Here is a 103,522-nt window from a genome sequence, read left to right on the forward strand (position 1 = left end):
GCGCCGGGTGTGCGCGCTCCAGGCGCAGAGCCCGGCGTCGCCGTATCTGGCGCTGTGGAACCGGGTACGGGACTTCGCGCCCGGGGATCTCGACGCGGCGTTCGCGGAGGGCCGGCTCGTGAAGGCCACCCTCATGCGGATCACCCTGCATGTCGTCCATGCCGAGGACTACGCGCCCTTCCGCGCCGCCATGCTGGCCACGCTCCGGGGCACCCGGCTGTACGACCGCCGCTTCAAGGCGACGGGGCTGACCCCCGACGACGCGGACGCGCTGCTCCCGGAACTCGCCGGGTTCCTGGCGCGGCCGCGCACCGGCGCCGAGGTGGAGAGCGAGGTCACGGGGGTGCACGGCGCGCACGCGCACCGTGTGTGGTGGGCGCTGCGGACCTTCGCGCCGGTGCGGCACGCGCCGACCGGCGGCCCGTGGTCCTTCACCTGGCGCAACTCCTATCGCGCCTCCGGGGTGCCCGCCGCCGTGCCGTCGGAGGAGGCCGACGCCGGGGCGCGGCGGCTGCTGCTCGCCTATCTGGGGGCGTTCGGGCCCGCGTCGGCCCGGGACTTCGCCCGGTTCACGCTGCTGACGGGCGCGGCGTTCACCAAGGCCGTACGGGAGCTCGACGACCGGGTGGTGCGGGTGCCGGGCCCCGGCCGTACCGCCCTGTTCGATCTGGCCGGCGCCACCGTGCCGGACGAGGACACCCCGGCGCCGCCGAGGCTGCTGCCGATGTGGGACAGCACGCTGCTGGCCCATGCCGTCCCGGGGCGGATCATGCCGCCGGAGTACCGGCCCCTGGTCGTCCGGCGCAACGGCGACGTACTGCCCTGTCTGCTCGTCGACGGGCAGGTCGCCGGAGTGTGGCGCGCGGCGGCCGGAGGCGGTGTGGAGATGACGGCCTTCCGGCGGCTCGACAAGGCCGCGTGGCAGGGCCTGACCGAGGAGGCGGAGCGACTGTCGGCACTGCTCGCCGACCGCGATCCGGCCGTCTACGGCCGGTACGGGCACTGGTGGGACAAGGGGTTCCCCGGCGCCGAGCGGACGGTCGTCGCGGGCTGACCGGCGGTCCGGGACGGGATCCACGAACCGAAAAGCCCCCGGGAATCCTGGGGATCCTGGGGATCCTGGGGATCCTGGGACGGGCTCCGGGCCGTCGAGCCGTACGACCCCCGGGCCTCAGCCCCGAGCCCCCGGCCTCACGGGCCTCACGGGCCTCACGGCGCCAGGACGTCGAGTTCCTTGAGCGCGCCCACCGCGATCTGCCGGGTCAGTTCCTCGGCGCGGACCGCGTCCTTCTCCCGTACCGCCTCGGCGACCTGGACGTGCAGGGTGACGGCGGCCGGGTCCGGGTCCTCGAACATCACCTGGTGATGGGTGCGGCCGGTGAGGACCTCGGCAACGACGTCGCCGAGCCGGGCGAACATCTCGTTTCCGGAGGCGTCGAGGACGACCCGGTGGAAGGCGACGTCGTGCACCAGGTACTCGTCCAGCCGGCCGCCGCGCGAGGTGGCGACCATGCCGAGGGCGTGCTCGGTGAGCGCGCGGCACTGCTCGGGCCCGGCGTGGACGGCGGCGAGGCCGGCGGCGACGGGTTCGATCGCGGAGCGCAGCACGGTGAGCGAACGGAGCTGGCGGGGGCGGTCGGCGCCGGCGAGGCGCCAGCGGATGACCTGGGGGTCGTACACGTTCCACTGCTCGGTGGGCAGCACGATCACGCCGACCCGGCGGCGGGAGGCGACCAGGTGCATGGACTCCAGGACGCGGACGACCTCGCGCACCACGGTGCGGGACACCTCGAAGCGTTCGGCCAGCTCGTCGGAGCGGAGCACGCTGCCGGGCGGGTACTCCCCGGCGGTGATCGCCAGACCCAGGGTGGTCAGCACGTGCGGATGGAGCCCCTGGGCCGGTGTCGTCATGCCGGCAAGCCTACGCACCCCGGGTGGACGATCACGCCACTCATAAAAAGTACGATGTTTAGGTCACAGTCTCTTGAATAAGTCGTACTCAATGGGTTTCATGAGCGCGACGGATCGATGTCGAAGAAGACAGCGAGGCATCCCCCCATGCACACCACCCCCCTGCCAGACGACGCCTTTCACGACGACGACCCCCGGGTCGTCGTCGTGATGGGCGTCGCCGGGACCGGCAAGACCACGATCGGTCCGCTGGTCGCCGAAGCCCTCGGCCTCCCCTACGCGGAGGGCGACGACTTCCATCCGGCCGCCAATGTCGCCAAGATGTCCGCCGGCACCCCCCTCGACGACGAGGACCGGGGGCCCTGGCTGGACGCCATCGGGCAGTGGGCGCACGGCCGGGCCGGGCTCGGCGGTGTGGTGAGCAGCTCCGCGCTGAAGCGGATCTACCGGGACCGGCTGCGCGCGGCCGCCCCCGGCGTGGTCTTCCTTCATCTGACCGGTGACCGGGACCTCATCGAGGGGCGCATGCGGGCGCGCAAGGGACACTTCATGCCGACCGCGCTCCTCGACTCCCAGTTCGCCACCCTCCAGCCGCTGCGGGAGGACGAGGCCGGCGTCGCCGTCGACGTGTCCGGCACCCCCGAAGAAATCTCGGCCCGCGCCGTCGCCGCGCTGCGCCGGCTCCCCCACTGATCGTCCGATCCCCCGATCTCCTGATCCCCTGATCCCCGAGGAACTCACACCGTGTCCAGTCTCAGCGTCGAGATCCTGGCAGCGGACGCCGCCGAACCCATCACCTCGGCGGGCAACGCCCAGCTCGGCATCGCCGTACTCGCCGGCATCGCCGTCATCGTCCTGCTCATCACCAAGTTCAAGCTGCACGCGTTCCTGTCGCTGACCATCGGCTCGCTGGCGCTCGGCGCGTTCGCGGCCGCCCCGCTCGCGGACACGATCAAGTCGTTCAGCACCGGTCTCGGCAACACCGTGGCCGGCGTGGGCGTGCTGATCGCGCTGGGCGCGATCCTCGGCAAGCTGCTCGCCGACTCCGGCGGCGCGGACCAGATCGTCGACACGATCCTCGCCCGCGCGAGCCGGAAGACCATGCCGTGGGCGATGGTCCTGATCGCCTCCGTGATCGGTCTGCCGCTGTTCTTCGAGGTCGGCATCGTGCTGCTGATCCCGGTGGTGCTGCTGGTCGCCAAGCGCGGCAACTACTCGCTGATGCGCATCGGCATCCCGGCGCTGGCCGGTCTGTCCGTGATGCACGGGCTCATCCCGCCGCACCCCGGCCCGCTCGTCGCCATCGACGCGGTCGGCGCCAACCTGGGTGTCACCCTCGCCCTGGGTCTGCTCGTCGCCATCCCGACCGTCGTCATCGCCGGTCCGCTGTTCTCCCGTTACGCCGCCCGCTGGGTGGACATCCCGGCCCCCGAGCGGATGATCCCGACCCGCCCGTCGGAGGACCTGGACAAGCGTCCCGGCTTCGGCGTCACCGTCGCGACGGTGCTGCTGCCGGTCGTCCTGATGCTGGTCAAGGCGCTCGTCGACATCGTCGTCGACGACCCGGACAACGCCGTGCAGAAGGTCACCGACGTCATCGGCTCGCCGCTGATCGCGCTGCTCGCGGCCGTCATCGTCGCGCTGTTCACGCTGGGCCGCGCGGCCGGTTTCACCCGGGACCGGCTCGCCCTCACCGTCGACAAGTCGCTCGGCCCGATCGCGGGCGTGCTGCTGATCGTCGGCGCCGGCGGCGGTTTCAAGCAGACCCTGATCGACCTCGGTGTCGGCCAGATGATCCTCGACTTCTCGAAGAGCTGGGCCATCCCGGCCCTGCTGCTGGCCTGGCTGATCGCCGTCGCGATCCGGCTCGCGACCGGCTCGGCCACCGTCGCCACCATCTCGGCCGCCGGTCTGGTGGCCCCGCTGGCCGAGGGCATGTCGACGGGCGAGGTCTCGCTGCTCGTCCTCGCGATCGGCGCCGGTTCGCTCTTCTTCAGCCACGTCAACGACGCGGGTTTCTGGCTGGTGAAGGAGTACTTCGGGATGAACGTCGTCCAGACCGTCAAGACCTGGTCGGTGATGGAGACGATCATCTCGGTGGTCGGCATCGTCTTCGTGCTGCTGCTGTCGTTGGTCATATGACGCGTCACGCGCGGATGGCGTGACGGGCCCCGGCCCGACGTCCTCACGAGGCCCCGGAGACGCGGTTCACCCCGCGTTCCGGGGCCTCGTGGCGTTCGGGGCGTACGGCGGGCCGGGCCTCGCGTCTCCTTGCCGGGCTTCGCGTCCTTGCCGGGGCTCGCGTCCTTCCGGGGCGCTGCGCTGTTCCGTGCGGTCGGCCGCTCACCCCACCGCCTTCGCGGCCGCCCGTCCCGCCGTACGCCCCGAGAACAGGCAGCCGCCGAGGAAGGTGCCTTCGAGGGAGCGGTAGCCGTGGACGCCCCCGCCGCCGAACCCGGCCGCCTCGCCCGCCGCGTACACCCCGGGCAGCGGCTCGCCGCCGGGCGTGAGGACCCGGGAGGAGAGGTCGGTCCGCAGGCCGCCGAGGGACTTGCGGGTGAGGATGCTCAGCCGTACGGCGATCAGCGGGCCGGCCCCGGGGTCGAGGAGGCGGTGCGGGGCGGCCGTACGGATCAGCCGGTCGCCCAGATAGCGGCGGGCCCCGCGGACCGCCGTGACCTGGAGGTCCTTGGTGAAGGGGTTCGCCATCTCACGGTCGCGGGCGGTGATCTCGCGGCGCAGCGCGCTCTCGTCGATCAGGTCCTCGCCGGTGATCCGGTTCATGCCCCGGACCAGGGCGCCCAGATCGTTCTCGACGACGAAGTCGGCGCCCTTGTCCATGAACGCCCGCACCGGGCCGGGCACGTCGGCGCGGGCCCGGTCGAGGACGCCGCGCACGGACTTGCCGGTGAGATCGGGGTTCTGCTCGGAGCCGGAGAGCGCGAACTCCTTGCCGATGATCTTCCGGTCTAGCACGAACCAGGTGTGGTCGTGGCCGGTGCGCATGATGTGTTCGAGGGTGCCGAGGGTGTCGAAGCCCGGGAAGAGCGGGACGGGCAGCCGCCGGCCGGTCGCGTCCAGCCACAGCGAGGAGGGGCCGGGCAGGATGCGGATGCCGTGCCGGGCCCAGATCGGGTTCCAGTTCTCGATGCCCTCGGTGTAGTGCCACATCCGGTCGCGGTTGACGTGGTGGGCGCCGGCCGCCTCGGCGACGCCCAGCATCAGCCCGTCCACATGCGCGGGGACGCCGGACAGCAGCCGGGCGGGCGGGGTGCCCAGGCGCTCGGGCCACTGGGCGCGGACCAGGTCGTGGTTGCCGCCGATGCCGCCGCTGGTGACGATCACGGCCTGGGCGCGCAGCGAGAAGGAGCCGACGGCCTCGCGGCCACTGGCGGTGCCGCGCGGAACGTCGGAGCGGGCCAGGACGTCCCCGGTGACGGTGTCGACGGCCCCGGCGGTCCGGGCGAGTCCGGTGACCCGGTGCCGGAAACGGAACCGGACCAGGCCCCGTGCGGCCCCCTCGCGCACCCGCCGCTCGAAGGGGGCGACGAGGCCGGGGCCTGTCCCCCAGGTGATGTGGAAGCGGGGTACGGAGTTGCCGTGCCCGGTCGCCTCGTAGCCGCCGCGCTCGGCCCAGCCGACGACCGGGAAGAAACGCACCCCGAGCCCGTGCAGCCAGGCCCGCTTCTCGCCGGCCGCGAAGTGGACGTACGCCTCGGCCCAGCGGCGCGCCCAGTCGTCCTCGGGCCGGTCGAAGCCGGCGGTGCCGAACCAGTCCTGGAGCGCCAGGGCGTGGCTGTCGCGGATCCGCATCCGGCGCTGCTCGGGCGAGTCGACGAGGAAGAGGCCGCCGAAGGACCAGTGGGCCTGGCCGCCGAGGGACTGCGCGGGTTCCTGGTCAAGGAGGAGGACGGAGCGGCCGGCGTCGGCCAGTTCGGCGGTGGCGGCGAGACCGGCGAGGCCCGCCCCGATCACGATGACATCGGCGTCGTACGGCTCATGGGACATGCACCGCATCCTGGGTACGGGGGTACGGCGCGTCAACGGTCCGGTCGGATCCCCTTGGTCCCGGTCGGGCCCGGGGCGCGGGCGGGGCGCGGGGCGGACTCCGGGAGGGCGCGGGCCGGTCGGGGCTTCGGGGCGGGGCGCGGGCCGGACTCCGTAAGGGCGCCGGCCGGGTCCATGATGGGCGCATGAGCGCTGAGGAAGTGATCGACGTCGTCGACGAGGACGACCGGGTGATCGGGCGGGCCCCGCGCGGCGAGGTGTACGCCCGGGGGCTGATCCACCGGGTGTCCTTCGTCCAGGTGCGCGACGGCCAGGGCCGGATCTTCGTGCACCGCAGGACGGCGACGAAGCCGCTCTACCCGTCGCTGTACGACATGTTCGTGGGCGGTGTCCTCGGCGCCGGCGAGTCGTACGACGACGCCGCGCTGCGCGAGGCCGAGGAGGAGCTGGGGGTGACCGGGCTCGCCCGGCCGGCGCCGCTGTTCCGGTTCCTGTACGACGGGGGCGCGGCCGGGAAGTGGTGGTCGGCGGTGTACGAGGTGCGCTGCGATCTGCCCGTCCATCCGCAGGTCGAGGAGGTGGCCTGGCACGCCTTCCTTCCGGAGGCAGAGGTGGCGGCCCGGCTCGGCGACTGGCCGTGGGTGCCGGACGGGCTCGCCGCGTACGAGCGGCTGCGGGCGCACCGGGAGCACCGGGCGGGGTGAGGCGACCGGCGCGGGGGGCGGGCACCGGGTCGGGCGCGGCGGTCCCGCGGGCCGGCGGCATGGCGTTCCGGCGGTCGGTGCGGGAGCGGCCCGGCGCGTGCCGGTGGCGGGACCAGAACGCGTGGACGACCGCCGGTAGGGTGCCCGGGTGAGCGACTTCGTACAGAGCATGCGGCTGTGGTTCGCCCCTCGGCGCCTCCAGCAGGAGGGCACGACCCCGGACTACCGCTTCTCGCTGGCCAACGAACGCACCTTCCTCGCCTGGCTGCGGACGGCGCTCGCCCTGATCGGCGGCGGATTCGCCGTGGCCCAGTTCCTGCCGGACCTGAACCAGGTCCTCCGGGTCGCGCTCTCGCTCGCGCTGCTGGTGGCCGGAGTGCTGTGCGCGCTGCGCGCCGTGAACCACTGGGTCCGCACCGAGCGGGCGATGCGGCGCGGGGAGGATCTGCCGGTGTCCCGGTTCCCGGCCGTCCTGAGTGTGACGGTGGCGCTGGTCGCGCTGGCGATGGCGGCGATCGTGCTCTCCGGCTGGGCCGGGCGATGAGCCCGCCGCCCACGGGGCCGGAGTCCGACCCGGAGTCCGACCCGGAGCCCGGCCCTGAGTCCGGGCCCGCCGACCCCGAACCCGACCCCGAACCCGGTTCCGAGCCCGAGCCCGAGCCCAGCGCCGAACCAGGCTCCGGCGGCTCCGGATCCGCAGCCTCCGGGCCCGCCCCCGAAGCGGAACCCGCCCGCGATCCGGGGCTCCAGCCCGAGCGGACCCGGCTCGCCTGGCGCCGGACGACCCTGTCGGCCGCGGTGGTGGCCCTGCTCGCCGCCCGGCAGGCGCTCCGGGACGGCGCGAGCGCCGCCGGGATGACCGCCGTGGGCCTCTCGGCGCTGGCCTGGCTCGGTCTCGTGGCCGTCGCCCACCGCCGTATCCGATGCCTGGACACCGCCCGGCCCCGGCCCCTGTCCCACCGCGGCGCGCTGCTCGCGGCGGGGTGCGCGATCGCGTTCGCGGGCTTCGCCGTCGCCATACTGCTCTGAGCCGCCGTACCGTCCACCCCTCGGACCCTGGGCGCCCCCGCTTCCCCCTGGCCTGAATCGACTGGCACTCTTCCCCTGTCCAATCGGGCTCTCAACCGGGGGAATCCCTTGTCTGCCACCGCTCCTTACGTGGTCACGCTCGCGCCGCGGGTCCATGCCTTCATCCAGCCCGACGGCGGCTGGTGTCTGAACAACGCCGGTTTCCTCGGCGACGCCGACGAGAGTCTGCTCGTCGACACCGCCGCCACCGAGCGCCGCGCCCTGCTGCTGCGGGACGCCGTCCTCGGCGCGGGTCTCGCCCTGCCCCGCACCATCGTGACCACGCATCACCACGGCGATCACACCTACGGCAACGGGGTGTTCCTCCCGGAGGCCCGGATCGTCGGGCACGCGAGCTGCCGCTCCGAGCAGCTCGCGGCCGGTCACCAGCTCCATCAGATGTGGCCGGCCAACGACTTCGGGCACATCGAGATCGAACCGCCGCACCTCACCTACGAGGGCCGGCTGACGCTGTACGTCGGGGACACCGAGGTCCGGGTGATCCACCCGGGTCCGGCGCACACCATCGGCGACTCGATCGTCCATCTCCCGCAGCACGGCATCGTGTTCACCGGCGACCTGGTCTTCAACGGGGGCACCCCGTTCGTGCCGATGGGCTCGCTCGCCGGTTCGCTGCGGGCCCTCGACCTGCTGCGCGCGCTGGACGCGGAGATCGTGGTGCCGGGCCACGGCCGGATCACCGACCCCTCGGCGTACGAGCCGACCGAGCGCTATCTGCGCTGGGTGACGGAGCTCGCGGAGCAGGGCCGGGCCCGGGGGGACTCCCCGCTGGAGACGGCGCGCAAGGCCGACCCGGGCGAGTTCGGGACCTGGCCGGAGAGCGAGCGTCTGGTGGCCAATCTGCACCGCGCGTACGCGGAACTGGAGGGGCTGCCGGAGGGTCACCCGCTGGACCCGGTGGCCGTGTTCACGGACATGACCATCATGAACGGCGGCCGGCCGGTGGCCTGCCACGCCTGACGGCCCGACTCGGCACCCGGCGGCCGGCACCCGGCAACCGACGCCGGCGGCCGGCACCCGACACCCGGCGGCCTGCCGCACACCCGGCAGCCCGAACCGGCGCCGGCCGGACCACCCGTCATCCGGCCCACCCGCCGTCCGGGCGCCCCGCTCTCCCCCGGGCACCGGCCCCCGCACCCCTGGGGCCGGCGTCCGGGGGTCCCGTGGCCGGCCGGGCGTCCGGGCCCCGGGGGCACACCTGGAGGCCCCGGGACACCCCTCTGGACGACATACCGACTGGTCGGTCATGATGAGCGCGACGCCGACCCCGGAGGTACGCCCGCATGAGTTCCGCCCTGCCAGGCCTCGACCCCGAGCGGCTGCGCCGCTTCCTCGACCGCGAGCGGCCCGGGCTGGTCGCCGGCCCCCTGGAGGCCCGGCTGATCGAGGGCGGCCGGTCGAACCTGACGTACACGGTGACCGACGGCACCGGCCGCTGGGTCGTCCGCCGGCCCCCGCTCGGCCATGTCCTCGCCACCGCGCACGACATGCGGCGCGAACACCGGGTCGTCAGCGCGCTGCGCGACACCGCCGTACCCGTGCCGGGGACGGTCCTGCTGTGCGAGGACGAGTCGGTGCTCGGCGCGCCGTTCTACGTCATGGAGTTCGTCGACGGCGTCCCGTACCGCTCGGCCGCCGAGCTCGCCCCGCTCGGCGCCGACCGCACCCGCGCCGCCGTCCTCGGTCTCGTCGACACCCTCGTCGAGCTGCACGCCGTCGATCCGGTCGCCGCCGGGCTCGGCGACTTCGGGCGCCCCGACGGTTTCCTCGACCGGCAGCTGCGCCGCTGGGGCAAGCAGCTCGCCGCGTCCCGGGGCCGCGAACTGCCCGGCATCGACGAGCTGCACGCCGCCCTCGGCCAGGGCCTGCCCGACTCCCCCGCGCCCACCGTGATCCACGGCGACTACCGGCTCGACAACGTCCTCGTCGGCCCCGACGAGGAGATCAGGGCCGTCCTGGACTGGGAGATGTCGACGCTCGGCGACCCGCTCACCGACCTCGGTCTGCTGGTCATGTACAGCACCCCGCTCGACCTGCCGGACTCCCCGATCTCGACCACCGCCTCGGCCGCCGGCCACCCCGCCGCCGCCGAGCTGGTCGAGCGCTACGCCGCCCGCTCCGGCCGCGACACCGGCTCCCTCGCCTGGTACACGGCCTTCGCCTGGTTCAAGCTCGCCGTCATCCTCGAAGGCATCCACTACCGCTACACCCTGGGGCAGACCGTCGGCGCGGGCTTCGACCGCATCGGCGAACTCGTCCCCCTCTTCATCGAGCACGGCCTCACCACGCTCCGCGGCCAGGAAGGCTGATCCGCCATGGACTTCGCGTTCGACGCCCGCACCGAGGAACTGCGGACGAGGCTCCTCGCCTTCATGGACGAGCACGTGTATCCGGCCGAGGCCGTCGCCGAGGAGCAGCGGGCCGCGCTCGCCTCGCCCTGGGACGTACCGCCGGTCGTCGAGGAGCTGAAGGCCGAGGCGCGCCGCCGGGGCCTGTGGAACCTCTTCCTGCCGGACACGGAGTACGGGGCCGGGCTCACCAACCTCCAGTACGCGCCGCTCGCCGAGATCACCGGCCGCAGCCCGCAGCTCGCGCCCACCGCCACCAACTGCGCCGCCCCCGACACCGGGAACATGGAACTGCTCGCCCAGTTCGGCGACGAGGCGCAGCGCAAACAGTGGCTGGAGCCGCTGCTCGCGGGCGAGATCCGGTCGGCGTTCGCGATGACCGAGCCCGAGGTCGCCTCGTCCGACGCGACCAACATCGAGACCCGGATCCGACGGGACGGGGACTCGTACGTCGTCGACGGCCGCAAGTGGTACATCTCCGGGGCGCTGCACCCCGATTGCCGGATCTTCATCGTCATGGGCAAGACCGACCCGGACGGCGCCGACGTGCGCCGCCAGCAGTCGATGATCCTGGTGCCGCGCGACACCCCCGGTGTCGAGGTACGGCGCGCGATGCGGGTGTACGGGTACGAGGACCACTACCACGGCGGTCACGCCGAGGTCGTCTTCGACCAGGTCCGGGTCCCCGCCGCGAACCTGCTCGGCGAGGAGGGCGGCGGCTTCGCCATCGCCCAGGCCCGTCTCGGGCCGGGCCGTATCCACCACTGCATGCGGCTGATCGGGATGGCCGAGCGGGCGGTCGAGCTGATGTGCCGGCGTGCGGTCTCCCGTACGGCCTTCGGCAAGCCGCTCGCGCAGCAGGGCGTCGTGCGGAACTGGATCGCGGACGCCCGGGTGACGATCGAACAGCTGCGGCTGCTCGTCCTCAAGACGGCCTGGCTGATGGACACCGCCGGCAACCGGGGCGCCCACACCGAGATCCAGGCGATCAAGATCGCCACCCCTCGGGCGGTCGTCGGCATCATCGACCAGGCGGTGCAGCTGTACGGCGCGGGCGGCGTCTCGCAGGACACCCCGCTCGCCGAACTGTGGGCGGCGGCGCGGACGCTGCGGCTGGCCGACGGGCCGGACGAGGTGCACCAGCGGTCGCTGGCCCGCCGGGAGCTGAAGCGTCACCTCTGAGGCCCTGGCCGGGACCGGCCGGCCCACCTGAGTCCGGGGGCCGGGGGTCGCCGGGGGCCGGGAGTCGCCCGGGGCCGGGGGTGCCCACCCGGGCCTGGGGGTGCCCCCGGTGCCCACCCGGGCCTGCGGGTGCCCCCTACGGGCGCAGGGCGCGCAGCAGGAGGTCGGCGAGGTGGTCGGCCACCTGCTGCGGGGTGAGCGGCCCGTCCGGGCGGTACCAGGTGGACAGATGGTGGACCGAGCCGAAGTGGTAGTCCACCACCAGGTCGGCCGGGGTCGCGCCGGAGAACACCCCGGCCCGCTGGCCCTCCTCGATCAGGGCGCGGAACCGCTCGTGGTAGCGCCGCCGTTCGGCCCGTACCCGCAGGTTCTTCTCCGGGCTGAGGTGGTGCATGGAGCGGAAGAAGATCGCCGCGTCGTCGAGGTTCTCGATGGTGGTGACGACGACGTCGGCCGCCGCGTCGCGCAGCCGGCGCTCGACCGGGGCGTCGGCGCCCGCGAAGGCGTCGAGCCGCTCCTGCTGGAGGCGCAGTACACGCGCGTAGACCTCTTGGAGCAGGTCTTCCTTGGAGCCGAAGTAGTGGTAGAGGGCGCCCTTGGTGACGCCTGCCGCCTCCACGATCTCCTGGACGGAGGTCCGGTCGTAGCCCTGCTCGGCGAAGAGCCGGGTGGCGGCGGCCAGCAGCCTCTGGGGGACGGGCGTTCCGCTCCCGTCCGTCGTCCTGGCCATGCCGCTCCGCCTCTCTCGCCTGCCGCCGCCCTCGCGGCGACCGCTGTCCTTTGGTGCCCGTCGCCCGGGACCCGTCGCCCCGGTGCCGGGCCGCGCGGTGCGCGGTCCCGTACGGGAGTCCTCCACAAGGCCGCGCGCGGCGGCCCGTACGGGAATCTTCCCACTTCCCGCCGGTGCGGACTGCGGCAGGACCGGAGCGCCCGGGCGGCCGCCGGTCACCCGCCCGCCCGTCGCGCGCCCGTCGCCCGCCGGTGGCGGGGCGGAGGCGGCCCGGAGGCGGGGCCGGTCACCGGTCCGTCATCCGTCCGCCGCCTCCCAGGTCCGCTGGACGCGGTTCATGCCGCCGATCCACCGCTCGGGGTCGCCGGCCCTGGCCTGGTAGTACCCGGCGACCTCGGGGTGCGGCAGGACGAGGAAACGGTCGGCGGCGATGGCGTCGAGCAGCGCGCCGGCGACGACCTCGGGCTCGATGGCGGTGGGGGCGAGGACGAGTTCGCCGGCCGATCCTGCGGCGTCGAGCATGTCCGTACGGACGCCCTGCGGGCAGATCGCGTGCACCTTCAGACCGCGGTGGCGGTAGGTGAGGGAGAGCCATTCGGCGAAGGCGTACGCGCCGTGCTTGGAGACGCTGTACGGGGCGGCGCCGATCATCGTGAGCAGTCCGGCGGCCGACACGGTGGACACGAAGCGGCCGCTGCCGCGTTCCAGCCACTCGGGGAGCAGGGCGCGGGCAGCGCGCACATGGGCCATGACGTTGACGTCCCAGGCGGCGGCCCACACCTCCTCGTCGGCGAACGCGTCGCCGGGCGAGCCGAGTCCGGCGTTGGCGCACCAGATGTCGATGCCGGTGCCGGTCGCCGCGAGCGCGGCGCGGGCCTCGTCGACGACGGCGGAGGCGTCGCCGGGCACGGCGAGGGCGCCGATCTCGTCGGCGACGGCCCGGGTGCGGCCGGGGTCGAGGTCGTTGACGACGACCCGCGCCCCCTCGGCGGCGAACCGGCGGGCGAGCGCGGCGCCGATGCCGCCGGCCGCGCCGGTCACGACCACTCCCTTGCCCTTGAGCGCGCTCATCGGGGTCCACCTCTCCTCGGGTAGCGGGTCGCGGGTCGCGAGGCCGGTCCGCGGGGCCGTACGCCCGTGCGGTCCCGTGGTCATCGTCCACAGCCTCCGACCGGCGCCCGCGCAGACTAACCGGTCGGTACGGAGCCGGGGAAGAGCCGAACTCGGCGCTCCCGCCGGGGGATTCCTCGCGCACGCCTCCTCCCGCGAAGGCCCGGCGGACGCTAGCGTGCGTGCCCATGTCAGGGAAGGCGATCAAGGAGGTTTCTTCATGAGCCTGTCCAGGCGGGGTCCGTCCCGGCGTGGTCTGCTGGCCGCGGGTGGCGGCATCGTGGCGGCGGCGGGAGTGGGGGCGGGCGCGGCACCCGCGGCGGCGGACGCGCCGCCCGGCAAGGGCCGTACGGTGCGCACCGGCTTCGACCGGCTCGCCGACGGCGGTTACGCGCGGCTCGCCGGGCAGCGCGTCGGCGTGGTCACCAACCCGACCGGCATCACCGCCGAGGCCCGGCACCTGGTGGATGTGATGCACGCCGACGAACGGGTCGACCTGGTCGCCGTCTTCGGCCCCGAGCACGGTTTCCGGGGGACGGCGCAGGCGGGCGGTTCGGAGGGCCGGTACGACGATCCGGCGACGGGGCTGCCGGTCTACGACACGTACACCAAGAGCGGGCAGCCGCTGGCGGACGTGTTCACGGCCTCCGGGGTCGACACCGTCGTCTTCGACATCCAGGACGTCGGCGCCCGCTTCTACACGTACATCTGGACGCTGTACGACTGCATGGAGGCGGCCGCGCTCGCCGGGAAACGTTTCGTCGTCCTGGACCGGCCGAACCCGGTGACCGGGCGGGCGGCCCTCGGCCCCGTGCTCGACCGGGCGTACGCGACCTTCGTGGGCCGCGAACCGATCGCGCAGGCGCACGGGATGACGGTCGCGGAGCTGGCCCGGCTGTTCAACGCGGAGTTCCTGGCGAAGCCGGTGGCCCTGGAGACGGTGGCCGCGACCGGCTGGCACCGGACGGACTTCTTCGACGCGACCGGGCTGCCGTGGGTGCCGCCGAGCCCCAACATGCCGACGCCGGACACCGCGCTGGTCTACTCCGGCACCTGTCTGTTCGAGGGCACCAATCTCTCCGAGGGGCGCGGCACCACCCGGCCGTTCGAACTGCTCGGCGCGGAGGGGATCGACGGGGCGTGGGCGGAGGCCGCGGGCGCGCTCGGGCTGCCGGGGGTGCGCTTCCGGGAGGCGTATTTCGCGCCGACGTTCTCGAAGTTCCAGGGGAAGACGGTGGGCGGGGTGCAGCTGATGGTGCACGATCGCGCCGCCTTCGATCCGGTACGGACCGGGATCGCGCTGCTCGTGACGGCGCGGCGGGCGTGGAGCGGGTTCGCCTGGCGGCCGGACGACTGGATCGACAAGCTGACCGGTTCGGCGCGGGTGCGCACGATGATCGACGCGGGGGCGCCGGTGGACGAGGTCGTCGGGGCGTGGGAGGCGGACCTGAAGGCGTTCCGGGCGATGCGGAAGGCGTATCTGATGTACCACTGACGCCCCGCCGGGACGGCTGGCAGGGCGGCCGGGGAAGGGGGGGCTTACGGGGTGGGGCTGGCCCCCTGGAGTGACGGGTGGGGCCGGGATGGTCCCGCCCTCGGCCGGCGGCGAGGCTGGGATCATGAACACGTTACGCACCCGCCGCCGCTTCCTCCGCCCGCTCGCCGCTCTGCTGGCCGCCGTCGCCGTCGGCCTTCCGGCCCCCGCCGCCATCGCCGCCCCGGCCGCCATCGCCGCTCCGGCCGCCGGAGGACCGGCGTCCGCCTCCGATCCGGTGCGCGAACTCCGCGCCGCCGCAGGGCCGTTGACCGATGTCCCGACCCTGGAGCGGATCGTCGGCTCGGCGAAGGTGGTGGGGATCGGCGAGGCCACCCACAGCTCCACCGAGTTCTTCGCCGCCAAGCACCGGATCTTCGAGGAACTGGTCGAACGGCGCGGGTTCACCACCTTCGCGCTGGAGGCCAACTGGAGCACCGGCCTGCTCGTCGACGACTACGTCCGCCACGGCCGGGGCGACATCGCCACGATCATGCGGGACGAGTTCCAGAACTCCTATGCCTTCTGGGACACCGCCGAATACCTGGATCTGTTCACCTGGATGCGCCGGCACAACCTGCGCCACCCGGAACACCCGGTCCATTTCATGGGCAACGACCTCGGCTACGCGGGCCCGAACCTCTTCGACAAGGTCACCGACTACGTGGCCCGCACCCGTCCGGCCCTGCTCCCCCGCTTCCGCGAGCTGTACCGCACCTCGCGGCCGACCGGTGACGACGTCGACGCCTGGATGAACGCGTACATGTTCAAGCCGGGTGCCGAACGGCGCGCGATGGGCGAGAACGTCCGGCAGGCGCTCGACCTCCTCCGGCGGCAGGGCCCGGCGGGCCCGGACCGCGCGGCGCGCGAGGCGTACACCTGGGCCGTACAGCACGCCCGGGCCATCGCCCAGGTCGGTACGGAGTATGCGTACGACTTCATGACCGACGAGGGTGTCGCCGGGGCCATGCTCTACCGCGACCGGGTCATGGCCGAGAACACCGTGTGGTGGCAGCGGCACACCGGCGACCGGATGGTGCTGTCCGCGCACAACGACCACGTCGGCTACCGCTCGGCGGTCCCCGCCACGTACCCGCGCACCCAGGGCTCGTTCCTGCGCGACGCGCTCGGCCGCGACTACGTGGCGCTCGGGTCCGCCTTCGGGCAGGGCTCGTTCAACGCGCACGACTCGCGGGAGGAGGGCGAGCCGGTACGGACGTTCACCGTCGGGCCGCTGGGCGCGGACAGCAACGCGGCCGTCCTGGACCGGGTCTCGGACCGTCCCTTCCTGCTCGATCCGCGCCGGGCCACCCCGGCGGCGCGGACCTGGCTGGCCACCGCCCGGCCGAGCCGGTCGATCGGCACCACGTACCCGTGGCCGGGTGACGTGTCCGACGTGTCGCTCTCCCGTTCCTTCGACGCGGTCGCGTACTTCCCGCGGATCTCGGCGGCGAAGCTGCGCCACTGACGTCGGGCCGACGACTGGCCGGCGCCGCGCGCGGGAAGAATCCCGGCGGACGCCCGTGGCCGGGCCGCGGCGAGTGCCCCATGAACGGCCGGGGCCCCGCGCCGTGCCGTCCCGGCTCGCGGGCGAGGCGCACCTCGACGCGGAGGGACGGGGCCATGGCCAAGACGGTGACGAGTGTCGGGCCGTACCAGCAGATCGTTTTCGACAAGGACGGCGACGGGCCTGCCGGGCAGGCGCGGGCGCTCGCCGCGCTCGCCCGGCAGGGATGCACGGACCTGGTGGTGTTCACGCACGGCTGGAACAACACGCCGTCGTCGGCCACCGGGCTCTTCGACCGCTTCCTCGCCCCCTTCCCCCGGGTGGCGGGCAAGGCGGCACGGCTCGGGTACGCGGGCCTGGTGTGGCCCTCGATGATGTTCTCCGACGAACCGGTGCCCGACTACGCGGCGGTGGCCTCGGTCGTGCCGGAGCGGGCGGCGGTGGTCGCCCGGCTCGCGGAGCTGGCCGGGGCGGAACCGGCGGACGAGGCCGCGTTCGCGGAGTTCGCGGGGCTGCTGCGGGAGTTGGCGGGGGTGGCGGACGGGCCGGGCTCCGCGTCCGGTCCCGGCACGGGTGGCATAGGCACCGGCGCTGGTGCCGGTGCTGGTGCCGGAGTGGAGGTGCCGGGGTTCCTCGTCGGGGATCCTCGGACGGTGTACGCGATGTTCGCCGACGCGCGCGATGCCGTGGCGGGAGCGGGGTCGGCGGCAGGCGCGGGTGCGGGTGTGGGGGCAGCCGAGTTGTTCGGCGGCGATCCGGTGAAGCGGCTGTGGCGGGGCGCCAAGGAGGCGCTGCGGCAGGCGACGTACTACACGATGAAGCGCCGCGCGGGGGTGGTCGGCGAGCACGGGCTCGGTCCGCTGCTCGGCGAACTCGCCCGGCTGGCGCCGGGGCTGCGGGTCCATCTGACCGGGCACAGCTTCGGCGGCCGGCTGGTCGCGCACGCGCTGCGCGGACTGCCCGAGGGCGTGCGGACCGTGAAGTCGGTGACGCTGTTCCAGGGCGCCTTCTCCCATTACGCGTTCACCGACCGGGTGCCGTACGGCAGGGCCCGGCCCGGCTCGCTGCCGGGGCTCCAGGCGCGGATCGACGGGCCGCTGGTCGCCTGCCACTCCGCGCACGACACCGCGCTCGGGATCTTCTACCCGCTGGCGTCCCGGGTGGCCCGGGACGACGACTCGCTGCTCGGCGACGACCGCCGCTGGTGGGCCGTGGGCCACGACGGCGTCCAGGCCGTCCCCGGCACGGCCGCCGTCCCGCTGGCGGCGGCGCTGCGCGACGGGCTGCCCGCCTCGGGCTGTGTGAACGTGGACGCCGCCGCGGTGGTGTCCGAGCACAGTGACATCTGCCACGAGGAGCTGGCCCGGGTGGTGGCCCGGGCCGGGCGCTTCGCCTGAGGTGGGACAGGGTGCGGCGGGACGGGACACCGTCGTGTCGACCGGGCTTCGGTGTCCCCCATACGAGTGATCGAATCAATAAATGGAACAGGAAAGGCCGTTCGTTCGTCCCTCTGATGACGCCGAAGTGTCAGCGACGGAGGGTGGCAGGACATGGCCGGGTTCCGAAGTCTCGCGGGACAGGTTCGCGATCCGCGGTGCGACACGGCCTTGCGCCGGTACGCGCTGCGCAAGTGCCTGGAGCGGTTCGCGCCGTACGGTCACCGGGCGACCTGGGACCATCTGTGCCGCCGGCACGGCTTCGGCCCGGAGGACCGGGACGCCGATCCGGCGCGGTTGGTGGCCGCGCTGGAGGAGCTGGAGCGGGCCCGGGCGATCTGGCTCGCGTACGAGACGGAGTACGCCGAGCGGCGGCGACTGGAGAAGCGCGACGGGCTGCGCAGACCGGCCGCGCTCGACGCCTGGCACCGCCGGATCTGGGGCGGCAACGGGGTGGCCCGCTGCGACGACCCGGACCGTCATCCGGCGGAGCCGCTGCCGGAGGTGATGGACCGGCTGGTGACCGCGCTGCGGCGGGGGCCGGGCGATGGGTGCCCGGTGTGCGCGGGGGCCCACGTCGAGTGGCGCACCGGAGGCACCGGGGACGAGCCGTGGTTCGGACCGGTGTGCGCGGACTGCGGCATACGCATACCCCGCCCCGTCCTGGCACCCCGGCCCCGGACGCGCACGCGCGAGGAGGGTGCGCGCGAGGAGGCCGTCTCCCGGCTGGTGCGGGCGGCGTGAGCCCGGGCGCCGCGTACGCCGTTCGCCAGGTGACTTCGCGGGTCCTCGTCCGCCCGGTCGCACGGTTCGTGGCGCGGTTCGTGGAGCGGTTCGTGGCGCGGTCCGTCGTACGGTCGGGCGTGCTGTCGGGCGTACGGTACGGCAGGGCATCGGTCCCGCCGGTGCTCCGCCGAGGGGCGCCGGTGAAGAGGGCGAGGCCGGCTGCGGGTCGGCCGTCCGTCGCGCCCGGCCCTTTCCGTCCTCCGCCCCTTCCGCGCTCAGCTCTTTCTGCGCTCGCCCAGCAGGCGCGAGCCCGTGATCTGCTCGCCGAAGACGTCGTCGGGGTTGGACAGCACGCAGGTCTCCAGCGACAGACAGCCGCAGCCGATGCAGTCCGTCAGATGGTCGCGCAACCGGCCGAGCCGGCTTATCCGCTCGTCGAGTTCCGCCCGCCATGCCTTGGAGAGCCGGGCCCAGTCCTCATGGGTGGGGGTGCGCTCCTCGGGCAGCTGGGCGAGCGCCTCGCGCACGGTGGCGAGCGGGATGCCGACGCGCTGGGCGGCCCTGATGAAGGCGACCCGGCGCAGGGTGTCCCGGCAGTAGCGGCGCTGGTTGCCACTGGTGCGGCGACTGGCGATCAGCCCTTTTGACTCGTAGAAGTGCAGGGCCGAGACGGCCGCTCCGCTACGCGCGGACAGCTGGCCGACGGTGAGCTCTTGGATCTTCTCGGGAATCTGCGGCACCCACCCGACCCTACGTCAACCCCCGTGGGACGCACGGGTCGTGGTTCGGACCACCGCCAGTCCACCGGTCCGTCGGTCCACCACTGGTCCGCCAACGGTCCGCGCCGGTCCGGTCCGGGGCCGGCCCGCCGCCCGCCCCGGACCGGCGCATTGACAGGACGCCACCCGCCCCACAACATGCTGAGCAGTCGCTTAGGCGTATGCGTCCCGTGTGCGCCCGCGTTCGAGCAGGAGCACGAGAGGGAGCGGAACATGGCCGAGCCGAGGATCTTCACCTCCGCCGAGGAGCTGCGCGCCGCGGTCGGCGAGCAGTTGGGGCACAGCGACTGGCTGGAGATCGAGCAGGACCGCATCGATCGGTTCGCCGACGCCACCGGCGACCACCAGTGGATCCATGTCGACCCGGAGCGCGCCGCCGCGGGCCCCTTCGGGCGGACGATCGCGCACGGCTATCTGACGCTGTCGCTGCTGCCGGCGCTGGTCCCGCAGGTCATGCGGGTCGAGGGCATGAAGATGGGTCTCAACTACGGCACCGAGAAGGTCCGTTTCCCCGCCCCGGTGCCGGTCGGCTCCCGGCTGCGCGCCACCGCCGTGCTCACCGAGGTGCGGGAGGCCGGCGGCGGCGTGCAGGTCACGGCGAAGGTGACCGTGGAACGCGAGGGCGGCGACAAGCCGGTGTGCGTCGCCGAGTCGGTGTCCCGCTACTACTTCTGAGCCCCGGCCCCGGTCGCCCCCGTGTCCGTGTCCGTGTCCGCCCCGGCGTCCGTACGGGCGCCCACCATGCGCAGCACGAGGTCGGCGTAGAGCGCGCCGACCTCGTCGGCGGTGCGCCGGCCCTGGGTGGTGAACCAGCGCGAGACGTCGATGCAGAGGGAGAGCACGGCGACGGTCGTCCCGGCCACGTCCGGGACGTCGAACTCGCCGCTCGCCACGCCCTCCTCGATGATCCGCCGCACCGTCGCGTCCGACTCGCGGCGCAGCGCCACGATCTCGGTGCGGTGCTCGGGGACGAGGGCGTCCAGCTCGTACTGCACGACCCGGGCGGTGGTGTGCCGCTCGGCGTGCCAGCGGACGAAGGACCGTACGGCGGCGGCGAGGCGCTCGGCGGCCGTTCCTTCGTCGTCGGCGGCGTCGCGCAGGATCTCCAGGGCCTTGTCGTGCCCGATCCGGCTGATCCGGTGGAGCAGCTCTTCCTTGGTCTTGTAGTGGATGTAGAGCGCGGCCGGGCTCATCCCGGCGCGGCCCGCGATGTCGCGGGTCGTGGTGGCGTGGTAGCCGCGCTCGGCGAACGCCTCGACGGCCGCGATCAGCAGACGCCGGGCGGCCTCGGGTGTGACCTCGACCCACGGAGTGTCCTCGCCGCCGGGCGTCTTCTCCGTCTCCTCCGCCGCGCTCATCGCACTCTCCTCTTCGGGCCGTCACAGGGACGAACACCATACAACGAAGGTGAGCAAGCGCTTAGAGGCTGACGGGGCAGGTCACGCCCCTCCACGGGGGAAACGAGACCCGGGCCGGGAGGCCGGGCCGGCCGCTCGCGCCCGCCCCCATGGACGCACCCATGGACGCACCCATGGCCATCCTCGGACTCAGAATGCGGAGACGCTCGTCAGCGCCCGCCCGATGATGAGCTTCTGGATCTGGCTCGTGCCTTCGTAGAGGGTCATCACGCGGGCGTCGCGCAGCAGCTTCCCGACCGGGTACTCGTCGATGTAGCCGTAGCCGCCGAAGACCTGGAGGGCGTTGTTCGCGGCCCGGACGGCGGCCTCGGAGGCGTACAGCTTGGCCTTGGAGGCGGCGGTGGCGAACTCCTCGCCCCGGTCGATCAGATCGGCGACCCGCCAGGTGAGCAGCCGGGCGGCGTCGACGTCCACGGCGATGTCGCTGATCAGCTCCTGGACCAGCTGGTACGAGGCGATGGGCCGGCCGAACTGCTCGCGCTCGCCGGCGTAGCGCACGGCCGCGTCGAGCGCGGCCTGGGCGATCCCGACGCAGCCGGCGGCGACCGACATCCGGCCCTTGGCGAGCGCGGACATGGCGACGGCGAAGCCCTTGCCCTCGGGGCCGAGGAGCGCGCTCTCGGGTACGCGGACGCCGTCGAGAACCAGTTCGGCCGTGGCCTGGCCGCGCAGGCCGAGCTTGCCGTGGATGGCCCGGCGGGTCAGTCCGGGGGTGTCGGCGGGGACGAGGAAGGCCGAGACGCCCCGGTGGCCGGGGTCGTCGCCGGTGCGGGCGAAGAGCAGGACGACATCGGCCCAGGTGCCGTTGGTGATGAACATCTTGGTGCCGCTGATCGCGTACGTCCCGGTGGCGGGGTCGTGGACGGCGCGGGTGGCGAGGTTCCCGGCGTCGGAGCCGGTGCCCGGCTCGGTGAGACCGAAGCAGCCGAGGGCGTCACCGGCGGCGAGCCGGGGCAGCCAGGTCCGCTTCTGCGCCTCGTCACCCCAGGCCGCGATGGTCTTGGCGACCAGCCCGAGGGAGACGGAGACGATGCCCCGGACGGCGGAGTCGCCCCGGCCCAGCTCCTCGGTGACGAGGCAGTACGAGAGATGGTCGCCGCCCGAGCCGCCGTACTCCTCGGGGAGAGTCAGCCCCAGGAAGCCGACCGCTCCGAGCTTCTCGACGATGGCCCGGTCGACCTGCTCGGCGCGGTCCCAGGCGGTGGCGTGCGGGGTGATCTCGCGGGCGACGAAGTCCTCGGCGAGCCGCCGTATCGCCGTCTGCTCCTCGCTGAGCCCCAGGTCCACCGCGCCACCCGCCCGCTTAATTAACACTGCTAGTTTTATGGGTCCCGCCTACTATGTGCGCCATGGCCCGACCGCGCAAGCCCCTCCTCAGTCGTGACCTCATCGTCGAGGCGGCGGGCGCGCTCGTGGACACCGAGGGGCTCGCCGCCCTGTCGACCCGCCGCCTCGCGGCCGAACTGGGCGTGAGCGGGCCCTCCCTCTACAACCACTTCCGTACCAAGGACGAGATCCTGGACGCGGTCGCGGACACCGTCAGCGCCAAGGTCGACCTGTCGATGTTCGCGCCGGACGACCCCCGGGACTGGCGCACGGCCCTGAACGACTGGGCCCTCTCCTACCGCGCCGCGCTCGCCCGGCACCCCCACCTCGTGCCTCTGCTCGCCCAGGGCCCCGGCCGCCGCCCGGCCGGTCTGAAGGTCGCCGACACGGTCTTCGGGGCGATGGTCCGCGCGGGCTGGCCGGCCGCCCAGGCCACGTACATCGGCGCGTTGATGCGCTACTTCGTCACCGGCTCCGCCCTCGGCTCCTTCGCCCGAGGCTTCGTCGACGACGAGACCGCGTACGACCCGGCCGACTACCCTCACCTCGGCCAGGCCCATCTGCTCGCGGAACACCGCGAGAAGGTGGACGAGGGGGCGTTCGCGACAGGGCTGCGGGCCCTGCTCGACGGCTTGCAGACGCAGTACGACACGGGGACGGGGGACGGGTGGGGGACATCGGCGACGGCGACGGCACCACGGGACGCGCGCCGGACATCGGGACGGGGCTCGGGCTCGGGCTCGGGACGGGACTCGGCGCGGAGCTCGTAGCGGCGGTCCGGGCGGGGGACGCGGAGGCGGTGGAACGGCTGCTCGACGCGGGCGCCGATCCCGACACGCTCGCCGAGGACGGGCTGCCGGTGCTGTGCCTGGCGATCGACGCCTACGCCGAGCAGGTCGCCGACGCCCTGATGCACGCGGGTGCCGACCCGGACCGAGTGCTGCCGGACGGTACGACTCCCCTGCTGCGGGCGATCGAGGGCGGTTCCTACGGGATCTACCTGGGGCTCCTCGGCAAGGACCCCGGCCTCCGGCTGCGCGGACCCGCCGCCGACCGGGCGCTCGCCCTCGCGCGGAACCGGTACGAGCGGTGCCTCGTGGCTCCCGGGGAGCGGACCAGGGTCCAGGACGGCGACTGGTGGGGGCACCTCGACGAACTGACCCTGGACGGGCGCACGGTACGCACCGGGCACGGGGCGATCCTCACCGACCTCGAATGGACACAGCGCCTCCTCACCCCCGTCGAGGAACTGGCCGACCGCGCGGTGGCACATCCCGACCCCGATCACGTGGACTGGGGGAGCGCGCTCCATGTGCTCACCAAGCGGCGCAGCGTGCGGACCTGGTCGGCCGTCGCCTCGCTGCGGCACCACCCGGACCCCGACCGTCGGCGGTTCGCCGCGGACGTCCTGCGCTGCCTGACGCTCCTCGAGGGGGAGGACACCACCCCCTCCTTCGAGCGGGAGACGAGCGAACTGCTCGCGGCCTGGGCGGTGGAGGAGAGCGACCCCCGGGTCCTCGCGGACGTGCTGTCCGCCTGGGGGACCGAGCACGAACACCCGGACATGGTGGCCACCGGTCTGCGGCACGCCGACCACCCGAGCCCGCTCGTCCGCGCGGCCGTACCGGACTGTCTGGACGCGAGCCCGCTCGCCCCGGCCGCCCGGGCCGCGCTCCTGACCCTGGCCCGGGACGAGGACGCCACGGTGCGCCGTCACGCGTGTGCCGTACTCGGCCGCCGGCACGACGGCTCCCCCGCCGTTCGGGCGTGCCTGGTCGGCCTGGCCCGGGACCCCGACGCCGAGGTCCGCTGGTGTGCGGCGGAGCGCCTGTCCGAATCCGACGACCACGCGCCCGAGATCGCCGACGCGCTCGCCGGACTGCTCGGCGAGGAGAAACAGCTGGTACGGGTGATCGCCGCGTACGGCCTGATGTGCCGCGACGATCCGCGCACCGCCGACGGCTACGCCCGGATCGGGCCGCCGGGGCCCGGGCTCGAACACGACCACCGCTGGTCCCGGCTGTGGGACCGGCACCGGCGGCGCGAGCAGGGGTACGGGAACACTTCGGCCGCCGCCGAACAGTGACCGCGGCATCCTTGATGCCATGGCCCCCCGACACCTCGCCGCCCTCGCCGCCCTCTTCGCCGACGAGACCCGCGCCGCCTTCCTGCTCGCGCTGCTCGACGGACGGGCCTGGACCGCCGGCGAGCTGGCCCGGCACGCGGGCGTCGCCGCCTCCACCGCGAGCGAGCACCTGGGCAAGCTGGTCGCGGGCGGGGTCCTCGCGGAGGAGCGGCAGGGCCGACACCGGTACGTACGTCTCGCCGACCCCGGGATCGCGCACCTCGTCGAGGATCTGGCCGCCCGCTCCGAACCGGCCGTTCCCGAACCGCCGCGTGGTCTGCGGGCGGTGCGCGCCGGCGAGGCGATGGCGCGCGGGCGCACCTGTTACGACCATCTCGCCGGGCGGCTCGGCATCACGCTCACCGATGCCCTGACCGCGCGCGGACTGCTCCGCCAGGACACCGGGTTCGCCCTCACCGACGGGGGCCTCGCCTGGTTCGCGGCCCTCGGTGTGCCGCTCACGTCCCCCGCCGGCAAGGACGGTAGGGCAGTGAAGAAGGAGCAGGAGGGAAAGGAGGGGCAGGGCGGGAAGGGACGGCGGCCGGTCGCCCGCGGCTGTCTGGACTGGACCGAGCGCCGGCCGCACCTGGCCGGCCTCGCGGGCGCGGCGCTGTGCCGGCACGCGCTGGACGCCGGGTGGTGCGTACGGATCGGGTCCGGGCGGGCGGTGAAGGTGACCGCCGACGGGGAGCGGGCCCTGGAGTCGCTGCTCGGCATCGAACCGGCGGCGCTGCGCTGAACCGGGTGGTGGTCCGGGAGGCCCGCGATGCCCCGCTGCCCCGCTGTCCCGCTGTCCCGCTCGCCCAGGGAAGCCCAGGGGAGCCCGCCGGAACGACTCCTTCCGCCCGCCGGTCGGAGCCGTGCCCGGGACCGTACGGTGAACACCGAACGATTCCGGCCGTACCGTCGTGCCATGCCGACCATGCCGACCATGCCGAACCGAACCTCCCGACGCGCGCTCGCCGCTGCCGGGGTCACCGTCGTCCTGTGGGCCTCCGCCTTCGTCTCCATCCGCAGCGCGGGAGCCGCCTACTCCCCCGGCGCCCTCGCGCTCGGCCGGCTGCTCGCCGGATCGCTCGTCCTCGGGACCGTCCTGCTGATCCGGCGCGAGGGGCTGCCGCCCCGGGCCGCCTGGCGCGGCATCGGCATATCCGGGCTCCTGTGGTTCGGGGCGTACATGGTGGTGCTCAACTGGGGTGAGCAGGAGGTCGACGCGGGCACGGCCGCGATGGTCGTGAACATCGGCCCGATCCTGATCGCCCTGCTCGGCGCCAAGGTGCTCGGCGAGACGCTGCCGCCCCGGCTGCTCGCGGGCATGGCGGTGTCCTTCGCGGGCGCGATCGCCGTCGGGCTCTCCATGTCGGGCGGATCGGGCGGCGGGCACGCCTCCGTCCTGGGTGTGGTGCTGTGCCTGCTGGCGGCGATGGCGTACGCGGGCGGGGTGGTCTCCCAGAAGCCGGCGCTCGCGCACGGCAGCGCGCTCCAGGTGACGACGTTCGGCTGTCTGGTCGGCACGGTGGCGTGTCTGCCGTTCGCCGGACGGCTCGTCGAGGAGGCGGGCCGGGCACCGCTGTCCGCGACGCTGAACATGCTCTACCTCGGCGTCTTCCCGACCGCGCTGGCCTTCACCACCTGGGCCTACGCCCTGGCCCGGACGACGGCGGGCCGGATGGGCGCGACGACGTACGCCGTACCCGCCCTGGTGGTGCTGATGGCCTGGCTGTTCCTCGGCGAGCTGCCGGGGCTGCTCACGCTGGCCGGCGGCGCGCTGTGCCTGGCGGGCGTGGCGGTGTCCCGCTCCCGGCCGAGGGCCGCCGTGACGGCCGCCGCCCCGGCCGGGTCCGCGCGGCGCGAGCCCGACCAGCGGCGCGAGACCGTCTGACCGTCCGACCGTCTAGAAGACGACGAGCGCGCGGCCGCCCTTGCCCGCCCGCAGGGCGTCGAAGGCGGCCGGGATGTCGTCCAGGGTGATCCGGTCGGTGACCAGGGAGCCCGGGTCGAGGCGGCCCGCGCGGATGTTCTCGGCGAGAACCGGCAGGTCGCGGGCCGGGTCGGAGTTTCCGTAGACGCAGCCGGACAGGGTCCGGCCCCAGTGGAAGATCTCCAGGGCGTTGAAGGAGACCTGCTGGTCCTTGCCGCCGATGCCGACGACCGTGGTCCGGCCGCCGCGCCGGGTGGACTCCCAGGCGGCCCGGATGGTGACCGCGCGGCCGACGCATTCGAGGGCCACGTCGACGCCGTGGCCGCCGGTCAGTTTCCGGATGTCCTTGGCGGTGGTGTCGGAGGCGACGACGTACGCGGTGGCTCCGGCGGCCCGGGCCAGGGCCTCCTTCTCCGGCGACACGTCGACGGCGACGATGGCCGAGGCCCCGGCGGCGCGGGCGGCCTGGAGGGTCGCGAGGCCGACCCCGCCGACGCCGAACACCGCGACGGTCTCGCCCGCCCGGACCCGGGCGGAGTGGTGGACGGCGCCCCAGCCGGTGAGGACGGCGCAGCCGAGCAGGGCGGCCTCGGTGAGCGGTACGCCCTCGGGCGCGGGCAGGACACAGCCGGCCGCGACGACGGTCTCCTCGGCGAAGGCGGCAACGTTGAGGCCCGGGTGGAGCTCGGTGCCGTCCTCGGTGCGGGCGTGGACGGCGGCGGCGCCGGACAGCGCGTCGAGGCAGAGCCACACCTCGCCGAGCGAGCAGGGGTGGCAACGGCCACAGGACGGCGCCCAGTTGAGGACGACGCCGTCGCCAGGGGCCACATGGGTGACGCCCTCGCCGACGGCGACGACCGTGCCGGCGCCCTCGTGGCCGAGCACGGCGGGGACGGGGACCCGCAGGGTGCCGTCGGACAGCGACAGATCGGAGTGGCACACCCCGGCGGCGGCGAGTCGGACCCGTACCTGACCGGGTCCGGGGGCGGGCAGTTCGATGCCGGTGATCTCCAGCGGAGAACCGACGGCGGGCAGAACGGCGGCACGGATCACGCGGGTGTCTCCTCGGTGTCGAAACGCGCGTACGGAGAGCGCCGGGCCGGCCGGGGACGGGCCCCGCCGGCCCCGGGACCGGCGCCCGGAACGAGGATCCCGCAGCGGGGTTCGCGGCGGGGTCCCGGTCGTGCGGCCCGGATCCGGGGGCCGGGGCCCCACCGTCACCGGGCGGGCCCGGGGCTTGGGGATCCGGGGGCTCGGGAATCCGGGGCCTTGGAGACCCCGGGGCTGGGGAATCGGGGACTCGGGGACCCCTGGTTCGCAGGCCCCGGGTTCGGCCGGGCCCGGTTCGGGGGTGCGAGGGTTCGGGCGGGCCCAGGGATCCGGGGTATCCGAGGGCCCGGGCGGGCCCTCGGGGTCAGAACTGGAGGGACTTGGTCTGGAGGTACTCGGCCAGACCGTGGACGCCGAACTCGCGGCCGACGCCGGACTGCTTCCAGCCGCCGAACGGGGCCAGCGGGTTGAACCGGCCGCCGTTGATGTCGACCTGGCCGGTCTCCATCCGGCGGGCGAAGGCGACGGCCGCCTCCGGCTCGCCCCACACGGCGCCGGCGAGCCCGTACACGGTGCCGTTGGCGAGCGCGAGGGCGTGGTCCTCGTCCTCGTACCGGAGGATCGACACGACCGGGCCGAAGATCTCCTCCTGGGCGATGGTCATGTCGGGGGTGACGTCGGCGAAGACGGTCGGGGCGACGAAGTAGCCGGTCCCGCACGGGGCTTCGGGCCCGCCGGCGACGAGCCGGGCGCCCTCGGCGACACCCTGCTCGATGTAGCCGCGGACCCGGTCGCGCTGCCGGGCGCTGACGAGGGGGCCGATGCGTTCGCCCGGGACGTACTTGGCGGCGGCCGTGACGGCGAGCTCCACCGCTTCGTCGTACTGGTCGGTGTGCACAAGCATCCGGGTCCAGGCGCTGCACGTCTGGCCGGAGTTGGTCATGACGTTGGCGACGCCGACGGCGACGGCCCTGCCGAGGTCGGCGCCGGGCAGGATGACGTTGGCGGACTTGCCACCGAGTTCGAGGGCCACGCGCTTGACCGCGCCCCCGGCGAGCGCGCCGATGGCGCGGCCGACGGCGGTGGAGCCGGTGAAGGAGACCAGGTCCACATCGGGGTGCTCGGCGAGGGCCTGCCCCGCGACCGGGCCGAGTCCGGTGACGAGGTTGAACACCCCGGCCGGCACGCCCGCGTCGTGCACGGCCTCGGCGAAGAGCTGCGCGGTCAGCGGCGTGTCCTCGGCGGGCTTGAGGACGAGGGTGCAGCCGGCGGCGAGGGCCGGGGCGACCTTGGCGACGATCTGGTGGAGCGGGTAGTTCCAGGGGGTGATGGCGGCGACGACGCCGACCGGCTCGGAGTAGACCGTGGAGTTGCCGACCTTCTCCTCGAAGGGGTGAGTGGCGGCGAGTTCGGCGTACGAGCCGGCGACCGTGACCGGCAGGGCGGCGTGCACTCCGGCGGCGAGCCGGGGCGGGGCGCCCAGTTCGGTGGTGACCGTGGCGGCGATCTCCTCGGCGCGCGCGGCGAGCGCGTCGCGGAGCGCGGTGAGCCGGGCGGCCCGCTCTACGGGCGGGGTGGCCGCCCAGCCGGGCAGCGCGGCGCGGGCGGCCCGTACGGCGGCGTTCACGTCCTCGGCGGTCCCGGCCGGGACATGGGCGACGACCTCTTCGGTCCACGGGTCGATCACGGCGATCGTCTCCGGGGAGGCGGGAGCGCGCCACTCTCCGCCGATGTACATCGCGTCGTGGACCTTCATCCGCTCGCTCCTTGCCTTCACCGCTTGTCTCGGGTCCGCGGGTCCGCGAACCCGCCGGCCCAAACTAGCGCCGTTAGTTTTCATGCGCCAGGGCCCTTCGCGCATGGCGCCGGGATGTGCGGGCCCGGGGCGCGGGAGGGGGCGCCGGGGTGCGCGGTCCGGAAACGGCGGGTCCGGCGGCTGGGGTCTTACGGGTCGGGGACTTGAGCCGGTGCCACCGGATTGCGACGGCCGGGACCGGGGGGCCGAGCCCTGGCAGGCCAGGACCGGGGTCCGGAAACTCGGGCGTCGGGGCGTGGCGGCAGGGTGCGCCGCGCCCCGGCGCGCGGCCGCGCGAGGCGGATCGGCCCGGCCCCCGGACGGCAGGCCGGCGGACCGGCCGGCCACGGAGGGGTCCGGCGCGGGAGCGGATGCCCGCGCCGAACCCCTCCGCCGCCGTCCTGGGGCGGGCACACCCGGAAGCGGGGAGCGGTCCCGAGGAGGAGGCGGGAACACCCGTACCGGGCGAGGACGGACCGCACGTCACATGGCAGGGCGGAGCGGCCCGTACAGCGGGCCGGACGGGCGCCCGCAGGGGGTGCGGGCTCCTTCCGGCTCCCTGGCCATCCTGCGTGCCGGGCCGTGGAAGCGGAAGCACCTGGCAAGTTCTCGCCACACCGGACACGCCGGACACGCCGGACACGCCGGGCACGCCGTACGGGCGGACCGGCAGGACCAGGAGGACGGAGAGGGAAGAGGAGGGACAGGAAGGAAGGGGCAAGGGTGGGCCGGGTCGGGTCGGGGCGGGGCGTGAGACGGGGTCAGATCTGGCGGTCCACGCCGGTGAGATGGGCGAAGACCACGATGTTGGAGGCGTAGCCGTGCTTGCGGTCGAACGGTCCGCCACAGGTGAGCAGGCGCAGTTCGGCCCGGTCGGCGGGGCCGTACACCTCGCTGTCGGGGAAGGTCGCCTTGTCGTACGTACGGACCTTGTCGACCGTGAAGACGGCGACGCGGCCGTCGTCGCGGGCGATCCGGACCGTGTTGCCGGGGTTGAGCACGTTGAGGTTGAGGAAGATCGCCGGACCGGTCCGGGTGTCGCGGTGGCCGACCATGACGGCGGTGCCGCGTTCGCCTGGCGTGACGCCCTTCGCGTACCAGCCGACGACCCGGGGGTTGTCGACGGGCGGGACCGCGAGCTGCCCGGAGGCGTCGAGGTCCAGTCCGACGACCGGCGCCTGGATGGTGATCGCGGGGACGGCGAGGGCGGTGGGCCGGGAGGGCTTCAACGGTGCGAGTGGCGGCTGGGGCTTGGCCTGCGGCGCCACGACGGGACGGGCCGCGACCGGCGCCGCCACGCCGTGGCCGACCGGCGCCGCGGCGAGCACGGGGGCGGACGGCGGTTGGTCGTCCGCCGCCCACCACACCCCGCCGACGACCAGGGACACCGTCACGAGGAGGGTGCGGGCGAGCCGCCGGGTGCGACGGAGCCGTCGCTTCCGGCGGACCGTGGCACCACCGCGCGGGGCAGCCCCGCGCGGGTGGACCCGTCGCGGGCCCGTCCCACGCGGATACCCCTCGTGACGCGGATGCCGCTCGTGACGCGGGTGCCCCTGGTACGGGGACCGCGCGGACGGGCGCCGCTCGTACGAGGACCGCTCATACGGGGACGCGACCGCGACCCGGCCGGTGGACGCCGTCCCGGAGACCACGGCCCGGCCGGCGGACGCCGTCCCGCGCGGGGGAACGGACCTACGCGACGCCATCGTCGCGGCGGCGCGAGCGGCGGACGAGAATCAGACCCGCGGTACCCGCGAGCGCCGCGACGACGGCCGACCCGACACCGAAGGCGGTGCCGTCCCCGGAGGCCGCGACCATCTCGGCCGATCCACCGCCGCCCGCGCCGACCGGACCGTGCGGGCCGTGCGGCGGCCTGCCGCTGCCCGGGTGGTTGCCGGTGCAGTCGACCGTGAAGACCTTGTGCTTGGCGACGCCGGTCTCGCCCAGGAACCTCCAGGTGAGCTGGTAGGTGCCGTTCGGGAGCATGAGGTCGTTGGTGTGCCCGATGCCGACCGAGAGGTTGATCGAGCCGCTGAGGCTCGGCGTGGCCGACTTCGCCGGCTGCGGCAAGATCTCCCAGTCCACCAGCGCGAGGGTGTCGAAGTTGAAGGCGTCGAGGTAGAACCGGCAGACCTTGGTCTCGTCACTCAGGGAACCGACGGCGGTACCCGACAGATGGATCTTGACGTCACCGTTGTCGCCGGGGGCGGCGAAGGCCGCGGGCGCACTCGTCAGGGCCAGCGAACCGACGGCGAGCGCGGTCACGGCGGTGGACAGCAGGGGGCGGAGAGCCGGGGCGGTCATGCGGGATTCCTCCAGTCGTACCGATACCGAACCTATTGGCCGATAATCTGACTATTGGTCATCCCTTGACTACGCAGGGTGGCAACAAGCCGTGTCGCCCTCCGACTTCCACCCATCCGGCCCTGAGGCCACCCCCTCCGGGCCTTCCCCGAGACCCCCTCGGGGGTGAGTGCTCTGGGTACGCGTTCGGGGCTACGGCGCTTGGGGGGTGCACGCTTGGGGTGCGTGCGAGGTCAGTGGGCGCCGCCGGGGCCGACCAGCGCGGGAGCCAGATAGGCGTGCAGGAGGGCGCGGGTCTCGGCGACAAGCGCCGGGTCGCCGGAGGGGTCGGCACGGAAGGCGAGCCGGAGCAGGGCGTCGGTGGCCTCGACACAGACCAGCACCTTGCGGCGCAAGGTGTCGTCGGCGGGCCGGCCGAGGGGGCCGGCGATCAGTCCGCAGATACGGGCGGCGACCAGAGGGTTGGGGCTCTCGCCGGGGAAGTCCGACTCCACCTGCTCGCAGGGGGCGTCCGCGACATCCGGAACGCCCTCGGCGTCCTCGGTGCCCCCGGCATCCCCGGCATCCCCGGCGTCCGTGGCGTCCGTGGCGTCCACGATGGCGCAGGGGCCCGGGACGCCGAAGTCGACGAGGCCGAAGCCGGGCACGGTGCGCTTCATCGCGAGGTACGCGTCGAGGACGGCGTCGATGACCCGGCCGGCGTCGGCGGGCCGCACCTGCGGGGCGGCGCGGCCGCCGGAGGCGCCGTCACTTGAGCCCCCCTCATTCGAACCGCTCCCACTCCCACCTGAAGTGCCTTCACCCGAGACCCCGTCAATCTGGGCGCCGACCGGGGTGGCGGCCGGCGCGGCCGGGATCGCGGCGAGGCCGGCGGCGACGCGGGCCGCGTAGTGGTCGAGGTTGCGGTGGGCGAGGGCGGCGGCCATGGCCCGTTTGTTGCCGAAGAAGCGGTAGACCGACCCGATCGGGACACCCGCGCGGGCCGCGACGGCGCGGGTGCTCAACTGCTCGTACCCGGTCTCGTCGAGGAGTTCGGCGCACGCGTCGAGGATGCGGGTGAGGCGTTCGGCGCTGCGCCGCTGGACCGGGGCGCGCCGGAGCGCGGGCCCCGGCGCCGGGCGCGGGGCGGGTGACTGCGAGGCGGGCAGCTGCGGGGCGAGCGGGCGCGGGCTGGACTGGGGCACGGGGTCATCATGCCGGTCCGGCCGGGCTCAGGCGATGAGCAGACCGATGCCGCCGAGGGTGTACGCGATCATCAGCGCGAACAGCGGAAGGCCGCCCGCCACGGACCATTCGGGCGGGAACAGCCGGACGGAGCGGTCGTGCGCGGCCACCACACCGAGGACATGCCCGGTGACGATCGCGACGACCTGGAGGGTGGCGAGGCCGCCGGGACCCAGGGGTGGAGCGGGCGCGGGGGCGTTGTCAGTGCCGAGTGCCATCATGACGGTGCGTGGCGATTCGGTGACGAAGAGCGAGAAGTAGTGGGCGACGAGGTAGCCGAGGGCGATGGGCAGCAGGGAATGGGCGAAGGAGGTGAGCGGGGTGTCGAGTGTGCGGTCGAAGAGCCGGAGGACGCCGGTGCACAGGGCGTAGAGCGCGGCGACGAGGAGGACGGCGGCGAGCAGGCCGAGCGTGGCGGTGGCGGTGCGGCCGAGGGGTGAGGTCTGGAGGGTGGTGATCCAGCGGGGGCTGTCGGAGAAACCGTCGTAGGCGGTGGAACCGAGGAGGACGCTGACGGTGGCGACGAGGCCGGGCGTGGGCGGGGTGGCGTCGAGGCCGTCGAAGGGGGAGCGCACGACGAGCCGGCCGTCGGCGCGGCGGCCGAACGGGGAGAGCCGGGCGAGCAGGGAGGAGTAGACCTCGAAGGGGTCGGCGTGGTCGAACCAGGCGGGCCCGTGCCGGGCGGCGCCAAGGAGTCCGACGGCCGTGTGGACGGCGAGGGCGGCGAGGAGGACGGGGGTGGTGGCGTTGTCGGGGGCGACGAGTTCGAGCCAGGTGAAGAGAAGGAGTCCGGCTGCCGCGGGCCGGATGCCGAGCCAGGACGGCAGCGGGCGGGGCACGCGCCGGGCGGGCAGCAGGGCGGACAGGGCGCGCAGGGGGTTGAGGAGGCGCCAGACGGGGCCGAGGAGAACGGAGGCGGGGACGAGGCCGACCCAGAGCAGGACGTAGACGGCGCCGGGTGCGGGGTTGCGGTCCGGATCGTCGGGGCCGAGGAGGAGGTACAGGACGAGGGCGAGGCCGGCGGCGGCGCCGAGCAGCCGAAGGGCGGTGCGGGTGGCGGGGGCGTCGGCGAGGCGCTGCACGGCGGCGGGAAGCGGACGGCCCGCCAGGTCGCCGCGGAAGCGGGAAGCGGACCAGAGCAGACCGAGCGAGAGGAAGGAGACGAAGAGCGCGGCGAAGGCTCCGGCGTACGCGTAGAAGGGCGGGAGCGGCAGATCGTGCCGGGCGCCCACGCCATGGGCGAGCGGCACGGACAGCGGCGCCGGGGGCAGGGGCACGGCCAGGAGGCCGGCGGGCGGTGTCATCTGACGACCAGTTGCGTGAGGACGAGCGCGGAGGTGTGGGTCTCGACCTCGAACAGGCCGGTGCGGTCGACGGTCAGGGTGAGGGTGGCGGTCCGGCCGGGCGAAAGGGGCAGTTCGCGGTCGTAGCCGTGCACGTGCAGGGTGTCGGCGCGGTCGCTGGTCACCCGGAGGGTGAGGAGTTCGCCCTTCTTCAATTCGATGCGGGAAGGGGGTGGTTGGACGGAGCCGTCGGTGACGGTGATGTCGACGGTGCGGCCGCTCGGCGTGGCGGACGTGGGTACGGGTGTGGGCGTGGGCGTGGCTGTGCCGGGGCTCGCGTCCGGCGCTCCGGCGCCCAGGCGGACGGTGGTCTCGACGGGGCGGCCGGCGACGGCCCAGACGGTGTGGTCGTCGGCGAAGAGCCGCGCGGTGAGGGCGCGGGCACCGGCCGGGACATGGGCCCAGGGTCCGTAGGCGCGGGCGGTCTCCCGGCCGTCGAGGAGGAGGCGGACGTAGCCGCGGCCGGGCAGGGCGGCGTCACCGGTGGTCTCGGGGGTGAACCGGAACCTCTCCACCAGAAGGTGGACGTTCCAGCCGCCGTCGCTGTCGGGCCGGGTCTCGACCCGGACGGCGGGCGCGCCGGACGCGGGCACCTCGCGCAGGCGGTGCCCGGTGCCGTCCCGGGCGTCGAGCAGGGTGCCCGCGCCGCCGGTCGCCTCCTGGTGGCTGGTGCCGGGCTTGTGGTGGGTGGTGGGGCGCCCGCCGCAGCCGGTGACGAGGACCGCGCCGAGCACGAGCGCGAACAGCGCGGCCCCGGCCCGGCGCCGTCGGCCGGCGACTCTGGAAGGAGCCGCTCCGGTCACGATCCGGGCTGCCCGGGTCCGGGCTGGATCGGGCTGGGCCGCCCTGGACCAGGCCGGATCGAAGGCTCCGGCCGCCCCGAGCCGGGCCGCGCCGGCCCCACCCCGGCCGAGGGCTCCGGTCGCGATCCCGGCTGCCCCGGACCGGGCCATCTCGGGCTGGGCAGGATCGGACCGGGCCAGGCCGAGGCCGTATCCGGAGAGCCCCGCCCGGAGCCGCACCACACCGACACCGGCCGGCTCGATCACCGCCGCATCCGGGCACCCGCCGACTCCCGCCGCCTCGGCTGGGGCCGCCACTGACCGGGCCGGATCGGAGCAAGCCGCCTCGGTCCAGGCTGCCCTGGACCAGGCCCGGCCAAGGCCGCATCCGAAAAGCCCCGACCCGAGCCGCACCACACCGACACCGACCGGCACGATCACCGCCGTATCCGGGCGCCCGGCGACTCCCGTCGCCCCGACCGGGGCCACCACTGACCGGGCCGCGCCGGCCCGGCGCCGACGGCCGAAGCCTCCGAGCCGGGGCGCTCCGGTCGCGATCCGGGCTGCCCCGGACCATGCCTCCTCCGGCTGGGCAGGATCGGACCGGGCCGGAGCGAAGGCTCCAGCCGACCGGAGCCAGGCCGTACCAGACCCGCCCAGGCCGAGGACTTCGGCCGCGATCGCGGCTGCCCCAAAGCAGGCCGCCCTGGACCAGGCCGGATCGAAGGCTCCGGCCGCCCCGAGCCGGGCCGCGCCGGCCCCATCCCGGCCGAGGGTTCCGGTCGCGATCCCGGCTGCCCTGGACCGGGCCTCCTCGGGCTGGGCAGGATCGGACCGGGCCAGGCCGAGGCCGCATCCGAAGAGCCCCACCCGGAGCCGCGCCACACCGACACCGGCCGGCTCGATCGCCGCCGCATCCGGCCGCCCGGCAACTCCCGCCGCCTCGGCCGGGGATCCCGGATCCACACGCCCGGCGCCCCAGCGCCCCATGCCCGAGCAACCCACGCCCCCGCGCCCCTCCCCCACACGCCCGTCGCCCACCCGCCCGGCGCTCACGCGGCGCTCCCCGTCGGCTCGGGGGACGGCTCGGGGGACGGGGCCGGGCGGCGGGTGCCGGTCACCGCGACGGCCCAGAGCACCCACACCACCCCGAGCAGTCCGCGTACCCACGCGGGGCCGACGGGTATCCAGGGGATCATCAGGACCGCCTTGTCGAATGCGTCGAGCAGGGTGAGGGCGCCGAGCGCGATCGTGGTCCAGGCGAAGGCGGGACGGTGCGGGAGTCGGACACGCAGGGCGAGGCCGAAACCGGTCCACGCGAGGCCCGTCAGGAGCAGGGCCAGGGCGGGCAGCGGGGTGGGGGTGAGCGAGCGGGTGGAGGCGGCCACGTCGAGGGCCAGTCCGGCCAGGCCCAGCAGGGCCGCCGTGCCCGCGAGCCGGCTGCCGCGCAGCCGGCGTCGCCACAGCACGGTGCCGACCAGGGCGAGGACCGCCGCGACGCCGAGGGCGAGCTGGGTCTCGACGCGCCGGATGCCGTGGGCGCCGTACCAGTCGCACCCGGCGGGCAGCCGGCGGGCCCGGACGTCGTAGTCGGCGCAGACGAGGAGCTGGGCGAGTTTGACGGGTTCGCCGACGAGGCGGCCGGTACCGCCGGTGACGTCGCCGCGCCGCGGGCCGCAGACGGGCAGCGTGTACGGGGTGGTGGCGCCGGTGTCGGACTGCCAGCAGTTGCCGCTGCCCTGGCCGTCCCACCACACGTCGGTGCGGTTCGGCCGCGCGTGGCCGGCCCGGTCGACGCCCAGGTGGTTGCCGGCGTACCGGTTGTGGTGGGAGGTGTCGGCCTGCTTGCCCCAGGCGGATTCGCCTCGGATGAAGGCGGGGACGGCGCTGAGGAAGACGCCGGCGCGCCGGTGGCCGTAGATCCAGTTGTTCTCGTAGAGGTTCCAGTTGCCGCCCGCGGTGATGATGCCGGTGCCGGGCGGCATGGAGATCTGGGGGCAGACGACCCCTTGTTCGTAGCCCCGGTCGACGGGGGGCCGGGCGCAGGTGCCGTCGGCGACGTACGGGTAGTAGTCCTCGTTGTTGTCGTGGATCAGGTTCCGTTCGAAGCGGGCGTGGTTCTGCGGGAGGCCGGGGTGGCCGGGGAAGGCGGAGTCCATGGAGGCGCCGCCCATGTTGTGGTCGAACTCGTTGTCGTGGACGTACACGGAGTCTCCGGCGGTGCCGCTGTAGCCGACCATGTTGTGGTGGCTGTGGCAGCCGGTGATCTCGATGGAGTGGCGGGGGACGTCGTAGCCCCGGCCGTCGTTGATGTCGGAGGCCGAGCCGGGGTAGATGCCGGAGTCGCCGTTGCCGTAGGACTCGCAGTTCTTGTAGAGGCCGTGGTCGGAGGCGAAGGTGAGGAAGCCGTACTCGTCGTTCCAGCGGGTGAGGACGTCGTCGATGACGAATCCGTCGCTCGCGAGGACGTAGAGCGAGTTGAAGGTGGTGCGCTGGGCGGTGAAGTTGCGGAAGTAGACGCCGTCGGAGGAGTCGGCGCGCAGGGCGTTGAGCTTGGCGTACCGGGCGTCGACGACGACGTCGAGCCGGGAGGCGCCGGTGCCCTCGATCTGGAGGTCCTTCTTGCCGAGGATGGCGACCAGGTTCTGGTTGTGCGGGCACTGCCGCTGCTGCGCGTAGCTGAGGATCTGGTAGCCGAGCGCCGAGCGGGGCGCCTTGAGCGCGGCGCACGCGCCGGTGGGCGCGGGCAGGGACGGCTCCTCCTCGTACAGTCCGGGCAGCATCGCGATGGTCATGCCGGGGCGGTCGACAGCGTCGACGGCCTGCTGGAGATGGCGGTAGCCCTGCCGGACGCAGCGGTCGAACAGCGCGAGGTTACGGGCCTTCAGGGCGGCCGGGAAGCCGGCCACCCGGCGTTCGAAGGCGGCCCGGCCGGTCTTGCACACGAGCAGATCGGGCTCACCGGTGTGCGGCGCGGGGACGCTGCCGGAGCCGTCGGGCAGGGTGACGGGCCGCTCCTCGTGCGCCTGGGCGGCGGGGGCGGTGGACAGGGCGGCGGCGAGCACCGCGAGCACGGCCGAGAGCGCGAGAACGAACCGTCGGGTCCATGACATGGCGCGAGAGTAGAGCACCGCTCATCTTTTGGAACCCCCCGTGCAGCCGCCGCGTCCGAACGAACCCGGTGGAGATGCGCGATTTCCGTTGACGCGAGGGGGCGCCGAATCCTACGGTCATGCATAGGATTGTTGTGAGCGTCAGGACAGGAGCACACGATGCACGCGCTGAACGCGGAAGCGGCGGGAAAGATCGCCGACGCGCTGACCTACAGCACGGGATTCGGCAATGAGCACACCACCGAAGCCGTTCCCGGCGCCCTCCCCGAAGGCCGCAACGCGCCGCAGCGGGCCCCGCTCGGCCTGTACGCGGAGCAGCTGAGCGGCAGCGCCTTCACCGAGCCCCGGGCGCACAACCGGCGCTCGTGGCTGTACCGGATCCGCCCCTCGGCCGCGCATCCGCCGTTCACCCGGATCGACAACGGCGCCCTGCGCGGCGCGCCGTTCACCGAGACCGTCCCCGACCCCAACCGGCTGCGCTGGAACCCGCTGCCGGAGCCGGCCCCGGGCACGGACTGGCTGGCCGGTCTGTGGACCCTCGGCGGCAACGGCGACGCGGCCCAGCGCAGCGGCATGGCCGTGCATCTCTACCACGCGAACGCGCCCATGGAGCGGGTGTTCAGCGACGCCGACGGCGAGCTGCTGATCGTCCCCGAGCGCGGCGGTCTGCTGCTGCGCACCGAACTCGGCCTGCTCGCGGCCCGCCCCGGCGAGGTCGCGCTGATCCCGCGCGGGGTCCGGTTCCGGGTCGAGCTCCTGGACGAGACCGCCCGGGGCTACGTCTGCGAGAACTACGGCGCCCCGTTCCAGCTCCCCGACCTCGGCCCGATCGGCGCCAACGGCCTGGCGAACGCCCGTGACTTCCGGGCCCCCGTGGCCGCCTACGAGGACGTCGAGGGCCCGGTCGAGGTGGTCAACAAGTACTGCGGCAACCTGTGGTCCGCGACCTACGGCCACTCCCCGCTCGATGTCGTCGCCTGGCACGGCAACCACACGCCGTACGTCTACGACCTGCACCGTTTCAATGTCATCGGGTCGATCTCCTACGACCACCCGGACCCGTCGATCTTCACCGTGCTGACCGCCCCGTCCGACACCCCGGGGCTCGCCGGCGTCGACTTCGTGGTCTTCGCCCCGCGCTGGCTGGTCGGCGAGGACACCTTCCGGCCCCCGTACTTCCACCGCAATGTGATGAGCGAGTACATGGGCCTGATCGAGGGCGCCTACGACGCCAAGACCGCCGGCGAGGGAGGTTTCGTCCCGGGCGGCGGCTCGCTGCACAACATGATGTCGGCGCACGGCCCCGACCGGGAGACCTTCGACAAGGCCAGCGCCGCCGAGCTGAAGCCGCAGAAGATCGACGACGGTCTGGCCTTCATGTTCGAGACCCGCTGGCCGGTGCACCCGACGGCCCAGGCCGCCGGGGCCGACCACCTGCAGCAGGGCTACGACGACGTATGGCAGGGTCTTGAGCGCCACTTCCGGCCGTGACCGTCGCCCCACCCGGCGACCGGTGACCGGTCGCCGGGTGGCGCCCTGTAGTCCGTAGCCGTCGTACGGAGAGAGAGCCGTGACCGCCTTCGCCCCCGACTCGCTGGTCCTGAACCGGAAGCTTCCGCTCTGGTACCAGGTCTCGCAGTCGTTGCGCGCCTCCATACTGGGCCGCACCCCGGACGCCTCGCTGCGGCTGCCCACCGAGGAGCAGCTCGCCGCGCACTACGGCGTCAGCGTGCTGACCATGCGCCAGGCCCTCAAGGAGCTGGAGGAGGAGGGCCTGATCAGCAGGCACCGGCGGCGCGGCACCTTCATCGAGCCGGGCGCCCGGCGCTCGGCGCCGCGCCGGCTGCTGGGTTCGATCGACGCGATCGTGGCCCAGCAGTCCGGCGAGCGGACCACCGTCCTCGGCCACGGCACCGAGCCGGTGCCGGGCGAGCTCGTCGAGCACTTCCCCGCCACCCGCGAGGTCGCCGTCTTCCGCCGGCTGCGCGCGGACGGGGAGAGCGGCGAGCCCACCAACTGGGTGGAGAACGCGGTGCTTCCGGAGATCGCGGCCGGCATCGACCCGGCGGATCTGGAGCGCTGGCCGATGACGAAGGTGCTGCGGGACATCGTCGGGGTGAAGATCAGCCGGATCACCGACACCGTCGAGGCGCGCCTCGCCGACCCCGAGACCGCGCGGCTGCTCCAGGTGCCGCTGCTGTCGCCGATCCTCCACTACACGGGCGTGACGTACGACGACGGGGGCCGGGTCGTCGACGTGGCCCGGATCCACTACCGGGGCGACCGGTTCTCGTTCACCGTGACGGTCGAGGCCCACTGAGCGTCCCGCTCGCCCGTACGGCCCCGGCCCCGGCCCCACACAGCCCCGGCCCCGTCCCCCGTACGCCCCTCCCCCGCACGACCTCGGCCCCCGAACTCCCGTCCCCCGTACCACTCCAGCCCCCGGGGCCCCGGCCTCCACACGCCCCGCGGGCCGGCCCGCGCCCGATTGCCGGATCCGGGCAGCCAGGGCCGGGTGCCGGGTGCCGACCACGGCCCTGGGAGCCTCCCCGCATGCCGTGGCAAGGTGGCCGGGGCAGGAAGACTGCCTGGTGAACGGCCGGTGGAGGTGGTCGAGATGGGACCGGCACGGATATTCCGCCGGGTTCTCCTGTGCGGCCTGGTACTGATCGGGCTGTCGTTCTGCCTGTATCTGGCAGCGTCGCCGGACGACGCCTGGGACCGCGCCTCCGACGCCGCGCTCGCGCCCGGACTGCTCGCGACCTTCGCCGGGTTCGCCGGCTCGACCCTCCTCCGGGAGCGGCAGGGGCCCGCCGCCACCCCGACGAGCGCCGCCGGCGCCGACCGCCCCGCTCCGAGGGTGCCGACCGCATCCGTCGGCCCGGGTCCGCTGTCCGCGCTCGCCGGTGTCCGACCCCGGCTCCTGCGCCGGGCCACCCGGCTGCGGGCCGCCGCCCTCATGGTCGACCGGGACCATGACGACGCGGTGGACGCCGTGCGCACGGCCTGGTCGGCCGCGCACCGCGCGCGTACCGCCGAGCGATTGGACCGGATCGCGATCGCCCGGCTGCCGCTGCCGGCCCACCGGCTGCCGGCGGCCCGGGAACTGGAGCGGCTGGGCTTCCCGACCGCGCGGAGCGTGCTCGACACCGGGGTGTGGCCGCTGGCGGCTCTGGTCGGCCGCGAGGACGCGGCGGCGGTGGTCGCCGCCGCGCGCGGGGCGGCCGAATCCGCCTCCTGGGACACGGTGGTACGGCTGGACGCGGACCGGGCCGGGCCGCAGGACACCGCGCTCGTCACCGCCCTGTGGGTGCTGCGGCAGGCCGGTCCCGACGTGGCGGGCACGGCGGCCGAGGGCCGGGACCTGGCCGGGCGCCTCGGCCGGCTGCTGGCCGACGCGGCACCCGCCGCCGGGTGCGGCGGGATGCTCCGGGCCACGCCGGGGCGGCGGGCGCGAGCCCTGACGGCGGTGGACCGGCTGGACTCGCTCCTGGAGCGGGCCGGGCAGGAGGAGTGGCCGCGCCGGTTCGCCCAGCTGTCGGTCGATCTGCTGCGGGGAGCGGACGGCGCCGCGGCGGCACTCGCCGCCTGGGCGGACTTCGCCCGGGAGCCCCACGCGTACCACGGCATGCTGGAGTCCCTCGTCGGGGAGTACACGCGCGACAGCGGCGGGCACCACGCCCTGGCCTGACCGAGCGTCATGACGGACACAGGCGCCATGACGGAAACGGGCACCCTGGCGGGACCGAACGCCATGGCGGGACCGAGCACCACAGCAGGCACGAGGACGGGCACCACAGCAGGCACGAGGACCACAGCGGGCACGAGGACCACAGCGGGCCCGCACGCTACGGCGCGAACGAGTCCAGGAGCCGGGCGATCCCCATCTCGAAGAGCTCGTCGGGGTCGACCGGGGCGGCGGGCGCGGCGAGCAGGGCCGCGAGGTGCGGATAGGCGCCCGTCGCGACCTGCCCGGCCAGATAGGCGCCGCGTACCGCCTGCTCCTCCTCCTCGCTCCAGGGCAGCCCCCGGGCCCGCTCGGCCATGGCCTGCTCGTTGCGGACGGTCGCCATCACGGTGCCGTTGACCATGGCGATGAGCTGCATCTTCAGTCCGGGCTCGACGGCGAGCGGCTCCAGGCAGCCCAGACACCACTCCAGGAAGCGCAGAGCGTTCGGGCTGAAGCCGTAGGCGGTGGTCATGACCCGGGTCACCCAGGGGTGCCGGTACATGATCGCGCGGGTCTGGCGGGCGATCGAGGTCATGTCGGCGCGCCAGTCGCCGCCGGGTTCGCCGAGCTCGTACTCCGCGCTGACGGCGTCGACCATCAGCTCGTACAGGTCTTCCTTGCGCGGCACGTAGTTGTAGAGCGACATGGTGCCGCAGCCCAATTCGGCGGCGACGCGGCGCATGGAGAGGGCGTCGATGCCCTCCTCGTCGGCGATGCGGACGGCCGCGGCCACGATGTCGCCCCGGCTGTAGGCCGGCTTCGGCCCCCGGCCGGTGCGCTCGGGGCGCGCCCAGATCACTTCGGGTTCGGCCGCTCGGCCCGCCATCGTTCATCACCTCGCCGCCCCCATCGTAATGACGCTTTCACCTCACCCCGTTACGTACACCGTACGTAGTGCGCTATCGTCGCCGCATGACGACTACGTACGCTGTACTTAGTGAAGGTCTGCGGAAACGGTACGGAGAGGTGCACGCCCTGCGCGGGCTCGACCTCGCCGTCCCCGAAGGCACCGTCTGCGGAGTCCTCGGCCCCAACGGAGCCGGCAAGACCACCGCCGTACGGGTGCTCACCACCCTCGTCTCGCCCGACTCCGGCAGCGCCCGGGTCGCCGGGTGCGACGTGGTCCGTGACCCGGCCGGGGTGCGCGCCCGGATCGCCGTCACCGGTCAGTACGCCTCCGTCGACGGCGATCTGACGGGCGCCGAGAACCTGCGGCTCTTCGCCCGGCTGCTGCGCGCCCCGCGCTCGCGCGCCGCCGAACTCCTGGAGCGCTTCGGGCTCGAAGGCGCCGCGGACCGGCCCGCCCGCACGTACTCCGGGGGCATGCGCCGCCGGCTCGACCTCGCCGCGAGCCTGATCGCGGCGCCGAAGGTCCTCTTCCTGGACGAGCCCACCACCGGCCTCGACCCGCGCAGCCGCAACGAAATCCGGGATGCCGTACGGGGGTTGGCGTCCCAGGGCACGACCGTGCTGCTCACCACGCAGTACCTGGAGGAGGCCGACCAGCTCGCCGACGAGATCGTCCTGGTCGACGAGGGGCAGGCCGCCCAGCGCGGCACCCCGGCCGAACTGAAGGCCCTGATCGGCAGCTACGCCGAGGTGAAGGTCGCCGACGCCGGCGCCCTGCCCGCCGCGGCCGCGGTGCTCGACCGGCTCACCGGATCCGCGCCGGTCCTGGACGCCGAGCGCCGCACGGTCGGCGCGGTCACCACCGACACCACCCTCACCCTGCCCCGGATCGTGCGCGAGGCCGACGCGGCCGGGGTCCCGCTGATCGACGCGTCGCTGCGCCCGCCCTCCCTCGACGAGGTGTTCCTGCGGCTCACCGGCCGTCCGCCCACCGCCGGGCGGACACCCGACCCCGGGCGGACGCCCGCCCCCGGGACCCGTCAGGAGGCCGCCGCATGAGCTCCCTCGCCCACGACGGCACCGCGATCCTCGGCCGGCATCTCCAGCGGATCCGGCGCGCCCCGGCGATGACGGTCATGACCCAGACGATGCCGATCGTCTTCCTGCTGTTCTTCGGATACGTCTTCGGCAGCGCGCTCGCCATGCCGGGCACCGACTACCGGGCCTTCCTGGTGCCGGGCATGCTGACGGCGACGGCGGCGAACGGCCTGATGACCGCGATGTTCCAGGCCGCCCAGGACACCCACCGGGGCGTCACGGACCGGCTGCGCGCGATGCCGGTCAGCCGGGCCGCGGTGCCGCTCGGGCAGGCGCTCGCCGATCTGGTGACGAGCGCGGCGGGCACGGTGCCGCTGCTGCTGGTCGGGCTCGCGATGGGCTGGCGGATCGACGGCACCGTCCTCGAAGCCCTGGGCGCGGTCGGTCTGTTGTTGCTGTTCCGCTTCGCGGTGACCTGGGTGGGCATCTTCTTCGGGCTCGCGTCGCGGAACGAGGAGGCGGCGAGCCAGCTGGGCAGCGCCACCTTCATGCTCCCGCTGCTGTCCAACGCGTACATCCCGACCGACGGAATGCCGGGCTGGCTGCGCACGGTCGCGGAGTGGAACCCGATCTCGGCGGTGTCGACGGCCGTCCGCGACCTGTTCGGAAACGCGCCGGCGCCGGTGGACGCGGCCTGGCCGGTGGCGCATCCGGTGGCGGGGGCACTGCTGTGGTCGCTGGCGCTGATCGCGCTGTGCGCGCCGGCGGCGGTCCGGCGGTACGCGCGGACATGAGCGCCCCGGCGTGAACGCGCGGGCGTGAGTACGCGGGCGTGAGTACGCGGGCGTGAGTACGCGGGCGTGAACGCGCGAAGGTGAACTCCCGGCGCGCGCCCGGAAGGCGAACGGCAGAAGGCGCACAGGGCCGAGAAGACGGGAAGTCGGGAAGCCACGGCTCAGGACGTCATGGAGCCGGAAGCCGGCCGAAGACCGCCGGAGCCGACCGGGTGACTGACGGCCGGCCGGGCATGCGAGAACGCCGGACGGGCGGGGACACGTCCGGCGTTCTTGTGTCAGCGGTGCGCCGAGGGCCGGGCCCCGGTGGGCGGGAGCGGTACACCGGGCCATGCGAGGGCCCGGCCCGGCCCGTCCGTCAGCGGTGGCTGCCGAAGAGGGAGCGGCGCAGCCGGCGCAGCGGGGCGAAGAGCGAGACCCGCGCACTGGCGCCGCGGTGACCGTGCACCGCCGCCTCGCGCGGGCGGGTCGTCAACTCCCGCATGAGCAGCGTCGCCTCGGCCGCTTCGCGCTGCGGTATGGCGGGGCCGCCGAGCACCGAGAGATGGCGGTCGAGGCGCGAACTGGTCGCGACGCTCCCGCAGGTGATGGCAGGCACTCGCGGCCTGCTGCGCATTGCTGTCTGTTCCATGGTCACTCCCCACCCGTACAAGGGCACCCGGCCCGGGCAGGTTAACCCTATCGCCCCGCTACGACACCCGTGTATTCCGGCCGCAGGATTCACCATCAGGTGACGGGGGTTGACGATCGCTGTCCGATTCCCTTCGGTTCCCGGGCGGGCCGTCCGGAGAGCGGACACCTGTCGAATCGTCACGAACCATCCCGCACGCACCGGGTCCGGCCGCTCCACCAGCGCCTCCGCGTCCGGGTGTGATCCTCGCCACCATGGCCCGCGTTCCTCGGCTACCGTGGAGTGATGACGCTCATCGCGGGTCGTTATCGGCTGCTGGACGTGCTCGGCGAAGGCGGGATGGGGACGGTCTGGCGCGCCCGGGACGAGGTCCTCGGGCGGGACGTCGCCGTCAAGGAGGTACGGGCGCCGGACGGTCTGCCGGACGACGAGCGCGCCCGGCTGTACGCCCGGCTGGAGCGGGAGGCCCGCTCGGCGGCCCGGATCACCCATCCCCATGTGGTCACGGTCTACGACGTGGCGCAGGGCGACGGCCGTCCGTGGATCGTGATGGAGCTGGTCCCCGGTCTCACACTGGCCGAGACCCTTCAGGCCGAGGGGCCGATGCCGCCCCGGCAGGCCGCGCGGGTGGGCGTCGCGGTGCTGGCCGCCCTGCGGGCCGCCCACGCGGCGGGGGTGCTGCACCGGGACGTCAAGCCGGCCAACGTCCAGCTCGCCAACGACGGCCGGGTCGTCCTCACCGACTTCGGCATCGCGGCGATGGCGGACACCTCGCCGCTCACCATGACGGGAGAACTGGTCGGCTCCCCCGAATATCTCGCGCCGGAGCGCGCGCTGGGGCGGGTGCCCGGACCCGAGTCGGACCTGTGGTCGCTGGGCGCCCTGCTGTACACGGCGGTCGAGGGCGTGTCGCCGTTCCGGCGGGACACCGCGCTCGCCACGCTGCGCACGGCGGTCGACGAGGAGCCCGTGCCGCCCGCGCACGCGGGGCCGCTGGGGCCGGTCATCGAGGGGCTGTTGCGCAAGGACCCGGAGCGGCGGATGTCCGCGGCGGAGGCCGAGGACCGGCTGCGGCTGATCGCCGCGGGCGGCACGCCCCGTACCGAACCGCTGGGGGCGGACTCCTTCCGCACCCGTCCGCTCCCCACGCCCCCGCCGGCCGGCCAGGACCCGGGCGGGGACGGGGGCGGGGGCGGGGCGGGTGCGGGCGGGTCGGCCGATCCCGGCGCGACGGCGCCGGTGCCGGCTGCGGCGCCCGGACCGGAGCCGCGCCGCAGCGGTGGCCGGGCGGCGCTGATCGCCGGGATCACCGCGCTGGCCCTGGTGGCGGGCGGGGTGGCGTACGCGCTGCTGCGGGACCCGGGGAAGACCGATCCCGCGCCCGCGCCCCCGGCCACGAGCGCGACGACCGCCACGCCGTCGCCCACGGACCGGCCGAGTACGGCGAGCACGAGCGCCTCGCCGAGCCCCACGACCACTCCCCCGGTGTCGGTCGCCGTCTCGGTGCGGGAGGTGCGCGGCGACTACGCGGGCACCTGTCCGCCGCCCGAGGGCAAGGGGCCGGAGTTCGCGGCGACGGTCACGGTGGACCACACGCCGGCCACCGTGTCGTACCGCTGGACGACCGGGAGCGGCGAGGACGAGGACACCGGGTGGCGGACGCTGGACTTCCCGGCGGGCGGGCCCGCCGGGCAGCGGGTGACGCGGACCTGGTCCGCGTACGAGCCGGACACGACGGTGCGCGACCGGATCCGGATCGAGATCCGGGAACCGGTCGCGCTGACGTCCGACTGGGTGTCGTTCTCGGTGCGTTGCGAGGGGGAGACGGCCACCCCCTCGTCCCCGGCGCCGACGGCCACGGCCACGGCGGGGACCCCTTCGGGCGGTTCCGCCTCCCCGGCGGCCGGGTGACGGCCTGAGAGCCGTTAGCCGTTAGCCGTTACGCCACCGCGTTGAGGCGGGGCAGGTAGCCGCCCGAGTGACCCGCGGCGGTCGGGTGGTAGGACTCGCCGATGTTCAGCCAGTTGACGCTGTGCAGCCAGGCGGAGCCGGAGCAGATCTCGTGACCGCTGAAGGTCGAGGTCACGCTGGAGAAGGTGAAGCCCTTGTTGGCGGCGCGCTTGGAGATGGCCGCGTTCAGGTAGTCCGAGGCGCCGTTGATGGCGCTGCGCTCGGTCTCGCTCAGGCCGGCGATGCAGGTGCCGTTGAGCATGTAGAAGCGCGGGTAGCCGAGGACGACGACCTTGGCGTTGGGCGCCTTGTTGCGGATCGCGGTGTACACGGCGTCGAGGCGCGCGGGCAGCGTGTTGTCCACGTAGCTCTTCGCCTGGTTCACCCGGGAGACGCAGGTCGCGTCGGACTGCAGGATGCAGGTCGTCATGACATCGGAGAATCCGGCGTCGTTGCCGCCGATCGTGATGGAGACGAGGGTGGTGCTGGAGTTGAGCGAGCCGAGCTGGTTGTTCGTCACGTCCGTCGTCACCGCGCCGGAACAGGCGTTGAAGGCGAAGGACGTCGTGGCGTGGGAGGCCTTCCACAGCATCGGATACGCGTTGGCCGAGCGCTTGCAGTCGCCGCTCGCACTGTCGTAGCTGCCGGCGCCGACGCCGGAGGAGTACGAGTCGCCGAGGGCCACGTAGTTGACCGAGGCAGTCGCCGCCGCCTGAGCCGCACCGGATCCGGTGAAGGCGAGGACAGCGCCGAGAAGAAGTGAAGACGAAACCGCAGCAAGACGAGACAGCTTCATGAAGACCTCCAGGGGCAGGATTTCTGCGCTACCAGGTAGTAGCAGTGGATCGGCCGTACGAGAAGTGTTCATGTCAAAACTCGTGACGAATTTTCTGCGGGCCACGGTCAAAAAACGTCGGTATCAAGACATTCGACAGGGTGCGTTCCGTCACCGGGGAACCGGTGCGCCGACCGTACGCGTCCGGGTGGCTCACGCCCCTCTGACCACTCTCCCGAGGGCGTGCCGGGCGGATCCCTTGACGGATCTCCGACGGGCCGCCGACGGATCACTAACAAGCCACTGGCAAACCGCCGACAGATCGCTAACCAGCCACTGGTGGACCACATGTGGAGCGGTCCCCGGACATGACGACGGCCCCCGGTGGATCGCGTGGCGCACGCGATCGGCCGGGGGCCGTCAGGGGTTGCGTCGGATGGTGTGTCGGAAGGTCCGCCGGAGTCGCGTCCAGGGCTGCCGGACGGGTGGATGGCGGGCCGGGGCCGTGGGCCGGGACTCTCGGGCCGGGGCCCGCGGGTCAGGACCGAGGCCTGTGCGTCAGGACCGGGGCCCGTGGGTCAGGGCCGCGGGCCCGGGTCCGCGGGTCAGTCGTCGTAGGCGGCCCGCAGCGCGTCCCGCACCGCCGCCTCCGCCTCCTCCCGGCTCAGGCCCAGCCGGTGGACCTCCGTCACATAGGCCGCGGCCGAGGTGGCGGCGAGCTGGGAGGCCGCGTCGGAAGCGGCGGCGACGAAGGTGCCGTTGCGGCCCCGGGTCTCGATCACTCCGTCCGCCTCCAGGGCCTTGTACGCCTTCGCGACCGTGTTCGCCGCGAGCCCGAGGTCCTCCGCGAGGCCCCGTACCGTCGGCAGCTTGTAGCCGACGGGCAGATCGCCGGAGCGGGCCCGCTCCGAGATCTGGGCACGCAGTTGTTCGTAGGGGTGAGTGGTGGAACCGGCATCCACGCTGATTCGAAGCGTCACCCACCCGATTCTGCACCCGTCCACCGGGAAAATGGGAGGCGCCCGGCCCCACCCGCCGCCTACCGTGCGGCCCCATGACTGTGATCGTCCGCGATGTACGGCCCGGGGACACCGAGGACGCGGAGGGTTTCGCGCGGGTACGCCGCGCCGCCCTGCCGTTCATGCTGGCCACCGGCCCCCAACTGATCCACGAGTGGGCGCACGCGCATTCCGACGCGCACGCGCGGCCCCTGCTCGCCGAAGCCGACGGCGAGATCGTCGGCTGCGCGGAGGTCGAGCTGGCCCACGAGTCCCCGGAGCCGGGCACCGGGCTGGCGAACATCCACGTCCACCCGGAGCACCTCGGCCGAGGGGCCGGGACGCTGCTGCTGCGCGCCGCCGAGGAGCACCTCGCGCGCGCCGGCGCACGCCGGGTCTACAGCTGGGTCCTCGACGACCCGGCGTCCCGCGCCTTCGCCGGCCGGCACGGCTACGAGGGCCGCCGCACTGCCTACTTCCTGCGGCTCGACCTGACGACGGCCGCGCTGCCGCCGCTCCAGAGCCCGCCGGACGGCATCGAGCTGCGCCCGGCGGCCGACTTCGCGGCCGACCCGCGCCCGCTGTTCGAACTGGACGCGCTGACCACGGCCGACGAACCGGGGGACGTGGCGGCCGGTCTGGCGGACTACGAGCACTGGCTGGCCACCACCTGGCGCCATCCGCTGCGGAACCACGAGCTGACCATGGTCGCGCTCGCCGGCGGCCGGCCGGTGGCCTTCAGCGCCGCGCTTGACGACGGCCTCGGCCGCTACGGCTCCGGCATGACGGGCACGGCGCCCGGGTTCCGGGGCCGGGGCCTGGCCAAGCTGGTGAAGAACGCCTCGCTGCACCGGGCCCGCGCGGCCGGCCGCACCGAGGCGTTCACGGGGAACGACGCCGGAAACGCGCCGATGCTGGCCGTCAACCGGTGGTTCGGTTACGAGATCGTCGTACGGGAGGTCCGTCATGTCCGCACCCTTGGCTGAGGCCACGGTCGAGGTGGTCCTGGTGAAGGCGGGACGGACGAAGATCCGCTACCCGGCCGATGTCATGGCCGACGACGGCGTACGGCTGACGGTCCGCGCGCCCTGGGCCGGCGAGGGCGTACGGGACTTCGGCTTCGTGCGCTTCGAGCCCGGCGACGTCTTCACCGAGCACTACTGGCGCGACCGGTGGTACGCGGTGAAGGAGGTCCGGACCGGCGACGGCGCCCTCAAGGGCTGGTACTGCGACGTGACCCGGCCCGCACTGGCCGACGGCGCCGAGGTACGGGTCGAGGACCTGGACCTGGACCTGTGGGTGTCGGCGGACGGCTCGGAGGTGCTGCGGCTCGACGAGGACGAGTTCGCGGCGAGCGGGCTCGCCACCACCGATCCGGAGGCGGCCCGCCGCGCCGTGCTCGCCCTCGACGAGCTGGAGGCCCTGGGACGGGACGGGCTGCTCGCCCTGACATCCCTCGGGGGTCACTAGCCCAGGCTGACCGCCTGGTCGCGCCGGGCCAGGAAGACCGGCATCGGCAGACCCATCGGGCCGCCGGGAGCGAGCCGGACGAGGACGGCCTCGACGCGCGCCTTGGTCGTCTTGGTCGTCTTGCTCGCCTTGCCCTTGGCCGCCTTGGCCTTGCCCGCCTTCGCCTTGGCCGTCTTGCTCACCTTGGCCGCTTTGCCTTTCTCGGTCTTGCTTGCCTTGCTCGCCTTGGCCGTCGTGGCGCCCTGCTGCGCCATGAAGGAGTGGTGGGTCCAGCGGTGGGTCCGGCCGTCGCAGACGGCGCTGGTGCCGCCCAGTCCGATGGAACGGTCCTGCCGCACCAGCGTGGTGGCGAGGAAGACCGGCCCCGAGCCGCCGCGGGCGCAGCGGTAGGTGCCGGAGACGGCGACCTCGCCGCTCTTCCGGGCCGCCCCGCGACGGTCGATGGTCAGGAGGGCGGCGGCCCGGGCGGGGGCGGCCGCGGCGGCCCGGGCGGGGGCGGCCGCGGCGGCCCGGGCGCCCCTGGGAGCGGACTCGGGGGCGGCCGTCGCGGTCGCGCCGGTCAGCGCGGTGGCGGTGGTGGCGGTCGCCAGGACACCGGCGGCGAGGGCGAGTCGTACGCGCATGGACGGAAGATCCCTTCGGGAGGGGAATATGACGCCCGCAAGGGATATCCGATCTACGTGAAAAATGTCCGAAACTCACCCTCCGGCGGCGAGTTGGGATCTTCGCCGGAGTACGCACATTCGTGCGCATCCTTGAATGGATGTTCCCTTCCCTTTCGTGACCCGGAAGGCTTCTGGCCGCGCTTCTAGTCGAGGGCCGACGCACAGGTGGTCGGGGTCGCGCGGGCCGGGTCGAGGGCGTTCGCCACCTCGTGGAAGGCGATCCGGTCGGTGAGGGCGATCGCCAGGTGCTCGGACAGGTCGAGCGCGCAACGGTCCTGGATCACCACATTGGTGACGTCCGGTCCGGAGAGCCGGCCGGACCCGTACGGGGTGACGACCTCGTCGTACCGCGTCATGATCACCGTGTACCGCACCCCGGGCACGGTGTCGCCGCCCTCGTTCAGGCGGGTCAGGAACGGCGAGCCGGCGATCTGGTCCGCGAGCCCCGGGGTGGCGGCGGTGATCAGGTCCTCCGCGCCGGGGAAGTACGGCAGCAGCCTGGTCAGCCCCAGCAGGGTGGTGCCGTGGTTGTCGGGGGCGAGCGCGACGAGCGCGTTCACCTTGGCCGCGGCGCCCAGGAACCGCAGATAGTGACGGGGCATCATGCCGCCCTGCGAGTGTCCGACCAGATCCGCCTTCGCGGCGCCGGTGGCGGCGAGGACCCGGTCCACGTACGCGGAGAGCTGGGCGGCGGACGCGTCGATCGGCCCGAGACCGTAGAAGAGCGGAACGCCGGGCAGCTGCCCGTAGTCGAGCGAGAAGACGCAGTACCCGCGCTCGACCAGATACGGCGCGAGGCCGAGCCAGTTGTCGACGGAGTTGCCGAGCGTGCCGTGGACCAGCACGACGGGGCGGGGGTGGGCGGCGGACGGCTTGCAGGAGAAGTCGTTCCACCCCCGGCCGGTGGAGGCGGTGGAGGAGGAGGACGGAGCCGAGGCCGAGGACGAAGCCGAGGACGGACCGGAAGCGGAAGCGGCGGCCTGGGCGGCGGCAGTGGGAACGAGGGTGGCGGCGGCGGTCAGCGCGAGCACGGACAGCGCGCGGGCGAGACGTCCTGCGGGGTTCCGGGGCAGCATGGGGTGATCTCCTCGCGGCTCGAAAAGCGGGGGATGCACGGCGCCTTGCGGTCCGGACCACACAGGGGGATGCGCTCTCGTCACGCTACGTACGGGTAGCTCCCGGGGGAAGTGACGCGTCGGCAAAAAGTGCCGCACCGCCGAGCCGGGGCGCCGTCCGCGCCCTGGTCTTGTGCCCCGGCCCCGCACACCGGCCCTCTCCTCCCGCGCGTCAGGCCGCCATCGGCCCGGCCATCGGCCCCGCCGCCGGCCGGGCCAGGGTGGCCGGTCCCACCGCGCCGGGCCAGCGCGCCGCGATCCGGTCGAGGACCGGCTCCAGCCGGTCGGCGCTCTCGGTCCGCCGGTCGAAGGTGAGCTGCCGGCCGGCGAGCCGCGCGTCCGTCAGTTCCTCGGCCCGCAGCGAGAGCCCGGTGACCCGGGCCCGCTGGAGCCCCAGGGCGTCGTGCAGGGCCTGCGCGGTGCCCGCCAGCGCGGGGGTGTGCGCGGTGGGTTCCGGGAGCGCGCGGGTCCGGGTGGTCGTGGACCGGTCCGCGTACCGGACGGTGAGCGTCAGCGCGCGGGCCACCTGGTCGTCCGCCCGCAGCCGGCGGCCGATACCGACGGCCAGCTCCAGCAGCGCCCCGCGCCGGACCGCCGGGTCGGTCTCGTGCCGGGTGAACCGCCGTTCGGCGCCGGCCGACCGGGGCGGGGTGTGCGGGGTCACCCGTGTCCGGTCGATGCCGTGGGCGCGTTCGCCCACCTGGCGTCCCAGCCGGGCACCCAGGATCCGCTGGAGGGTGGCCTCGGAGGTGGCCGCCACCTTTCCGACGCTGTCCAGGCCGTACGCGCACAGGGTGTGCGCCGTCTTCGGCCCCACCCCGTACAGGGCCACCACCGGCTTGCGGTCCAGGAACGCGGCGACGGCCTCGGGGGTGTCCGGGACCGCGTGGACGCCGCCGGGCGGCCCCCACTGTCCGGCCATCCGGGCGAGCAGGGGGCCCGCGGCCACGCCGACGGTGCAGTCGAGGCCGTACCAGGCCAGCGCGCGCACCCGGATCCAGCGCGCGATCTCCGTGGCGTCGCGGCCGAAGTAGCGGACGCTGCCGGTGACGTCCGCGAGGGCGGCGTCGGGGGGCAGCGCCTGGACGACGGGGGTGATGTCCTCCAGCACCCGCAGGAGCAGCCGGCCGCTCTCCCCCAACGCGCCGGGCCCGGCGTCCGGACCGGAAACAGGGACAGGGACGGGGCCGGGGGCGGAAACGGGGGCGGTCACCTGGACGTACACGACGTTCATCGCGCTCACCCGGCGCTTCCGGGGCTGGAGTGCCACAGCTTGCGTCCGCCCAGACCGTCTCCGCCGGCGGGCCGGAGGTCCGACCAGGGGTTCATTTCGACGCCGTCGGCGACCCGGAGGGTCCGGCCGCGCCCGCTCGTCACCCCGCCGTCCGGCTCCGCATCGCCCGCACCCGCGCCCGCGCCCGCGCCCGCGCCACCCGAGCCCGCACCCGCGCCAGCCGCACCGGCACTGACACCCGCACCACCCGCACCGGGCCGTCCGGCCAGCCGTGCCGCCACCGCGTCGAGCCCGCCCGTGCGCCGCAGCTCCGCAAGCTCCGCCAGGTCCCACGCGGCCGAGCCCGCCACGCTGAGCGAACGCGGCCCTCGGCGCTGGACCTTCCCCCGGACGAGGAGCAGTCCGCTGTGGAAGACCGTGTGCGCGCTGCCGGCCTGGCTGTCGGCGAAGAAGGCCAGGTCGACCAGGCCCGTGGCGTCGTCGAGGGTGACGAAGACGATCCGCTGCGGCTCCCGCGCGGCCGTCTCGCCGTACGGTCCGGAGGCGGCGCGGCGCAGGATCGGCGGGGTCTGGGTGGCCACCTTGGCGCCCGCGACCAGGACGGTCCGGCCGTGTTCGGCCGTGCGCAGCCGCCGGGCGGGGACCACGCCGAGTTCGCGCAGGAACTCGGCGTGGTCGCCCATGAGATGGCGGGAGGCGTCCATGCCGAGGATGCCGAGTTCGGCGCTGAGCCGTTCGGCCCCGTCGAGGTCGGGCAGGCCGACGGGGGCGGTCCGCCGTCCTTCGGCGAGCGGCAGCCGGCCGCCGTGGGCGGCGTCCTTGTGCCGGGCGTGGTGGAGTTCGGCGAGGTGGAGCAGCAGGTCGCGGCGGTTGGTGCCGAAGGCGTCGAGCGCGCCGACCCGGGCGAGGCGTTCGGCGACCGGGCGGCGCGGGCGGGCCCGTTCCCAGAAGTCGAGCAGCGAGTCGTAGGGTGCGCCGGTCTCGATCCGGGCGCTCTCGGCCTCGCCGATGCCGTGGACGTCGGCAAGGCCGAGCCGCAGCCCCCACACCGCGTCCGCCGCACCCGTCCTCCCGGACACCAGTTCGATTCGATGGGCGACCGCCGACCGGTTCACGTCCACCGGCAGCACGGGCACCCCGCGCCGCCGGGCGTCCGCGAGCAGCAGCCGCTTCGGGTACATGCCGGGGTCGTGGGTGAGCAGCCCCGCGTAGAAGGCGGCCGGGTGGTGTGCCTTGAGCCAGGCCGACTGGTACGTCGGTACGGCGAAGGCCACCGCGTGCGCCTTGCAGAACCCGTACGAGCCGAACGCCTCGACGATCCCCCAGGTGCGGGCGACGACCTCGGGCGCGTAGCCGCGGCGCCCGGCGCGCTCGGCGAACCACGCCTTGATCCGGCCCCGCGCCCCGGGGTCCGAGAGCCCTCGGCGCACCTGGTCGGCCTCGTCGCGGCCGCAGCCGGTCATGACGCTCACGATCTCGATGATCTGCTCGTGGAAGACGACGACCCCGTACGTCTCCTTCAGCGCGTCCTCCAAGTCGGGGTGCGGGCAGCGGACCGGCGCGCGGCCGTGGCGGGCCTCGATGAACGGGCGGACCATGTCGGCGGCGACCGGGCCCGGCCGGAAGAGCGAGATGTCGACGACCAGGTCGTGGAAGTCGGCCGGCTGGAGCCGGCCCACCAGGTCGCGCTGGCCGGGCGACTCGATCTGGAAGCAGCCCAGGGTCTCGGCGGAGCGGATCAGTTCGTACGTGGCGCCGTCGCCGGGCGGGATCGCGTCGATGTCCGGCCGGGCGCCGGTGACCCGGCCGACCTCGGCGACGGCGTGCGCCATCGCCGACTGCATCCGCACCCCGAGCACGTCGAGCTTGAGCAGTCCGAGGTCCTCCACGTCCTCCTTGTCGAACAGGGACATGGGCAGCCCCTCGCCGCTGGTGGGGACGACGGGGGTACGGGTGAGCAGCGAGGCGTCCGAGAGCAGCACGCCGCACGGGTGCATGGCGGTGCCCCGGGGCAGCGCGTCGAGGGCCTCGACCAGTTCCCAGAACCGCTCCCCCGGCCGGCCCCGGCCCGCGAGCTCGGCCTGGAGCCCGCGCAGTTCGGGCAGCTCGGCGAGGGCGGCGCGGGCGTCCCGGGCGCGGATGTGCGGGAACGCCTTGGCGATCCGGTCGGTCTCGGCCGGGTCCATGGACAGGGCGGCGCCCACGTCCCGGACGGCGTGCCGGACCCGGTAGGTCTCGGGCATGGCGACGGTGGCGACCCGTTCGGCGCCGAAGCGGCCGAGGATCGCGCGGTAGACCTCGAGCCGGCGGGCGGACTCCACGTCGATGTCGATGTCGGGCAGGACGGTGCGGCGCTTGGACAGGAAACGTTCCATCAGCAGGCCGTGCGCGACCGGGTCGGCGTGCGCGATGCCGAGGAGGTGATTGACGAGGGAGCCGGCGCCGGAGCCCCGGGCGGCCACCCGGATGCCCATCCCCCGGACGTCGTCCACGACCCGGGCGACCGTCAGGAAGTAGCTGGCGAATCCGTGGTGGGCGATGATGTCCAGCTCGTGGTGCATCCGGTCCCAGTAGACGCGCCGGTCGGGGCCCCGGTCGTACCCCTTCAGGAGCAGACCGGCGGCGGCCCGGGAGGCGAGCACCCGCTGGGCGGTCCGGTGCGCGGCGCCGACCAGGTACGGCTCGGGGAAGTGCGCGGAGCCCATGCCGAGGTCGTCCTCGGGGTCGACCCGGCAGGCCGCGGCGACCTCCTCGGTCCGTTCCAGCAGCCGGTACGCGGCGTCCCGCCGGAATCCGGCGGCCTCGGCGATCCGCTCGGCGGCCTCCCGCATGGCGCCGGGTTCCTTGAGCCATGCCTCGCCGCTGTCGAGCCCGGCGCGCGGGTCGACGGGGACGAGCCGGCGGGCGGCGTCGAGGACGTCGGCGACAGGGCCCTGGCCGGGGTCGGCGTAGCGCACCCCGTTGCCGAGCACGGGCCGTACGCCCTGCTCGGCGGCGAAGCCGACCGTACGGGCGGCCAGCCGCAGCGAGCCGGGGCCGGTGCCGGCCAGGCCGTGGTGGACGGCCTCCAGACACAGGGCGTCCCCGTACCGCTCGCGCCAGGGAGCGAGCAGCCGCGCGGCCCGGTCGGGGCGGCCGGCGGCGAGGGCGCGGCCGATGTCGGAGCCGGGGCCCAGCAGGACGAAGAGGCCGTCGCCGGTGTGGGCGGACCAGGGCAGTACGGGCGGACCGTCGCCGGCCCGGGCGTGGGCGGCGGTGACCCGGGCACAGAGCCCGGCCCAGCCGGCCCGGGAGCGGGCGAGGAAGACGGCCCGGGGCGCGGACTCGTCCACGAACGCTCCGCCGCGCACCGGCGCGCGGCGGGCGGAGGTCTCCCGCCGGGCGCGGACGGACGCGCCGGAGGCTCCGGGGGCGCTGAGGTCGGGAAATGCGCCGGAGGCTCCGGAGGCTCCGAGGTCGGGGAATGCGCCGGAGGCTCCGGGAGCAGGGGGCGCGCCGGGGGTACGGGAGGGTGAGCCGGGGGTACGGGAGGGCGCGCCGTCCGGGTGCGGTGCGGCGGGCTCGTACGCGAGGTCGGCGCCGAACAGCGGGCGGATGCCCGCCGTCGCGCACGCCTTCGCGAAGCGGACCACGCCCGCGACGGTGTCGCGGTCGGTGAGGGCGAGGGCGTCCATGCCGCGCTCGGCGGCGCGCTCGGCCAGCCGGGCGGGGTGCGAGGCGCCGTAGCGCACGGAGTAGCCCGACGCGGTGTGCAGATGCGTGAATCCCGGCATATGCCGCACCACCTTTCACGCCCCACTCGAATTCGTACACACGTTCCCACCCCCTTTTTCTCACCTTAACCCATCTTCGAACGTCCGTACGATTATCGAGGTGGGCGCCCCTCCGAGCCTGCGAGTCACCCGTTCGACCCAGCCCGACCTGCGGAAACGATCACCCTCCCCGAGCCTGGGGGGATGAGTTTCGTCGACGAACTGAAGAGCGCCGTCACACCGAGAGCAGCCCTGCTGGTCGTCGGGGTCTTCGCCCTCCAGATGCTGTTCATCGCTTCCTACGTGGGCGCCCTGCACCACCCGAAGCCGAAGGACGTCCCCTTCGGGGTGGTGGCACCCGCACAGGCCTCGGCCCCCCTGGTGACCCGGCTGGAGCGACTGCCCGGCGGGCCGCTCGACCCGCGCGCCGTCGCCGACGAGGCCGAGGCCCACAAACAGATCCTGAACCGGGACATCTACGGGGCCCTGATCGCCGACCCGGCCGGCCGCACCGACACCCTGCTCGTCGCCTCCGGCGGCGGCAAGGCGCTCTCCGTCACCCTGGAGGCGACCTTCCGGGGCGTGGCGGCGGCCGAGCACCGCGCGCTGCGGACCGTCGACGTGGCCCCGGCCTCCCCTCAGGACTTCAACGGACTCTCCGCCTTCTACCTGGTCATCGGCTGGTGCGTCGGCGGCTACATCTGCGCCGCGATCCTGGCGATCAGCGCCGGCGCGCGCCCCGCCAACGCGGAGCGGGCGGTCATCCGGCTCGGCGCGCTCGCGCTCTACGCGATCCTCGGCGGGCTCGGCGGCGCGCTCATCGTCGGCCCGATCCTGGGCGCCCTGCCGGGCAGCATCGCCGCCCTGTGGGGGCTGGGCGCGCTGGTGGTCTTCGCGGTCGGCGCGACCACCCTCGCCCTGCAATCGCTGTTCGGGATCGTCGGCATCGGCCTGGCGATCCTCCTCATCGTGGTCGCGGGCAACCCGAGCGCGGGCGGCGCCTTCCCGCTGCCGATGCTGCCACCGTTCTGGCAGCTCATCGGCCCGGCCCTGCCACCGGGGGCGGGCACTTGGGCGGCCCGCTCGATCGCGTACTTCAGGGGCAACGACATGCTCGGCTCGATGCTGGTGCTCTCCGCCTGGGCCGTCGTCGGCGCCGCGATCACCGTGATGATGTCCGCGCTCAAACAGTCGGTGCCGGCCGCGGCGGCCCCGGCCGACGGCGCCCGCGCGTGACCGCGTAGCCGCGTGGCCCGGAGCCCGTAACCCGGCGCGAACACCCACCGGCCCACCGGCCCACAAGACGACAGGCCCCGGCGGACCCCCTCGAAGGAGGTCCGCCGGGGCCTGTTCAAGAGACCTCGCGAAGGGTGGAGCAGGTGGATCAGAACACGTTCACGCCGTACGCGCTCAGCGCCTTCGTCACCGGCTGGAAGAACGTCGTGCCGCCCGAGGTGCAGTTGCCGCTGCCGCCCGAGGTGAGACCGATGGCGAGGCTGCCCGAGTAGAGCGGGCCGCCGGAGTCGCCGGGCTCGGCGCAGACGTTGGTCTGGATCAGGCCGTAGACGATGTCGCCGCCGCCGTAGTTCACGGTCGCGTTGAGGCCGGTGACCGTGCCGCCGTGGATGCCGGTGGTGGAACCGCGACGGGTGACGGACATGCCGACGCTCGCGTTGCCGGCGCCGGTGATGTCGACGCTGCCGACCGTGCCGGACTTGGTCACCGAGCTGTTGGTGTAGCGCACGAGGCCGTAGTCGTTGGTGGGGAAGCTCGACCCGGCGGTGGTGCCGAGTGTGGTGGCGTGCGCGGAGTCGGCCCACCAGGTGCCCGCGCCGTCGGTGCAGTGACCGGCGGTGAGGAAGTAGTAGTTGCCCGCGCTGTCCTTGACGTTGAAGCCCAGCGAGCAGCGCCAGCTGCTGGCGTAGATGGCGTCGCCGCCGGAGATCAGCTTGTTGAACACGCCCTCGGTGCGCTCGATGCGCAGCGCGCCCGCGTTGGCGCCGGCCCGGTCCTTGATCTTGGCGAGGTCCGCCTGCGAGACCGTGGAGTCGGCGGTCACGACCACCGTCTTCGTCGCCGGGTCGACCCGCCAGGCGGTACCGGCCACGTCGGCGCCGAGCACCGCGTCGTCGACGGCGTCGAGCTGCGCGGCGCTGAAGGTTCCGGTGGGGGTGGCGCTCGCGGCGGGGACCGCGATGGCCGCGGCGGCGGCGAGACCGGCCGCGACGGCGAGCAGACGGACGGTCCGCGTGGGGGTGGTGCGCGTGATCCTCACTTCTCGTTCCTCCAGAGGGGAATCGGGGGTCCGCAGTGGGGTGTCGGACCCGTGAGGCGCGGCCCGGAGGGCCGGCGCTGTGGGGGAGGTCTCGGGCCGTACGAGAAGGGCGCCCCCAAGGACGCCTCGGGCCGCACGGCCGTCGACCGTCGTACGCGGTACGGGAGTCGGGACACGACACCGTGGGGGTGACGTGTTCCTGACAGGTCACACCCCGGGATAGTGGCCCGGAAAACCGGAGCGCACAAGACCGCCCGCACGGCCCGTCCACCCGCGGGGAAAGACCCGACCGGGCGGCCCGCACCCCTTCCCCCGGGTCCGACACACCTGCGAACCCGGGCTCCGGAGCGCGTTCCGGAGGGGCTGCGGGAGCCACCCGGAACAGGAGGCGCTCAGCTCTCCCGCACCCGCCGCTCGCCCGCCGCCACCGCCGTGTCCAGGGTGTTGCCCGGCGGCGGGAAAGGGCAGATGAAGTGGGATGCGAACGCGCACGGCGGCAGCAGCGCCCGGTTGAAGTCCACGGTCACCGAACCGTCCGCCGCCGGCGCGGCCGGCCGCAGGAACCGGAACCGGTAGCTGTCCCGTCCACTGGTGGCGTCCGCGAAGACCGCCCACAGCGTGCCGTCGCCCTCGACGGCCACCTGAAGACGGTGCTCGGCACCGTGCAGATCGAAGACCAGCTCCCCGGCGAGCCCGAGCCCGCGCTCCTTGCCGTCGGCGTTCTCCACCCGGACATGACGGTCCTCGGGGTACGGCCGGTACACCCCGGGCCGCACCCAGCTCTCGTCGTACGGCGTCGCCTCGATGCCCCGGAACGCGCGCCGCCCCGCCGAGTCCGGGTCGAAGTCCCGTACCGCCCACTCCCCCTCACGGCGCATCACCACGAGCCGCCGCCCGCCCGACGCCACCCGGGACTCGTGGACCGGGGCGTGATCGGCGGTCAGCCGCACCGGACCGGTCAGGGGCGCGCCGTCGACCATGAGCGCGCCCTCGGCCCCGGTGCCCCCGGCCCCGGCGCCCTCCCCGGTGGCCACGGTCCCGGAGTCCGGGGTGAGCACCACCTCGTCGCCGTCCGCCCGCCAGTCGCCCGGCACGGACGGGATCCGCCCGTCCGGGAAGTCCGAGAGCCAGTACGTGCCGGTCAGCGAGAGCGGCCCGTACGACGAGGCGACCGCCGCCGTGCGCTGCTCGTGCCAGTGCTGCCAGTCCTGCCGTCCCTGGGACGCATCCGTGCTCATGGTGGGTCACCTTTCCACACACCTGTTCCCGCTTCGGCGGAGGCCGGGCGGATCACCCCCGGCCACTCCGTCAAAAGCCCCGGCGCGGGCGAGCGGGGCGCTTGTACGGTGGCGCGATGATCGAGACGGAACGACTGATCCTGCGTCCCCTGCGGTCCGACGACACCGACGCGTTCGTCGCCCTCCACGCCGATGAACGGGTGAACCGTTTCGTCGGCGCCTACACCCACGCGCAGGCGCGTGAGCGGCTGGCCGCGATCGAGCGCCAGTGGGCCGAACGCGGCCACGGCCTGTGCGCCGTCGAACTGCGCTCCACCGGCGAGTTCCTGGGCCGCTGCGGGCTGAACTTCTGGGAGCGGTTCGACGAGGTGGAGATCGGCTGGACGCTGCGGGCCGAGGCATGGGGGCACGGTTACGCGACGGAGGCGGCCCGGGCCTGCGTGGAGTGGGGGTTCCGGACGCTGGACGCCGCGTACGCGCCGTATCTCACCGCCATGATCCGACCCGGGAACACGCCCTCGGTGCGGGTGGCCGAGCGGCTCGGTTTCACCCCGCTGCGCGAGGACGAGCTGTTCGGCAACCCGGTCACGGTGTACGCCCTGCGGCGCCCTGCCCCCGAAGCACCGGCGCCGGCGCCGGGGGCCTGACGGTCCGTCCCCGCGTCAGCAGTCGCAGCCGCACCCGTCACAGCCGTCGCAGCAACAGCCGTCGCCACAGCAGCCGCAGTCCGAGCAGTTGCCACAACAGTCACAGCAATCGCAGCAGTCACCGCAGTCGGCGTTCGCGCACAGCCCCTCGCGGCGCTGCCGGCTCCACGGATCCTCGTACGTACCGCAGCACATCTGGCAGGTGCAGGCCAGACCGAGCCAGACGGCACACCCGGCCAGCAGACCGCGGCCGCGGTTCGGCGGCTGGGGCGGCAGCGGCCCGCCGGGGCCCCCGGGGCCGCCCGGGCCCGGGTCGTACGGTCCGCCCGGCCCACCCGGACCGGCGGGACCGCCGGGACCGGGGACGGCGTACGGATTCCCGGGCACGGGCCCCGGCCCCTGGGGCGCGTACGGGTTGCCCGGCAGCGGCCCGGACCCGGTGACCCCGGGCCCCGGCGCGCCGTGCGAACAGGTCGTCGTCCGGAAGGCCCGGTCGATGGAGTTGCGCAGCTCGTGGGCGAGCAGCACATGGGCCAGGCGTCCCTCGGCGAACTCCGCGTCCTTCAGGGCCAGCCGGATGCCGTGCAGCGCGTCGTCGGCGAGCCTGCGGGCCTCCTCGCGGGAGGTCCCGGTCGCGGTGAGCGGGTTCCAGGAGCCGGCGGCGGCGTCGGCGTCCTGGTCCTCGACGGCGTCCAGGAGGTGGGCCAGGCGCCCGAAGAGCCGGCCGGCCTCGGCGAGGGGCTCGGCGTTGCCGGGGCGGCCGGCGAGGACGGCGGTGTGCGCGAAGGCGGCGGCGGTGGCGGTCTCCGTCGGTTCGGTGACGACCAGGAGCGAGGTGCCCGGGCCCGCCAGCGCCTCGATCCCGGCCTGCCGGTCGACCGCGTCGACCAGTACGGCGGTGTCGAAGCCGACCTCCCGCCCGGTGCGGGCGCCGGCCCGGTCCCAGGAGCGGGCCACCCGGCGGGCGGCCGAGGCCACCGGGCGGCGGGCCAGCAGCCCGTCCCGGTCGGCGACGTGGTCCCGTATCTTCGCCGACGCCAGCACCAGGGACACGGCGGCGGCGAGCCGCGCGCCCTCGCCCCGGGCCACCGGCGCGGTCTTCATCTGGCGCAGCGGACAGGGGCCGGCCGTCCGCCGCCCGGCGCCGGTCCGGCCGGTCTGGGCCTCCGTCAGCACCGAGACGATCAGGCCGTCGTAATTGGTGACGACCCGGGCGAACTGCCCGTGATCGGCGCGGAGCGCCAGACAGAGTCCGCAGAGATGGGCCATCCACTCCGTCTTCAGTCCCTCGGTGAGACGGTGCGTGCAGGGCCTGACTATTCCGAACAAGTGACTCCCCCGTGAGCGTGCGCGCGAGATCCGCGCGGCGGCGTCCGGCATCGTATCGGGGACTTTCGGTCACCCGAACGCCCGTGTCGTCACCCTTACGGCCCGACTTTCATCATTTGAGTTGCATGGTCTCGGCCAACCCCCTGTCAGGCCCCGCATACCGCAAAATAACTGACGAAACGCCAGAAGCAGGGCTTGTCGTTGTGCACCAGTACCGTCACGAATCCCCTGCGCGCCGACTATCCACTTGGCGCACGATCCGCATCATGGACGACGATAGGGATTGCGGAACCACGAGTGACCGCGCTGAAAGGAGGCGTCCATGGGATCGGTGCGCAAGGCCAGTGCCTGGCTGGGGCTCGTCGAGGACCACGACGAGCGTTACTACGACGACGAGTACGCCGACGGTGCCGAGAGCAACAACGACGCCTGGGTCACAGACCCGCGCGTCCAGGTCGCGTCCGACACGGCGCAGGACCGGGGCCGTCGGATCGCGACCATCTCGCCCGACGGATTCCGGGACGCCCGGGGCATCGGCGAGCTCTTCCGGGCCGGCGTACCGGTCATCGTCAATCTGACCGCCATGGAGCCCGACGACGCCAAGCGGGTCGTCGACTTCACCGCCGGCCTCACCTTCGGCCTGCGGGGCTCGATCGAACGCGTCGCGACCCGGGTCTTCCTGCTGACCCCCGCCGACACGCAGATCGTCAGCGGCGAGACCATCGGCCGCGGCCAGGGCGGCTTCTTCAACCAGAGCTAGCCTTCACGGCGCGGCTTTTCTCCCCCTGGCTCCGCCGGGGGACCCCATGGACCTCATGGGGTCCCCGCGATCGGCGCGGAACCACCCCTGCTCCCCGACTTCTCGACTTCCCGGCCTCGCCGTGGAGGCCGTGTCAGCGCCCCGGGCGCACCCCGGCAGCCGGTTCGACGGGGGTACGGCCGGCCGGGATGGGCAGCGGGCCCGCGGCCGGCGCTTCCAGGCCGGTCCGCTGATCCGAACCCGGACCCGAACCTGGACCCGAATCCGGACCCGAGCCCGGGACCGTGTCCGGCTCCCCGGCCTCGACCGGCGGGCACTCCATCACGCGCGGCAGCCGGAGCGCCATCAGCGCCCCGAGCAGCAACAGCCCCGCGCTCACCACCAGCGTCACGTGCAGACCGTGCACGAAGGCATGCCGGGCCGCCCCGTGCAGGGTCTCCCCCGCCGTACCGCCGAGCCGGGCGGCGACCTGGTAGGCCTCCCCGAGCGAGTTCGCGGCGGCCCGCGCGGCGGAGTCCGGGACCCCGTTCAGTCCGGTGACACCGGGCGCGTACGCCGCGTTCATGACGCTGCCGAGCAGCGCGATGCCCATGCCCGCGCCGAGCTGGTACGACGTCTCGCCGATCGCCGCCGCCCCGCCCGCGCTCTCCGGCGGGGCCTCGCTCAGCATCGACTCGTACGCCGAGAAGAGCGTGGTCTGGAGTCCGAACCCCAGCAGGACGAAGCCGGCGGTGAGCAGCACCGGCCGGTCGTCCTGGCCCATCAGTACGAGCAGCAGCACCGCGCCGGCGGTCAGGACGAAGCCCCAGCCGACCATCCGGCGCGGGCCGAGCCGGCGCAGGGTGTACGAGCCGGTCGCACCGGCGGCCATCGCGGCGAAGGTCAGCGGGAGCAGCCGCAGGCCCGTCGCCAGCGGGCTGAGGCCGAGGACGAGCTGGAGGTACTGGACGGCGATCAGCTCCAGGCCGACCAGCGCCAGCATGGCGAGCACGATGCAGCCGACCGAGGTGGTGAAGGCCGCCCGGCCGAAGAGCCGCATGTCGATCAGCGGGTGGGCGCGCCGCTTCTGCCGCCGGACGAAGAGCACCAGGAGCGCGGCGCCGGCCAGCAGCGGGCCGGCGGTCGGCAGCTCGAACAGGGCGTCGCCCGCGCCGAGCCGTTTGACGCCGAGGACCGCGCCGAGCACACCGGCCGCCGCCATCAGCGCGCCGAGGACGTCCCAGGGTCCGTCGGAGCCGCCCCGCGACTCGGGCAGCAGCAGCCGGCCGACGGGCAGGATCAGCGCCATCAGCGGGATGTTGATCAGGAAGACCGAGCCCCACCAGTAGTGCTCGACGAGGAAGCCGCCGAGGACCGGTCCGGCGGCGGCGCCGACGGCGGCTACCGCCGTCCAGATGCCGATGGCCGTGGCCCGCTCGCGCCGGTCGGGGAAGACGGCGCGGAGCAGCGAGAGCGTGGCGGGCATGATCATGGCGCCGCCGACGCCGAGGAGCGCGCGGGCGGCTATGAGCACCGCGGGGACGGTGGCGAGCGCGGCGATCGCCGAGGCGATGCCGAACAGCGCGTAGCCGAGGAGCAGCACCCTCCTCCGGCCGATCCGGTCGCCGAGGGTGCCGAAGAGGATCAGCAGCGAGGCGCAGATCAGCGGGTAGGCGTCGACGATCCACAGCAGGGCGGTGGAGCTGGGCCGCAGGTCCTCGGTGAGGGAGGGCACGGCGACGTGCAGCACGGTCGAGTCGAGCGCGACGAGCAGCAGGCTCACACAGAGGACGAGGAGGACCACCCAGCGGTTGGTGCCGGGGCCGGCGACGCGCCCGCCGGAAGCACCGCGCCCGGATCCGCCGGACCCACCAGACCCGCCGGAGCCACCGGACCCGCCGGACCCAGCCGGTTCGCCGGGTCCCTTCGGTCCGTCCGCTTCACCGGGTCCGCCGGCTCCCTGTCCGGCGGTACGCCCGGTCCCCGGCCCGCTCTCGTGCCCGGTGCCACCGCCGGTGCCGCGGCCGAGGGGACTCGTCCGACGCTTTCCGGCCGTGATCGTCCGCGCCATGCATGTACCTCCCAGTGAAGCCCTCGCGCTCGGCGGGCACCGTCCGGGAACCGTGGGACCCCCGGGGCGGCCCGGCATCGACGGGCGAGTGAGCCGTCAGCGTACGCGAGTTCAACCTCCGAGCGCGTGGCCAGGGTCTCACCCCGGCCGGGCGCGGGTGTGGCGTACGCCACTCGGGCCGCCCGGCACCCCTTCACCAAATTCCGCGCGGTCTCCCGATCCGTGAATTCATCGACCCGTCAAACAGACTTACGGAAATCATGCATCCCGCAAATGGGTGCAAGGTCATCGGATTTTCGGACGGCAGGCGGGAAGTGACCCCCACGCGAGAGGGACTCCACATCACATCGTCATCACGAAGACCCCGGAACGACCAAGGTCGCCACTCACTCCCTGTAACGTCGATTGGGTGCGTACCGACATCTTTGCCCGGCTGGACCGGGAGCCGGAACCGCCGAAGATAGAGGTCCCGCGGATGACCTGGACGCGTCTCGCCCTCTTCGGCGGGACGTCGGCGTTCTATCTGGTCATCGTCGTCGCCGTCATGCTGTCGACCTGGCTGGTGACCCTCGACTGGAAGATCATGCTCTTCCGGCCCTACCAGCAGTGGCCGGAGCTGCACGCCTTCCTCGACTACTACGTCGTCCTCGGCCAGCGCGGCCCGACGGCCGTCATGGTGGCGGCCTGGCTGGGCTGGCGCTCCTGGCGCCAGCACACCCTGCGCCCGCTGCTCTCCCTCGGCGCCGCCCTGCTCCTGCTCAACGTCACGGTCGGAGCGGTCAAACTCGGACTCGGCCGGGCCGGTCCCCACTACGCGACCCAGGTCGGCTCCGCCGAGCTGTTCGCGGGCGGCGACATATTCCCGTCCGGGCACACCGCGAACGCGGTCGTGACCTGGGGCATCCTGGCCTATCTGGCGACCACCCCGAGAGCCCGGCGGTATCTCTCCGCCCTGTCGGCCGTGGTCGCGCTCGGGGTCGGTCTGACCACCGTCTACCTCGGTACGCACTGGCTGAGCGACGTCCTGCTCGGCTGGGCCGCCGGACTGGTCATCCTGCTCGCGCTGCCCTGGTGCGAGCCGGTGATCGCGGTCGTCGAGGCGCGGATCCTGGACCTGCGCGACCGGCTGCGCGAGCAGCTGCGGTCCCGTCGCGGCCTGGTGCCCTCGCTGCCCGTGGCGACCGGGAGGCCGGTGCCCGGCCTGTTCCCGCCGCGCCCGGCGGCGGACGGGGAGCCAGTACGCACGCCCGCCACTGCCGCGCCAGCCGGTGGCGGACGCGGCACGGCCGCCGCCCGCGGTGCGGGCCTGCCCGGCTCGCAGCTGGCCGCCCAGCGGGCCCATCACCCCGCCGCGCACCCGGCCCACTCCGCCCATCACGCGGTGCGTTCGGAGCGCGGCCCGTCCGGCCCGGCCGGCAGCCGCCGTCCGCCGCACTCGCGGCCGGCGACGGGCGGCTGAGCCCGCGCGGACGAACGTAATGAGGGGAGGGCCCCGGCCGGTCGGCCGGGGCCCTCCCCTCATTCGCGCCCGGGCCGGATCCGGACCGGGACACGTCCGGCGGACCGGGGCCGACCGGACCGGGATCCACCGGCCCGGCCTGCCGGATTCCCCGGCCGCTCAGCCGCGCCAGGCGCGGGTGACGACGCCGTCCTTCGCCTCGAAGTCGATCCGGCCCTCCATGTACTCCATGGTGACGACCGCGCCCGGCGGCAGGATCCGGACGATGCTCCAGCCGCGGATCCTGGCGAGCCGCTCGGCCTCCTCGACGGGCAGTCCCACATACGTTTCGGGTGCGTGTTCGAGTGTCATACAGATCACGTTAGTCCCTTGCCGGTCACGCTTGTGTCACAGCTTCCCGACATATGTTTGACATGGCCGCGCTCTTCATCGAGTACGTCCGCGAGGTCGGATTCCGGCCGTTTACCCGGAAATTCAGGTGCCGGGAAAAACCTGCCCCCGAATTCCTTTCGCACGCTCCCGGCGGCGAATTCCACGCCCCTCGCCGTGCCGCATTCACAAGATCACCACAGTTCCCCCATGGAGCGCTCAACGGAAGCGCCGGACCAGCGCCCCCACCTTGGACTTCGCCGTGTAGACCAGATCGAGAACGGTGCCCCCGGCACGGTGCAGCGTGGCCTTGGCCGGAGCGTGGGCGCGCGGGCGGGAACCGCTCGCGGCGGCGAGCCCGGCCCAGATCTCCTCGTGCCGGACCGCCGTACGCGCCGGGTCGAAACGCTCTGAGGCGACCAGGGCCGCCTTCGCCGCCCGCGCGCGGGCCTCGTCGTCGTTGATCAGGGCGAGCAGCGCGGCCGACACCGCCGCCGTGTCGTCGACCGGGACGAGCCGGCCGTCGACGCCGTCCTCGATGATCTCCGCCGGGCCGTACGGGCAGTCCGTGGAGACCACCGGCAGCCCGCAGCGCATCGCCTCGACGATGGTCATGCCGAAGGACTCGCGCCGCGAGGTGACGGCGGCCAGCGAGCCCTTGGCCCACTCCGGCTCCATCGGGTGCGCGGTCCCCATGAGGTGGACGTGCTCGCCGAGGCCGAGCCGTTCGATCTGCCGGGCCAGGGTCTTCTTCAGATTGTCGGAGGCGTCGCCGGTGCCGTAGATCCGCAGCCGCCAGTCGGGGCGGGCGGCGGCCACCGCGGCGAAGGCGTCGATCAGCAGGTCGTACCGCTTGACCGGGGTGAGCCGGCCGGCCGCGACGACGATCTTCGCGGCGGGGTCGGCGGGCGGCACGCGCGGCGCGGGCACACTGTTGGGCACCGCCTCGATCCGTACGCCGGGCAGCCCGAGCGCCCGGTAGGAGCGGGCGTCGGCCTCGGTGACGGTGGTCACGGCGTCGAGCAGCGCGTACTCGTGGCCGATGTCGCGCCGCAGCCGGTAGCTGTGCCCGTCGAGGATCAGGTGTTCCTGTCCGATGAGCACCGGGCCGCGCGGGGCCTGCCGGGCGAGCTGCACATTGAGCCCGGGACGGGTGGCGACGACCACGTCGGCCTCGACGGAGGCGAGATGGGCGCCGATCCGGGCGTCGGTGAGGGCGCTGTACTGCTTCCAGCGGCCGTCGCCGCGCGGGAAGACCCGGGCGGGACGGTGGAAGTCGGGGTGCTCCCCGTCGTAATCCGGGCTGTTCTTCCGGATGTCGACGAGATGACGCAGGGTCACCCCGTCGGGAACCCCGAGAAGCGGCTTGTCGCGATGGCGGAACACCGAGACGATCTCGACCTCGTGGCGGGCCGCCAGCTCGGCGGCGAGCGTGAAGGTCGCCCGGATCGTGCCACCGATGTGGTAGCCGTTGTGGAGCAGGAAAGAAACACGCATGGACGAGCCGGTCCCCCTGGGTGAACGTGTGTGGTCCCGGCGACTGTAGCCGGGCCCCGCCGTCATTCCCCGCCCGTCACCGGAGAGTTGGCGGCGCGGCGGTACCGGCGAGGGCGGGCCGCACCCGCCCGGAGCCGTCCCGGACCGCCCGGATCACGCCCCGAACAACTTGGCGGCTTCCCGCCGTGACCCCGGCCGAGCCTTCCCCGTTGAACTCGTCATGAGACGCCCGGGAGCCGCCCTGGCGTCGCCACGCGAAGAGTCCAGGGAGCCCCCCGTGCCGCGCATGCTCGACGTCAGCGAGGACGTACGCGCCGAGATCGGCGACGAAGAAGCCGACCGGCTGCTCGCCGGCGAGAACGCCCCGGGCAGCTACGACTGCACCTCCTGCCGTACGCCCGGCGACTCCGAGCGCGAGCGGACCAGCACCGTGCTGTTCGTCGGCGAGGAGACGGCCGTGCTCGCCTTCGCGCACGCCGGCTGTATCCAGTCCCAGGTGGTCCGGGTCGCCGAGGAACAGCTCCAGGGCGCGGTCGCCTCGATCACGGCCGCCGACGCCGCCGAGTCGCTCGCCGTCGAGCACCCCCGGCAGGCCGTCCTCGGGGTCACCAGCGGGCTGGTGCTGATCGGGGGCGAGCTGCACCCGGCGCTCGTCGTCGAGCCCACCGCCCCGGTCGCCCGCCCCGGCACGAACGGCACGACGGACGAGTTCCTGACGCTGCTCGTCGAACAGGGCTTCCAGCCCGTCACCGACGTCAACACCAGGCCCGCGCCGCTGCCCGGCTGGTCGGTCCTGGTCGCGATGGGGCGGCTGCACTCGGTCCTGCAGCCCGGTATGAGCGGCACGGGCCAGGTCGCCTGGTGGCAGGCGCACCAGCCGCTCCAGGTCACCGAGGGCTGGCGGACGGCGGCGAACAAGTCGCACACCGTGCTGGTGTTCGCGGCGCCGGTGGGCGCCATCGGCCAGCAGCCGCGCGAGGACCTGCTGCGCGACGCCCTGGAGAAGGCCGCCGCCAACGGCTGCCTGGTGGCCGCGGCGATGCCGCTGGCCGGCACATGAGCGAGCCGCCCGTGCCGGCCGCCGGCGGGCCCTGGAACGAGGGGCCCGCACCACGCGCGGACGGACACGGGTACGAGGACGGCCGGTACGGGAACGGTCGGTACGGAGACGGTCGGTACGGGGACGGCGCGCGGCCTTGGCGGGCCGCTCCGCCCGATCCTTCCGGGCGCCCCCCTGCCGATTCCCCGTCCCCGGGGCACCCTCATTCCGAGCGCCGCCCGCATCCCCCGGACGCCGGGGTCGTTGGCAGATATGTGCACACATACGACCCGTTTCCGCAGCCGTACCCGAATCCGGGCCTCGCCCCCATCCCCGGCATGCGCCCCGCCCGCGACGGCGCACCAGGGTTCCCGGCGTTCTCGGCGACCCCGATCTTCGACGCCCTGATCGCCGAGTTCCGCCGCGCCTTCCGCACCCTGCCGGGCGACCGCAGCGGCGAGGAGGAGCTGCTCTTCCGCTCCTTCGGCACGGGCCGGGGCCAGGGCCCGGGCGCCATGCCGCCCGCCGGTCCGAGGCCGGGCGGCGCCCCGGGCGTCCCGGGGGCGACGGCCATGGGCACGGGTCCTGGGGCGATGCCCCGGGCGGGCACCGGGACCGGGCGCGGCTGGTCGGCGTACGCGCTGCCGCCGGGCACCGGGGCCGGGGGCTGAGCCGTACCGCCGCTCCCCGTACCCCGCCGTACCCGTACGGCTTGGAGACCGGCGGAGTACGGCCGAGGGCCGGGGTGTCGTGACGACGCCCCGGCCCTCGGCCGTACCCGGGGGACCGCCTCACGCGGTCCCCGGATGACTACTTCTTCTTGCCGCGCCTTTCACCAACCCGCTCTGGGGCCTGCGGTGTTCTCCTCGCGCAAGCCTCTGACCTGCGGTTGAGCGGTTGTCATTGGTGAACGTTGGTGGGCCCCGGGAGTCCTTTGACGGCCCAGGGACGGCCCCGCTCGGTCAGGGAGGGATAGAAGGACCACCCTTCGGGCGGACGCTCTTTCGGGCGCCTACGGCATGCGCCTCCTCCCCCTGTCGGCGCCTGCGGGCACACCGGCGAAGCCGTCTCCCGGCCGGCGCCGTGAACAGTAAAGGAGGTTTTCACCCCCATTTTTTCCTAAGTAGGAAGACGCTGCGTCACCTGCGTCACCACAGGTCCAAAAACGACCTCTGACCTGCGTCGATGAGGGTGACGCAGAGCCCAAAAGTCTGCGTCACCGTTCGTCACCTGCGTCACCGGCGTCCGTGCGACAAGCAAGAGGAGCACCCGGGCCGGGCGGCGGTGCTCCTCTTGCTCTTCGGCGGCTTGCCGCCGCCCAAGAGTCGTGCCGCGAAGCGGCTCCTTCTTCACGCTCGAAGGCCCGCACAACAACAGACACAGACCCCTCTTTTTTTCCTAAGTAGGAAGACGCTGCGTCACCTGCGTCACCACAGGCCCAAAAACCGCCCCTGACCTGCGTCGATGAGGGTGACGCAGAGCCCAAAGGCCTGCGTCACCGTTCGTCACCTGCGTCACGCCGTGACGGACGGCTGCGTCACGGGTGACACAGCCCGCGCCCCTCTGCGTCACCGAAAATCGCAGGTCAAAGCCCCTAAGTGACGCTGGCGACACAGTGACGCAGAAATCCCGACCTCGGACAGATGTCGGCCACCCCGCCAAGGAGGTGCGGTGACGGAGTCCTGCCCGTCGTCAGGCCGCAGGCAGCCGATCGGTGTGATCGGTGAGTCCGTGCGCTCCACAAGGAGCGGTCGGACGCTGGGCGAGCCACCCCGATACGCGCGGCCCACCGTTGACGGCTCCGCCATCGGTGACGGTCCGGACGTAGGAGAAGCCGTGCTGAAGGTAGTAGTCCTGGAGCCTGGCGTTCGTCGTCCATGCGTCCAGACGGAGCCAGGCGGCCCCGGAGTGGAACGCCCGGTCCCCAGCCCAGTCGAGCAGTCGCCCGCCGAGGTCACGCCCGGCGTGAGTGCGAGCGACGGTCAGCTTGTTGATGAACATCGACGGATCCGCGAGTTCCCACTCGCTCCACAGTCCGTCTTCGGCGTCGGGGGTCAGCGTGATGGTAGCCGCCGTCGCAGCTCCGTCGCGGACCATGAAGACGACACCCTGCTGGATCGTGGCAAGAAGCTTGTCCGCCGGGTACGGCCGCTGCCACTGGTCCGTGCCCAGGTCAGTCAGCCATCCGGCCGCTTCCTGTCTGAAGGCCAACAGCTTGGAGAGGTCGTCGGGGGTGGCGGTCTCGATGATCACAGTTGCACGTCTCCCTCGCGGGCCGAAAGGCTCCCGATCTCGTAGTTCATGCGGTTGAGGTCGCCCCGGAAGGTCGTGATCGTGCACCGGATCGACTTGGTGTCCGAGTAGCCGGTCCGCGTCCAGAGCATGACGGGGACACCAGCGGATACGTCCAGCAGGCGCGCCTCTTCGGGGGTGGGCATCCGGGCCGCGATCTCATCGAAGTACCCGACCTGCTCGACGCCGACTCCCGCGAGATAGCGAGTAGTCCCCTCCTCGATGTCCCCCGGCTCGGCGAGTCGAGGGGCTTCCTTGACCAGCCAGTCCGGGTAGTAGGTGGCCTGGGTCGACCAGGGCACGTCGTCCACGAAGCGGTGGCAGAAGCGGAGGACGGTCGTGGACTCCCGTCCTACCTTGAGCCGCTTGGCGACGTACTCAGTCGCCGGGGCCACCTCGACGCGAAACGTCTGGGTGGGTCGACGGCCGGCGGCCGTGACGTCGGTGTTGTACGCGTCGCCGTTCTGCGGGAACGTCAGGTTCTCGAAGCGGGAGGCGTTCAGCTCGAAGGGCTCGTGCTTGCGAACCTCGTATCCGAGGCCCTGACTGGATGAGATCAGCCCCTCGCTGACCAGCAGCGCAAGTCCGGAGCGGACGGTGTTCCTGGAAGCGCCGAAGCGCTCGCTCAGCTCACTTTCGGATGGCAGGCGAGAGCCCGGCTTGTAGGCCGCGTTGTCGATGTCTCGGCGGAGGGCGTCGGCGAGTTGCCGGTACTTCGGCTGCTTGGTCATGCGCCCATGATGACTCACTCGCTCAACTTGTTGGTACATGCAGGCCCCGATCGCTTGACGTCTCACTGTCCGTGGGTGCAACATCACTGCATCAGCTTGTACCAACAAGTTGAGCAAGCGGTGCAGCACCATTAAGCATGCCCGCTTGCGGCGGTATTCCCCAGGCGGGGAGCACCGTCAGAAGTTCAAGGCGGGGACGCTGCAATCCCGCTGAAGGCCAGAGGACAGGGTTTCGGCCCGACTGGCGAGGTGGCCCGGTGACCGCGAGCAACGGCCGGAGGGTGGGGACTAGGTCCCCCTTGCAGTGCTTGTTCCGATCCGATCGACCCAAGGGGTCTCGATGCATCGCCGACAACCTTCGGCGTCACCCGCGCTTGACCATCCGGGTGGCCACGCCCACCGCGTCACCTGATCTGTCCGCAGTCGCACTGCGGCCGGCTGCCTCCCTCGCCCGTCCGGCCCTACTGGGGGCCGTACGGGCGGGGTAGCAGGGAGTTGGAACACCCCATCACACCAAGGGAGTTCATCGTGGAAGCTGTCGTCACAAGCGTCGTCGCGGTCGTCGGCACCCTGCTCGGCGCGGTTGTCGCCGGGGTCCTCCAGCACCGGCTGACTCGACAGGAACGAATCGCGGCCCAGGACAGCGAACTGCGGCGCGAACGGCTGGCCGCCGTCACGAACCTGGTCGCCGCGATCGCCGAGCACCGCCGAGCGATGTGGGCGCGCGAGAACCTGCGGCTGAACGGTGCCGACAGCGCCGTCTACGAGCATGCTCGGACCGCCAGTCACACCACCCGGGCCGCAGTCACCGCCCCGCTCACCGCCGTACAGATCCTCGCCCCGGCCCTCGCCGAGCACGCCGAGACCGCCGCCCGGACCACCTTCAGCCTTCGCAACGCGGCCACCGAGGACATCCTCGCTGCCCGCCGGGCGGCCGCGATCGAGGCCGCCGACCGGCTCGTACACGCCGCCGTCACCGCGATCTGACCTCTACCGCCCCGACGGTCTCTCGGCCGGGTTCGACTCCCGGCCGGGGCGCTGGCCCGCACCAAAGACGAACCCCCGGAGTAGCCGCTCCGGGGGTTCTTTGCGGGCCGCACCCACCCCTCTCACAGAAGGAAGCGCGACCCAATGAACTTCATCGCTGCACTTCAGCAGGCTGTTACGGCCGTCCCGTTCAACGGTGAGCCGTCGGATGCGGAGCTGGATGCGATCGAGCAGGAGATGCCGCTGATCGACGCGGAGATCGAGCTTCTCGACGCGCAGATCGTCACCCTCGACCGTCCCGCGAACGAGGTCGACCAGCAGCGCATCCGCCGGGCCCGGAACAGGGTCCTGGCCGAGCGGTGCAACCTGGCGAACCGCGCCACCCAGTCGCCGGTGGGTGGCGCCGCATGAGCGGCCTGCCCCTTGAGGGGCTGAACGCCCCGCTGACGGCGCTTGTCACGTTGCAGGCGGAGTTCCCGCATCTGCCGGCCCCGACGGTGAGCATCTCGACGATCTTCCCGGAAGCGCTGGCGCTGAAGTTCTACGACGACGACTACTCGGCCGCCGGCTTCGCCGCGTTCGAGGCGTGGCGGGAGGCGCTGGACATCGACCCGCTGACCGTCGTTCACAGCGTTCAGGCTGACGGCCGGACCGGCGTCTTGGGCGCTCACGGAGCCTTCGCCGGAGCGGTCGTGGAACTCGTGGCCTACGTCACGGTCCAGGCCCCGGAGTCGGCGTCCACGGCCCGTGTGTCGATCCCCGCCTGCCACACCCACTGACCTGAGGAGATCACCATGGCAAGCAACAGCAACCGGGTCCACAACTTCCGGCAGCAGCAGGCGGAGCAGCCGTTCGGGCCGCCTCGGCCCCGGCAGGCCACGCCCCGCTCGAACCAGAGCGGCCAGTCGAAGAGCAACAAGTTCGCCGCCGACGCGGGTGCGGCAATCGGTGGGTTCATCGGCGCGATGGGCGGATCGTTCGCCCCGCCGATCAACCTCACGGTCAACACCACCAAGGGCGGCTCGACGTCGCTGAAGGCCCAGACCACGCACTTCATGCTGGGCGAGCCGGAGTTCAACTCGACCGAGGACATCCGGGCGTACTGCAACAACGTGCGGGCGCTGATGGTCCAGTGCGCGATCGAGCTGTCGATGGGGGCCGCGATCCTGGAGGCCCGGCTGGGGCAGGCGCAGTCGCTCCCGGACGACAACATCGTCCAGGCCCGGCTCCGGGCCAAGAACGTCGCCCGGAAGCTGAAGAAGGCCGCCGACGGGGCGACCGCCGCCGCGAAGAACTCGGTGGCCGCGTACGCGGCGTTCCAGCGCGAGTACGCCGACCTGATGCGACCGCGTCCGCAGCGGCCCGCGACGACCACGCCGTTCCGGTACTGAGGGGAGGGGATCCTGATGGCGAAACAGCAGAACATCCAGCAGAACCTCCCGGCGGTCTCGTCCACGGGTCACACGGCGAAGTCGTGGCTGTGGCGGCAGGCGCAGCCGTTCGTGCCGCCGTGGATCGTGACGGGTCTCGTCGGGGTGGCCGGCGGCGGCGCGAACCTGGCGTGGGACGGCTCTCCGTGGGCGGGCATCGGTCTCACGCTCGGGTCGGTCGCGCTCACGGCGGTCACGTGGACGGCAGGGGTCAAGTCGGGGCGTCAGCTGCGTCTGCACTCGGCGATCACGGTGGCGTCGGCGTCGGCCTGGACGACGGCGGCCGCGATCTCCGGGCCGTTCTCCGGGCCGCTCGCGAACCTGTACCTGATGGGCGGCGCGGTCCTCGCGCTGTCGTGGAACATCCGCAAGGTACTGGTCGCGGGCGGCATGGTCGAGACGTCCGGTGCGTCGGACAAGGGCCTGATGGAGAAGGTGGGTCTGGCCCGCACGCTCCTGAAGAACGTCAAGGTCGAGCCGAACAAGGTGACCGCCGCCTACGAGCTCCCGGCGGGCGAGCTGACGAACGGGGACCTGGGCAAGGCGCGGGACCGACTCGCCTCGGCGCTCGACGTGCCCACCACGGCGATCCGGATCGAGCACGACCCGGACTCCGCCCGGCGTGGACGGATCGTCATCGTCCCCGAGGACATGCTCAAGGAACCGACGATCTGGCCCGGCCCTTACGCACCGGGCGCGTCGGTCGCGGAGCCGCTGCGGATCGGGGTGTACGACGACGGCTCGGACCTCCTGCTGCCGCTGCTGGACGCGATCCACATCCTCGTCATGGGGATGACCGGCTCCGGCAAGACCGAGGGCGCCCTCGACCTCCTGCTGGAGCTGCTGACCCGGCGGGACGTCGTGGTCTGGCTGGCCGACGCGGCGAAGGCCGGCCAGGACTTCCAGCCCCTGGTGCCCGCGCTCGACTGGGCGGCGCTCGACACCCCGTCGGCCGCCGCGATGGTCGCGGCCGTGCAGACCGTCATCCCCGCGCGTACCGCGTGGCTGCGCGACCACGGCTACCGGGCGTGGGAGCCCGCCGCCGCCGAGCGGCAGACGGACCGCAAGCACTCGTGCCGCAAGGACGGCAAGGCGTGCGGCTGCGACGGACTGCAGTACCTCGTCGCCTGGTTCGAAGAGGCGGCGAAGCTCCTGCGCGAGCTGGGCGATGACGTGTTCACCGGCATCGCCCAGGAGGCCCGGTCGGCGGGCGTCACCTTGGTGGTCTCGATGCAGCGGGCATCCGGCTACCAGCTCTCCACCGACACCCGTGCCTCCCTCCCGTCGGCCATGTGCTTCGGGGTCAAGGGCGACGACGCGAGCTTCGCCCTCCCGGAGGAGGTCCTGGACGCGGGCGCCGACCCGGCCGCCTGGGGCAACAAGCGCAAGGGCTACGTGTACCTGGCGAGCGCGGGCGTCGACGAGGACCTCCACGCGACCCCGGCAAGGACGTTCTGGACCGGCCCGTCGGGCGAGTACGAGCGGATGGCGGCATACGTCGTCGAGCGGTTCGGGGCCGTCCGGGCCGAGATTGACGCGGTGACGGCCGACACTGCCGCGAAGGTCGCGGGCCAGTTCTTCACCAATCGAGTCGTGCGCGCCATGGGCGACGCGGAACTGGAGCCCCTCGTGGTCGAGAAGCTGGAGGAGCAGGGCTACGAGCCCGAGCCCAACGAGCTGGTCGACTCGGAGGACGCGGACCTCGACCCCACCGCCGAGATCCCGCCGGCCGGAGCGAACACCGCCCTCCCCCCGGCGGACAAGCCGTCCCCGGAGGAGGCCCGCGAGCTGCTCGACCAGCTGGTGCGGATGCTCGCCGGAATGGGGCCCGGCACGGTCGCCGTGAAGGACCTCGGCCCGTACCTGGAGCAGCTCGGCCGCGACCGCTCCTGGGTCTCCAAGGAGATGAAGCGGCTCGCGGAGGAGGGGCGTCTGGCCCCTACCGCCGAGGCGGGCGTCTACCGCCTCGTCCCGGTCCTCGCCGGGGTCTGACGCCCACCAGCAACCACAGGAGGAGAGATGGACCCGATCGACCACGAGTGGCACGCCCTCGACCTGGCGCAGCTGATCAATGACTACGAAGAGGCGGACCAGGCGGAGTACGCGGAGTTCATGGCGGAGATGGACGCCCGCGACGCCGAACGCGGCAACTGACGCTCCGCCACACAGCCGCACACCCCCGCACACCACACGCAGAGGGCCGACCCGGTTGCCCCCGGATCGGCCCGGACGACCACGGAGGACACCGTGACCGACCACCCCCAGTATCCCACCGGACGGCAGATCACCGACGCCGATCTGCTCGCCGCACTCATGCCCGACAGCCCGGCCGGCGCCGCTCCGGCCGCTCCGGCCGCTCCGGCGACCACCGTCCCGGCGGTGCCCGCCCCGCAGTTCGATGTCGCCGCGCTCTTGGAGCTGGCCCGCCGCCAGGGCGCCCTCGAAGCCGCGGTCACCCAGAACGCCCCGGCCGCCGAGACGTCGGGGCCGATCGTGCCCCGGTGGGCCGTTGGCACCGCCGTCGCCAGCGTCGGCATCGGCGCCGGCGCCTGTCTCCTCGGCTGGGCGCTCGACCTCCTCGCCACCGGGGCCGCCGCCGTCGCGGCCGGGATCACCGCCGCCGCCCCGATGCTCCTGATCGGCGCCGTCCTGGTCGTCGCCCTCCTCGCCCGCCGTTCCAAGGGCGGCGGCATCGAGGTCACGCAGACGATCACCCAGACCATCACCCAGTCGGTCAGGGGCGGTGACCGTCGGTGATGCGCCTCGACACGCAGCGCCAGGTCGACATGGCGGAGAAGATCCTCCGCCTCGTGTGGGTGATCGTCGGCGGCGCGATCCTCTTCTCCGTCTTGACCGTGACCCCGCTCGTGGAGCGCGTCACCGACGACGACTGGGACTGGACGGCCCCGATCCTGCCCACCGTGGTCGACGTCGCCGTCGTCATCACGGTCCGCGTCGGTGAGATCGTCGCCCGCCTTGACGGTCACCCCGGCCGGTGGCCGGACCTCTTGCGCTGGCTCACCGGCGGCATGACCCTGCTCCTCAACATCGGCGACTCGATGCTCCGCAGTGACTGGGTCGGAGTCGGCGTCCACGCGGTCGCCCCGATCCTGCTCATCGTCACGGCCGAGGCCGCGATCGGATGGCGCCGCGCGATCACTCACGCGGTCGCCCGCATCGAGCGTGAGCGGGCCGAAGAGCGTGAGCAGAAGGAGCGTGAGCGGCAGTCAAGGGCGGAGCGCTCACGCATCGAGCGTGAGGGGCGTGAGGCACGCCAGCGGGCCGACCGGCAGGCCTCCGAGGCGGCTCGGGCGGCCGAGCGTGAGCGGGAGCGTGAGGCCGAGAACCGCCGCCGCGAAGAGGATCGAAAGTCCGAGGAGGCGCGCCGTACTCACGAAGCACAGATGGAGCGGGAACGTCTTGCTCACGAGGCAGCCGAGGCACAGGCCGTCCGCGAGCACCAGGCAGCCCGGCACCGTGAGGAGCAGGAGCGGACCGATCGGATCGCCCGTGAGGAGCGGACCCGGGACGAGGCGGAAAAGAAGGCGCGGGACGACGCGCAACGGGCCGAGCGCGAGCGGAAGGCCGCTGAGGCACTCCGTCAGACCGAGACCGTGAGGGCTCCCCGCCCGGCCGTGAGTGCCGCCGTGAGTGACCGCCGTCCCGTCGTGAGTGCCACCGCGAGTGCCCCCGCCCTCACGACCACTCACGAGGCCACCAGCAACGACCAGATGCCGAAGGAAAAAGCGCTCACGGTCGTCCGTGAGGGCCTGCGCGACGGCATCTCCCAGAGCAAGCTCGCCACCCTCACGGGGTGGTCCACGGGCTGGGTCGCCAAGCAGGCCGCCGCCCTCAAGGGCGAGGAGGTCTCCGCGTGAGCACCGACGACCTGACCGCCATGCACGCCGAGGTCCGCGCCGAGATCACCCGCACCGACTCGAAGGCGGGCCTGCTGCTCGCCTTCGTCGGCGCGGTCCTGGCCGGCGCCGGAAGCATCGCCCACGACGTCCCGATGACCCTGCCCGCATATATCGCGGGCGGCATCGGCGCCGCGCTCCTGGCCGCCGCCGCCGTCCTCCTGCTCCACGTGGTCCGGCCCCGCCTCGGCGGCCGACACGGCTGGCCGCTGTGGGCGACCCTCACCCCGCAGCAGCTCCTTGCCGCCGAGCCGCGAAACCTGGCCGACGACGTCGTCGGCCTCTCCCGCCTCGCCGCCGTGAAGTTCACCGGCCTGCGGCAGGCGATCGACCTGATCCGCACCGCCGGCGCCTTCTTCGTCGTGGCCGCCGTCCTCGCGCTCGCCCTCGGAGGTGCCGCATGACCATCGTCATCCGGATCGTGTCGTACGGCATCGGCCACAACGACGAACCGCGGGCCCACCGCCCCGTCGTCGTCGACACCACCGAGCTGCGCAACCCGCCCGACGACCCGGCCGTCCGCGCCCGCCTCACCCAGCTCACCGGCCTCGACCCCGAGGTCCACCAGTACGTGATGACCACCCCCGGCGCCCGCCGGCTCGTCGACCGCCACGTCCGCGAGATCGACCAGCGCGCCGAGGCCGGCCAGACCCGCATCGACGTCCTCGTCCACTGCTACGGCGGCCGCCACCGCTCCGTCGCCATCGCCGAACAGCTCGCCACCGAACTCGGCCGCCTCGACCACGTCGTCCAGCTCCACCACCGCCACATCGACCGCCCGCTCCTCCCTTCCCGCCGCAAGGAGACGCGATGACCCCGGGGAAGAAGCGCAACGGCTACGCCGGCAGGATGCCGACCGGCACCTCGGGCAGCCGACCGAAGGGCAGCAATCAGCGCCCCGGCAACAACGCCAAGGGCGACGAGCACCCCGACCTTCACCGCAAGCCCCACGGCCCCAAAGCCTCCTGACCATGGACGCGATCCCCGTCCTCGGTTGGGGCGACAGCTCGCACTTCGACCACACCCGGGACCGGCCCTGCTGCCTGTGCGGCAGGCCGACCCCGCTGCGGTCCCACGCCGGAGAACCAGTCCACAAGGTCTGCGCCGAGGACTGGAACCACGCCCACCCCGACGCGCCCCGGCTCTATACCCCGCCCGACAAGCGGGACCCGGACCGCCCCCAGCACTGCGTGGGCACCGTCCGCTTCCACAACGACGGCCCCAACACGCCGATCCTCAGCCGCCGCACCCGCACCGCCACCCCTCAGCCCCTCAACCCGGACGACGGCGAGGACTTCTTGTTCGCCGCCTGACTCGGAGGACCCATGCGACCGCGCATCCGCCGCACCGACTGGCCCCGTCCGGCCCTGATCCTCACCGACACCCCTCGCCCCGACTGCTCCGACTGCCGGGGCGAGGGCGGATGGAACCGCGACTACGGCGACCCCATGACCGGCGAGTACGCCGGGTCCGACTGGGACCCCTGCCCCTGCTGGGACGAGAACCGCCGCTGGCTCCTCGTCCCGGTCCCCCGGCTCCCGCGCCGCGAGCAGCCCTACACCGACCCCTGGGCCACCACCCACCACAACGACACCCCCTTCTAGGAGCGCCATGACCTTCCAGACCATCCGTGCCGCCAAGGCGACCCGGCAGGGCGTCCGCGAGTACAACGCCGACTCGGCCGCCCTGCACACCGCCCCCGGCACCGACATCACCGCCGGCGCCATCGTCGACGGCATCGGCAGCAGCCCCGAGGTCGCCCACCTCGCCCACCTCGCCGCCGAGACCGCCGCCCGCATCGGCGCCCGCCGGACCGCGATGATCGGCATCCTCGCCGCCGCCGAACTCGCAACTGTCCCCGCCGGGGTCGACGAGTGCCCCGACGGCGTCGCCGTCCTCGCCGTCGCCCGCCCCCGACGCAGCACATCGATCGCCTGGACCGGCGACGCCCGCGCCTACGGCTTCGACGGCAAGCGCCTCGTCCAGCGCACCACCGACCAGACCATGGGCCAGTGGCTCCGGTACTCCGGAGGAACCGACGCCGAGATCGCCGGCGACTTCGACACCCTCGTCCTGTCCTCCCTCTCCCTCTGCTCCATCGCCACCGTCCGCAGCGCCCGCATCACCGACCCCGTCGTGATCCTCACCAGCGACGGCATCCACGACTCCGTCGACCACGACCACCTCGAAGCCCTCGCCCGCGCCCACCACACCGACCCGCAGGCCCTCGCCGACGCGCTCGTGAACGCCGCCCGTGCCGACGACACCGGCTACCGCGACGACGCCACCGCCATCGTCCTCACCATCCCGTAACCGCCCCAGCTCTCACCCGACACACGAAGGGCGGCCCCGCCCCACCAGGGTTGGGGCCGCCCCCGGGTCTGGAGGACCCATGCGACTTCGCATCCGCCGCACCGACTGGCCCCGCCCGGCCGTGATCCTGGCCGACACCCCTCGCCCCGACTGCCCGGACTGCCAGGGCTATGGCGGGCACACCCGACGCTTCGGCGACCCGTACGGCGACGGATTCAGCGAGTACGGCGGCCCCGTCTGGGAGAGCTGCCCCTGCTGGGACGAGAACCGCCGCTGGACCGTCCTGCCGCTCCCGCGCTGCCGCATGTCCGGTTACAGCGACGAACCGCCCTTCTAGAAACCGAGGGCGGCCCCCTCTCGCCAAAGACCGGGGCCGCCCTCATCTCCCGATCCACACGACCTGGAGGTCTCCCAGCATGACCCAACCCACCGACATCCGGCGAGAGCGCGACGCCCGGCCGCGTCTGCTGGACCTGTTCTGCTGCGCCGGCGGCGCCGCCGCCGGATACGCGGCGGCCGGGTTCGACGTCGTCGGCGTCGACATCCGCCCCCGCCCCCACTACCCCTTCACCTTCGTGCAGGCCGACGCGCTCGACTTCCTCGCCGACCTGATCGCCACCGGCGAGATCGGACGGTTCGCGTTCGTCCACACCTCCCCGCCGTGTCAGGCCGGGTGCGCCCTGACCGTCGGCACCAACCAGTCCCGGGGCTGGGGCCGCAGCCACGTCGACCTCGTGCCCGCCACCCGGCGGCTGCTGGAGGCGTCCGGCCTCCCGTACGTCATCGAGCAGCCCAACGGGAAGGCCGAGATCCGCAAGGACCTCACCCTGTGCGGCGAGATGTTCGGTCTCGGCGTGCTCCGCCACCGGAACTTCGAACTCGGCCGCTGGAGCGTCGAACAGCCCGCTCACCAGCCGCACCGGGGCCGGGTGCGCGGCTGGCGCCACGGCCGGTACCACGACGGGCCGTACGTCGCCGCGTACGGCAACGGCGGCGGCAAGCCGTCCGTGCCGGAGTTGCAGACGGCGATGGGCATCACCTGGACTGACGTCCGCGAAGAGCTGACCGAGGCGATCCCGCCCGCGTACTCGCAGTGGATCGGCGCCCAGTACCTCACCCAGGCCCGGACGGAGGTGGCCGCGTGAACAGCATCTCCACCATCGCCCCGGCCCTCGCCGAGGGCGGGCTGCCCGTGCTGCCGCTGGGGGCCGACAAGCGCCCGTTCGGCAACTGCCCAGCCTGCACGGATCTGGCGTGTGGCGGGCGGCCGAACATGCAGACCCCCGGGCCGTGCGCCTGCCCGTGGCCGTGCCACGCCTGGGCCGCCGCCACCACCGACCCCGCCGTCCTCACCTCCCCGCAGTGGACGGCCGCGTGGCGCCGGGCCCGCGCGATCGGCTACCACCCCGGCGGCGCCAGCGTCACCGTCGTCGACCTCGACAACACGGACGCCGTCGACTGGGCCCGCGCCACACTCCCGCCCACGACGACCGTGACCACCACGCGCGGGGAGCACTGGATCTACTCCGGCACCACGCGCTCCGTGAACGGTGTCCGAAAGGACGTCGACATCAAGTCGACCATGTCCTATGCCCGCTGGCTCGGCCCCGGCACCGGAACCATGGCGGTTCTGCCGGAGGTTGTCCGCGAGCTGGTCGTGAAGACGCCGTCCACGGTCCGGCCGGCGCCGCGCGCGCTCGCCGTGCCCGCGCCCGCAGGGGGCGGGCAGTGCCGTCACCGCGTGCCCTCCTATCTGGAGCGCGGGATCACCATGGCGGAACAGCGGATCACCGAGGCCACCAGCGCGATCCACAACACCGTCTACGCCACGTTCCTCGCGGTGCTGTCCGCCCACGGCCGGTGCGGCTGCCTCACCGAGGCGCACATGGACCGTCTGTTCGCCGCCGCGCAGGCCAAGGGTGAGTCCCCGCGGCACTGCACGGCCGCCTGGTCCAACGCTCTTGCGGCGCTGGGGATGTGAGCGCCGTGTCCGAGGACGAGAAGAACCCGCCCCGCAAGGTCATCAACGACTACGCGCAGGAACACTTCCGGTACTTCCGCACCATCGACGGCACCGTCTACGCCCAGCGCAACGGCCACCCCGTCGCCCGCCCCATGCGCTCCCAGGGCACGACCGGCAGCCACCGCCAGGAACTCATGGCCCAGATGTTCCGCGACGGCCTGGGCGTCTTCAACGGCACCGCCATGAAGGAGGCACTCGACTTGATCGAAGCACTCGCGCTCACCGAGAACGTCCAGCCCGTCCACATCCGCGTCGCCCCCGGATTCGACGGCGCGACCTGGCTCGACCTCGGCCGCGACGACGGCAAGTCCGTCCGCATCCACCCCACCGGCTGGGACATCCTCACCCCCGACCCCCGAGAGGTCTGCTGGCGCCGCACCCAGCTCACTGGCGAACTCCCCCTCCCCACCAAGGACACCGACGGCAAGGGCATCGACCTGCTGATGCGGCTGTGCAACTTCGCCAACGCCGAGGGCGAGAGCCTCGCCCTGGCCTGGCTGATCGGCTGCCTCGGCCCCGACGTCCCCGTCCCCGCCCCCTTCCTCACCGGCCCCCAGGGCGCGGGCAAATCCACCGCCGGCCGGATGCTCGTCCGGATCATCGAGGGGATGAGCGGCGATTTGCGCCGGGCCCCGAAGGACGAGGAGAACCTCATCACGGCCGTCGCCGCCGGGTGGGTCACCGGTCTGGACAACCTGAGCCACCTCGGGCCGGACCTGTCCGACCTCATGTGCTGCATCGTCACCGGCGCCGAGAACATCAAGCGGGCCCTGTTCACCGACGGCGACGTCGTCCGTGCCCGCTACCGCCGGCCGATGCTCCTGACCGGGATCGACGTCGGCGTCATCCGCCCCGACCTCGCCGAGCGACTCCTCCCCCTCCGCCTGGAACGCCCGAAGGTGCGGCGGACCGAGGCGGAACTGTGGACGGAGTTCGCCAGTGACCTCCCGGTGATCCTCGGCTCCGTGCTCGACCTGGCCGTCAAGGTCCGCTCGACCGAGGCCGACATCCCCACCGACCTGCGCATGGCCGACTTCGCCCACCTGTGCGCGCAGCTCGACGCCGCCGCCAGCATGGGCGCGCTGGACGCCTACCGCGCCAGCCTGGACGACCTCAACGACGACGTCATCGAGGGCGACCTCCTCGCGCAGACCGTCCTGAAGCACGCCGCCGGCATCGACCCCGGCACCGAGGTCCGGATGACGTCCGCCGAGTGGCTGCACATCCTCACCCAGCTCTACACCGGCGAAGGGGAGTTCCGGCCCCTGCCCAAGGGGTGGCCCACCACCGGCAAGGTCCTCTCCGACCGTCTCAAGCGACTCCAGCCCGTCCTGGCCGCCCGTGGCCTCTTGGTGGACTGGGGCCGCACCCGCGCCGCCCGCTACATCGAGATGACACGCCCCGTGCCCCCGGCCGACGAGCAGCAGCAGGCGTTCTGACCCGCGCCCCGAGGTCCCAGCCGCACAGGCAAGAGGAGCACCCCGGGCCGGGTGGCGGTGCTCTTCTTGCTCTTCGGCGGCCCGTGAGCACCGCCGCTCACGAGACCGCTCACGAGGCGCCCGGCCCCCGGCGGCAACCGCTCAACCTCCAAACGACTCGCCAGGACGACCCCCGGGCCCACTCCCCCTCCGCACACCGGACACGAGGAGCCACCACCCCTCATGGTCAGCAAGCCGCTTGAGACCCTGCGCGCCGGACTCCCGGACCGCTACCTGACCCCCGAGGACATCGCCGCGATGTTCTGCGTCCCGATCGAGACCGTCTACCACTGGCGCAAGCAGCGCACCGGCCCGCCCGGCTTCCGCGTCGGCCGCCACGTCCGCTACGACCCCGCCGCCGTCCGCGCGTGGGTCCAGCAGCAGGCCGCCACCGACACCGCCGCCTGACGCCGCCACACACCCGCACACCCGCACAGCGCGAATCCCCACATCACGCGGGGTGTGCGGGAGGCCGCACACCGGCCCGCACACCCCGCCGCACACCACCCGCACACCCCCTTCCGTGACGGCGTCACAGGCGCACCACCCGAGAGGAACAGCGCACATGGCAGGCCACATCCAGGACCGCTGGTTCAAGACCGAACCCGGCCCCGACGGCAAGCCCCACCGCATCAAGACCGACCGGCACGGCACCGGCATGCGCTACCGCGCCCGCTACGTCGGCCCCGACGGCACCGAGAAGTCCAAGAGCTTCCCCGACAAGCAGAAGCGCCTCGCCGAGCAGTGGCTCAACGAGACCGCCGCCGACATGGCCCGAGGTCAGTACGTCGACCCCCGCGCCGCCCGGATCACCTTCCGCCAGTACGCCGAGAAGTGGCTGGCGACGTGGGGCGGCGACCCCAATACGCGTGCGTCCATGGAGTCGCAGCTCCGGCGGCACGTCTTCCCGTACGTCGGCTCGCGCCCTCTCGGCTCCTTCCAGCCCGAGCACGTCAGGGAGTGGCTGGCGAAGCTGGAGGAGAGCGGCGTACGCGGCCCCTACGCCCGGACCATCTACTCCAACGCCCGCGCCGTCCTGAGCGCCGCCGTGGACGACGGCTACCTGACCCGGAACCCCTGCTCCGCGCGGACCGTCAAGGCGCCGGCCATCGAGCGGAAGCGGGTCGTTCCCTGGTCGGTTCCGCGCGTGTTCGCCGTGCGGGCCGGGCTGCCCGAGCGGTATCGGAGCATGGTGGACCTGGGCGCGGGCTGCGGCCTCCGCCAGGGCGAGATTCTGGGCGTCACCGAGGACGCCCTCAACTTCGAGAGCGGCGTTCTCCACGTCGTCCAGCAGCTCAAGCTGAGCCGGGGCAAGCCGGTGTTCGCTCCGCCGAAGGGCGGCAAGCTCCGCGACGTGCCGCTTCCCGGTCCCGTCGCCGAAGCGCTGCGGGACCACCTGAAGCGGTTCCCCCCGGCAGAGGTCACCCTGCCCTGGATGATCCCGGGCGCGTCCAAGGTGACCAAGCGCCTGGTCTTCACCGCCCCCATGGGTGGTCAGGTCTGGCGCCAGTCCCTGAACAAGGAGGCGTGGAAGCGTGCCCTCGTCGCGGCCGGTGTCATCCCCGAGCCGGAGACGGAGGAGGAGCAGTACGCCGCGGCACGCGAACACGGCATGCACGCGCTCCGGCACTTCTACGCGTCGGCCCTGCTGGACGGCGGGGAGAACATCAAGGCCGTGAGCGAGTACCTCGGCCACGGGGACCCGGGGCTGACCCTCCGGGTCTACGCCCACCTCATGCCGAGCAGCCAGGAGCGCACCCGGAAGGCCATCGCGGCGGTGTACGACACGGCCCGGTGATCGCCTGACGGCCCAGAGGCGGCCCAGGAAATGAATCATGCCCCCCACTTGCGGAAAAACCGCAGGTAGGGGGCATGATCACGTGGGCTACTTCTTCTTGCCGCGCTTCTCCCGCACCCGCACCGACAGGTGCAGCGGGGTGCCCTCGAAGCCGAACTCCTCGCGCAGCCGGCGCTCGATGAAGCGGCGGTAGCCCGCCTCCAGGAAGCCGGAGGCGAAGAGGACGAACCGGGGCGGCTTGGTGCCCGCCTGCGTACCGAACAGGATGCGGGGCTGCTTGCCGCCGCGGATCGGGTGCGGGTGGGCGGCGACCAGTTCGCCGAGGAAGGAGTTCAGGCGGCCGGTGGGGACGCGGGTCTCCCAGCCGGCGAGCGCGGTCTCGATCGCCGGGACCAGCTTCTCCATGTGGCGGCCGGTCTTCGCGGAGACGTTGACCCGGGGCGCCCAGGAGACCTGCTGCATCTCGGTCTCGATCTCGCGCTCCAGGTAGTAGCGCCGCTCCTCGTCGAGCTCGTCCCACTTGTTGTACGCGATGACGATGGCGCGGCCGGCCTCGACGGCCATCGTGATGATCCGCTGGTCCTGCACCGAGATGGAGTCGGTCGTGTCCAGCAGGATGACCGCGACCTCCGCCTTCTCGATGGCGGCGGCGGTACGCAGCGAGGCGTAGTAGTCGGCGCCGGCCTGGAGGTGGACCTTCTTGCGGATACCGGCGGTGTCGACGAACTTCCAGGTCACGCCGCCCAGGTCGATCAGCTCGTCGACCGGGTCGCGGGTGGTGCCGGCCAGCTCGTTGACGACCACCCGCTCCTCGCCGGCGACCTTGTTGAGCAGGGAGGACTTGCCGACGTTCGGACGGCCGATGAGCGCGATCCGGCGGGGGCCGCCGAGGGCCTTGCCGAAGGACTGCTCGGGGGCCTCGGGCAGCGCCTCCAGGACCGCGTCGAGAAGGTCGCCGGTGCCTCGGCCGTGCAGCGAGGAGACCGGGAACGGCTCGCCGAGGCCGAGCGACCACAGCGTGGCGGCGTCGGCCTCGCCGGACTGGCCGTCGACCTTGTTGGCGGCCAGGACGACCGGCTTGCCGGCGCGGCGGAGCAGCTTGACGACGGCCTCGTCGGTGTCGGTGGCGCCGACGGTGGCGTCCACGACGAACAGACAGGCGTCGGCGGCCTCGATGGCGAACTCGGCCTGGGCGGCGACGGAGGCGTCGATGCCGAGGACGTCCTGCTCCCAGCCGCCGGTGTCGACGACCTTGAAGCGGCGGCCGGCCCACTCGGCCTCGTAGGTGACCCGGTCGCGGGTGACGCCCGGGCGGTCCTCGACGACGGCCTCGCGGCGGCCGATGATCCGGTTCACCAGGGTCGACTTGCCCACGTTGGGGCGGCCGACGACGGCGAGGACGGGAAGCGGGCCGTGGCCGGCCTGCTCGATCGCGCCCTCGATCTCCTCCGGGTCGAAGCCCTCTTCCGCGGCGAGCTCCATGAACTCCGCGTACTCGGCGTCGCCAAGTGCCCCGTGGTCGTGCTGGTCGTTCATGAAGTCCGTTCCTTGATCTTGGTGGTCGGTGGGTCCCCGTCGCCGGGGCCCACTACTGAGCACTACTGAGAGTGTCGCTCAGCGCCCGGTGAGGCGCCTGGCGTTTTCCAGATGGCCGGTGAGCCGTTCCTGGATGCGGTGGGTGGCCTCGTCCAGCGCCTTGCGGGTGCGCCGGCCGCTGCCGTCCCCGGCCTCGAAGGGGTCGCCGAAGACGACGTCGACGCGGCTGCGCAGCCGGGGCAGGGCCTTGACGAGCCGCCCGGGGCGCTCGGTGCTGCCCAGCACCGCGACCGGGACGATCGGCGCCCCGCTGCGTACCGCGAAGTACGCGAGCCCGGCGCGCAGCGACGCGAAGTCGCCGTCGCCCCGGGTGCCCTCGGGGAAGATCCCGAGCACGCCGCCGTGCTCCAGGACCCCGAGGGCGTTGCCTATGGCCGTGCGGTCGGCGCCGGAGCGGTCGACCTTGAGCTGCCCGATGCCCTCCAGGAAGCCGCCGAGCGGGCCGACAAACGCTTCCTTCTTGATGAGGAAGTGGACGGGCCGCGGAGCGGTCCCCATGAGCATGGGGCCGTCGATGTTGTGCGCGTGGTTGACGGCGAGGATGACGGGGCCCTTGGCCGGGACCCGCCAGGCGCCGAGGACGCGCGGTTTCCACAGGCCGTACATCAGGCCTATGCCGATGCGGCGGCCGACGGCGGCGCCCTTCGCGGAGGGCTCGGTCACCGGGCGGCCGCCTCGCTGCGCCGCTCCTCCACCAGGGTCACGACGCACTCGATGACCTGGTCGAGAGTCAGCTCGGTGGTGTCCACCTCGACCGCGTCGCCGGCCTTGGCGAGCGGGGAGGTCTTACGGGAGGAGTCGGCGGCGTCGCGCTTGACCAGGGCCTCCCGGGTGGCCGCGACGTCGGCGCCCTTCAGCTCGCCGGAGCGGCGGGCGGCGCGGGCCTCGGGCGACGCGGTGAGGAAGATCTTCAGGTCGGCGTCGGGCAGCACGGTGGTGCCGATGTCACGGCCCTCGACGACGATGCCGCGCTCGGCGCCGCGCGCGATGGACCGCTGCAGCTCGGTGATCAGGGTCCGCACCTCGGCGACCGCGCTGACGGCGCTGACCTTGGAGGTGACCTCCTCGGTCCGGATCGGACCGGAGGCGTCGAGGCCGTCGACGGTGATGGTGGGCCGGGACGGGTCGGTGCCCGACACGATGACGGGCTTCGCGGCCGCGTTGGCCACGGCCTCGGCGTCCTGGACGTCCACGCCGTTGCTGATCATCCACCAGGTGATGGCCCGGTACTGGGCACCGGTGTCGAGGTAGCTCAGGCCCAGCTTGGCGGCGACCGCCTTCGATGTGCTCGACTTGCCCGTGCCGGAGGGGCCGTCGATGGCGACGATCACGGTTTCCACGGTGGGGAACACCTTCCTGGGTGAGCGGCAGACCCCGGCGGACGTGCGGGGACTCCCCCAAGGTTACCGAGTCCCCCGCACCCGTTCGGTCCAGCGGGCCCCTCCTTTCGTGCCGGGGCCCGCCGGGGACCGGGCGAGGGCCCCCGGGGAAGGGCCCGGCGAGGTCCCCGGCGACGATCGCGCCGGCTGTGCGGTGCCGATCCAGCAGGTGCCGGTCGCGCCGGTGCCGGGCCGGTCGCGCCGGTGCCGGGCCGGTCGCGCCGGTCAGCTCGTCCGCAGCGCCCAGCCCCGCTCGCGCAGGGCCTCGCCGAGCACCGGCGCCGCCGCCGGGTCCACCATCAGCTGCACCAGACCGGCCTGCTGGCCGGTGGCGTGCTCGATACGGACGTCCTCGACGTTCACGCCCGCGCGGCCCGCGTCGGCGAAGATCCGGGCCAGCTCGCCCGGCTGGTCGCTGATGAGGACGGCGACCGTCTCGTACGCGGCGGGGGCCGCGCCGTGCTTGCCGGGTACCCGGGCGCGGCCCGCGTTGCCCCGGCGCAGGACGTCCGCCACGCCCGAGGCGCCCGCGCGGCGGCCCTCCTCGTCACCGGACTCCAGCGCGCGCAGCGCCCGTACCGTCTCGTCCAGGTCGGCCGCCACGCCCGCGAGGACGTCGGCGACGGGACCGGGGTTGGCGGACAGGATCTCGACCCACATCCGGGGGTCGGAGGCGGCGATCCGGGTGACGTCGCGGATGCCCTGGCCGCACAGCCGGACCGCCGTCTCGTCCGCGCTCTCCAGCCGCGCCGCGACCATCGAGGAGACGAGCTGCGGGGTGTGCGAGACGAGCGCGACGGCCCGGTCGTGGGCGTCGGCGTCCATGACGACGGGGACGGCGCGGCAGAGCGCGACCAGTTCCAGGGCGAGGTTGAGGACCTCGGTGTCGGTGTCCCGGGTCGGGGTGAGCACCCACGGCCGGCCCTCGAAGAGGTCGGCCCCGGCCGCCAGCGGTCCGGAGCGCTCCTTGCCGGACATGGGGTGGGTGCCGATGTACGGGGTGAGGTCGAGGCCGAGCTGCTCCAGCTCGCGCCGGGGGCCGCCCTTGACGCTGGCGACGTCCAGGTAGCAGCGGCCGATGCCGCCGCGCATCGCCTCGGCGAGGGTGCGGGCGGTGAGCGCGGGCGGTACGGCGACGAGGACCAGGTCCACCGGTCCCTCGGGGGCCGCGTCGGTGCCGGCGCCGAGGGCGGCGGCCGTGCGGGCGCGGGCGGGGTCGTGGTCGCGGAGGTGCACGGTGACGCCACGCGCGGCGAGCGCGAGCGCCGCCGAGGTGCCGATCAGACCGGTTCCGATGACGAGCGCGGTTCTCACTGGGCGATGTCCTTGCGCGTGGGGCAGGTCCGGGGGCGGCGCGCGCGAGGAGCCGTGCCGGGGGTCCGGCCGGCCGGGTGGCCGATCCGGGGGTCCGGGGATCCGGGTCCGGGGATCCAGGGTCGGGTCTCCGGTGCCGGATGTCCGGTCCGGGGTCCGGTGCCGGGTGGCGGGTTCCGCGTGGCGCTCCGGTCAGCCTAGTCAGCCGTCCGGGGTGGGCGCGCCGGTGCCCGCCCTCCGAGACGGCCCGGTGCGCCGCTGCCGGGACGAGGGCGAGGGCGGAGCGCGGCGGATCGAGTGGGGGGCGGTAGAAACGTACGCATGCTGCTGCACCTCGTACCCCTGGACGACTGGTCCGCCGGTCCCGACCGCCCCTACGCGCCGCCGTCGCTCGCCGAGGAGGGCTTCACGCACTGCTCGCCGGACGCGGCGACGGCGCTGGCGATCGCCGACGCGTACTACCGGGACGTGCCGGGGACGCTCCTGGTCCTGGTGCTCGACGAGGCACGGCTGGGCGCGGAGGTCCGCTGGGAGGAGTCGCGGGGCGTGCTGTTCCCGCATCTGTACGGGCCGGTCGAGCGGGAGGCGGTCACGGAGGTCCTGGAGGTACGGCGGGACGCGGACGGCCGTGCGAGGGAGCTGGTCCCCCGGTCGTAGCGTGTTGCGGCCGGGGCGCGGCGGGTGCGGGCCAAGCTGGGCGGCATGGAGAGCCCAGTGAGCCCGAAGAGCCCGCAGACATCCGAGACCGTGCCCGCGACGGCGTCGGGGACCGCGCCGGACGCGGCCCCGCCGTGCTGCCCGAGCCGCCGGACCGCGCTGGCCGCCGCCGGTGCGGTCGGCGCGGTGTTCGTGACCGGGTGTTCCGGCGACGGCGGCTCCGGCGACGGGGACTCGGGGGCGCTGCTGGCCCGCACCTCCGAGATCCCGGTCGGCGGCGGGAAGATCATCAAGGACCGGAAGATCGTGGTGACCCAGCCGGTGGCCGGCGACTTCAAGGCGTTCTCGGCGATCTGTACGCATCAGGGCTGCACGGTCAACCGGATCGCGAACGGCCTGATCGAGTGCCCGTGCCACGGTTCGCGGTTCCGGATCACGGACGGGGTGGTGACGGCGGGCCCGGCGCCCCGCCCGCTGCCCGCCGAGGCGATCAAGGTCTCGGGGGGCAATATCGTCCGCGCCTGAGCACGCCCGGGTACGGCCCGGTCCGCCCTGAGGCCCGGAAATTCCGGGCCTGTCGGGCGGAACCGCCCTAGTGTGGCGCGCATGACTCCCGAGGAACTGGTGCGCGAGCACACGGTCTACGCCTGTGTGATGGGCTCGCGCGCCTTCGGGCTGGCCACCGGGGACAGCGACACCGACCGCCGGGGTGTGTTCCTCGCCCCGACACCGCTGTTCTGGCGCTTCGAGAAGCCGCCGACGCATGTGGACGGCCCGGCCGCCGAGCAGTTCAGCTGGGAGCTGGAACGGTTCTGCGAGCTGGCGCTGCGCAACAACCCCAACGTCCTGGAGTGTCTGCACTCCCCCCTCGTCGAGCACGCCGACGCCACCGGCCGCGAACTCCTCGCGCTGCGCGGCGCCTTCCTGTCCCGGCACGCGCACGGCACTTTCGTCCGGTACGCGGCGGGCCAGCGCCGCAAGCTCGACGCCGATGTACGGCAGTACGGGGCGCCGCGCTGGAAGCACGCGATGCATCTGCTGCGGCTCCTCGCGAGCTGCCGCGACCTGCTGCGCACCGGGGAGCTGCGCGTCGGCGTCGGCGACGACCGGGAACGGCTGCTCGCGGTCAAGCGCGGCAAGGTGTCCTGGGCCGAGACCGAGAGCCGGATGAACCGGCTCCAGGACGAGGCCGACCGGGCGCTGGACAGCAGCCCGCTGCCCGCCGAGCCGGACCGGGCCCGGGTGGAGGACTTCCTGCTCCGGACCCGCCGCGCCTCGGCACTGCGCGACCCGCTGCCTCTCACCCGTACCGCGTGACGGACGGCGTGGCCCGTCTCACCCGTACCGCGTGAGGGGCGGCGCGTCCCGTCTCATGCGTCCCCGTACACGTCACGCGTCCCAGTACGCGCCGAGGGCCCGCAGCTCCTCGCCGTGTTCGATGGGGTCCGCCCACTCCCCCGGCCAGGCTCCGGCGCCCAGGTGGGCGCCCGCGAAGGCGCCGGTGAGCGCGGCGATCGAGTCGGAGTCGCCTCGGGTGCAGGCCGCGCGGCGCAGCGCGGTCAGCGGCTCGTCGGGGAAGAGGAGGAAGGCGAGCAGGCCGGTGGCGAGGGCCTCCTCCGCGATCCAGCCGTCACCGGTGTACAGACAGGGGTCGGCCTCGGGGTCGGCGGTGCGCCGGGCGGTGTCCAGGCGGTCCAGGACGGCCAGGCACTCGTCCCAGCCGCGCCGGATGAAGTGGACGGGGTCGGGGTCCTGGGAACAGGTCCACAGGTCGCCGAGCCAGTCCTCGCGGTAGCGGGAGCGGTTCTCCGAGGCGTACACGCGCAGTTGCCCGACGAGCCCGGCCGGGTCGGCGCCCTGGGCGAGGAGGTACACGGCGCGGGCCGTCAGATCGGAGGCGGCGAGGCCGGTGGGGTGGCCGTGGGTGAGGGCGGCCTGGAGCTGCGCGGCGCCGGAGCGCTGGTCGTCGCTCAGCCCGGGGACGAGCCCGATGGGCGCGACGCGCATGTTGGCGCCGCAGCCCTTGGAGCCGATCTGGCTGGCGTCCTGCCAGGTCCGGTCGGTCATGAGCAGACCGCAGGCGGTCAGGCAGGTGTTCCCCGGGGCGCGGTTGTTGTCGGGCGAGCGGTACCAGGTGACGTACTCCTCCCGTACGGCCTGGGCGAGCCGCGCGGGCGTCAACTCGTCGTCCGTCATGGCGGTGCGGATGCCGCGCGCGAAGGCGAGGGTCATCTGGGTGTCGTCGGTGATGTAGGAGACGCCCTGGGTCACCCGCGGCTTCAGCTCCCGCCAGGGCCCGTAGGAGTCAAGGATCCGCTGCACGGCGAGGAACTCGGTGGGGAAGCCCAGCGCGTCGCCGAGCGCGAGACCGACGAGGGTGCCCTCGGCGGCCCGCTTCTTCGCCGCGGCCGGACGCGCCGAGTGCGCCCCTCCGGCCGCCTGCCCGCCCGTCATTCCCGTCATCCCCGCCACTGCTCCGTTCGTCGCCTCGGCCGTCATCCCCGTCGCCCCTTCGTTCGTCATTCCGTTCGTCCTTCCGGTCGCAGCAGGGGCGGGTGCAGCGCCGTGGCCTCGCCCGCCCGGTAGAGAGCGGCCGGTTTCCCCCGTCCGCCGGTGCGGCGCGGGGGTCCCTCGACGGGCCGGACGAAGCCGGGGGTGGCGAGGACCTTGCGCCGGAAGTTGGGGCGGTCGAGCGGGACGCCCCAGACCGTCTCGTACACCTGCCGCAGCTCGCCGAGGGTGAACTCGGGCGGACAGAAGGCGGTGGCGAGGCAGCTGTATTCGAGCTTGGCGCCGACGCGCTCGCGGGCGTCGGCGAGGATGCGGTCGTGGTCGAAGGCGAGCGGGCGGGCCCGGTCGTACGGCAGCCAGCGGGCCTGGGCCGCGTCGCCGCCGCCGCGCGGTTCGGGCAGGTCGGGGACGAGCGCGGCGAACGCGACGGACACCACCCGCATCCGGGGGTCGCGGTCCGGCTCGCTGTAGGTGCGCAGCTGTTCCAGGTGGAGGCGGGCGGCGGTGGCGCCGGACAGGCCGGTCTCCTCGGCGAGTTCGCGGCGGGCGGCCTGTTCGGCGGACTCGTGGGGCAGGACGAAGCCGCCGGGCAGGGCCCAGGAACCGGCGTACGGCTCCTGGCCGCGTTCGACGAGCAGAACGTGCAGGGTGCCCGCGCGGACGGTGAGGACGGCGAGGTCGGCGGTGACGGCGAACGGTTCGAAGGCGTGCTTGTCGTAGCCCTCGGGTGCGGCCGGGGAAGGGCGCGGGGGCGACAGGGGCTGTGGGGGCCCCGAAGAGCCCGAGGGCGGCTGAGGCGGCTGAGGCGGCTGAGGCGATGTCATCGGCGCTCCGGAAGCGGGTCGGTGAAGTGCCAGCCCTCGGCGAGCAGCGCGTCCACAGCGGCGACGGCGGTCGCCAGGCGTTCCTCGTGGGGGCCGGTGAGCACGACGGTACGGCGGCCGGTGTGGGCGAGCTGGGCGCGGAAGCGGGCGGTCATCCAGGGCCGCAGGTGCTCCCCGTCGCGCAGACCGTCGTCCTCGAAGGCGACCCCGTGGTGGTCGGTGAGCAGCCACAGGTGCCGGGTGCCGCGGGCGGCGACCTCGCCGGTGGCGGCGCTGGTGGTGCCCATGTAGCGCTCGTGCCAGATGGTGGTGGCGAAGGCGTCGGTGTCGCAGAAGAGCACGGGCGAGCCGGCCCGGGCCGCTTCCTCCTCCAGTTCGGCCTGGCGCAGCGCGATGACGGGGAAGTCGGTGGTGTGGAAGGTGACGTCGGACCATTCGGCACCGGGGCGTTCGGCGCGCAGCCGGGCGAGTTTGAGCTCGCTGTACTCGCGGCCGTACTCCGGGACCCAGCGGGTGTCCGCCCAGACGCCGCCGCGCCGCCGGTAGTGGTCGGCGAGGGCGCGGGCCATGGTGGTGGTGCCGGTGGACTCGGCGCCGAGGACGACGACGCGCCGGGTGAGCGCGGCCCGTACGGGGGCCTCCAGCTGGTCCCAGCAGGCGACGGGGTCGGCGCGGACAGCGGTGCCGGAGACGGGGTGGCGGGTCCGGCCGGGGTCGACGCTGACGGACACGGCGCCGAAGCGGCGGGCCAGTTCCTCGCCGTACGCCTCGGAGGTGAAGACGGCGTCGACGGCCTCGGGGACGGCGGCGCGGAAGATCCGCATGTGCGCGTCCCACACCTCGGGGTCGTGGACGTCGACGGGTGTGTCGTCGACCGTGCCGACGACGAGCGCGTCGGGGTGCGCCTCGCGCATCCAGGCGACCCGGTCGGCGAGCGGGACGGACTCGACGGCGGAGGCGCAGACCAGGACGGTGAGCCGGTCGCACCGGGCGCGGGCGGTGCGGACGAGGTGGTGGTGGCCGGCGTGCGGCGGATAGAACTTGCCGAGCACGAGGCCGTGGCCGTAGCGGGGCGTGTGTGTGGGCGTGGTCATGAGCGGGCCTTCGCCGTGAGGGGCGCGCCGGCGTCGGTACCGGTGGCGGCATAGGCATCCGCATCCGCGTCCGCGTCGGCGGCGTCGGCGTCGGCGTCGGCCAGGTCGCGCCGCCAGCCGCGCAGGCCGAGGACGCAGAGCGCCATGAAGCCGACGTACAGCAGGGAGGTGAGGTAGAGCCCCTTGTACGCGTAGAGGGGCACGTACACCACGTCGGCGGCGATCCACAGCCACCAGGATTCCAGGAGCTTGCGGCACTGGCCGTAGGTGGCGGCCAGGGACAGGGCCGTGGTCAGGGCGTCCCAGAAGGGGACGGTCGAGTCGGTGACCCGGTCGAGGAGCAGGGCGAGCGCGAGGGTCGCCACCGCCCCCGCCGCGAGCAGCAGGATCCACTCGGTACGGCTGGTGCGCCGTACGGGGAGCGTGTCGGAGCCTGGTCCACCCCCGTGGGTCCAGGTCCACCAGCCGTACGCGGCGAGGGCGATGAAGACGAACTGGAGGCCGGCGTCGGCGTACAGCCCGCTCTGGGAGAAGAGCAGGACGAAGAACAGGTTGTTCGCGATGCCGATCGGCCAGTTGGCGAGGTGCTGACGGGCGACGAGCCATACGCAGAGGGCGCCGCTTCCGAAGCCCAGCACCTCGGTCCAGCTGACCGGGGTGCCGAGCAGGGTGAAGAGCGGCTGCTGGAGCGGGTCCAGGATGTGCGCGAGACTCATGCCCGCCTCCTTAAGAGTCAGCCTGACTATAAATGGATGCGCGCCGCGACCTCAAGGGCGAATGCCCCGGCTCGGGCAGCTCAAGGGGCGATCGGGCGGGCCGGGGCGGGCATGGCGTCACCTGGCACCACCCGTGACGCCATCCGGCACCACTTGGCGCCACGAGGTGCCACATGGCGCCACCCCAACCCACTCCAGTCGACCGAAATCCTCCCGACACCCCCACGACATCCGCACCTCTCCATCCATTTCCCCAGGTCAGAGCGACGCCCCCTCGCCAGCGCCACATGTAGCGCCATCCACTCTTGCGCGTGGCGCCAAAGTGGTGCCATGATGGCGTCATGGACCTCACCCCGTACGTCGAGAATCTCCGCCGCGAACTCGCGGTGGCCGCCGAGGCCGGCGGCGACGAAGCCCGCGAGCTGGCCGAGCGGCTCACCGCCCCACTGGAGTCGGCGACCCGCCTGACCATGCTCAACGTGCTCTCCGCCGCGATGAGCGAGATCACCCGCGACCTCGCCCCCGGCTCGGTCGACGTACGGCTGCGCGGACTCGACCCCGACTTCGTGGTGACGCTGCCGCCCACCGGCACCGGAACCGGCCCCACCGAGGCCGTCGCCACCCCCGCCGAACCGCCCCGGACGCAGCAGCCGCCCGCCGAGGGCGACGAGGACGCCACCGCCCGCGTCAACCTGCGCCTGCCGGCGAGCCTCAAGGCCCGCGCCGAGGAGGCCGCGAGCCGCGAGGGCCTGTCGGTCAACGCCTGGCTGGTCCGGGCCGTGTCGGGCGCGGTCGACGGCGGCGGGCCTTGCCCGGCGGAGAAGAGCCGGAGCGTCGGAAACAGCTTCACGGGCTGGGTGCGCTAGCCGCCCACCCGGCCCGCCCCTCCACTCCCCCTCGACCCATCGGACCCTCAGCTCGCGCGCCACCCGCACCACTCGCTCCTTCACCCACACCACGTCCCACCAGCGGGGACGCCTTGAAGACCCAAGAGGACGGGACAGCCATGCCTACTTTCGACACCCCCGCGGCGATCTCGGTCACGGCCCGCGTCGACGCCGGCTCCATCCAGTTCACGGCGGGCGACCGCACCGACACCGTCGTCGAGGTGCGCCCCCGCTCCCCGAAGAAGGAGCTGGACGTACGGTCCGCCGAACAGACCGAGATCGGGTACGCCAACGGCGTCCTGACCATCCGCACGCCCAAGCCCGGCCTGCTCGGCCGCACCGGCGTCGTCGAGGTGACCGTCGACCTGCCCGCCGGTTCGCACGTCGACATGAACGGCTCCTGGACCCAGGTGCTGGGCGAGGGGCGGCTCGGCGACGTCCGCGTGAAGGTCTCGTCCGGCGACGTCCGCCTCGACGAGACCGGCCCGCTGACCCTGGCCGCCTCCCACGGCTCGATCACGGTCGGCCGCGTCGACGGCCCGGCCGACATCTCCACCAGCTCCGGGAGCGTGCGGGTCGGGACCCTCGGCGGCTCCGCCGTCCTGAAGAACTCGCACGGCGCCACGATCGTGGACGCCGCCCTTGGCGTCCTGCGGGTCAATGGCGCCAACGGCGACATCGACATCCGCCGCGCCGAGGACTCGGTCACCGCCACCACCGCCCACGGTGCCCTGCGGGTGGGCGAGGTGACCCGGGGCGCCGTCCACCTGGAGACCGCGCACGGCGCCATCGAGGTCGGCATCCGCGAGGGCACCGCCGCCTGGCTCGACGTCAACTCGGGCCACGGCCAGGTGCGCAACACGCTCACCTCCACCGGGACCCCGGCGGAGACCGAGGAGGCCGTCAAGGTCCACGCCGTCACCCGCTACGGCAACATCGACATCCGCCGCGCCAAGGCCTGACCTCATGGCCGCGCACCACCCGGGTGTCCCGGGCCCGCCCCCGGGACACCCCCGCCCCGCTCCGCCCCGCCTGTTACCCGATCCCCGACCGGAGGACTCCATGGCTTCACCTGTCATGCCCACGCCCAGACGCGGTGACGGCCGGCCGCCGGCCACCCCCGACCCCGCCCCCACAGCCGCGTCCGCCACCCCCACCGCCATCACCGCCACCGGACTGCGCAAGTCGTACGGCGACAAGACCGTCCTCGACGGCGTCGACCTGCACATCCCGGCCGGATCCGTCTTCGCGCTGCTCGGCCCCAACGGCGCGGGCAAGACCACCACCGTCAAGATCCTCTCCACGCTCGTCACCCCCGACGGCGGGCAGGCCCGGGTCGCGGGCCACGACCTCGCCGCCGAGCCGCAGGCCGTACGCGCCGCGATCGGCGTCACCGGGCAGTTCTCCGCCGTGGACGGGCTGATCACCGGCGAGGAGAACCTGCTCCTCATGGCCGACCTGCACCATCTACCCAAGCGCGACGGCCGGCGGATCGCCGACGGGCTGCTGGCCCGCTTCGATCTCGCCGAGGCCGCGAAGAAGCCCGCGTCCACCTACTCCGGCGGCATGAAGCGGCGTCTCGACATCGCCATGACCCTCGTCGGCGGCCCCAGGATCATCTTCCTCGACGAGCCGACCACCGGGCTCGACCCACGGTCCCGCCACGCCATGTGGGGCATCATCCGCGAGCTGGTCTCCGGCGGCGTCACCATCTTCCTCACCACCCAGTACCTGGAGGAGGCCGACGAGCTCGCCGACCGCATCGCCGTCCTGAACGGCGGCCGGATCGTCGCCCAGGGCACCGCCGAGGAGCTCAAGCGGATCGTCCCCGGCGGACACGTCCGGCTCCGTTTCTCCGACCCGGACGCCTACCGGCGGGCCGCCGACGGGCTCCGCGGAGCCGCCCGCGACGACGAGGCGCTGGTGCTGCGGATCCCGGGCGACGGCAGCCCGCGCGAACTGCGCGCCGTCCTCGACCGGCTGGACGCCGCCGGCGTCGAGGCGGACGAGCTGACCGTCCACACCCCCGACCTGGACGACGTGTTCTTCGCCCTCACCGACGACGGCGCCGGCCCGCGCCCGCACCCGCACCCGACCGACCCCACCGCCCGGATCCAGGACCCGTCCCAGGACCGCCCGCACGCCCAGGAGGACGCCCGATGAGTTCCCTCTCCCTCGCCGTACGCGACACCTCCACCATGCTGCGCCGCAACCTCCTGCACGCCCGGCGCTATCCCTCCCTGACCCTCAACCTGCTGCTCACGCCGGTCGTCCTGCTGCTGCTCTTCGTCTACGTCTTCGGCGATGTGATGAGCGCGGGCATCGCCGGCGGCACCCCGGACCGCTCCGTGTACATCGCGTACCTCGTCCCGGGCCTGCTCCTGATGACCATCGGCAGCACCACGGTCGGCACCGCGGTCTCCGTCTCCAACGACATGACCGAGGGCATCGTCGCCCGCTTCCGCACCATGGCCGTCCACCGCGGCTCCGTGATCACCGGGCATGTGATCGGCAGCGTCGTCCAGGCCGTCCTCAGCGTCGTGCTCGTCGGCGCCGTCGGGGTCGCCATCGGCTTCCGCTCCACGGACGCCACGCTCCTGGAGTGGCTGGCGGCCTTCGGACTGCTCGTGCTGTTCGCCGTGGCCCTCACCTGGATCGCCGTCGGGATGGGCATGATCAGCCCGAACGCCGAGGCCGCGAGCAACAACGCCCTTCCGCTGATCTTCCTGCCGCTGATCTCCAGCGCGTTCGTGCCGATCGACGCGATGCCGGGCTGGTTCCAGCCGATCGCCGCGTACCAGCCCTTCACCCCGGCCATCGAGACCCTGCGCGGTCTGCTGCTCGGCACCGGAATCGGGAACAACGGCTGGATCGCCGTCGCCTGGTGCCTCGGCCTCACCGTCCTCGGCTACCGCTGGTCGAAGGCCCTGTACGACCGCGACCCGAAGTGACGGACGGCTCCGCCGACGCAAGGAACACGGCTCCGCCGACGCGAGGAACGCCGAACGGCCCGTGGCCGCCCCCTCACGAAGAGGGGACGGCCACGGGCCGTTGCGCGCAAGGCACGCCGTCAGCGGGCCTCAGGCGGCGATGTCTACAGGCCGACTTCCTTCATCAGCATGCCGACCTCGGTGTTGCTGAGCCGGCGCAGCCAGCCCGACTTCTGGGGGCCCAGGGCGATCGGACCGAACGCGGTACGGACCAGCTTCTCGACCGGGAAGCCCGCCTCGGCGAGCATCCGGCGCACGATGTGCTTGCGGCCCTCGTGGAGCACGACCTCGACCAGGTAGTTCTTGCCGGTCTGCTCGACGACCCGGAAGTGGTCGGCGCGCGCGTAGCCGTCCTCCAGCTGGATGCCGTCCTTGAGCATCTTGCCGACCTCGCGGGGCAGCGGGCCGGTGATGGCCGCCAGGTACGTCTTCTTCACGCCGTACTTGGGGTGGGTGAGACGGTGGGCCAGCTCGCCGTGGTTGGTGAGCAGGATGATGCCCTCGGTCTCCGTGTCGAGCCGGCCGACGTGGAAGAGCCGGGTCTCACGGTTGGTGACGTAGTCGCCGAGGCACTGGCGGCCGTCGGGGTCCTCCATGGTGGAGACGACACCGGCCGGCTTGTTGAGGGCGAAGAACTGGTACGACTGGGTGGCGACGGTCAGACCGTCGACCCGGATCTCGTCCTTCTCCGCCACGCGCAGACCCTGCTCCAGCACGATCTCGCCGTTGACCTCGACACGGGCCTGCTCGATCAGCTCCTCGCAGGCACGGCGCGAGCCGTAACCGGCGCGGGCCAGCACCTTCTGCAGGCGCTCGCCCTCCTGCTCGGCGCCCGGGAAGGTCTTGGGCGTCTTGATCTGGGGCTTGTCCGCGTAGCGCTCGCGGTTGCGCTCCTCGGCCCGGGTCTCGTACTCGCGCGAGCGCGCCGGGGCCGTACGGCCGCCGCCCCGCTTCGGCGACTGGCGGGGACCGCCCTTGGCGCCACCGCGGGCCGCGTCGCCACGGCCCCGGCGGTCGCCGCCGCCGGTGCCACCGGTACCGCCGCCGCGCCGCTCGTCGGAGGGCATGGAGACGTCGTAGCTCCGCTCCTCCGGACGGGTCCGGCGCGGACGGCCCGCGCTCGGGCTCTGGCCCTGGCCCTGGCCCCGGCTCTGACCCCGGCCCTGCCCCTGGCCCCGCTCGTCGCGCTGGTTACCGGCTCCCCGGTAGTTGCCGCGGCCGCCGCTCTTGGCACCACGGCTCCCGCCGTTGTTTCCGCTGTTCCTGCCGCTGCTGCTTCGCATCAAACTTCCGTCGTCTTCTCGTCCGGCTGACCGACGCTGTCGTCCGCGTCGGGATCGAACGACGGTACGCCCTCCAGGGAGTCCGGCTCGACCGCCTCCGCCTCGGGGAGGAAGGGCGCGAGTTCCGGCAGCTCGTCCAGGCCGCGCAGGCCCATCCGCTCCAGGAAGTAGTTCGTCGTCCTGTACAGGATCGCACCTGTTTCGGGTTCCGCGCCCGCCTCGGCCACCAGACCGCGCTGGAGCAGGGTGCGCATGACCCCGTCGCAGTTCACTCCGCGCACGGCCGAGACCCGGGAACGGCTGACCGGCTGGCGGTACGCGACGACCGCCAGGGTCTCCAGGGCCGCCTGGGTGAGCCGGGCCTGCTGGCCGTCCAGGACGAATGCCTCGACGGCGGCGGCGTACGCGGGGCGGGTGTAGAAGCGCCAGCCGCCGGCGACCAGGCGCAGCTCGAAGCCGCGCCCGGAGGCGGTGTACTCGTCGGCCAGCTCGCGCAGGGTGTCGCCGATCTCGCGCGGGGTGCGGCCGAGGACCTTGGCCAGCCGGTCCTCGGTGACGGGCTCGTCGACGACCAGGAGGACGGCTTCGAGGGCGGGCTTGAGCGCGACGGGATCACCGGGAGCGGCCGGGGCGGCAGGAGCGGTCGTGCCGGCGGGAGCGGCCGGATCTCTTGGATCGCTCAGAGAGCTGTGGGCGCCGATGGTGCGGCCTCCTGGTCGAATTCGTCGGTCACGGCACGGGAGGGGTCCCGCTCGCCGCCGGTCCAGGAGACGGTCAGCTCGCCGAGCGCGGTCTCCTGCTCCAGCGCCACGGCCTTCTCGCGGTACAGCTCCAGGAGGGCGAGGAAGCGGGCGACGACGGTCAGGGTGTCGCCGGCGTCCTCGGCCAGCTCCCGGAAGGTCAGGACGCCGCGCTCGCGCAGCAGCGTGGCGACGACTCCGGCCTGCTCGCGCACGCTCACCAGCGGCGCGTGGATGTGGTCGACGTACACCTGCGGCGCGGCCTTGGGGCGCATCGCCTTGGCGGCGAGTTTCGCGAAGCCCTCGGCACCGATGGAGAGGACGACCTCGGGCAGCAGTTCCGCGTGGTGCGGCTCCAGGCCGACGGTGCGCGGGTGGCGGCGGCCCTCCGTCTCCCAGCGGTCGGCGAAGATCTCGGCGATCCGCTTGTACGCGCGGTACTGGAGCAGCCGCGCGAACAGCAGGTCGCGGGCCTCCAGGAGCGCCAGGTCCGCCTCGTCCTCGACCTCGGCGACCGGCAGCAGCCGGGCGGCCTTCAGATCGAGCAGGGTCGCGGCGACCACGAGGAACTCGGTGGTCTGGTCGAGGTCCCAGTCCGGGCCCATGGCCCGGATGTGCGCCATGAACTCGTCGGTCACCTGCGACAGGGCGACCTCGGTGACGTCCAGCCGGTGCTTGGCGATCAGCTGGAGCAGGAGGTCGAAGGGGCCCTCGAAGTTCGCGAGACGCACGGTGAACCGCCCGTCGCCGCCCCGGCCGCCCTCGGCCGGGCCGTCCGCGGGGGCGTCGGTGGGGGCATCGGCGGGGGCGTCCGCGGGGGCGTCGGCGGGCGCTCCTGCGGCCTCGGACGTCTCGGGGGTACCAGGGGCCTCGGAGGCCGCCGTACGGCCCGTGGAACCGCCCGGCACGTCCATGACGTACGGGATGTCCATCGCGTCCGCCCCCGCGCCGGCTTCCCCGGCCGTACGCACGCGTTCCCGTCGTACCGGATCCCGTCGTACCGGATCCCGCTGGACCGGCTCCCGCTGGACCGGCTCCCGGGACACGGGAGTCTCGGCCCGCACCGTCCCCGGACCGCGGCCGAGCGCGCGGCGGCGGGACGGGCGGGACGTTTCATCGGGGGGTGGCGGCATGAGGATCCTGGTGGAGCGGGGGTGCGGCAGGCCGCAGGGTACCGTCAGCGGCCGCGCAGACGGCGGACGAGGATGCTCGCGTCGCCCCGGGACTCCAGGTCGGCCAGGACCACGGCGACGGCCTCGCGGACGATACGGCCCCGGTCGACGGCGAGACCGTGCTCGCCGCGCAGCACCAGCCGGGCGTGCTCCAGGTCCATCAGCTCCTCCGTCGACTCCATCCCGTCCTCCGCGATGCAGGAGGACCACGTCTCCATGGGCTGGTCCGCCGCCCGCAAGCTGCGCACCACGATCGACAAC

At 73.5% G+C, this 103,522-nt stretch carries 101 protein-coding genes and 1 pseudogene (1 of these 102 only partly in view); 60 read left to right on the top strand and 42 right to left on the bottom strand.

Features of this window, described 5'->3' with window-relative positions:
• Positions 1-1,054 carry the 3' portion of a winged helix DNA-binding domain-containing protein gene (locus ABZ990_RS09530; RefSeq protein ID WP_361227838.1) on the top strand. 89 nt of this gene lie to the left of the window's left edge, so the window shows 1,054 of its 1,143 coding nt (coding positions 90-1,143); its start codon lies off the left edge, out of view; it ends in the stop codon at positions 1,052-1,054.
• A 155-nt stretch (positions 1,055-1,209) separates the two neighbouring features.
• Here the strand turns inward: ABZ990_RS09530 and ABZ990_RS09535 are convergent, their stop codons facing one another.
• On the bottom strand, positions 1,210-1,911 hold the full coding sequence (locus ABZ990_RS09535) for an FCD domain-containing protein (RefSeq protein ID WP_361227841.1): 702 nt from the start codon (positions 1,909-1,911) through the stop codon (positions 1,210-1,212).
• A 147-nt stretch (positions 1,912-2,058) separates the two neighbouring features.
• Here ABZ990_RS09535 and ABZ990_RS09540 point away from each other — a divergent pair, with 147 nt between their 5' ends.
• Both ABZ990_RS09540 and ABZ990_RS09545 read left to right on the top strand, forming a co-directional pair.
• Positions 2,059-2,604 (top strand): gluconokinase, encoded by a 546-nt coding sequence (locus ABZ990_RS09540; RefSeq protein ID WP_361227844.1) that lies wholly within the window; start codon positions 2,059-2,061, stop codon positions 2,602-2,604.
• 51 nt (positions 2,605-2,655) lie between these two features.
• Positions 2,656-4,053, top strand: coding sequence for a gluconate:H+ symporter (locus ABZ990_RS09545; RefSeq protein WP_361227847.1), 1,398 nt, complete (start codon positions 2,656-2,658; stop codon positions 4,051-4,053).
• Positions 4,054-4,254: 201 nt separating this feature from the next.
• Here the strand turns inward: ABZ990_RS09545 and ABZ990_RS09550 are convergent, their stop codons facing one another.
• Positions 4,255-5,919 carry an FAD-binding dehydrogenase gene (locus tag ABZ990_RS09550; RefSeq protein WP_361227850.1) on the bottom strand — a complete coding sequence of 555 codons (1,665 nt, stop codon included), beginning with the start codon at positions 5,917-5,919 and terminating at the stop codon, positions 4,255-4,257.
• Positions 5,920-6,104: 185 nt separating this feature from the next.
• Here ABZ990_RS09550 and ABZ990_RS09555 point away from each other — a divergent pair, with 185 nt between their 5' ends.
• The 6 genes and pseudogenes from ABZ990_RS09555 (at position 6,105) to ABZ990_RS09580 (ending at position 11,242) form a co-directional block, all read left to right on the top strand.
• The gene (locus ABZ990_RS09555; protein WP_361227853.1) at positions 6,105-6,623 is read left to right on the top strand and encodes an NUDIX domain-containing protein; all 519 of its coding nucleotides are present in this window, start codon (positions 6,105-6,107) and stop codon (positions 6,621-6,623) included.
• Between the two features lie 148 nt (positions 6,624-6,771).
• Complete coding sequence (locus ABZ990_RS09560) at positions 6,772-7,167, top strand: DUF202 domain-containing protein (RefSeq protein WP_361227856.1); 396 nt, start codon at positions 6,772-6,774, stop codon at positions 7,165-7,167.
• Between the two features lie 188 nt (positions 7,168-7,355).
• Positions 7,356-7,652 (top strand): annotated as a pseudogene (locus tag ABZ990_RS09565) (DUF202 domain-containing protein); the annotation flags it as partial.
• Between the two features lie 108 nt (positions 7,653-7,760).
• On the top strand, positions 7,761-8,672 hold the full coding sequence (locus tag ABZ990_RS09570) for an MBL fold metallo-hydrolase (protein ID WP_361227859.1): 912 nt from the start codon (positions 7,761-7,763) through the stop codon (positions 8,670-8,672).
• A gap of 323 nt (positions 8,673-8,995) precedes the next feature.
• Positions 8,996-10,021 carry a phosphotransferase family protein gene (locus ABZ990_RS09575; RefSeq protein ID WP_361227862.1) on the top strand — a complete coding sequence of 342 codons (1,026 nt, stop codon included), beginning with the start codon at positions 8,996-8,998 and terminating at the stop codon, positions 10,019-10,021.
• A 6-nt stretch (positions 10,022-10,027) separates the two neighbouring features.
• The gene (locus ABZ990_RS09580; RefSeq protein ID WP_361227865.1) at positions 10,028-11,242 is read left to right on the top strand and encodes an acyl-CoA dehydrogenase family protein; all 1,215 of its coding nucleotides are present in this window, start codon (positions 10,028-10,030) and stop codon (positions 11,240-11,242) included.
• A gap of 136 nt (positions 11,243-11,378) precedes the next feature.
• Here the strand turns inward: ABZ990_RS09580 and ABZ990_RS09585 are convergent, their stop codons facing one another.
• Both ABZ990_RS09585 and ABZ990_RS09590 read right to left on the bottom strand, forming a co-directional pair.
• Positions 11,379-11,972, bottom strand: coding sequence for a TetR/AcrR family transcriptional regulator (locus ABZ990_RS09585; RefSeq protein WP_361227868.1), 594 nt, complete (start codon positions 11,970-11,972; stop codon positions 11,379-11,381).
• A 297-nt stretch (positions 11,973-12,269) separates the two neighbouring features.
• Positions 12,270-13,043 (bottom strand): SDR family oxidoreductase, encoded by a 774-nt coding sequence (locus ABZ990_RS09590; RefSeq protein WP_361227871.1) that lies wholly within the window; start codon positions 13,041-13,043, stop codon positions 12,270-12,272.
• Between the two features lie 259 nt (positions 13,044-13,302).
• Between ABZ990_RS09590 and ABZ990_RS09595 the strand changes: the two genes are divergently transcribed.
• The 4 genes from ABZ990_RS09595 to ABZ990_RS09610 all read left to right on the top strand — a co-directional run bounded on the left by ABZ990_RS09595 (position 13,303) and on the right by ABZ990_RS09610 (position 18,303).
• On the top strand, positions 13,303-14,577 hold the full coding sequence (locus ABZ990_RS09595; RefSeq protein ID WP_361227874.1) for a DUF1343 domain-containing protein: 1,275 nt from the start codon (positions 13,303-13,305) through the stop codon (positions 14,575-14,577).
• A gap of 124 nt (positions 14,578-14,701) precedes the next feature.
• Positions 14,702-16,084: an erythromycin esterase family protein gene (locus ABZ990_RS09600; protein ID WP_361227877.1), complete on the top strand. Its 1,383-nt coding sequence runs from the start codon at positions 14,702-14,704 to the stop codon at positions 16,082-16,084.
• Between the two features lie 155 nt (positions 16,085-16,239).
• Positions 16,240-17,520: a serine-threonine protein kinase gene (locus ABZ990_RS09605; protein WP_361227880.1), complete on the top strand. Its 1,281-nt coding sequence runs from the start codon at positions 16,240-16,242 to the stop codon at positions 17,518-17,520.
• Positions 17,521-17,673: 153 nt separating this feature from the next.
• Entirely contained in the window at positions 17,674-18,303 is a 630-nt protein-coding gene (locus ABZ990_RS09610) for a hypothetical protein (protein WP_361227882.1), read from the top strand.
• 257 nt (positions 18,304-18,560) lie between these two features.
• Here ABZ990_RS09610 and soxR read toward each other — a convergent pair whose 3' ends face one another.
• Entirely contained in the window at positions 18,561-19,025 is a 465-nt protein-coding gene (gene soxR / locus ABZ990_RS09615; protein ID WP_361227884.1) for a redox-sensitive transcriptional activator SoxR, read from the bottom strand.
• 252 nt (positions 19,026-19,277) lie between these two features.
• On the opposite strand from soxR, the gene ABZ990_RS09620 reads away from it, so the two are divergent.
• Positions 19,278-19,739, top strand: coding sequence for a MaoC family dehydratase (locus ABZ990_RS09620; protein WP_361227887.1), 462 nt, complete (start codon positions 19,278-19,280; stop codon positions 19,737-19,739).
• Here ABZ990_RS09620 and ABZ990_RS09625 read toward each other — a convergent pair.
• Together ABZ990_RS09625 and ABZ990_RS09630 are read right to left on the bottom strand one after the other, a co-directional pair.
• The gene (locus ABZ990_RS09625) at positions 19,730-20,422 is read right to left on the bottom strand and encodes a TetR/AcrR family transcriptional regulator (protein WP_361227890.1); all 693 of its coding nucleotides are present in this window, start codon (positions 20,420-20,422) and stop codon (positions 19,730-19,732) included. The two genes, ABZ990_RS09620 and ABZ990_RS09625, sit on opposite strands and share 10 nt — an antisense overlap.
• Positions 20,423-20,611: 189 nt before the next feature.
• Positions 20,612-21,769, bottom strand: coding sequence for an acyl-CoA dehydrogenase family protein (locus ABZ990_RS09630; protein ID WP_361228120.1), 1,158 nt, complete (start codon positions 21,767-21,769; stop codon positions 20,612-20,614).
• A 62-nt stretch (positions 21,770-21,831) separates the two neighbouring features.
• Between ABZ990_RS09630 and ABZ990_RS09635 the strand changes: the two genes are divergently transcribed.
• The 4 genes from ABZ990_RS09635 to ABZ990_RS09650 all read left to right on the top strand — a co-directional run bounded on the left by ABZ990_RS09635 (position 21,832) and on the right by ABZ990_RS09650 (position 25,815).
• The gene (locus ABZ990_RS09635) at positions 21,832-22,578 is read left to right on the top strand and encodes a TetR/AcrR family transcriptional regulator (RefSeq protein WP_361227893.1); all 747 of its coding nucleotides are present in this window, start codon (positions 21,832-21,834) and stop codon (positions 22,576-22,578) included.
• Positions 22,476-23,894, top strand: coding sequence for a HEAT repeat domain-containing protein (locus ABZ990_RS09640; protein ID WP_361227896.1), 1,419 nt, complete (start codon positions 22,476-22,478; stop codon positions 23,892-23,894). Before ABZ990_RS09635 ends, ABZ990_RS09640 begins: the two co-directional genes overlap by 103 nt.
• A gap of 19 nt (positions 23,895-23,913) precedes the next feature.
• Complete coding sequence (locus tag ABZ990_RS09645; protein ID WP_361227899.1) at positions 23,914-24,672, top strand: winged helix-turn-helix domain-containing protein; 759 nt, start codon at positions 23,914-23,916, stop codon at positions 24,670-24,672.
• A gap of 183 nt (positions 24,673-24,855) precedes the next feature.
• Entirely contained in the window at positions 24,856-25,815 is a 960-nt protein-coding gene (locus ABZ990_RS09650) for a DMT family transporter (RefSeq protein ID WP_361228123.1), read from the top strand.
• A 12-nt stretch (positions 25,816-25,827) separates the two neighbouring features.
• On the opposite strand, the gene ABZ990_RS09655 is transcribed toward ABZ990_RS09650, so the two are convergent.
• The 8 genes from ABZ990_RS09655 to ABZ990_RS09690 all read right to left on the bottom strand — a co-directional run bounded on the left by ABZ990_RS09655 (position 25,828) and on the right by ABZ990_RS09690 (position 37,465).
• Positions 25,828-26,907 carry a zinc-binding dehydrogenase gene (locus ABZ990_RS09655; RefSeq protein WP_361227902.1) on the bottom strand — a complete coding sequence of 360 codons (1,080 nt, stop codon included), beginning with the start codon at positions 26,905-26,907 and terminating at the stop codon, positions 25,828-25,830.
• A gap of 361 nt (positions 26,908-27,268) precedes the next feature.
• Positions 27,269-28,660: an aldehyde dehydrogenase family protein gene (locus ABZ990_RS09660; protein WP_361227905.1), complete on the bottom strand. Its 1,392-nt coding sequence runs from the start codon at positions 28,658-28,660 to the stop codon at positions 27,269-27,271.
• An 800-nt stretch (positions 28,661-29,460) separates the two neighbouring features.
• On the bottom strand, positions 29,461-30,093 hold the full coding sequence (locus ABZ990_RS09665; protein ID WP_361227908.1) for a class F sortase: 633 nt from the start codon (positions 30,091-30,093) through the stop codon (positions 29,461-29,463).
• A gap of 298 nt (positions 30,094-30,391) precedes the next feature.
• Positions 30,392-31,003, bottom strand: coding sequence for a hypothetical protein (locus ABZ990_RS09670; protein WP_361227911.1), 612 nt, complete (start codon positions 31,001-31,003; stop codon positions 30,392-30,394).
• A gap of 233 nt (positions 31,004-31,236) precedes the next feature.
• Positions 31,237-32,151, bottom strand: coding sequence for a TetR/AcrR family transcriptional regulator (locus ABZ990_RS09675; protein ID WP_361228126.1), 915 nt, complete (start codon positions 32,149-32,151; stop codon positions 31,237-31,239).
• Positions 32,152-32,214: 63 nt separating this feature from the next.
• Positions 32,215-33,531 (bottom strand): hypothetical protein, encoded by a 1,317-nt coding sequence (locus tag ABZ990_RS09680; protein WP_361227913.1) that lies wholly within the window; start codon positions 33,529-33,531, stop codon positions 32,215-32,217.
• Positions 33,528-34,316, bottom strand: a complete 789-nt coding sequence (locus ABZ990_RS09685; RefSeq protein WP_361228129.1) for a hypothetical protein — start codon at positions 34,314-34,316, stop codon at positions 33,528-33,530. Before ABZ990_RS09685 ends, ABZ990_RS09680 begins: the two co-directional genes overlap by 4 nt.
• Positions 34,317-35,404: 1,088 nt before the next feature.
• Positions 35,405-37,465, bottom strand: coding sequence for a right-handed parallel beta-helix repeat-containing protein (locus ABZ990_RS09690; RefSeq protein WP_361227915.1), 2,061 nt, complete (start codon positions 37,463-37,465; stop codon positions 35,405-35,407).
• Positions 37,466-37,624: 159 nt separating this feature from the next.
• Between ABZ990_RS09690 and hmgA the strand changes: the two genes are divergently transcribed.
• The 3 genes from hmgA (at position 37,625) to ABZ990_RS09705 (ending at position 41,156) form a co-directional block, all read left to right on the top strand.
• The gene (hmgA, locus tag ABZ990_RS09695) at positions 37,625-38,956 is read left to right on the top strand and encodes a homogentisate 1,2-dioxygenase (protein ID WP_361227918.1); all 1,332 of its coding nucleotides are present in this window, start codon (positions 37,625-37,627) and stop codon (positions 38,954-38,956) included.
• A 79-nt stretch (positions 38,957-39,035) separates the two neighbouring features.
• Positions 39,036-39,785: a GntR family transcriptional regulator gene (locus tag ABZ990_RS09700; RefSeq protein ID WP_361227921.1), complete on the top strand. Its 750-nt coding sequence runs from the start codon at positions 39,036-39,038 to the stop codon at positions 39,783-39,785.
• Between the two features lie 297 nt (positions 39,786-40,082).
• Complete coding sequence (locus tag ABZ990_RS09705) at positions 40,083-41,156, top strand: hypothetical protein (RefSeq protein WP_361227924.1); 1,074 nt, start codon at positions 40,083-40,085, stop codon at positions 41,154-41,156.
• A 157-nt stretch (positions 41,157-41,313) separates the two neighbouring features.
• Here ABZ990_RS09705 and ABZ990_RS09710 read toward each other — a convergent pair whose 3' ends face one another.
• On the bottom strand, positions 41,314-42,021 hold the full coding sequence (locus tag ABZ990_RS09710) for a TetR/AcrR family transcriptional regulator (protein WP_361227927.1): 708 nt from the start codon (positions 42,019-42,021) through the stop codon (positions 41,314-41,316).
• Positions 42,022-42,107: 86 nt separating this feature from the next.
• Between ABZ990_RS09710 and ABZ990_RS09715 the strand changes: the two genes are divergently transcribed.
• Both ABZ990_RS09715 and ABZ990_RS09720 read left to right on the top strand, forming a co-directional pair.
• Positions 42,108-43,103: an ATP-binding cassette domain-containing protein gene (locus ABZ990_RS09715; RefSeq protein WP_361227930.1), complete on the top strand. Its 996-nt coding sequence runs from the start codon at positions 42,108-42,110 to the stop codon at positions 43,101-43,103.
• Complete coding sequence (locus ABZ990_RS09720) at positions 43,100-43,876, top strand: ABC transporter permease (protein WP_361227933.1); 777 nt, start codon at positions 43,100-43,102, stop codon at positions 43,874-43,876. Before ABZ990_RS09715 ends, ABZ990_RS09720 begins: the two co-directional genes overlap by 4 nt.
• Before the next feature lie 358 nt (positions 43,877-44,234).
• Here the strand turns inward: ABZ990_RS09720 and ABZ990_RS09725 are convergent, their stop codons facing one another.
• A complete protein-coding gene (locus ABZ990_RS09725; protein ID WP_361227936.1) occupies positions 44,235-44,507 on the bottom strand; it encodes a hypothetical protein in 273 nt (90 codons plus the stop codon).
• 285 nt (positions 44,508-44,792) lie between these two features.
• Here ABZ990_RS09725 and ABZ990_RS09730 point away from each other — a divergent pair, with 285 nt between their 5' ends.
• Positions 44,793-46,418, top strand: a complete 1,626-nt coding sequence (locus ABZ990_RS09730) for a serine/threonine-protein kinase (protein WP_361227939.1) — start codon at positions 44,793-44,795, stop codon at positions 46,416-46,418.
• 28 nt (positions 46,419-46,446) lie between these two features.
• On the opposite strand, the gene ABZ990_RS09735 is transcribed toward ABZ990_RS09730, so the two are convergent.
• Both ABZ990_RS09735 and ABZ990_RS09740 read right to left on the bottom strand, forming a co-directional pair.
• Positions 46,447-47,253 (bottom strand): SGNH/GDSL hydrolase family protein, encoded by an 807-nt coding sequence (locus ABZ990_RS09735; RefSeq protein WP_361227942.1) that lies wholly within the window; start codon positions 47,251-47,253, stop codon positions 46,447-46,449.
• Positions 47,254-47,837: 584 nt separating this feature from the next.
• Positions 47,838-48,212: a GntR family transcriptional regulator gene (locus ABZ990_RS09740; RefSeq protein WP_361227945.1), complete on the bottom strand. Its 375-nt coding sequence runs from the start codon at positions 48,210-48,212 to the stop codon at positions 47,838-47,840.
• A gap of 74 nt (positions 48,213-48,286) precedes the next feature.
• Here ABZ990_RS09740 and ABZ990_RS09745 point away from each other — a divergent pair, with 74 nt between their 5' ends.
• Together ABZ990_RS09745 and ABZ990_RS09750 are read left to right on the top strand one after the other, a co-directional pair.
• Entirely contained in the window at positions 48,287-49,216 is a 930-nt protein-coding gene (locus ABZ990_RS09745; RefSeq protein ID WP_361227948.1) for a GNAT family N-acetyltransferase, read from the top strand.
• Entirely contained in the window at positions 49,197-49,700 is a 504-nt protein-coding gene (locus tag ABZ990_RS09750; protein WP_361227951.1) for a DUF402 domain-containing protein, read from the top strand. The genes ABZ990_RS09745 and ABZ990_RS09750 overlap by 20 nt, the downstream gene beginning before the upstream one ends.
• Here the strand turns inward: ABZ990_RS09750 and ABZ990_RS09755 are convergent.
• The 4 genes from ABZ990_RS09755 to dnaE all read right to left on the bottom strand — a co-directional run bounded on the left by ABZ990_RS09755 (position 49,697) and on the right by dnaE (position 56,487).
• Positions 49,697-50,323: a DUF6299 family protein gene (locus ABZ990_RS09755; protein WP_361227954.1), complete on the bottom strand. Its 627-nt coding sequence runs from the start codon at positions 50,321-50,323 to the stop codon at positions 49,697-49,699. The two genes, ABZ990_RS09750 and ABZ990_RS09755, sit on opposite strands and share 4 nt — an antisense overlap.
• 185 nt (positions 50,324-50,508) lie before the next feature.
• On the bottom strand, positions 50,509-51,441 hold the full coding sequence (locus ABZ990_RS09760; RefSeq protein ID WP_361227957.1) for an alpha/beta fold hydrolase: 933 nt from the start codon (positions 51,439-51,441) through the stop codon (positions 50,509-50,511).
• 211 nt (positions 51,442-51,652) lie between these two features.
• Entirely contained in the window at positions 51,653-52,714 is a 1,062-nt protein-coding gene (locus ABZ990_RS09765; RefSeq protein WP_361228131.1) for a hypothetical protein, read from the bottom strand.
• A gap of 5 nt (positions 52,715-52,719) precedes the next feature.
• On the bottom strand, positions 52,720-56,487 hold the full coding sequence (dnaE, locus tag ABZ990_RS09770; RefSeq protein ID WP_361227960.1) for a DNA polymerase III subunit alpha: 3,768 nt from the start codon (positions 56,485-56,487) through the stop codon (positions 52,720-52,722).
• Between the two features lie 183 nt (positions 56,488-56,670).
• Between dnaE and ABZ990_RS09775 the strand changes: the two genes are divergently transcribed.
• The gene (locus ABZ990_RS09775; protein WP_361227963.1) at positions 56,671-57,702 is read left to right on the top strand and encodes a DUF3533 domain-containing protein; all 1,032 of its coding nucleotides are present in this window, start codon (positions 56,671-56,673) and stop codon (positions 57,700-57,702) included.
• Between the two features lie 148 nt (positions 57,703-57,850).
• Here the strand turns inward: ABZ990_RS09775 and ABZ990_RS09780 are convergent, their stop codons facing one another.
• Both ABZ990_RS09780 and ABZ990_RS09785 read right to left on the bottom strand, forming a co-directional pair.
• Positions 57,851-58,741, bottom strand: a complete 891-nt coding sequence (locus tag ABZ990_RS09780) for a S1 family peptidase (protein ID WP_361227966.1) — start codon at positions 58,739-58,741, stop codon at positions 57,851-57,853.
• A gap of 392 nt (positions 58,742-59,133) precedes the next feature.
• Positions 59,134-59,979, bottom strand: coding sequence for a DUF1684 domain-containing protein (locus ABZ990_RS09785; RefSeq protein WP_361227969.1), 846 nt, complete (start codon positions 59,977-59,979; stop codon positions 59,134-59,136).
• A 116-nt stretch (positions 59,980-60,095) separates the two neighbouring features.
• Here ABZ990_RS09785 and ABZ990_RS09790 point away from each other — a divergent pair, with 116 nt between their 5' ends.
• Entirely contained in the window at positions 60,096-60,626 is a 531-nt protein-coding gene (locus ABZ990_RS09790; RefSeq protein ID WP_361227972.1) for a GNAT family N-acetyltransferase, read from the top strand.
• A gap of 15 nt (positions 60,627-60,641) precedes the next feature.
• On the opposite strand, the gene ABZ990_RS09795 is transcribed toward ABZ990_RS09790, so the two are convergent.
• Positions 60,642-61,955, bottom strand: a complete 1,314-nt coding sequence (locus tag ABZ990_RS09795) for a DUF5685 family protein (protein ID WP_361227974.1) — start codon at positions 61,953-61,955, stop codon at positions 60,642-60,644.
• Positions 61,956-62,277: 322 nt separating this feature from the next.
• Here ABZ990_RS09795 and ABZ990_RS09800 point away from each other — a divergent pair, with 322 nt between their 5' ends.
• Positions 62,278-62,715: a cell division protein SepF gene (locus ABZ990_RS09800; protein ID WP_361227977.1), complete on the top strand. Its 438-nt coding sequence runs from the start codon at positions 62,278-62,280 to the stop codon at positions 62,713-62,715.
• Positions 62,716-62,848: 133 nt separating this feature from the next.
• Here the strand turns inward: ABZ990_RS09800 and ABZ990_RS09805 are convergent, their stop codons facing one another.
• Entirely contained in the window at positions 62,849-64,498 is a 1,650-nt protein-coding gene (locus ABZ990_RS09805) for an MFS transporter (protein ID WP_361227980.1), read from the bottom strand.
• Between the two features lie 676 nt (positions 64,499-65,174).
• On the opposite strand from ABZ990_RS09805, the gene ABZ990_RS09810 reads away from it, so the two are divergent.
• Complete coding sequence (locus ABZ990_RS09810) at positions 65,175-66,224, top strand: phosphatase PAP2 family protein (RefSeq protein WP_361227984.1); 1,050 nt, start codon at positions 65,175-65,177, stop codon at positions 66,222-66,224.
• Positions 66,225-66,383: 159 nt separating this feature from the next.
• Here the strand turns inward: ABZ990_RS09810 and ABZ990_RS09815 are convergent, their stop codons facing one another.
• Together ABZ990_RS09815 and ABZ990_RS09820 are read right to left on the bottom strand one after the other, a co-directional pair.
• A complete protein-coding gene (locus tag ABZ990_RS09815) occupies positions 66,384-66,575 on the bottom strand; it encodes an I78 family peptidase inhibitor (protein ID WP_361227987.1) in 192 nt (63 codons plus the stop codon).
• Positions 66,576-66,812: 237 nt separating this feature from the next.
• Positions 66,813-68,090, bottom strand: a complete 1,278-nt coding sequence (locus ABZ990_RS09820; RefSeq protein ID WP_361227990.1) for a glycosyltransferase — start codon at positions 68,088-68,090, stop codon at positions 66,813-66,815.
• Positions 68,091-68,367: 277 nt separating this feature from the next.
• On the opposite strand from ABZ990_RS09820, the gene ABZ990_RS09825 reads away from it, so the two are divergent.
• Both ABZ990_RS09825 and ABZ990_RS09830 read left to right on the top strand, forming a co-directional pair.
• Positions 68,368-69,150 carry a hypothetical protein gene (locus tag ABZ990_RS09825; protein ID WP_361227993.1) on the top strand — a complete coding sequence of 261 codons (783 nt, stop codon included), beginning with the start codon at positions 68,368-68,370 and terminating at the stop codon, positions 69,148-69,150.
• A 317-nt stretch (positions 69,151-69,467) separates the two neighbouring features.
• The gene (locus ABZ990_RS09830) at positions 69,468-69,800 is read left to right on the top strand and encodes a hypothetical protein (protein ID WP_361227996.1); all 333 of its coding nucleotides are present in this window, start codon (positions 69,468-69,470) and stop codon (positions 69,798-69,800) included.
• Between the two features lie 1,021 nt (positions 69,801-70,821).
• Here the strand turns inward: ABZ990_RS09830 and ABZ990_RS09835 are convergent.
• Complete coding sequence (locus tag ABZ990_RS09835; RefSeq protein WP_361227999.1) at positions 70,822-71,382, bottom strand: GNAT family N-acetyltransferase; 561 nt, start codon at positions 71,380-71,382, stop codon at positions 70,822-70,824.
• Positions 71,379-72,152 (bottom strand): GntR family transcriptional regulator, encoded by a 774-nt coding sequence (locus ABZ990_RS09840; protein ID WP_361228002.1) that lies wholly within the window; start codon positions 72,150-72,152, stop codon positions 71,379-71,381. Before ABZ990_RS09840 ends, ABZ990_RS09835 begins: the two co-directional genes overlap by 4 nt.
• A gap of 528 nt (positions 72,153-72,680) precedes the next feature.
• Between ABZ990_RS09840 and ABZ990_RS09845 the strand changes: the two genes are divergently transcribed.
• The 20 genes from ABZ990_RS09845 (at position 72,681) to ABZ990_RS09940 (ending at position 86,098) form a co-directional block, all read left to right on the top strand.
• Positions 72,681-73,139: a protein kilB gene (locus ABZ990_RS09845; protein WP_361228005.1), complete on the top strand. Its 459-nt coding sequence runs from the start codon at positions 72,681-72,683 to the stop codon at positions 73,137-73,139.
• A gap of 144 nt (positions 73,140-73,283) precedes the next feature.
• Positions 73,284-73,550: a DUF6284 family protein gene (locus ABZ990_RS09850; RefSeq protein ID WP_361228008.1), complete on the top strand. Its 267-nt coding sequence runs from the start codon at positions 73,284-73,286 to the stop codon at positions 73,548-73,550.
• On the top strand, positions 73,547-73,918 hold the full coding sequence (locus tag ABZ990_RS09855) for a hypothetical protein (protein ID WP_361228011.1): 372 nt from the start codon (positions 73,547-73,549) through the stop codon (positions 73,916-73,918). Before ABZ990_RS09850 ends, ABZ990_RS09855 begins: the two co-directional genes overlap by 4 nt.
• A 15-nt stretch (positions 73,919-73,933) precedes the next feature.
• Positions 73,934-74,530, top strand: coding sequence for a plasmid transfer protein TraA (traA, locus tag ABZ990_RS09860; RefSeq protein WP_361228013.1), 597 nt, complete (start codon positions 73,934-73,936; stop codon positions 74,528-74,530).
• Between the two features lie 15 nt (positions 74,531-74,545).
• A complete protein-coding gene (locus tag ABZ990_RS09865) occupies positions 74,546-76,561 on the top strand; it encodes a sporulation protein SsgA (protein WP_361228016.1) in 2,016 nt (671 codons plus the stop codon).
• 27 nt (positions 76,562-76,588) lie between these two features.
• Complete coding sequence (locus tag ABZ990_RS09870) at positions 76,589-76,723, top strand: hypothetical protein (protein ID WP_361228019.1); 135 nt, start codon at positions 76,589-76,591, stop codon at positions 76,721-76,723.
• 93 nt (positions 76,724-76,816) lie between these two features.
• Positions 76,817-77,326, top strand: a complete 510-nt coding sequence (locus ABZ990_RS09875) for a hypothetical protein (protein ID WP_361228022.1) — start codon at positions 76,817-76,819, stop codon at positions 77,324-77,326.
• Positions 77,326-78,447: a DUF2637 domain-containing protein gene (locus tag ABZ990_RS09880; protein ID WP_361228025.1), complete on the top strand. Its 1,122-nt coding sequence runs from the start codon at positions 77,326-77,328 to the stop codon at positions 78,445-78,447. Before ABZ990_RS09875 ends, ABZ990_RS09880 begins: the two co-directional genes overlap by 1 nt.
• A 20-nt stretch (positions 78,448-78,467) precedes the next feature.
• The gene (locus ABZ990_RS09885) at positions 78,468-78,890 is read left to right on the top strand and encodes a Pycsar system effector family protein (protein ID WP_361228134.1); all 423 of its coding nucleotides are present in this window, start codon (positions 78,468-78,470) and stop codon (positions 78,888-78,890) included.
• Entirely contained in the window at positions 78,887-79,300 is a 414-nt protein-coding gene (locus ABZ990_RS09890) for an RNase adapter RapZ (protein ID WP_361228028.1), read from the top strand. Before ABZ990_RS09885 ends, ABZ990_RS09890 begins: the two co-directional genes overlap by 4 nt.
• Complete coding sequence (locus ABZ990_RS09895) at positions 79,297-79,455, top strand: hypothetical protein (RefSeq protein ID WP_361228030.1); 159 nt, start codon at positions 79,297-79,299, stop codon at positions 79,453-79,455. The genes ABZ990_RS09890 and ABZ990_RS09895 overlap by 4 nt, the downstream gene beginning before the upstream one ends.
• 2 nt (positions 79,456-79,457) lie before the next feature.
• A complete protein-coding gene (locus tag ABZ990_RS09900) occupies positions 79,458-79,799 on the top strand; it encodes a hypothetical protein (RefSeq protein WP_361228033.1) in 342 nt (113 codons plus the stop codon).
• A gap of 12 nt (positions 79,800-79,811) precedes the next feature.
• Positions 79,812-80,090: a hypothetical protein gene (locus ABZ990_RS09905; RefSeq protein WP_361228036.1), complete on the top strand. Its 279-nt coding sequence runs from the start codon at positions 79,812-79,814 to the stop codon at positions 80,088-80,090.
• 7 nt (positions 80,091-80,097) lie between these two features.
• Positions 80,098-80,799: a hypothetical protein gene (locus tag ABZ990_RS09910; RefSeq protein ID WP_361228039.1), complete on the top strand. Its 702-nt coding sequence runs from the start codon at positions 80,098-80,100 to the stop codon at positions 80,797-80,799.
• A 79-nt stretch (positions 80,800-80,878) separates the two neighbouring features.
• The gene (locus ABZ990_RS09915; RefSeq protein WP_361228042.1) at positions 80,879-81,136 is read left to right on the top strand and encodes a hypothetical protein; all 258 of its coding nucleotides are present in this window, start codon (positions 80,879-80,881) and stop codon (positions 81,134-81,136) included.
• A 79-nt stretch (positions 81,137-81,215) separates the two neighbouring features.
• Positions 81,216-81,944 carry a DNA methylase gene (locus ABZ990_RS09920; RefSeq protein ID WP_361228044.1) on the top strand — a complete coding sequence of 243 codons (729 nt, stop codon included), beginning with the start codon at positions 81,216-81,218 and terminating at the stop codon, positions 81,942-81,944.
• Positions 81,941-82,780 (top strand): DNA primase, encoded by an 840-nt coding sequence (locus ABZ990_RS09925; RefSeq protein ID WP_361228046.1) that lies wholly within the window; start codon positions 81,941-81,943, stop codon positions 82,778-82,780. Before ABZ990_RS09920 ends, ABZ990_RS09925 begins: the two co-directional genes overlap by 4 nt.
• A gap of 5 nt (positions 82,781-82,785) precedes the next feature.
• Positions 82,786-84,261, top strand: coding sequence for an ATP-binding protein (locus tag ABZ990_RS09930; protein ID WP_361228049.1), 1,476 nt, complete (start codon positions 82,786-82,788; stop codon positions 84,259-84,261).
• A 222-nt stretch (positions 84,262-84,483) separates the two neighbouring features.
• A complete protein-coding gene (locus tag ABZ990_RS09935) occupies positions 84,484-84,708 on the top strand; it encodes a helix-turn-helix domain-containing protein (RefSeq protein ID WP_361228052.1) in 225 nt (74 codons plus the stop codon).
• A 157-nt stretch (positions 84,709-84,865) separates the two neighbouring features.
• Positions 84,866-86,098, top strand: coding sequence for a tyrosine-type recombinase/integrase (locus ABZ990_RS09940; protein WP_361228055.1), 1,233 nt, complete (start codon positions 84,866-84,868; stop codon positions 86,096-86,098).
• 87 nt (positions 86,099-86,185) lie between these two features.
• Here ABZ990_RS09940 and der read toward each other — a convergent pair whose 3' ends face one another.
• The 4 genes from der to ABZ990_RS09960 form a co-directional block, all read right to left on the bottom strand.
• Positions 86,186-87,634 carry a ribosome biogenesis GTPase Der gene (gene der / locus ABZ990_RS09945; protein WP_361228058.1) on the bottom strand — a complete coding sequence of 483 codons (1,449 nt, stop codon included), beginning with the start codon at positions 87,632-87,634 and terminating at the stop codon, positions 86,186-86,188.
• A 78-nt stretch (positions 87,635-87,712) separates the two neighbouring features.
• Positions 87,713-88,357 (bottom strand): lysophospholipid acyltransferase family protein, encoded by a 645-nt coding sequence (locus tag ABZ990_RS09950; protein WP_361228061.1) that lies wholly within the window; start codon positions 88,355-88,357, stop codon positions 87,713-87,715.
• Positions 88,354-89,046, bottom strand: coding sequence for a (d)CMP kinase (cmk, locus tag ABZ990_RS09955; RefSeq protein WP_361228063.1), 693 nt, complete (start codon positions 89,044-89,046; stop codon positions 88,354-88,356). Before cmk ends, ABZ990_RS09950 begins: the two co-directional genes overlap by 4 nt.
• A 252-nt stretch (positions 89,047-89,298) precedes the next feature.
• Positions 89,299-90,387 (bottom strand): prephenate dehydrogenase, encoded by a 1,089-nt coding sequence (locus tag ABZ990_RS09960; protein WP_361228065.1) that lies wholly within the window; start codon positions 90,385-90,387, stop codon positions 89,299-89,301.
• 321 nt (positions 90,388-90,708) lie between these two features.
• On the opposite strand from ABZ990_RS09960, the gene ABZ990_RS09965 reads away from it, so the two are divergent.
• The 3 genes from ABZ990_RS09965 (at position 90,709) to ABZ990_RS09975 (ending at position 92,361) form a co-directional block, all read left to right on the top strand.
• Positions 90,709-91,044: a DUF952 domain-containing protein gene (locus ABZ990_RS09965; protein WP_361228068.1), complete on the top strand. Its 336-nt coding sequence runs from the start codon at positions 90,709-90,711 to the stop codon at positions 91,042-91,044.
• Positions 91,045-91,089: 45 nt separating this feature from the next.
• Positions 91,090-91,569, top strand: coding sequence for a Rieske (2Fe-2S) protein (locus tag ABZ990_RS09970; protein WP_361228072.1), 480 nt, complete (start codon positions 91,090-91,092; stop codon positions 91,567-91,569).
• Between the two features lie 81 nt (positions 91,570-91,650).
• Positions 91,651-92,361: a nucleotidyltransferase domain-containing protein gene (locus ABZ990_RS09975; RefSeq protein ID WP_361228075.1), complete on the top strand. Its 711-nt coding sequence runs from the start codon at positions 91,651-91,653 to the stop codon at positions 92,359-92,361.
• A 72-nt stretch (positions 92,362-92,433) separates the two neighbouring features.
• Here the strand turns inward: ABZ990_RS09975 and ABZ990_RS09980 are convergent, their stop codons facing one another.
• From ABZ990_RS09980 to pnuC, 4 genes are all read right to left on the bottom strand, one after another.
• Positions 92,434-93,498, bottom strand: a complete 1,065-nt coding sequence (locus ABZ990_RS09980; protein WP_361228137.1) for an ADP-ribosylglycohydrolase family protein — start codon at positions 93,496-93,498, stop codon at positions 92,434-92,436.
• A 65-nt stretch (positions 93,499-93,563) separates the two neighbouring features.
• On the bottom strand, positions 93,564-94,379 hold the full coding sequence (locus tag ABZ990_RS09985; RefSeq protein WP_361228078.1) for an NUDIX domain-containing protein: 816 nt from the start codon (positions 94,377-94,379) through the stop codon (positions 93,564-93,566).
• Positions 94,376-95,473 (bottom strand): AAA family ATPase, encoded by a 1,098-nt coding sequence (locus ABZ990_RS09990; RefSeq protein ID WP_361228081.1) that lies wholly within the window; start codon positions 95,471-95,473, stop codon positions 94,376-94,378. Before ABZ990_RS09990 ends, ABZ990_RS09985 begins: the two co-directional genes overlap by 4 nt.
• Entirely contained in the window at positions 95,470-96,189 is a 720-nt protein-coding gene (pnuC, locus tag ABZ990_RS09995; RefSeq protein WP_361228084.1) for a nicotinamide riboside transporter PnuC, read from the bottom strand. Before pnuC ends, ABZ990_RS09990 begins: the two co-directional genes overlap by 4 nt.
• A gap of 341 nt (positions 96,190-96,530) precedes the next feature.
• Here pnuC and ABZ990_RS10000 point away from each other — a divergent pair, with 341 nt between their 5' ends.
• The 4 genes from ABZ990_RS10000 (at position 96,531) to ABZ990_RS10015 (ending at position 100,027) form a co-directional block, all read left to right on the top strand.
• Complete coding sequence (locus ABZ990_RS10000) at positions 96,531-97,055, top strand: toxin-antitoxin system HicB family antitoxin (protein ID WP_361228087.1); 525 nt, start codon at positions 96,531-96,533, stop codon at positions 97,053-97,055.
• Between the two features lie 140 nt (positions 97,056-97,195).
• Positions 97,196-98,038 carry a DUF4097 family beta strand repeat-containing protein gene (locus tag ABZ990_RS10005; RefSeq protein ID WP_361228090.1) on the top strand — a complete coding sequence of 281 codons (843 nt, stop codon included), beginning with the start codon at positions 97,196-97,198 and terminating at the stop codon, positions 98,036-98,038.
• Positions 98,039-98,153: 115 nt separating this feature from the next.
• Positions 98,154-99,239, top strand: coding sequence for an ATP-binding cassette domain-containing protein (locus tag ABZ990_RS10010; RefSeq protein ID WP_361228093.1), 1,086 nt, complete (start codon positions 98,154-98,156; stop codon positions 99,237-99,239).
• Positions 99,236-100,027: an ABC transporter permease gene (locus ABZ990_RS10015; RefSeq protein ID WP_361228096.1), complete on the top strand. Its 792-nt coding sequence runs from the start codon at positions 99,236-99,238 to the stop codon at positions 100,025-100,027. Before ABZ990_RS10010 ends, ABZ990_RS10015 begins: the two co-directional genes overlap by 4 nt.
• A 143-nt stretch (positions 100,028-100,170) precedes the next feature.
• On the opposite strand, the gene ABZ990_RS10020 is transcribed toward ABZ990_RS10015, so the two are convergent.
• From ABZ990_RS10020 to ABZ990_RS10030, 3 genes are all read right to left on the bottom strand, one after another.
• Positions 100,171-101,349, bottom strand: coding sequence for a pseudouridine synthase (locus tag ABZ990_RS10020; RefSeq protein WP_361228099.1), 1,179 nt, complete (start codon positions 101,347-101,349; stop codon positions 100,171-100,173).
• Positions 101,349-101,924, bottom strand: coding sequence for an SMC-Scp complex subunit ScpB (gene scpB, locus ABZ990_RS10025; protein ID WP_361228140.1), 576 nt, complete (start codon positions 101,922-101,924; stop codon positions 101,349-101,351). Before scpB ends, ABZ990_RS10020 begins: the two co-directional genes overlap by 1 nt.
• 104 nt (positions 101,925-102,028) lie before the next feature.
• The gene (locus ABZ990_RS10030) at positions 102,029-103,222 is read right to left on the bottom strand and encodes a segregation/condensation protein A (protein ID WP_361228101.1); all 1,194 of its coding nucleotides are present in this window, start codon (positions 103,220-103,222) and stop codon (positions 102,029-102,031) included.
• Between the two features lie 234 nt (positions 103,223-103,456).
• Here ABZ990_RS10030 and ABZ990_RS10035 point away from each other — a divergent pair.
• On the top strand, positions 103,457-103,522 hold a 66-nt coding region (locus ABZ990_RS10035), incomplete at its 3' end, for a hypothetical protein (protein ID WP_361228142.1).

Origin of the sequence: Streptomyces sp. NPDC046203 (genome assembly GCF_040646255.1) — a bacterium.
Classification (GTDB): Bacteria; Actinomycetota; Actinomycetes; order Streptomycetales; family Streptomycetaceae; genus Streptomyces.

Coding starts and splice junctions, on each gene's coding strand:
- ABZ990_RS09535 (WP_361227841.1), bottom strand. CDS start 1,911: ATGACGACACCGGCCCAGGGGCTCCATCCGCACGTGCTGACCACCCTG.
- ABZ990_RS09540 (WP_361227844.1), top strand. CDS start 2,059: ATGCACACCACCCCCCTGCCAGACGACGCCTTTCACGACGACGACCCC.
- ABZ990_RS09550 (WP_361227850.1), bottom strand. CDS start 5,919: ATGTCCCATGAGCCGTACGACGCCGATGTCATCGTGATCGGGGCGGGC.
- ABZ990_RS09555 (WP_361227853.1), top strand. CDS start 6,105: ATGAGCGCTGAGGAAGTGATCGACGTCGTCGACGAGGACGACCGGGTG.
- ABZ990_RS09575 (WP_361227862.1), top strand. CDS start 8,996: ATGAGTTCCGCCCTGCCAGGCCTCGACCCCGAGCGGCTGCGCCGCTTC.
- ABZ990_RS09580 (WP_361227865.1), top strand. CDS start 10,028: ATGGACTTCGCGTTCGACGCCCGCACCGAGGAACTGCGGACGAGGCTC.
- ABZ990_RS09585 (WP_361227868.1), bottom strand. CDS start 11,972: ATGGCCAGGACGACGGACGGGAGCGGAACGCCCGTCCCCCAGAGGCTG.
- ABZ990_RS09590 (WP_361227871.1), bottom strand. CDS start 13,043: ATGAGCGCGCTCAAGGGCAAGGGAGTGGTCGTGACCGGCGCGGCCGGC.
- ABZ990_RS09595 (WP_361227874.1), top strand. CDS start 13,303: ATGAGCCTGTCCAGGCGGGGTCCGTCCCGGCGTGGTCTGCTGGCCGCG.
- ABZ990_RS09600 (WP_361227877.1), top strand. CDS start 14,702: ATGAACACGTTACGCACCCGCCGCCGCTTCCTCCGCCCGCTCGCCGCT.
- ABZ990_RS09605 (WP_361227880.1), top strand. CDS start 16,240: ATGGCCAAGACGGTGACGAGTGTCGGGCCGTACCAGCAGATCGTTTTC.
- ABZ990_RS09610 (WP_361227882.1), top strand. CDS start 17,674: ATGGCCGGGTTCCGAAGTCTCGCGGGACAGGTTCGCGATCCGCGGTGC.
- ABZ990_RS09620 (WP_361227887.1), top strand. CDS start 19,278: ATGGCCGAGCCGAGGATCTTCACCTCCGCCGAGGAGCTGCGCGCCGCG.
- ABZ990_RS09625 (WP_361227890.1), bottom strand. CDS start 20,422: ATGAGCGCGGCGGAGGAGACGGAGAAGACGCCCGGCGGCGAGGACACT.
- ABZ990_RS09635 (WP_361227893.1), top strand. CDS start 21,832: ATGGCCCGACCGCGCAAGCCCCTCCTCAGTCGTGACCTCATCGTCGAG.
- ABZ990_RS09645 (WP_361227899.1), top strand. CDS start 23,914: ATGGCCCCCCGACACCTCGCCGCCCTCGCCGCCCTCTTCGCCGACGAG.
- ABZ990_RS09650 (WP_361228123.1), top strand. CDS start 24,856: ATGCCGACCATGCCGAACCGAACCTCCCGACGCGCGCTCGCCGCTGCC.
- ABZ990_RS09660 (WP_361227905.1), bottom strand. CDS start 28,660: ATGAAGGTCCACGACGCGATGTACATCGGCGGAGAGTGGCGCGCTCCC.
- ABZ990_RS09670 (WP_361227911.1), bottom strand. CDS start 31,003: ATGACCGCCCCGGCTCTCCGCCCCCTGCTGTCCACCGCCGTGACCGCG.
- ABZ990_RS09680 (WP_361227913.1), bottom strand. CDS start 33,531: ATGACACCGCCCGCCGGCCTCCTGGCCGTGCCCCTGCCCCCGGCGCCG.
- ABZ990_RS09690 (WP_361227915.1), bottom strand. CDS start 37,465: ATGTCATGGACCCGACGGTTCGTTCTCGCGCTCTCGGCCGTGCTCGCG.
- hmgA (WP_361227918.1), top strand. CDS start 37,625: ATGCACGCGCTGAACGCGGAAGCGGCGGGAAAGATCGCCGACGCGCTG.
- ABZ990_RS09705 (WP_361227924.1), top strand. CDS start 40,083: ATGGGACCGGCACGGATATTCCGCCGGGTTCTCCTGTGCGGCCTGGTA.
- ABZ990_RS09710 (WP_361227927.1), bottom strand. CDS start 42,021: ATGGCGGGCCGAGCGGCCGAACCCGAAGTGATCTGGGCGCGCCCCGAG.
- ABZ990_RS09715 (WP_361227930.1), top strand. CDS start 42,108: ATGACGACTACGTACGCTGTACTTAGTGAAGGTCTGCGGAAACGGTAC.
- ABZ990_RS09720 (WP_361227933.1), top strand. CDS start 43,100: ATGAGCTCCCTCGCCCACGACGGCACCGCGATCCTCGGCCGGCATCTC.
- ABZ990_RS09725 (WP_361227936.1), bottom strand. CDS start 44,507: ATGGAACAGACAGCAATGCGCAGCAGGCCGCGAGTGCCTGCCATCACC.
- ABZ990_RS09730 (WP_361227939.1), top strand. CDS start 44,793: ATGACGCTCATCGCGGGTCGTTATCGGCTGCTGGACGTGCTCGGCGAA.
- ABZ990_RS09735 (WP_361227942.1), bottom strand. CDS start 47,253: ATGAAGCTGTCTCGTCTTGCTGCGGTTTCGTCTTCACTTCTTCTCGGC.
- ABZ990_RS09745 (WP_361227948.1), top strand. CDS start 48,287: ATGACTGTGATCGTCCGCGATGTACGGCCCGGGGACACCGAGGACGCG.
- ABZ990_RS09750 (WP_361227951.1), top strand. CDS start 49,197: ATGTCCGCACCCTTGGCTGAGGCCACGGTCGAGGTGGTCCTGGTGAAG.
- ABZ990_RS09755 (WP_361227954.1), bottom strand. CDS start 50,323: ATGCGCGTACGACTCGCCCTCGCCGCCGGTGTCCTGGCGACCGCCACC.
- ABZ990_RS09760 (WP_361227957.1), bottom strand. CDS start 51,441: ATGCTGCCCCGGAACCCCGCAGGACGTCTCGCCCGCGCGCTGTCCGTG.
- ABZ990_RS09765 (WP_361228131.1), bottom strand. CDS start 52,714: ATGAACGTCGTGTACGTCCAGGTGACCGCCCCCGTTTCCGCCCCCGGC.
- dnaE (WP_361227960.1), bottom strand. CDS start 56,487: ATGCCGGGATTCACGCATCTGCACACCGCGTCGGGCTACTCCGTGCGC.
- ABZ990_RS09775 (WP_361227963.1), top strand. CDS start 56,671: ATGAGTTTCGTCGACGAACTGAAGAGCGCCGTCACACCGAGAGCAGCC.
- ABZ990_RS09785 (WP_361227969.1), bottom strand. CDS start 59,979: ATGAGCACGGATGCGTCCCAGGGACGGCAGGACTGGCAGCACTGGCAC.
- ABZ990_RS09790 (WP_361227972.1), top strand. CDS start 60,096: ATGATCGAGACGGAACGACTGATCCTGCGTCCCCTGCGGTCCGACGAC.
- ABZ990_RS09800 (WP_361227977.1), top strand. CDS start 62,278: ATGGGATCGGTGCGCAAGGCCAGTGCCTGGCTGGGGCTCGTCGAGGAC.
- ABZ990_RS09815 (WP_361227987.1), bottom strand. CDS start 66,575: ATGACACTCGAACACGCACCCGAAACGTATGTGGGACTGCCCGTCGAG.
- ABZ990_RS09820 (WP_361227990.1), bottom strand. CDS start 68,090: ATGCGTGTTTCTTTCCTGCTCCACAACGGCTACCACATCGGTGGCACG.
- ABZ990_RS09830 (WP_361227996.1), top strand. CDS start 69,468: ATGCGCCCCGCCCGCGACGGCGCACCAGGGTTCCCGGCGTTCTCGGCG.
- ABZ990_RS09840 (WP_361228002.1), bottom strand. CDS start 72,152: ATGACCAAGCAGCCGAAGTACCGGCAACTCGCCGACGCCCTCCGCCGA.
- ABZ990_RS09850 (WP_361228008.1), top strand. CDS start 73,284: ATGAACTTCATCGCTGCACTTCAGCAGGCTGTTACGGCCGTCCCGTTC.
- ABZ990_RS09855 (WP_361228011.1), top strand. CDS start 73,547: ATGAGCGGCCTGCCCCTTGAGGGGCTGAACGCCCCGCTGACGGCGCTT.
- traA (WP_361228013.1), top strand. CDS start 73,934: ATGGCAAGCAACAGCAACCGGGTCCACAACTTCCGGCAGCAGCAGGCG.
- ABZ990_RS09865 (WP_361228016.1), top strand. CDS start 74,546: ATGGCGAAACAGCAGAACATCCAGCAGAACCTCCCGGCGGTCTCGTCC.
- ABZ990_RS09870 (WP_361228019.1), top strand. CDS start 76,589: ATGGACCCGATCGACCACGAGTGGCACGCCCTCGACCTGGCGCAGCTG.
- ABZ990_RS09880 (WP_361228025.1), top strand. CDS start 77,326: ATGCGCCTCGACACGCAGCGCCAGGTCGACATGGCGGAGAAGATCCTC.
- ABZ990_RS09885 (WP_361228134.1), top strand. CDS start 78,468: ATGCACGCCGAGGTCCGCGCCGAGATCACCCGCACCGACTCGAAGGCG.
- ABZ990_RS09890 (WP_361228028.1), top strand. CDS start 78,887: ATGACCATCGTCATCCGGATCGTGTCGTACGGCATCGGCCACAACGAC.
- ABZ990_RS09895 (WP_361228030.1), top strand. CDS start 79,297: ATGACCCCGGGGAAGAAGCGCAACGGCTACGCCGGCAGGATGCCGACC.
- ABZ990_RS09900 (WP_361228033.1), top strand. CDS start 79,458: ATGGACGCGATCCCCGTCCTCGGTTGGGGCGACAGCTCGCACTTCGAC.
- ABZ990_RS09905 (WP_361228036.1), top strand. CDS start 79,812: ATGCGACCGCGCATCCGCCGCACCGACTGGCCCCGTCCGGCCCTGATC.
- ABZ990_RS09910 (WP_361228039.1), top strand. CDS start 80,098: ATGACCTTCCAGACCATCCGTGCCGCCAAGGCGACCCGGCAGGGCGTC.
- ABZ990_RS09915 (WP_361228042.1), top strand. CDS start 80,879: ATGCGACTTCGCATCCGCCGCACCGACTGGCCCCGCCCGGCCGTGATC.
- ABZ990_RS09920 (WP_361228044.1), top strand. CDS start 81,216: ATGACCCAACCCACCGACATCCGGCGAGAGCGCGACGCCCGGCCGCGT.
- ABZ990_RS09935 (WP_361228052.1), top strand. CDS start 84,484: ATGGTCAGCAAGCCGCTTGAGACCCTGCGCGCCGGACTCCCGGACCGC.
- ABZ990_RS09940 (WP_361228055.1), top strand. CDS start 84,866: ATGGCAGGCCACATCCAGGACCGCTGGTTCAAGACCGAACCCGGCCCC.
- der (WP_361228058.1), bottom strand. CDS start 87,634: ATGAACGACCAGCACGACCACGGGGCACTTGGCGACGCCGAGTACGCG.
- ABZ990_RS09965 (WP_361228068.1), top strand. CDS start 90,709: ATGCTGCTGCACCTCGTACCCCTGGACGACTGGTCCGCCGGTCCCGAC.
- ABZ990_RS09970 (WP_361228072.1), top strand. CDS start 91,090: ATGGAGAGCCCAGTGAGCCCGAAGAGCCCGCAGACATCCGAGACCGTG.
- ABZ990_RS09975 (WP_361228075.1), top strand. CDS start 91,651: ATGACTCCCGAGGAACTGGTGCGCGAGCACACGGTCTACGCCTGTGTG.
- ABZ990_RS09980 (WP_361228137.1), bottom strand. CDS start 93,498: ATGACGGGCGGGCAGGCGGCCGGAGGGGCGCACTCGGCGCGTCCGGCC.
- ABZ990_RS09985 (WP_361228078.1), bottom strand. CDS start 94,379: ATGACATCGCCTCAGCCGCCTCAGCCGCCTCAGCCGCCCTCGGGCTCT.
- ABZ990_RS09990 (WP_361228081.1), bottom strand. CDS start 95,473: ATGACCACGCCCACACACACGCCCCGCTACGGCCACGGCCTCGTGCTC.
- pnuC (WP_361228084.1), bottom strand. CDS start 96,189: ATGAGTCTCGCGCACATCCTGGACCCGCTCCAGCAGCCGCTCTTCACC.
- ABZ990_RS10000 (WP_361228087.1), top strand. CDS start 96,531: ATGGACCTCACCCCGTACGTCGAGAATCTCCGCCGCGAACTCGCGGTG.
- ABZ990_RS10005 (WP_361228090.1), top strand. CDS start 97,196: ATGCCTACTTTCGACACCCCCGCGGCGATCTCGGTCACGGCCCGCGTC.
- ABZ990_RS10010 (WP_361228093.1), top strand. CDS start 98,154: ATGCCCACGCCCAGACGCGGTGACGGCCGGCCGCCGGCCACCCCCGAC.
- ABZ990_RS10015 (WP_361228096.1), top strand. CDS start 99,236: ATGAGTTCCCTCTCCCTCGCCGTACGCGACACCTCCACCATGCTGCGC.
- ABZ990_RS10020 (WP_361228099.1), bottom strand. CDS start 101,349: ATGCGAAGCAGCAGCGGCAGGAACAGCGGAAACAACGGCGGGAGCCGT.
- ABZ990_RS10030 (WP_361228101.1), bottom strand. CDS start 103,222: ATGCCGCCACCCCCCGATGAAACGTCCCGCCCGTCCCGCCGCCGCGCG.